The sequence below is a fragment of the Butyrivibrio hungatei genome, from assembly GCF_900101605.1.
GTDB lineage: Bacteria > Bacillota > Clostridia > Lachnospirales > Lachnospiraceae > Butyrivibrio > Butyrivibrio hungatei_B.
This window is the reverse complement of sequence record NZ_FMUR01000008.1, coordinates 1-115,343: the sequence shown is the minus strand read 5'-3', so window position 1 is coordinate 115,343 and position 115,343 is coordinate 1. Positions and strand designations below refer to the sequence as shown.

General features: G+C 41.3%; 123 protein-coding genes (1 of these 123 running past the window's edge). 114 read left to right on the top strand and 9 right to left on the bottom strand.

Going from position 1 to position 115,343, the window contains the following annotated elements; translation table 11 throughout:
- The 4 genes from BLP87_RS07565 to BLP87_RS07550 form a co-directional block, all read right to left on the bottom strand.
- Positions 1 to 577: the beginning of a substrate-binding domain-containing protein gene (locus BLP87_RS07565; RefSeq protein ID WP_074462155.1), read on the bottom strand. Its footprint begins 689 nt before the window's first position; the window shows 577 of its 1,266 coding nt (coding positions 1-577); it begins with the start codon at positions 575 to 577; its stop codon lies off the left edge, out of view.
- A gap of 12 nt (positions 578 to 589) precedes the next feature.
- Positions 590 to 1,522, bottom strand: a complete 933-nt coding sequence (locus BLP87_RS07560) for an HD-GYP domain-containing protein (protein WP_074462154.1) — start codon at positions 1,520 to 1,522, stop codon at positions 590 to 592.
- A 31-nt stretch (positions 1,523 to 1,553) separates the two neighbouring features.
- Positions 1,554 to 2,702 (bottom strand): GGDEF domain-containing protein, encoded by a 1,149-nt coding sequence (locus BLP87_RS07555; RefSeq protein WP_074462153.1) that lies wholly within the window; start codon positions 2,700 to 2,702, stop codon positions 1,554 to 1,556.
- Positions 2,703 to 3,473: 771 nt separating this feature from the next.
- Positions 3,474 to 4,385, bottom strand: a complete 912-nt coding sequence (locus tag BLP87_RS07550) for a hypothetical protein (protein WP_074462152.1) — start codon at positions 4,383 to 4,385, stop codon at positions 3,474 to 3,476.
- Between the two features lie 190 nt (positions 4,386 to 4,575).
- Here BLP87_RS07550 and BLP87_RS16020 point away from each other — a divergent pair, with 190 nt between their 5' ends.
- The 21 genes from BLP87_RS16020 (at position 4,576) to BLP87_RS07445 (ending at position 31,732) form a co-directional block, all read left to right on the top strand.
- Positions 4,576 to 4,809 (top strand): hypothetical protein, encoded by a 234-nt coding sequence (locus BLP87_RS16020; protein WP_074462151.1) that lies wholly within the window; start codon positions 4,576 to 4,578, stop codon positions 4,807 to 4,809.
- Positions 4,810 to 4,882: 73 nt separating this feature from the next.
- On the top strand, positions 4,883 to 6,532 hold the full coding sequence (locus BLP87_RS07540; protein WP_074462150.1) for a DUF2075 domain-containing protein: 1,650 nt from the start codon (positions 4,883 to 4,885) through the stop codon (positions 6,530 to 6,532).
- Between the two features lie 6 nt (positions 6,533 to 6,538).
- Positions 6,539 to 6,859, top strand: coding sequence for a nucleotide pyrophosphohydrolase (locus BLP87_RS07535; RefSeq protein ID WP_074462149.1), 321 nt, complete (start codon positions 6,539 to 6,541; stop codon positions 6,857 to 6,859).
- A 117-nt stretch (positions 6,860 to 6,976) separates the two neighbouring features.
- Positions 6,977 to 9,208 carry an ATP-binding protein gene (locus BLP87_RS07530; protein ID WP_074462148.1) on the top strand — a complete coding sequence of 744 codons (2,232 nt, stop codon included), beginning with the start codon at positions 6,977 to 6,979 and terminating at the stop codon, positions 9,206 to 9,208.
- A 77-nt stretch (positions 9,209 to 9,285) separates the two neighbouring features.
- Positions 9,286 to 9,963, top strand: coding sequence for a hypothetical protein (locus BLP87_RS07525; RefSeq protein WP_083334526.1), 678 nt, complete (start codon positions 9,286 to 9,288; stop codon positions 9,961 to 9,963).
- 23 nt (positions 9,964 to 9,986) lie between these two features.
- A complete protein-coding gene (locus BLP87_RS07520) occupies positions 9,987 to 10,658 on the top strand; it encodes an HAD family hydrolase (RefSeq protein WP_026668214.1) in 672 nt (223 codons plus the stop codon).
- 96 nt (positions 10,659 to 10,754) lie between these two features.
- The gene (locus BLP87_RS07515) at positions 10,755 to 10,970 is read left to right on the top strand and encodes a hypothetical protein (RefSeq protein WP_242871826.1); all 216 of its coding nucleotides are present in this window, start codon (positions 10,755 to 10,757) and stop codon (positions 10,968 to 10,970) included.
- 15 nt (positions 10,971 to 10,985) lie between these two features.
- Complete coding sequence (locus BLP87_RS07510) at positions 10,986 to 11,819, top strand: AIM24 family protein (protein ID WP_026668215.1); 834 nt, start codon at positions 10,986 to 10,988, stop codon at positions 11,817 to 11,819.
- Positions 11,820 to 11,963: 144 nt separating this feature from the next.
- A complete protein-coding gene (locus BLP87_RS07505; protein ID WP_026668216.1) occupies positions 11,964 to 13,139 on the top strand; it encodes an AAA family ATPase in 1,176 nt (391 codons plus the stop codon).
- Complete coding sequence (locus BLP87_RS07500) at positions 13,132 to 13,782, top strand: hypothetical protein (protein WP_026668217.1); 651 nt, start codon at positions 13,132 to 13,134, stop codon at positions 13,780 to 13,782. Before BLP87_RS07505 ends, BLP87_RS07500 begins: the two co-directional genes overlap by 8 nt.
- Positions 13,783 to 13,900: 118 nt before the next feature.
- Positions 13,901 to 15,046, top strand: a complete 1,146-nt coding sequence (locus tag BLP87_RS07495) for a YcjF family protein (RefSeq protein ID WP_074462147.1) — start codon at positions 13,901 to 13,903, stop codon at positions 15,044 to 15,046.
- 56 nt (positions 15,047 to 15,102) lie between these two features.
- Positions 15,103 to 15,852 carry a DUF2971 domain-containing protein gene (locus BLP87_RS07490; protein WP_074462146.1) on the top strand — a complete coding sequence of 250 codons (750 nt, stop codon included), beginning with the start codon at positions 15,103 to 15,105 and terminating at the stop codon, positions 15,850 to 15,852.
- A gap of 86 nt (positions 15,853 to 15,938) precedes the next feature.
- Complete coding sequence (locus BLP87_RS07485) at positions 15,939 to 17,075, top strand: HNH endonuclease domain-containing protein (RefSeq protein ID WP_074462145.1); 1,137 nt, start codon at positions 15,939 to 15,941, stop codon at positions 17,073 to 17,075.
- Positions 17,053 to 17,370 carry a nucleoside triphosphate pyrophosphohydrolase gene (locus BLP87_RS07480; RefSeq protein WP_074462144.1) on the top strand — a complete coding sequence of 106 codons (318 nt, stop codon included), beginning with the start codon at positions 17,053 to 17,055 and terminating at the stop codon, positions 17,368 to 17,370. The genes BLP87_RS07485 and BLP87_RS07480 overlap by 23 nt, the downstream gene beginning before the upstream one ends.
- A 438-nt stretch (positions 17,371 to 17,808) precedes the next feature.
- A complete protein-coding gene (locus tag BLP87_RS07475; protein WP_074462143.1) occupies positions 17,809 to 19,578 on the top strand; it encodes an ammonium transporter in 1,770 nt (589 codons plus the stop codon).
- Positions 19,579 to 20,007: 429 nt separating this feature from the next.
- Positions 20,008 to 21,591, top strand: a complete 1,584-nt coding sequence (gene asnB, locus BLP87_RS07470) for an asparagine synthase B (protein WP_074462142.1) — start codon at positions 20,008 to 20,010, stop codon at positions 21,589 to 21,591.
- A 24-nt stretch (positions 21,592 to 21,615) separates the two neighbouring features.
- Positions 21,616 to 23,724, top strand: coding sequence for a glutamine synthetase III family protein (locus BLP87_RS07465; protein WP_074462141.1), 2,109 nt, complete (start codon positions 21,616 to 21,618; stop codon positions 23,722 to 23,724).
- A 54-nt stretch (positions 23,725 to 23,778) separates the two neighbouring features.
- On the top strand, positions 23,779 to 28,329 hold the full coding sequence (gltB, locus tag BLP87_RS07460) for a glutamate synthase large subunit (protein WP_074462140.1): 4,551 nt from the start codon (positions 23,779 to 23,781) through the stop codon (positions 28,327 to 28,329).
- 110 nt (positions 28,330 to 28,439) lie between these two features.
- A complete protein-coding gene (locus BLP87_RS07455) occupies positions 28,440 to 29,930 on the top strand; it encodes a glutamate synthase subunit beta (protein ID WP_074462139.1) in 1,491 nt (496 codons plus the stop codon).
- 216 nt (positions 29,931 to 30,146) lie between these two features.
- The gene (locus BLP87_RS07450) at positions 30,147 to 30,656 is read left to right on the top strand and encodes a hypothetical protein (protein ID WP_074462138.1); all 510 of its coding nucleotides are present in this window, start codon (positions 30,147 to 30,149) and stop codon (positions 30,654 to 30,656) included.
- Positions 30,657 to 30,661: 5 nt separating this feature from the next.
- Positions 30,662 to 31,732 carry a hypothetical protein gene (locus BLP87_RS07445; RefSeq protein WP_143002108.1) on the top strand — a complete coding sequence of 357 codons (1,071 nt, stop codon included), beginning with the start codon at positions 30,662 to 30,664 and terminating at the stop codon, positions 31,730 to 31,732.
- 231 nt (positions 31,733 to 31,963) lie between these two features.
- Here BLP87_RS07445 and BLP87_RS07440 read toward each other — a convergent pair whose 3' ends face one another.
- A complete protein-coding gene (locus BLP87_RS07440; RefSeq protein WP_074462136.1) occupies positions 31,964 to 32,569 on the bottom strand; it encodes a hypothetical protein in 606 nt (201 codons plus the stop codon).
- A gap of 156 nt (positions 32,570 to 32,725) precedes the next feature.
- Entirely contained in the window at positions 32,726 to 33,361 is a 636-nt protein-coding gene (locus tag BLP87_RS07435) for a hypothetical protein (protein ID WP_074462135.1), read from the bottom strand.
- A gap of 206 nt (positions 33,362 to 33,567) precedes the next feature.
- On the opposite strand from BLP87_RS07435, the gene BLP87_RS07430 reads away from it, so the two are divergent.
- The 12 genes from BLP87_RS07430 to rsgA all read left to right on the top strand — a co-directional run bounded on the left by BLP87_RS07430 (position 33,568) and on the right by rsgA (position 44,444).
- Positions 33,568 to 34,734: an SLC13 family permease gene (locus tag BLP87_RS07430; protein WP_074462134.1), complete on the top strand. Its 1,167-nt coding sequence runs from the start codon at positions 33,568 to 33,570 to the stop codon at positions 34,732 to 34,734.
- A 64-nt stretch (positions 34,735 to 34,798) separates the two neighbouring features.
- Complete coding sequence (locus BLP87_RS07425; RefSeq protein WP_074462133.1) at positions 34,799 to 35,359, top strand: GNAT family N-acetyltransferase; 561 nt, start codon at positions 34,799 to 34,801, stop codon at positions 35,357 to 35,359.
- A 191-nt stretch (positions 35,360 to 35,550) separates the two neighbouring features.
- On the top strand, positions 35,551 to 36,414 hold the full coding sequence (locus BLP87_RS07420; RefSeq protein WP_074462132.1) for a damage-control phosphatase ARMT1 family protein: 864 nt from the start codon (positions 35,551 to 35,553) through the stop codon (positions 36,412 to 36,414).
- 47 nt (positions 36,415 to 36,461) lie between these two features.
- A complete protein-coding gene (locus BLP87_RS07415) occupies positions 36,462 to 37,151 on the top strand; it encodes an aspartate/glutamate racemase family protein (RefSeq protein ID WP_074462131.1) in 690 nt (229 codons plus the stop codon).
- Positions 37,152 to 37,243: 92 nt separating this feature from the next.
- On the top strand, positions 37,244 to 37,663 hold the full coding sequence (locus tag BLP87_RS07410) for a GNAT family N-acetyltransferase (protein ID WP_420314843.1): 420 nt from the start codon (positions 37,244 to 37,246) through the stop codon (positions 37,661 to 37,663).
- Between the two features lie 54 nt (positions 37,664 to 37,717).
- On the top strand, positions 37,718 to 38,455 hold the full coding sequence (locus tag BLP87_RS07405) for an AlkZ-related protein (RefSeq protein WP_074462130.1): 738 nt from the start codon (positions 37,718 to 37,720) through the stop codon (positions 38,453 to 38,455).
- A gap of 244 nt (positions 38,456 to 38,699) precedes the next feature.
- Positions 38,700 to 39,182 carry an RNA polymerase sigma factor gene (locus BLP87_RS07400; RefSeq protein ID WP_026514895.1) on the top strand — a complete coding sequence of 161 codons (483 nt, stop codon included), beginning with the start codon at positions 38,700 to 38,702 and terminating at the stop codon, positions 39,180 to 39,182.
- Positions 39,172 to 39,879, top strand: a complete 708-nt coding sequence (locus BLP87_RS07395; protein ID WP_074462129.1) for a hypothetical protein — start codon at positions 39,172 to 39,174, stop codon at positions 39,877 to 39,879. The genes BLP87_RS07400 and BLP87_RS07395 overlap by 11 nt, the downstream gene beginning before the upstream one ends.
- 416 nt (positions 39,880 to 40,295) lie before the next feature.
- Positions 40,296 to 41,279, top strand: coding sequence for a PLP-dependent cysteine synthase family protein (locus tag BLP87_RS07390; RefSeq protein WP_074462128.1), 984 nt, complete (start codon positions 40,296 to 40,298; stop codon positions 41,277 to 41,279).
- A gap of 69 nt (positions 41,280 to 41,348) precedes the next feature.
- Complete coding sequence (locus tag BLP87_RS07385; protein WP_074462127.1) at positions 41,349 to 41,831, top strand: GNAT family N-acetyltransferase; 483 nt, start codon at positions 41,349 to 41,351, stop codon at positions 41,829 to 41,831.
- A 208-nt stretch (positions 41,832 to 42,039) separates the two neighbouring features.
- Positions 42,040 to 43,014: a Gfo/Idh/MocA family protein gene (locus tag BLP87_RS07380; protein WP_074462126.1), complete on the top strand. Its 975-nt coding sequence runs from the start codon at positions 42,040 to 42,042 to the stop codon at positions 43,012 to 43,014.
- Between the two features lie 443 nt (positions 43,015 to 43,457).
- A complete protein-coding gene (gene rsgA, locus BLP87_RS07375) occupies positions 43,458 to 44,444 on the top strand; it encodes a ribosome small subunit-dependent GTPase A (RefSeq protein WP_176756616.1) in 987 nt (328 codons plus the stop codon).
- 58 nt (positions 44,445 to 44,502) lie between these two features.
- On the opposite strand, the gene BLP87_RS07370 is transcribed toward rsgA, so the two are convergent.
- Positions 44,503 to 45,561, bottom strand: a complete 1,059-nt coding sequence (locus tag BLP87_RS07370) for a transglutaminase domain-containing protein (protein WP_074462124.1) — start codon at positions 45,559 to 45,561, stop codon at positions 44,503 to 44,505.
- A 571-nt stretch (positions 45,562 to 46,132) separates the two neighbouring features.
- On the opposite strand from BLP87_RS07370, the gene BLP87_RS07365 reads away from it, so the two are divergent.
- The 71 genes from BLP87_RS07365 to BLP87_RS07020 all read left to right on the top strand — a co-directional run bounded on the left by BLP87_RS07365 (position 46,133) and on the right by BLP87_RS07020 (position 99,347).
- Positions 46,133 to 46,861 carry an HAD family hydrolase gene (locus BLP87_RS07365; RefSeq protein WP_074462123.1) on the top strand — a complete coding sequence of 243 codons (729 nt, stop codon included), beginning with the start codon at positions 46,133 to 46,135 and terminating at the stop codon, positions 46,859 to 46,861.
- Positions 46,862 to 47,070: 209 nt separating this feature from the next.
- Positions 47,071 to 47,574, top strand: a complete 504-nt coding sequence (locus tag BLP87_RS07360; protein WP_074462122.1) for an RNA polymerase sigma factor — start codon at positions 47,071 to 47,073, stop codon at positions 47,572 to 47,574.
- Complete coding sequence (locus tag BLP87_RS07355; RefSeq protein WP_074462121.1) at positions 47,567 to 48,379, top strand: hypothetical protein; 813 nt, start codon at positions 47,567 to 47,569, stop codon at positions 48,377 to 48,379. The genes BLP87_RS07360 and BLP87_RS07355 overlap by 8 nt, the downstream gene beginning before the upstream one ends.
- A gap of 111 nt (positions 48,380 to 48,490) precedes the next feature.
- Entirely contained in the window at positions 48,491 to 49,354 is an 864-nt protein-coding gene (locus BLP87_RS07350) for an aldo/keto reductase (protein WP_074462120.1), read from the top strand.
- 23 nt (positions 49,355 to 49,377) lie between these two features.
- Positions 49,378 to 50,304, top strand: coding sequence for an aldo/keto reductase (locus tag BLP87_RS07345; protein WP_074462119.1), 927 nt, complete (start codon positions 49,378 to 49,380; stop codon positions 50,302 to 50,304).
- Between the two features lie 415 nt (positions 50,305 to 50,719).
- Positions 50,720 to 51,187 (top strand): MazG nucleotide pyrophosphohydrolase domain-containing protein, encoded by a 468-nt coding sequence (locus BLP87_RS07340; RefSeq protein ID WP_074462118.1) that lies wholly within the window; start codon positions 50,720 to 50,722, stop codon positions 51,185 to 51,187.
- 14 nt (positions 51,188 to 51,201) lie between these two features.
- The gene (locus BLP87_RS07335; RefSeq protein ID WP_074462117.1) at positions 51,202 to 51,873 is read left to right on the top strand and encodes a methyltransferase family protein; all 672 of its coding nucleotides are present in this window, start codon (positions 51,202 to 51,204) and stop codon (positions 51,871 to 51,873) included.
- Positions 51,874 to 52,025: 152 nt separating this feature from the next.
- Positions 52,026 to 52,850 carry an ornithine carbamoyltransferase gene (locus tag BLP87_RS07330; RefSeq protein ID WP_074462116.1) on the top strand — a complete coding sequence of 275 codons (825 nt, stop codon included), beginning with the start codon at positions 52,026 to 52,028 and terminating at the stop codon, positions 52,848 to 52,850.
- Positions 52,851 to 52,871: 21 nt separating this feature from the next.
- Positions 52,872 to 53,567 (top strand): SGNH/GDSL hydrolase family protein, encoded by a 696-nt coding sequence (locus BLP87_RS07325; RefSeq protein ID WP_074462115.1) that lies wholly within the window; start codon positions 52,872 to 52,874, stop codon positions 53,565 to 53,567.
- Between the two features lie 44 nt (positions 53,568 to 53,611).
- Complete coding sequence (locus tag BLP87_RS07320; protein WP_074462114.1) at positions 53,612 to 54,232, top strand: class I SAM-dependent methyltransferase; 621 nt, start codon at positions 53,612 to 53,614, stop codon at positions 54,230 to 54,232.
- Between the two features lie 52 nt (positions 54,233 to 54,284).
- Positions 54,285 to 54,830: a VOC family protein gene (locus tag BLP87_RS16470; RefSeq protein ID WP_330390012.1), complete on the top strand. Its 546-nt coding sequence runs from the start codon at positions 54,285 to 54,287 to the stop codon at positions 54,828 to 54,830.
- 10 nt (positions 54,831 to 54,840) lie between these two features.
- Positions 54,841 to 55,455: a 5' nucleotidase, NT5C type gene (locus BLP87_RS07310; RefSeq protein WP_074462113.1), complete on the top strand. Its 615-nt coding sequence runs from the start codon at positions 54,841 to 54,843 to the stop codon at positions 55,453 to 55,455.
- 30 nt (positions 55,456 to 55,485) lie between these two features.
- Positions 55,486 to 56,058 carry an HD domain-containing protein gene (locus BLP87_RS07305; RefSeq protein ID WP_074462112.1) on the top strand — a complete coding sequence of 191 codons (573 nt, stop codon included), beginning with the start codon at positions 55,486 to 55,488 and terminating at the stop codon, positions 56,056 to 56,058.
- A 22-nt stretch (positions 56,059 to 56,080) separates the two neighbouring features.
- Positions 56,081 to 56,851, top strand: a complete 771-nt coding sequence (locus BLP87_RS07300) for a class I SAM-dependent DNA methyltransferase (RefSeq protein ID WP_074462111.1) — start codon at positions 56,081 to 56,083, stop codon at positions 56,849 to 56,851.
- 124 nt (positions 56,852 to 56,975) lie between these two features.
- Positions 56,976 to 57,359, top strand: a complete 384-nt coding sequence (locus BLP87_RS07295) for a VOC family protein (protein WP_074462110.1) — start codon at positions 56,976 to 56,978, stop codon at positions 57,357 to 57,359.
- A 12-nt stretch (positions 57,360 to 57,371) separates the two neighbouring features.
- The gene (locus tag BLP87_RS07290; protein ID WP_083334524.1) at positions 57,372 to 57,848 is read left to right on the top strand and encodes a pyridoxamine 5'-phosphate oxidase family protein; all 477 of its coding nucleotides are present in this window, start codon (positions 57,372 to 57,374) and stop codon (positions 57,846 to 57,848) included.
- Between the two features lie 15 nt (positions 57,849 to 57,863).
- Complete coding sequence (locus BLP87_RS07285; RefSeq protein ID WP_074462108.1) at positions 57,864 to 58,499, top strand: class I SAM-dependent methyltransferase; 636 nt, start codon at positions 57,864 to 57,866, stop codon at positions 58,497 to 58,499.
- Positions 58,500 to 58,631: 132 nt separating this feature from the next.
- On the top strand, positions 58,632 to 59,087 hold the full coding sequence (locus BLP87_RS07280) for a GNAT family N-acetyltransferase (RefSeq protein ID WP_074462107.1): 456 nt from the start codon (positions 58,632 to 58,634) through the stop codon (positions 59,085 to 59,087).
- Between the two features lie 82 nt (positions 59,088 to 59,169).
- A complete protein-coding gene (locus BLP87_RS07275; RefSeq protein ID WP_074462106.1) occupies positions 59,170 to 59,418 on the top strand; it encodes a TIGR03905 family TSCPD domain-containing protein in 249 nt (82 codons plus the stop codon).
- Positions 59,419 to 59,420: 2 nt separating this feature from the next.
- Entirely contained in the window at positions 59,421 to 60,230 is an 810-nt protein-coding gene (locus BLP87_RS07270; RefSeq protein WP_074462105.1) for a Cof-type HAD-IIB family hydrolase, read from the top strand.
- A gap of 29 nt (positions 60,231 to 60,259) precedes the next feature.
- On the top strand, positions 60,260 to 61,195 hold the full coding sequence (locus BLP87_RS07265; RefSeq protein ID WP_074462104.1) for a hypothetical protein: 936 nt from the start codon (positions 60,260 to 60,262) through the stop codon (positions 61,193 to 61,195).
- A gap of 47 nt (positions 61,196 to 61,242) precedes the next feature.
- Positions 61,243 to 62,622: a radical SAM/SPASM domain-containing protein gene (locus BLP87_RS07260; RefSeq protein WP_074462103.1), complete on the top strand. Its 1,380-nt coding sequence runs from the start codon at positions 61,243 to 61,245 to the stop codon at positions 62,620 to 62,622.
- The gene (locus tag BLP87_RS07255; RefSeq protein ID WP_074462102.1) at positions 62,615 to 63,616 is read left to right on the top strand and encodes a hypothetical protein; all 1,002 of its coding nucleotides are present in this window, start codon (positions 62,615 to 62,617) and stop codon (positions 63,614 to 63,616) included. The genes BLP87_RS07260 and BLP87_RS07255 overlap by 8 nt, the downstream gene beginning before the upstream one ends.
- A gap of 36 nt (positions 63,617 to 63,652) precedes the next feature.
- A complete protein-coding gene (locus BLP87_RS07250; protein WP_074462101.1) occupies positions 63,653 to 64,180 on the top strand; it encodes a GNAT family N-acetyltransferase in 528 nt (175 codons plus the stop codon).
- Between the two features lie 166 nt (positions 64,181 to 64,346).
- Entirely contained in the window at positions 64,347 to 64,916 is a 570-nt protein-coding gene (locus BLP87_RS07245; protein WP_074462100.1) for an NUDIX hydrolase, read from the top strand.
- Positions 64,913 to 65,068 (top strand): P-loop NTPase family protein, encoded by a 156-nt coding sequence (locus tag BLP87_RS16015; protein WP_176756615.1) that lies wholly within the window; start codon positions 64,913 to 64,915, stop codon positions 65,066 to 65,068. The genes BLP87_RS07245 and BLP87_RS16015 overlap by 4 nt, the downstream gene beginning before the upstream one ends.
- Positions 65,065 to 65,583, top strand: coding sequence for a P-loop nucleotide/nucleoside kinase family protein (locus BLP87_RS07240; protein WP_074462099.1), 519 nt, complete (start codon positions 65,065 to 65,067; stop codon positions 65,581 to 65,583). The genes BLP87_RS16015 and BLP87_RS07240 overlap by 4 nt, the downstream gene beginning before the upstream one ends.
- Positions 65,584 to 65,629: 46 nt before the next feature.
- Positions 65,630 to 66,442 carry a GNAT family N-acetyltransferase gene (locus tag BLP87_RS15730; RefSeq protein ID WP_083334523.1) on the top strand — a complete coding sequence of 271 codons (813 nt, stop codon included), beginning with the start codon at positions 65,630 to 65,632 and terminating at the stop codon, positions 66,440 to 66,442.
- Positions 66,443 to 66,478: 36 nt separating this feature from the next.
- Entirely contained in the window at positions 66,479 to 66,709 is a 231-nt protein-coding gene (locus BLP87_RS07225) for a tautomerase family protein (protein WP_074462098.1), read from the top strand.
- 307 nt (positions 66,710 to 67,016) lie between these two features.
- The gene (locus BLP87_RS07220; RefSeq protein ID WP_143002106.1) at positions 67,017 to 67,967 is read left to right on the top strand and encodes a hypothetical protein; all 951 of its coding nucleotides are present in this window, start codon (positions 67,017 to 67,019) and stop codon (positions 67,965 to 67,967) included.
- 115 nt (positions 67,968 to 68,082) lie between these two features.
- Positions 68,083 to 68,427, top strand: coding sequence for an NUDIX hydrolase (locus tag BLP87_RS07215; protein ID WP_074462096.1), 345 nt, complete (start codon positions 68,083 to 68,085; stop codon positions 68,425 to 68,427).
- Positions 68,418 to 68,756 (top strand): DUF6572 domain-containing protein, encoded by a 339-nt coding sequence (locus tag BLP87_RS07210; protein ID WP_074462095.1) that lies wholly within the window; start codon positions 68,418 to 68,420, stop codon positions 68,754 to 68,756. Before BLP87_RS07215 ends, BLP87_RS07210 begins: the two co-directional genes overlap by 10 nt.
- A gap of 29 nt (positions 68,757 to 68,785) precedes the next feature.
- Complete coding sequence (locus tag BLP87_RS16535; RefSeq protein ID WP_083334522.1) at positions 68,786 to 68,920, top strand: aspartate/glutamate racemase family protein; 135 nt, start codon at positions 68,786 to 68,788, stop codon at positions 68,918 to 68,920.
- Positions 68,921 to 69,054: 134 nt separating this feature from the next.
- Positions 69,055 to 69,648 carry a type IV toxin-antitoxin system AbiEi family antitoxin domain-containing protein gene (locus BLP87_RS07200; RefSeq protein ID WP_074462094.1) on the top strand — a complete coding sequence of 198 codons (594 nt, stop codon included), beginning with the start codon at positions 69,055 to 69,057 and terminating at the stop codon, positions 69,646 to 69,648.
- On the top strand, positions 69,645 to 70,010 hold the full coding sequence (locus tag BLP87_RS07195) for a nucleotidyl transferase AbiEii/AbiGii toxin family protein (RefSeq protein WP_074462093.1): 366 nt from the start codon (positions 69,645 to 69,647) through the stop codon (positions 70,008 to 70,010). The genes BLP87_RS07200 and BLP87_RS07195 overlap by 4 nt, the downstream gene beginning before the upstream one ends.
- A 119-nt stretch (positions 70,011 to 70,129) precedes the next feature.
- Positions 70,130 to 70,855 carry a hypothetical protein gene (locus BLP87_RS07190; protein WP_074462092.1) on the top strand — a complete coding sequence of 242 codons (726 nt, stop codon included), beginning with the start codon at positions 70,130 to 70,132 and terminating at the stop codon, positions 70,853 to 70,855.
- A 30-nt stretch (positions 70,856 to 70,885) separates the two neighbouring features.
- Positions 70,886 to 71,284, top strand: coding sequence for a hypothetical protein (locus BLP87_RS07185; protein WP_026514856.1), 399 nt, complete (start codon positions 70,886 to 70,888; stop codon positions 71,282 to 71,284).
- A gap of 527 nt (positions 71,285 to 71,811) precedes the next feature.
- Complete coding sequence (locus BLP87_RS07180; RefSeq protein WP_074462091.1) at positions 71,812 to 72,465, top strand: CatA-like O-acetyltransferase, family 3; 654 nt, start codon at positions 71,812 to 71,814, stop codon at positions 72,463 to 72,465.
- Positions 72,466 to 72,546: 81 nt separating this feature from the next.
- Positions 72,547 to 73,137, top strand: coding sequence for a hypothetical protein (locus tag BLP87_RS07175; protein ID WP_074462090.1), 591 nt, complete (start codon positions 72,547 to 72,549; stop codon positions 73,135 to 73,137).
- A 47-nt stretch (positions 73,138 to 73,184) separates the two neighbouring features.
- Positions 73,185 to 73,466, top strand: a complete 282-nt coding sequence (locus tag BLP87_RS07170) for an SCP2 sterol-binding domain-containing protein (protein ID WP_074462089.1) — start codon at positions 73,185 to 73,187, stop codon at positions 73,464 to 73,466.
- A 124-nt stretch (positions 73,467 to 73,590) separates the two neighbouring features.
- On the top strand, positions 73,591 to 74,481 hold the full coding sequence (locus BLP87_RS07165; RefSeq protein ID WP_074462088.1) for an AraC family transcriptional regulator: 891 nt from the start codon (positions 73,591 to 73,593) through the stop codon (positions 74,479 to 74,481).
- A 39-nt stretch (positions 74,482 to 74,520) separates the two neighbouring features.
- On the top strand, positions 74,521 to 74,886 hold the full coding sequence (locus BLP87_RS07160; protein ID WP_074462087.1) for an ACT domain-containing protein: 366 nt from the start codon (positions 74,521 to 74,523) through the stop codon (positions 74,884 to 74,886).
- 297 nt (positions 74,887 to 75,183) lie between these two features.
- Entirely contained in the window at positions 75,184 to 75,756 is a 573-nt protein-coding gene (locus BLP87_RS07155) for a chromate transporter (protein ID WP_074462086.1), read from the top strand.
- Positions 75,753 to 76,313, top strand: a complete 561-nt coding sequence (locus BLP87_RS07150) for a chromate transporter (RefSeq protein ID WP_074462085.1) — start codon at positions 75,753 to 75,755, stop codon at positions 76,311 to 76,313. The genes BLP87_RS07155 and BLP87_RS07150 overlap by 4 nt, the downstream gene beginning before the upstream one ends.
- An 80-nt stretch (positions 76,314 to 76,393) precedes the next feature.
- Positions 76,394 to 77,164, top strand: coding sequence for an MBL fold metallo-hydrolase (locus tag BLP87_RS07145; RefSeq protein ID WP_074462084.1), 771 nt, complete (start codon positions 76,394 to 76,396; stop codon positions 77,162 to 77,164).
- Between the two features lie 71 nt (positions 77,165 to 77,235).
- Entirely contained in the window at positions 77,236 to 77,496 is a 261-nt protein-coding gene (locus tag BLP87_RS07140; RefSeq protein WP_026654269.1) for a type II toxin-antitoxin system HicA family toxin, read from the top strand.
- Positions 77,493 to 77,840: a type II toxin-antitoxin system HicB family antitoxin gene (locus BLP87_RS07135; protein ID WP_026654270.1), complete on the top strand. Its 348-nt coding sequence runs from the start codon at positions 77,493 to 77,495 to the stop codon at positions 77,838 to 77,840. The genes BLP87_RS07140 and BLP87_RS07135 overlap by 4 nt, the downstream gene beginning before the upstream one ends.
- 127 nt (positions 77,841 to 77,967) lie before the next feature.
- The gene (locus tag BLP87_RS07130) at positions 77,968 to 78,465 is read left to right on the top strand and encodes a hypothetical protein (RefSeq protein ID WP_074462083.1); all 498 of its coding nucleotides are present in this window, start codon (positions 77,968 to 77,970) and stop codon (positions 78,463 to 78,465) included.
- A 137-nt stretch (positions 78,466 to 78,602) separates the two neighbouring features.
- Positions 78,603 to 79,313, top strand: a complete 711-nt coding sequence (locus tag BLP87_RS07125; RefSeq protein WP_074462082.1) for a helix-turn-helix domain-containing protein — start codon at positions 78,603 to 78,605, stop codon at positions 79,311 to 79,313.
- The gene (locus BLP87_RS07120; protein ID WP_074462081.1) at positions 79,235 to 79,798 is read left to right on the top strand and encodes a hypothetical protein; all 564 of its coding nucleotides are present in this window, start codon (positions 79,235 to 79,237) and stop codon (positions 79,796 to 79,798) included. Before BLP87_RS07125 ends, BLP87_RS07120 begins: the two co-directional genes overlap by 79 nt.
- 46 nt (positions 79,799 to 79,844) lie before the next feature.
- Entirely contained in the window at positions 79,845 to 80,804 is a 960-nt protein-coding gene (locus tag BLP87_RS07115) for a D-2-hydroxyacid dehydrogenase (RefSeq protein ID WP_074462080.1), read from the top strand.
- 484 nt (positions 80,805 to 81,288) lie between these two features.
- Positions 81,289 to 81,717, top strand: a complete 429-nt coding sequence (locus BLP87_RS07110) for an NUDIX hydrolase (RefSeq protein ID WP_074462079.1) — start codon at positions 81,289 to 81,291, stop codon at positions 81,715 to 81,717.
- A 142-nt stretch (positions 81,718 to 81,859) separates the two neighbouring features.
- Entirely contained in the window at positions 81,860 to 82,606 is a 747-nt protein-coding gene (locus BLP87_RS07105; protein WP_074462078.1) for an alpha/beta hydrolase, read from the top strand.
- A 47-nt stretch (positions 82,607 to 82,653) separates the two neighbouring features.
- Positions 82,654 to 83,451 carry an alpha/beta fold hydrolase gene (locus tag BLP87_RS07100; protein ID WP_074462077.1) on the top strand — a complete coding sequence of 266 codons (798 nt, stop codon included), beginning with the start codon at positions 82,654 to 82,656 and terminating at the stop codon, positions 83,449 to 83,451.
- A 187-nt stretch (positions 83,452 to 83,638) separates the two neighbouring features.
- Complete coding sequence (locus BLP87_RS07095) at positions 83,639 to 85,678, top strand: HelD family protein (protein WP_176756614.1); 2,040 nt, start codon at positions 83,639 to 83,641, stop codon at positions 85,676 to 85,678.
- 421 nt (positions 85,679 to 86,099) lie between these two features.
- Complete coding sequence (locus BLP87_RS07090; protein ID WP_074462075.1) at positions 86,100 to 87,668, top strand: ATP-binding cassette domain-containing protein; 1,569 nt, start codon at positions 86,100 to 86,102, stop codon at positions 87,666 to 87,668.
- A gap of 38 nt (positions 87,669 to 87,706) precedes the next feature.
- Entirely contained in the window at positions 87,707 to 88,252 is a 546-nt protein-coding gene (locus tag BLP87_RS07085; protein ID WP_074462074.1) for a GNAT family N-acetyltransferase, read from the top strand.
- A 25-nt stretch (positions 88,253 to 88,277) separates the two neighbouring features.
- Positions 88,278 to 89,138, top strand: coding sequence for a GNAT family N-acetyltransferase (locus tag BLP87_RS07080; protein WP_074462073.1), 861 nt, complete (start codon positions 88,278 to 88,280; stop codon positions 89,136 to 89,138).
- Between the two features lie 38 nt (positions 89,139 to 89,176).
- Positions 89,177 to 89,641: a GNAT family N-acetyltransferase gene (locus BLP87_RS07075; RefSeq protein WP_074462072.1), complete on the top strand. Its 465-nt coding sequence runs from the start codon at positions 89,177 to 89,179 to the stop codon at positions 89,639 to 89,641.
- A 12-nt stretch (positions 89,642 to 89,653) separates the two neighbouring features.
- Complete coding sequence (locus tag BLP87_RS07070) at positions 89,654 to 91,018, top strand: MATE family efflux transporter (protein WP_074462071.1); 1,365 nt, start codon at positions 89,654 to 89,656, stop codon at positions 91,016 to 91,018.
- 6 nt (positions 91,019 to 91,024) lie between these two features.
- A complete protein-coding gene (locus BLP87_RS15725; protein WP_083334521.1) occupies positions 91,025 to 91,471 on the top strand; it encodes an NAD-dependent epimerase/dehydratase family protein in 447 nt (148 codons plus the stop codon).
- 30 nt (positions 91,472 to 91,501) lie between these two features.
- A complete protein-coding gene (locus tag BLP87_RS15720) occupies positions 91,502 to 91,942 on the top strand; it encodes a Rossmann-fold NAD(P)-binding domain-containing protein (RefSeq protein ID WP_083334520.1) in 441 nt (146 codons plus the stop codon).
- A 15-nt stretch (positions 91,943 to 91,957) separates the two neighbouring features.
- Positions 91,958 to 92,416: a cysteine hydrolase family protein gene (locus tag BLP87_RS07060; protein ID WP_074462070.1), complete on the top strand. Its 459-nt coding sequence runs from the start codon at positions 91,958 to 91,960 to the stop codon at positions 92,414 to 92,416.
- 104 nt (positions 92,417 to 92,520) lie between these two features.
- On the top strand, positions 92,521 to 92,889 hold the full coding sequence (gene crcB / locus BLP87_RS07055; protein WP_074462208.1) for a fluoride efflux transporter CrcB: 369 nt from the start codon (positions 92,521 to 92,523) through the stop codon (positions 92,887 to 92,889).
- Positions 92,890 to 93,405: 516 nt separating this feature from the next.
- Positions 93,406 to 93,603: a hypothetical protein gene (locus BLP87_RS07050; RefSeq protein ID WP_074462069.1), complete on the top strand. Its 198-nt coding sequence runs from the start codon at positions 93,406 to 93,408 to the stop codon at positions 93,601 to 93,603.
- A 101-nt stretch (positions 93,604 to 93,704) separates the two neighbouring features.
- Entirely contained in the window at positions 93,705 to 94,496 is a 792-nt protein-coding gene (locus BLP87_RS07045; RefSeq protein WP_074462068.1) for a PhzF family phenazine biosynthesis protein, read from the top strand.
- Positions 94,493 to 95,260, top strand: coding sequence for a GNAT family N-acetyltransferase (locus BLP87_RS07040; RefSeq protein ID WP_074462067.1), 768 nt, complete (start codon positions 94,493 to 94,495; stop codon positions 95,258 to 95,260). Before BLP87_RS07045 ends, BLP87_RS07040 begins: the two co-directional genes overlap by 4 nt.
- 115 nt (positions 95,261 to 95,375) lie before the next feature.
- Positions 95,376 to 95,867 carry a GNAT family N-acetyltransferase gene (locus BLP87_RS07035; RefSeq protein ID WP_074462066.1) on the top strand — a complete coding sequence of 164 codons (492 nt, stop codon included), beginning with the start codon at positions 95,376 to 95,378 and terminating at the stop codon, positions 95,865 to 95,867.
- Positions 95,868 to 95,919: 52 nt separating this feature from the next.
- Positions 95,920 to 96,870 (top strand): DMT family transporter, encoded by a 951-nt coding sequence (locus BLP87_RS07030; RefSeq protein ID WP_074462065.1) that lies wholly within the window; start codon positions 95,920 to 95,922, stop codon positions 96,868 to 96,870.
- Between the two features lie 27 nt (positions 96,871 to 96,897).
- Positions 96,898 to 97,764 (top strand): SMP-30/gluconolactonase/LRE family protein, encoded by an 867-nt coding sequence (locus BLP87_RS07025; RefSeq protein ID WP_074462064.1) that lies wholly within the window; start codon positions 96,898 to 96,900, stop codon positions 97,762 to 97,764.
- 107 nt (positions 97,765 to 97,871) lie between these two features.
- Positions 97,872 to 99,347, top strand: a complete 1,476-nt coding sequence (locus BLP87_RS07020; protein ID WP_074462063.1) for a methyl-accepting chemotaxis protein — start codon at positions 97,872 to 97,874, stop codon at positions 99,345 to 99,347.
- Positions 99,348 to 99,440: 93 nt separating this feature from the next.
- Here the strand turns inward: BLP87_RS07020 and BLP87_RS07015 are convergent, their stop codons facing one another.
- Positions 99,441 to 100,409 (bottom strand): AraC family transcriptional regulator, encoded by a 969-nt coding sequence (locus tag BLP87_RS07015; protein WP_074462062.1) that lies wholly within the window; start codon positions 100,407 to 100,409, stop codon positions 99,441 to 99,443.
- Positions 100,410 to 100,733: 324 nt separating this feature from the next.
- Between BLP87_RS07015 and BLP87_RS07010 the strand changes: the two genes are divergently transcribed.
- The 9 genes from BLP87_RS07010 to BLP87_RS06970 all read left to right on the top strand — a co-directional run bounded on the left by BLP87_RS07010 (position 100,734) and on the right by BLP87_RS06970 (position 112,982).
- On the top strand, positions 100,734 to 102,164 hold the full coding sequence (locus tag BLP87_RS07010; protein ID WP_074462061.1) for an extracellular solute-binding protein: 1,431 nt from the start codon (positions 100,734 to 100,736) through the stop codon (positions 102,162 to 102,164).
- A 163-nt stretch (positions 102,165 to 102,327) separates the two neighbouring features.
- Entirely contained in the window at positions 102,328 to 103,239 is a 912-nt protein-coding gene (locus BLP87_RS07005; protein WP_074462060.1) for a carbohydrate ABC transporter permease, read from the top strand.
- A gap of 2 nt (positions 103,240 to 103,241) precedes the next feature.
- Positions 103,242 to 104,111, top strand: a complete 870-nt coding sequence (locus BLP87_RS07000) for a carbohydrate ABC transporter permease (protein ID WP_242838902.1) — start codon at positions 103,242 to 103,244, stop codon at positions 104,109 to 104,111.
- A gap of 64 nt (positions 104,112 to 104,175) precedes the next feature.
- A complete protein-coding gene (locus BLP87_RS06995) occupies positions 104,176 to 106,182 on the top strand; it encodes a right-handed parallel beta-helix repeat-containing protein (RefSeq protein WP_074462059.1) in 2,007 nt (668 codons plus the stop codon).
- 388 nt (positions 106,183 to 106,570) lie between these two features.
- Positions 106,571 to 107,674, top strand: a complete 1,104-nt coding sequence (locus BLP87_RS06990; RefSeq protein WP_074462058.1) for a helix-turn-helix domain-containing protein — start codon at positions 106,571 to 106,573, stop codon at positions 107,672 to 107,674.
- On the top strand, positions 107,671 to 108,735 hold the full coding sequence (locus BLP87_RS06985) for an alpha/beta fold hydrolase (protein ID WP_074462057.1): 1,065 nt from the start codon (positions 107,671 to 107,673) through the stop codon (positions 108,733 to 108,735). The genes BLP87_RS06990 and BLP87_RS06985 overlap by 4 nt, the downstream gene beginning before the upstream one ends.
- Positions 108,736 to 108,899: 164 nt before the next feature.
- Positions 108,900 to 109,592: a hypothetical protein gene (locus tag BLP87_RS06980; protein WP_074462056.1), complete on the top strand. Its 693-nt coding sequence runs from the start codon at positions 108,900 to 108,902 to the stop codon at positions 109,590 to 109,592.
- Between the two features lie 195 nt (positions 109,593 to 109,787).
- Complete coding sequence (locus tag BLP87_RS06975) at positions 109,788 to 111,239, top strand: extracellular solute-binding protein (RefSeq protein WP_074462055.1); 1,452 nt, start codon at positions 109,788 to 109,790, stop codon at positions 111,237 to 111,239.
- A gap of 15 nt (positions 111,240 to 111,254) precedes the next feature.
- A complete protein-coding gene (locus tag BLP87_RS06970) occupies positions 111,255 to 112,982 on the top strand; it encodes a methyl-accepting chemotaxis protein (protein WP_074462054.1) in 1,728 nt (575 codons plus the stop codon).
- An 87-nt stretch (positions 112,983 to 113,069) separates the two neighbouring features.
- Here BLP87_RS06970 and BLP87_RS06965 read toward each other — a convergent pair whose 3' ends face one another.
- Positions 113,070 to 114,260 (bottom strand): hypothetical protein, encoded by a 1,191-nt coding sequence (locus tag BLP87_RS06965; protein WP_074462053.1) that lies wholly within the window; start codon positions 114,258 to 114,260, stop codon positions 113,070 to 113,072.
- Positions 114,261 to 115,110: 850 nt separating this feature from the next.
- On the opposite strand from BLP87_RS06965, the gene BLP87_RS16420 reads away from it, so the two are divergent.
- Positions 115,111 to 115,233 carry a hypothetical protein gene (locus BLP87_RS16420; protein ID WP_278308261.1) on the top strand — a complete coding sequence of 41 codons (123 nt, stop codon included), beginning with the start codon at positions 115,111 to 115,113 and terminating at the stop codon, positions 115,231 to 115,233.
- The last annotated feature ends 110 nt before the right edge of the window (positions 115,234 to 115,343 follow it).

Sequence of the window (115,343 nt, the reverse complement as noted above, 5' to 3'; positions counted from 1 at the left end):
CTGCAGCGTCTGCATTCCAGGTTGCACCGTCGGGAGATTTCATTTCTTTTGATGCAAGTTCTCTAATAATATAATCTTTTCCCTCTAACGTGACATGGCCGTCCTGTACGATATTGGAGCTTCCGTCGAGGTTTAATTCCACAGCGTCTGAAATTATCACATCATTCTTTTTTACGGCAGTTCCGCAGGCTTTTCTTTCTGCGCGGGTTCTTGAGGCAGAACTGTTGTGTCCGTCATCGCCTATGGCAAGAACATATCCGATTATGCCGTCGCCGTTTCTGTCGAGCGAAGAATCGCATTCAGATATATACTTGATGATCATTTCGCCTTGAAGCGCTGCACCCTGCTCGGTGTCGGCACCGACGTAATAAGTATGCTTGTTGAAAGTTATTGCTTCATAATCAGGTTCACCGGTCTCGCTGTTTGAAGGCTGTCTGTTAAACCAGACAACAGGCTTATCTTTGTTGGAGATAATTGCATCGTTCATCATTGAAGTGCTTGCAGTTTCTGCGCAAGCCGAGGATGTTACTGCGAAGGCTAAAAGAATGGGTGGTAAAATTTTTTTTCCAAGATTCATATTATCGTCTCCTTATAGGTTGTCTTCCCTGAAATCATTTGTGAGGAAAAGAGCCATCATATCTTTGACGTGTTTGGTGCAACCCTCGACTTTCTCGCGGGGGATTGAGCAGAATATTTTGACGAGTTCTTTATCAAGCTGTGAGCCTGCGGCAATTTTAAGTGAACCGACGGCATCATCGTAGGATCTTGATGGCTTGTAGGATCTGACCATTACAATTGCGGAATAGGTGTCGGCAACGGCTATGATCCTTGATGCAAGCGGGATTTCTTTGTCTTTGAGTCCGTAGTAGCCGTTTCCGTCAATGCGTTCGTGATGATACAGTATCCAGTCGGATATATTGTCAAAAGAGCTGATATGTTTAAGCACTTGTACGCCGATGTCTGCGTGTTTTTTTATAAGATCCCATTCTTCGCTTTCAAGTTTTCCCGGTTTGTTCAGGACTTTGCTTGGAATTCCGAGTTTACCCACATCAAGAAAAAGAGAGGCGTAGCGCAGATTTTCGGGCTGAATTGTTTTCTTGTACTTGTACGGAAGGTATTCGTAAATGAGCATGGCAATCTCCATAACATGTATGGAATGACCGTCAAGGTTTGTGTCGCGCGCTTCGATCATGCCGATAAGGCTTTCGGCGATTTCTTTTGTCTTTGACTTAACACTTGTAATGACGGTGAATATCCAATTGGTGAAAAGAAAAAGTATCATGGATATAGCGATCACTATGATACCGTTCAAGATGCTGTCGCGGCTTATTACCAGTGTGACGATAAAGAAAAGACAGATTGATATATAGAGACCGAATGAAGCGTAGAGAATCTTTTTTTGCCTGCCTGCAAACGAAGTGATTATGTCTCTGTGAAAGGCAAAAAAGGATATGCATTCAAGCGTGGTGTATGCAACTATAATGATTCCGCATAAAATAAGGGATTTTACAACAATAATCATATCTGAACTCCTCATGGAAAAAGGGAAAGCTTCAGCTTACAGTGATTCGGTTTCTTCCTTGTTTCTTGGATCTGTAAAGTGCTTCATCGGCGCGTTTATAGATTGAATCCATGTCTTGATCATTGTCTGATACGCCGGTAACACCCAAGGATGCGTTGATTCCGCTTAGTTCTCCGATATGCACTGCGTTTAGAGTGCTAAGGATTGAATTTAAGAGCGATGTCACGGCTTCGATGTTTTTTTGTCCGCGTATGAGCATTATGTACTCGTCACCGCCAAGCCTTCCGGCAAAACTGAATTTTTCATGCACGGCTCTTTCTGAAAAAGACCATTTCTCAAACATATCGATATTAAGAGCTTCAATTATGATGTGTGATGCCGTTTGGATTGCCTTGTCGCCCATCTGATGCCCGAGTCTGTCATTTATTTCTTTGAACTTATCAAGGTCCATCAGGGCTATAGCAATAAACTCGCTGCGCTTACTTTCAGATTTTATGATCTGGTCGGCTATTGCAAAAAAGCGGGCTCTGTTTAGAAGGTCTGTCAAAGTATCGAAGCTTGAGCGTATCTCAAGATCGCGTTGGATCTGAATATTCTTCTGAAGTGTGTAGAACTGAGTCATTTTATTGTGCTGGAAAGTGTAGTGAAAAATAATTGAGAGAATAAGGTAAACGATTATGTTATACATATCGAGGTCAGCAAGGGAGTTGGGCTTGAACCTGAATGAAGTGTACAAAAAGATGCTGCTGTAAAAGATAAGAAGAACAGTGAATCTTATCATGGTGTCTATATATGTGACAGAAAGAAGAACAACCATAACAAGAAATGTAGTCGCGGCCAGATAGGGCTGTGCGACCGATGAGTATATTCCAAAAGCAACAAGTATGATGATATTTGCGTGAACAAAGAAAGATGTATAGCGTATGCACACTTTTTTGAGCGTTATAAGGATGACTTCAAAGACCAGAGACAAGAACATGAACGAGTAGAACATGTTGAAATTTCTTCGTGTCACGCCAAACTCGTTCAAAAGACACAGAACCATGAAAGTTATGGTCAGCAAAAGAAGCCAGCTGTTTATTATCAGCAGATGCGTATAATTCGTATCATTTATAAGGTTTTGGCAATCATCATAGCGATTTTTCTCAAAACCGTAGTAGTTTATTTTTTGCCAATACATAGTCAGACCTCACAGACGGTATTACCATCAAAAACTAACTATTTACAGTATAATTATACGCTATTTATGGGAAATGCGAAATAGAATGAATTGGTTAGGGGGATTTTATTACGACATTTTTTATTTAGGTGAAGAGCATCAAATCAAGATGGATTCATATTATTTGATGCTTCACATGAAGGTATTACAGCGTTCTGAGCATCGAAACTGATGCACTTTCAGGATTTTTGTTGCTTTACATGTTTTTTGATCGGTGTGAAAGGCATCAATTTAGGATGAATTCATATTTTTTGTTGCTTGGCGATAGTGTACTGACAAGATGAATTTTGATCCTCAAATCCTACACATCGCAATTGATCAAAAGTCATCGCGTCAGTACATCGGATTTGATACAATGTAGGGGAATTATCATTTTAATATTTGGGGTTGGGGCTGTAGAGGCGGATCATGAAGCTGTCGAACTTTTGAAGAAGTAAGAATTTATTACCTGATTCTTATAGTGAAATGAAGAACACAGATAGAAAAGGTATGTATGAAACGCTTTATCTGTGAAAATGTGTAGAAACTGCAGATATGAGGCGAAAAAACACAGATAGAAAAGTATGTATGAGGCAATTTATCTGTGAAAATGTGTAGAAATAGCAGATATGAGGCGAAAAAACACAGATAGAAAAAGTGTGTATGAAGCAATCTATCTGTAAATATGAGAAAAACAGCTGTTTAGAAGCAAAAAAACATAGATAAAATGAAATTGCAGAAATCCGCACTTGCTTACTGAGGGGTATCGGATTTGTAAAATACAGGATTGTAAACACCGCCACCAAATTCATACAGTTGGATATAGACGTAATCATTAGAATAATCAGAATAGGAAGCAAATTCCGAATTGGAATCCTTGGGATATATGCGATATGCCAATTCAACAAAGCCTCCGCAGTTTTCTCCATCTTCATCTAAGAAGGAATCCGATAAAAAGCTGACTACACAGTAATAGCTGCCGTCATTCCATTTTGTCACGTATATAGGCTTTTGATTTTCAAAAGTATTCACATTATTTTCTTTGTGCATTTCAAGAATATCAGTATCATAACCACCTGTAATAATGCCATCCGAGTTGAGGATAACATCCGGTATGATGTCCCCACCGCCAAATGAATCATTGGTATTGGAAGTCGTTTTGTATGTTCCTTCAAACTCAGAGAAGTCACCTTCATATATCGGACCTGTTTCAACCTTTTTTTCAAAGGATACAAGACCATCTTCACCATCAATATTTAAAACATCACCTTCGATAGTGTAATCATATGAAGTTCCATCGCAATAATAGATCTTTTTTTCGTCATAGGTAAAACTTCGTACCCCTCCGACATCGTAGTTTTCGCAAAAAACGCCATTATTTTCTTCAAAGAAAGTGTAAGACGTTTCAAAGCTTACTTCCTCACCGAAGATTACATCGTTGTCTTCTCTTACATATTTTCTGCTAATAAGAGAATTGGTCTGAGTGCTTTCAGAATTATTTACCTGTTCTTGATTTTCTTTATTTAACAATTCAGAGCCCGTGTGCGATAAATCTGCCGTTGCATTTTCGTTGTTTTCGTCTGTTTGGCTTACGCAGCCTGTTGAAGTAGCTACGATAAGACATAATGCATATATTAAAATTGGGTTAGTAATTCTTTTTTTCATTAAATGCTCCTATCTTGATTCATCTTTCTTTCCGTGTGATTGATTATACATCCCTTGCAAAAATAGTACAATTTATGCGATTCGCAAAAAGGTCTAGGTATTTGATGACAGCAGCACTAGATTTGATATAATGTATATGAGTCACTTAACGAAGTGAATTCAGTTAAGTGCAATGAAAGAGGTGGAGTATATGACACTTCTAATGCGAGATAGAGAGAAAATTGAAGAAGGAAGAAGAGAAGGTATAAAAGAAGGTATAAAAGAAGGAAGTCGATATGGTGATGCGAAGAGACTTGTAAGTGCAGTTCAGAAGATGATGGATAAGTATCATTTTTCATTTGAAGATGCATGCGACGGTTGCGATGCAACTGTAGAGGAGTATCACAAAGCTGTCGAACTTTTGAAGAAAGAAGATATTACCTGATTTTTATACAGTGAATAAATTGTTTTAGTGTGCACCACAGCTTTACAATAATCAAAAAAAGCGGAGCGGCTACATGACTACATCAGATCAGACACAGGAAATACTTTATGTGATTTCAAATCATAAATTTCCGAGCGACAATTATGGAAATGATGATTTTCTAAGCAACTGGCCTATGCTTTATATCCTTGAGAATGGAAAAAAGATCTATATTGGTGAATCCACCAATGTTTCCGAAAGGATGAAGCAGCATTATAACAATCACGAGAAAAGAGAATTTAAGCAAGTTCATTTTATATATTCAGAAAGATTCAATCAGTCTGCGACATTTGACTATGAATCCAAGCTGATTCAGTTTGTTTCCGCAGACGGTAAATTTATAATAACCAATAAAAACGATGGTATCGCCAACAAGAATTATTTCAGAAAATCAGATTATGACGATACCTTTGAACAGCTGTGGAATGAGCTGATAAATCATCATCTCGCTGATCATTCCCTTGAGTGGATCAAGAATAGCGAGTTCTACAAGTATTCTCCATTTAAAGAATTGAATAAAGATCAAAAAAAGCTCGCAGATGAGATTATCACTGAGATTCGAGAAGATAAGAATGCTCCGATTGTTGTGGAAGGCCGTCCCGGCACAGGAAAAACGATAGTGGCAGTTTATCTTATGAAGTATCTCAGAGATTATCAGGATGAAAAGACACATGAATACCCTTTTCGTGAAAAGAAGATGGGTATCATAATTCCGCAGACATCTTTAAGGGCAACGCTTAAGAATCTTTTCAAAAAGATTGAAGGACTTGCCGCAAAAGATGTTATGGGCGCTTCGGAGGCGGTAAACGGCGGAAGTTGGGATATTCTTTTTGTTGATGAAGCTCAGAAATTGCAGGTTAGGCGTAGCATAGTCGGGTATCAGGCGCATGACAATAATAATACCAAGCTTGGACTTCCTAAAGATGCGACAGAGCTTGATTGGGTTTTAAAGATTGCAAAAACACCTGTGTTTTTCTTTGATCCCGATCAGTTGTCAGGCCCTTCGGGTACTCCTTTGGAAGTTTTTAAAAATAAAGTAAAGCACCGGCTTGGCATAAAGAATCGTATGATTGCGTATGCGAAGCATTATCTGAAGATGCAGATGAGAGTTGCAGGCGGTGAAGAGTATATCAATTATGTGAATGACATCCTACATGACGCATGTATTTCAAGGCAGACGTTTTCAAATTATGACTTCAAGATTTTTACAAAGTTCGAAGATTTCAACAAGCAGCTTTATATAAAAGAAAAAGAGCTGGAGCTTTGTCGTATGCTGGCAGGATACGCATGGGAGTGGAAAACAAAGAATGACAAAACAGCTTATGACATTGAGATTGATGGCATCGGCAAAAGGTGGAATCATTGCCTTAATAACTGGATAAACAGTGAAGGTGCATTGGATGAGGTCGGATGCATTCACACAAGCGCAGGCTATGACCTCAATTACGGTTTCATTATTTTGGGAAAAGACATCAGATATGACGAAACTGCGAAGAAGATATATGTAGACAGATCATCTTATTTTGATAAAAGAGGTAAGCAGTCCGCGACGGATGAAGAACTTAATGAGTATATCCGAAATATATATTACGTCCTCATGACAAGAGGCATAAAAGGGACATATCTGTACGTGTGCGATGACGCGCTTCGGGAGTATTTCCTTAATTATGTAGAAAGGTTTTGATGTGAGATGGATTTTGAACAGGTAAAAAGAGAAGTTATCAAATTTACAGAGGAGCGAAACTGGGATCAATTCCATACGCCGGAGAATCTTGCAAAGAGCATCTCAATCGAGGCAGCAGAACTACTCGAATGTTTCCAGTGGAGCACCGATTATGACAAGGAGGCAGCAACGGAAGAGCTGGCCGATATCGTGAATTATTGCATTCTTATGGCAGATAAGATGGGAATTAACATCGAGGATGCCGTGATGGACAAGATTGTGAAGAACAGGGAGAAGTACCCTGTGGAAAAGAGCTTTGGGAGTAGTAAGAAGTATACGGAGTTGTAAAAAATGCGAACAGAAGGACTGCTAGAATGGAGGTGTGTAATGGAAGAAAAAGTGATTATTTTGGGCAATATTAAACAGCGTAAACACGTATATTTTTGAAACTTTTGGAGGAACAGGATGGAAAAAATAAAAATGGAGTTAGCTAATTGTTATGGAATACAGAAAATGAATCATTTTATAGATTATTCAAATAATAATGTTGCGATAATATACGCACCAAATGGAACAATGAAGTCTTCGCTTGCTAAAACGTTTAAAGATTTAAGAGAAGGGGAAGAACCAAGAGAATTAGTTTTTGGAAGAATATGTAACTATTCGATTACGGATGAAGCTGGTTTACCAATTAATCCAAATGACATTATGGTTATTAATCCTTTTGATGAAGAAGATTTTTCTGAGCAGGGATTATTAATGGCTAATCCGAAGTTGAGAAAAAAATATATTAGTATACACAAGGGGATTGATGAGAAAAAAGAAAAGTTATATGAAAAAATCAAAGAGGAATTGGGCTTTGGAAAAAGAAGCGTTTTTAATCCGCAAAGCACTATGTTAGGTGATTGGGGATATGATATAAGTAAGGAAAAGGAGTGTTTTGAAAAAATTTTTTCGCTTATAGGCGATTCAACAATGGATTGTTCTTCTACCGTGAAAAAAGTGAAATATGATGAATTATTTAATGATAAAGCAATACAAATGGTAAAGACTGGTAATACAGCTAAATTATTGGAAAACTATGAGAAACAATATAATGCAATAATTGATAAGTCACCTTATATGCAAAAAGGTATTATAGACCATAATAATTATGGCGTAATATGCACAACGTTGGGAACAAATGGTTTTTTTAAAGCAAAGAATAATGTAACTTTAATGGCTAAAGACGGTTCTAAATCAATTACGGTTAAAACATTAGAAGAACTTGATGATTTGATTCAAAAGGAGAAGGAACGAGTTTTAAATTCTGCTGCAGTAAAGTCTGCGTTTGAGCAGATTAATAAATCACTTCAAAAAAATAAGGATACGCAGGCATTTGCAGGTCTATTACGAGATAATCCTGATCTGGTTATTGAGTATAAGGATGTTGATTTGTTCAAAAAGAAAATTTGGGTGAAAGTGTTTGAGACTTTATCAGGAGATGTAAATGATTTATTGTCTGAGATAAAAAAAGCAGAAGCAGATTTAATTAAACTAAATGATGAGGCCAAAAAGGAAACAACAGATTGGAATATTGCGCTTAGTCAGTTCAAACAACGTTTTTATGTTCCTTTTGATATTGAAACTTCTAATAAAGAAGATGTTATTTTGAAGTCAGCAATGCCAAGTTTTAAGTACATTTTTAGAGATGAACATGACTCTTTAGAAGTAACTAAAGAAAATATGTTAGAGGTTTTAAGCACAGGAGAAAAGCGCGCATATTATATACTTAATATGATTTTTCAGGTGCTAGTAGCTGAAAAAAAGGATAAAGAGTGTTTACTGATATTAGATGATGTATCAGAGTCTTTTGATTACCGTAATAAGTATGCAATTATAGAGTATATTAAGGATATATCCGAGGTGAAAACATCTAGTGGTAAGAGGGCATTTAAGATACTTGTTTTAACGCATAATTTTGATTTTTATAGAACGATTGGTTCTAGGATTACAAACAGGAACAATTCATTTATTGCTTTTTCAAATGGTGGTGAGATTAATTTTGAAAAGGGACAATATATTACCAATTTATTTGGTTCTTATAAGAAAAGGTTGAATAATCCAGATAGCGATAATATTGTTGTAGCCTCGATTCCTTTTGTTAGAAATTTGATAGAATATACCGAAGGAACAAAGAATGAAGATTATTTGTTATTAACAAGTATTTTGCACAATAAAGATGATTCCAATACTATTACATATAAGCAAGTAGAGGATATTTTTAATAAGTATTGGTGTAAAAATATGAATGCAACATTTGCAGATGGACGAGAAGATGAAAAAATACTAGATATAATTTTTGCTGAGGCTAATAAAATTGTAGATACTGAAAGTATTGCTATTGAGAATAAATTGATTTTAGCTATGGCGCTTAGACAGAAAGCAGAAGTTTATATGAAAGAAAAAATTATCAATACTGTTCCTAATGGTGTAGATATTGTTGCTGATATTAATACGAAATCTAATCAGAGTGGCAGGTTGAAATCAGCATATAAACAGCATATTAATGACGATAAAATGGGTCTGATGGAAATAGTTTCGATGATAACACCTGAAAATATACATCTTAATTCATTTATGTTCGAGCCAATTCTTGATATGTCGCTTCATCATTTGTATGATGCATATCAAAAAGCAAGTGCTTTATCAGCATAGTATATTGTGGCATCTACATCTTACTAATTAATATGATAATTATAGTTTAGGACTATTTGGAAAGAAGCACTTAAAGCATGCAGGGTAAAGAGGAGATGAAAGGAATTATGGAAGATGAGCATTTTGAAATTATAGGCGGTGCTGATGGCCCTACATCTATATTTATTTGTGATAAGTCAAAGAAACAGACACTACCGCAGAGAATAATGTCTTTTTCATATAGGATAAAAAGGTGGTTTATTGAAAAAAGTATTAGATCCGGTGTGCATAGCTTAGATGAAGTTGAGGAATATATTAAAAGCAGGTATGGTTTTGTGGAAGTAGATCGAACTGAGTTCGAGTTTGAATATGAGGAAACACGTACGGCATTTCTTTTTAAGTATAGATCCGATCTGGCTCAAGGGCGGGATATTGATTTGGATTTTGATATAACAGATGATGCAGAAGAAATGCTTATTCGATTGAATGAGAAGATAAAAAAGGAAAAAGAGATTGCTGATTCAATTCCGCGGGATGTTTTTGATATAGATTTCCATAAGTATGTAAAAAAAGGGAAAGATAATGATGATTCTATGCATATTATAATTGAGAAGAATAATGATTATCTTGCTGCAGGAGCACAGGGAAGCAAGAAATTTATGAAGATGTTTAATAGTGTTTACAAGGATATATATAAATACTATGGCGTGTCAGAAGAGGACATTCAGAATAAGACTGAGCGATATAAAGACCTGGTTATCGAATTGAGTAGGTGAATATTTAAGGTAAGAGGCTCCCAATGATTAAAAACATAATATTTGACGCATACGGCACACTAATTTCAACAGGCACCGGTTCTGTTGATGCGACCAAAGCAATCTTCAGTAAATACGATCTTGCAGAAGATGCGGATGAAATCTATAAGAAATGGAAAAAGATACATAGGGAAAATATCTTTTCACTTGAAGAATTTATAACGGAGGAAGAGATATTCGTTAAAGATCTTGAAAAGATGTTTGAACTGTACGGCATAACAGGTGATCCGAAAACTGCGATAAAACCTATGCTTGATTCACTTGTTGATAGAAAGCTCTTTGAGGAAACTGAGAGTGTTATTGATAAATTGAGCGAAAATTACATTATTGCTATAGGTTCAACAACAGACACAGCTCCTTTGCTACATAATATAGAAGGTACATCACTGGAACGCATAAATCCGATATTTACGTCTGAGATACTAAGGTGCTATAAACCGAATGTCAAATTCTATTCGGAGATTTTGCACAGAACAAAATGGAAAGCGGAAGAATGTCTTTTTGTCGGAGACTCCTTGGATGATGATGTAATCGGACCTATGAAAGAAGGGATGGCAGTAGTACTAATTGACAGAAAAAAACAATATGCTTCTGTGCCGGAAGGAGCTAAGAGGATTAAATCGCTTACAGAGCTGTGTGGGATTATAAATGATTGATAATAAAATGAGGACACTATGAAGCTGGAAAACGAGAAGATTCGCAATGAAAAGCTATATCGTGTCGGATAAATACCAAGTATCGACAAATTTGTTATGGCATGCGTTGTTACGTGGGTTGCATGGTATGACGAGTATTTTGAAATAACCGAAGAGGAGTACAATTTATTTGGAACAGAGAGTTTAGATGAGCTTGCTAATAAGCTGTGCAATCAAGGTAGTGGCTCGCCTCGTTTTCTTTTCTCTGATAAGAGTGAAGAAAATACAAAAGAACAGCAAAAACTAAGGGATAAAGTAATTTCAGAATCATAAACCGGAGGACACAATATGAACATTAAGAATTTTGAAAACGAAACAAGGAAGTTTGTTGAGAACAACGGAAATTTTCATGTGCTTGAGTATATGCTGGACAGTAGCGTATCTCCGGCAAATGCTTCAACTGAGTACTTTATGAGTAAGATGGGAGTGCACAGAAGGCAGGTTGCGATTGAGCTTGATGATAATCATTCAGCGATTATTCAGGCAGGTGCAATGCAGTGGATGGCAGGAAATGTAAATGCGACCACCGGAGTTAAGGGAGTTGGAGATTTGCTTGGTAAGATCGTGAAAGGTGCTGTTACGGGTGAGTCAGCAATAAAGCCTGAATATGTAGGAAACGGTTGGCTTGTTTTGGAACCCACATATAAATACATTATTCTGGTTGATGTTGCGCAGTGGGGCGCAGGAATGACTATTGAAGACGGAATGTTCTACGCATGCTCGGGAACCGTAAAGACAAGTGTTGTTGCAAGAAAGAATCTTTCTTCGGCTGCGCTTGGAGGAGAAGGTCTTTTTAATCTAAGCTTGTCTGGTTCAGGTGTTGCTGCGCTTGAAAGTAATGTTCCATATAACGAGCTTATCGAAGTTGATCTCAACAATGACACATTGAAGATTGATGGAAATCTTGCTGTGTGCTGGTCTTCAAATCTTGAATTTACTGTAGAGAGAACGACAAAGACATTGATTGGCTCTGCAGCCAGTGGAGAAGGACTTGTGAATGTATATAGAGGTACCGGAAAGGTTTTGATGAGTCCTGTTGCACCTACAAGCTCATTATATGCGGCCACAAATTCTATCGCAGCAAAGGCAGCAGCTATAACAAGCAATACATTAGGAAAATAAAAGACGGTTTTTGCTAAACGATATTTTGGTTTTACTAGGTGCCTTCATAATGAAAAAACTTAAAAAGTTTTTACCTAAATCAAAAATCTGGTTTAGGCAAAAACTTTTGTGCTATAATAGAGGCATCGAAAAGGAGATTAAAGGATGCTGATAAGTTTTAAGTTCAATAATTTTTGTTCTTTTAATGTTGAGAGTGAATTCAGTATGGAAGCGCCTAACAGTAAGGTGAAGACTAGATATCCGGACAATTACACTTCTTCGGATGTGGGCTACGATCTTTTGAAAACTGCAGTGATAGTAGGTGAAAATGCGGGTGGTAAGTCTAATTTTATTGGTAGTCTTAAATTTTTGAAATCGCTGATAGATTACAATTTGCAGGTTCAGTCGGTTGGTGCATTTGTTAATGTCTCCAGTTATCTTACTGATAAGAATCCTGAGCAGAGATTTGAAATATGCTTTATATCAGAACAGGGAAAATGCTACAAGTATTCCCTTGGAATTGATTCGATTGGAATTACAAGTGAAGCACTATATAAGCAGAGCAAGCGTAAAGGAGCTTTTTCTTGTCTTTTTTCTGTGTGCAGAGATAAGGACGGAAAATATGAGAAGAAAGAGGGGAAGGTTTCGGAACTGGATGTTGCTTTGAAAAACAGCAATAACAGTTACGGACTTTTCATAAGCAAGCTTGCGCTACTTGGCAATGAAGACGCGAGCGAGACAACAAGCTGGTTCAAGAATGTTTTGCTTCCGGGAGCTGTTCCTGAAGATCATGACGGAAATCCTTTTAATAAAGATGAAGATATCAAAGTCATGCGCGATCCGCGTTTTATAGATATTTTCCGCATGGTTGATTACAGTATTTCAGGGGTTGAAGTTGATAATGATAAACCTTACGGTAAATCGCTGATTATCAGAAAAGATTCTGATGGTAATGAAATTCGTAGGGAACTGCAGCAGGATTCTACAGGTGTCAGGGAGTTTTTTGCATGGGCTGTTCAGATTTTCAGAGTGGTTTATGAGAACAGGGTTGTATTTGCCGATGAGATGGACAGGGTACTGAATCCTATACTCTCAGACAGAGTGATTGCTTTTGTTAATGGAGAGGAACACAAGGGGCAATTTATCTTTTCTACGCATAATGTACTGCATTTGAATCTCAAGACTTATATGAAGGAACAGATTTATTTTGTTACCAAGAGTAAGGATAGTCTTACTTCTGAGCTGTATTCACTTTCGGATTTTCCTGAAGTGCGGTATGAGACTGCTAAGGTATATGAGTTTTATATGAAAGGAATATTGGGAGGTACGGCTTTTGAGTAGAAAAGAGAGGATACTAAAGAAAAGGTATGCCATTTTTTGCGAAGGTGATACGGAGTATAATTACATTGACAAGATGCGTAAGAAGCAGGGTGTCGAACTTGTTCTAAAGCCTATTAATATGCACGGTGGTGGATATTCTAATTTTTTGAAGCAGATTAGAAAAGAGGCGCAGACCAATTATCTTGCTAAGTTTATTATTGTTGATGCTGACAGGATTAAAACTATACCCGGTGAGCAGGAAAACTTCTTGAAGCTGCTGGAGTATTGCGTGATACAAAATAAGAAGGGAAATACACCGCATTTTTTGATCGCAGATAACCCTGATTTTGAGTATGTAGCTTGTTTACATGATGCGGAATATAAGGGGCAGGATACTAAGAATTATATTGTCAATGCTTGGAAGTTTAAAGATATTTCTGCTTTTAAGCGAAATGAAGATGTATATGAGTTTCTTAATACAGGGAAGAAGTCTTACATGAACTTGCTTGAGTCAATTAAGAAGCAGGAAAAAATGATTTCCAATAAATATGAGATCAAGAAAAAGATTTTTGATATAAAAATTAAGAAGACAGATTATGATAAGGAAGCGGTGAATAAAAGGAATAGCAATATTGAAGAGTTTTTTGAGGTTATTGATTGGTAAAAGCGTTTGTGAGTAGCGGCAAAATGGTCAACAAACCCTGTTCACTAGGAGTATTAAGTCTTGGTTTTTTACATTAGTATAAAACAGCCTTTACATTGTCATATTTGGAGGTTCACTTATGGAGATGGGAAATGTTCTGGTTATAGGCAATTCAGGTGTTGGCAAGTCGACACTGATAAATGCGGTTATCGGAACAGAAGATGCAGAAACCGGAATTGGGTATGAGGGAACTACAAAGAATATACATATATATTTGAACGAAGAGATTGGTTTGAGGCTTGTAGATACAGCGAGATTTGAACCATCTTTTATCAAGAAAATGAAGGTTATTCAGGAAGTACAGAAATGGTCTAAGCAGAGTGTTACGGATGAGGATCATAATATTAATGTGATTTGGTTCTGCATTGATGGAACTTCCAGTAAACTATTTGATGATACTATCAAAAATCTTATGAGAGCAACAAGTATTTGGAAATCAGTTCCGATTATTGTTGTTATTACAAAATCGTATTCTGTGCCGGAACGTGATCAGAATATTGAATTGGTTAAAAAGGTATTTTACAGGCAGAAAAAAGCAGGAGCAAATCTTCGTGAGATCATTCCGGTTGTTGCAGCAACATATGTGCTTAATGATGACGCTTTTGCTGCACCGTATGGAATACCGGAACTTATAGAGAAGACAGTTGCATTGTTACCTGATGGAAAAAAGGCAGCAATTAATGATGTCAATTCATATAAATTACAGCGCAGGAGATTGATGGCGCAGTCTGTTGTTGGAGTAGCGACTACTGCGGGAGTAGTTGTCGGAGCAGTTCCTATTCCGTTCCCAGACGCAATGATTTTATCACCAACTGAAATTGCAGAAGTAAATGCAATAGCTTCGATTTATGGAATAAAGAAGGATGAGAGAAGTAAGAAGTTTATCAGTATTATCATTGAAGTTGGCACGGTGAGTGCAGTTGCAAGAAACGCAATAATTGCTTTGAAAGCAATTCCGGGCTTAAATCTTGCGGCAAGCGTTGTTAATGCAGTTATAGCAGGAGGTTTTGTTGCGGCAATAGGAGAAGGGACAATTTATGCTTTTGAACAAGTATATTTAGGAAACAAAACGCTTGATGATATTGATTGGATTACAAAGTTTATTGAATCTAAATTTGCCAAAAGTTTTATTACAAAACTTACAAAAGTTTTGGAAGAAATCTCTGATGGAGCTGATAAGAAGCAGATTGTAGAGGCAATAAAGAATGCGTTCAGAAAACAATAAATAATTGATATTGCATTTGCAAAATAACATGCGCAATGCTTATAGAGGATAATGAAATGGAGAAACCCAGTTTTATATACAAATATAAGGGAGTAAGCTCAATTACTGACCTTATAAGACTATTGGATATAATAAATAATAATAGAATTTTTCTTCCAACATATAATCAGCTTAATGATCCGTTAGAAGGGCAGATAATTAGTATTTCTACTGATGCATATGCAGGATATTCGATGTCCTTGGCTGCAGATGAGGAAGATATGTTTATCAAGGATAAAAAAGAGAAATTTAAAGTTTTATCATTATCAGAACAGTGGAATAATCCTCAACTTTGGGCACATTATGCAAATGGATATAAAGGTGTATGCCTGTGCTTTTCTACAAAAGGGGTATTTGGAGAAATTGGGGAAGTTGAGTATTGTCAAGAACGAGAAGAGGAATATGTTAAATCAGATAGGGCGTTAACAAAACTTATTAGAAATAGTTTTTATAAGAAAGAGATAAGATGGAGCTACGAAAAGGAGTGGAGAATGATCACGAAATCATCAAAGAAGTATTTACAATTTAAAGATGGTGATTTGTGTGGAGTTATTTTGGGACATGGCTTAACAAACGAAGTTTCTGATTTTATAAAAAATAATATAAATAGTAAATTGCTTTTAATGAAAACAAAAGTAGGTTACAGGTCTTATAATATAAATGCTCTTCCTTTGAATTATGAATATGATTACAATGGAGTGCCAATAAAGATTTTAGATGTTGAAAAATCCCTACGAAAAGGTAGATATATATTTTTAGAAAAATGATAAATCTGATAAGTTAGTGTTTGATACATATATTCCATCACTTGCAATCACAATTTATTCCGGCAGTGATTTCATAGGGGCGCTCTATGCAGTTACCACATTCTGATGAATTGAATATTGGGCATTTGAGCAGGCTTTTTGACAATACTACGAACTGTTACAAGTTCTTTTGGTTTCAGGCGATACTGCGGAAACTGGATGGGAAGAATAACAGGTTTTCTTTTGATGAGCTTATTAACGAGATGATCGCGGATGCCTGGTATATGGTGACTGAATATCACCTGCGTCTGGGGCCGCTTGGGATAACTGATAATCTCGAGGAAGTGGTTAAGTATATTCATAATGAATATGGTTTTATGTCTTCGGAGAAAAGAGAGAAGATAATAGCTTTTTTGCAGACTACCGAGGATAAGAGCATTGCGAGATACAAAGCGGATCTGACTTTGAATGTTCCTTACCGTTTGCAGGTTCCTTTCTATGATGAGATAAAAATAGAAAGAACTATGTGGAACGGTTCAAAGAAGAACCTGACGGATGAAATTAATCGGCAACGTAGGTTGATATACTATTTTGATCTGATAGGCGGACTTGATACCCGAATTGAAATAAACAGCTTGTGGTCGGAATATCTTTTTAAACATAAAGAAATATTGCGCGGCTGGGCGCAACTTAAGCTGATACAGTATTTGCAGAATAAGAATCCGAGTGTTCCGGGAATTGCGGATAAGATTGAGGCGCCTGCTTCAAGAGATATAGAGCGAGTAAGGAAGTATTGGAAGATTATTGTGCAGATAGATTCTTCGCTCAGAGATATTTATGGTGATGTTTCTTTGGCAGACGAGATTATATCTGTAGATCATTTTGTGCCGTGGCAGTATGTTGCACATGATGAGCTTTGGAATCTTCATCCGACAACAAAGTCAATCAATAGTAGTAAGAGTAATTCTTTGCCTTCTTGGGATATGTATTTTAGATCACTTGGCGACATTGAGTATCGTGCTTATGAGCTGAAAGCAAAGAATGATATCGTGGCGCGTGAGTTTAATAAGATAGCGCTGTATCATCTTAATAATCAGGAGATACGGAATCAGTTATATTCGGATGGACTTAACAGGAATGCTTTTATCGAGCGCCTTGAACATATCATAAAGCCTGTATACGAGTCGGCGCAGACACTGGGATTTAAGGAGTGGATTTACAATGGCTGTAGTAACACACAATAAACTTGTCAGGGATAAGATTCCCGAGATTATAAAGAATGACGGCAGAATATGCAAGACAGAGATTTTGTCGGATGATGATTATTTGGCGATGCTTGATGCGAAATTGGACGAGGAGCTAAATGAGTATCACAAAGATCAGAACATAGAAGAACTTGCGGACTTAATGGAAGTAATTTATGCTGTCGTTGAAGCCAGGGGCTACACGCTTGAGCAATTGGAATCTGTGCGAAAAGAGAAGGCGGAAAAAAGAGGAGCGTTTAAGGAAAAGATTTTTCTTAAAACCGTTTATGAGTAGTGGCAAAATGGTCCACAAACCCCGTCCCCAAGAGACCATTCGAATTTAGAAAAATTTTTGCTTGACAACTCATATATGTGAGAGTAGAATTATAAAACATAAAGACAAGGGCGTCTTAGAGAATAACTCTAAGGCGCTTTTTCTGTTTTTCGGGCTGTAACTGTGTGTTTATGCCCTGATGCAATCGGTATAATATTTCCGGAGTATTATAATCTCGGTTGTATACAAGTATTCGTGGATTAAAGAATATTTGTGGAATCGTTGAAAAATCGAGGAATGAGGCGGTTTTTCACAGAAGCGATTTATAAATAAAAAATAATATCAATTCTGATGCAATGGGGCATCAACCTTCTACGGTATTAGTAGATGGCTGATGTCCTGTTGTTTTTTGTTCAAAAACGAAATAGATTTTGAACAAAAAGGGAGAGGAGAAATTGTATGAGTGAAGAAATCTTAAGTGCAATAGACAGTAGTGTCTTCGGTGTCTGGTTCCTCATTGGAGCAGCATTAGTATTCTGGATGCAGGCCGGATTTGCAATGTGCGAGGCCGGTTTTACAAGAGCCAAGAATACCGGAAACATCATAATGAAGAACCTTATGGACTTTTGTATAGGAACCGTAGTTTTCATCTTAATCGGATTTGGACTTTTCCTCGGTGAGGATATGGTCGGAATCATCGGAAAACCCGGATTTGACATTTTTACAAACTATGCAAACTTTGATTGGTCCAACTTTGTATTTAACCTTGTTTTCTGTGCTACTACAGCAACAATCGTTTCAGGATCGATGGCTGAGAGAACTAAGTTCTTATCATATTGTGTGTACTCGGCAGTCATTTCAGCAGTTATCTATCCTATTGAAGCACACTGGACATGGGGCGGCGGCTTCCTTTCGCAGATGGGCTTCCACGATTTCGCAGGTTCCAACTGCATTCACATGGTAGGTGGTATTTCAGCACTTATCGGTGCAGCAATCCTTGGACCCCGAATCGGTAAGTTTGAAAAAGACAAGAGCGGAAAAGTTACAAAAGTAAATGCTTTCCCCGGTCACAACCTTGTAGCTGCATCACTTGGTGTATTCATCCTTTGGCTTGGATGGTACGGATTCAACGGAGCAGCTTGTACTTCAATCGATCAGCTCGGATCGGTATTTGTAACAACAACAATCGCACCTGCACTTGCAACAGTAACATGCATGATCTTCACATGGGTAAAATATGGCAAGCCTGATGTTTCAATGTGTCTCAACGCATCACTTGCAGGTCTTGTAGCTATCACAGCTCCTTGTGATGTAACAGATGCTTTTGGTTCGATCATCATCGGAATCGTTGCCGGACTTCTTGTTTGCTTCGGTGTTTGGTTCCTTGATTATAAGCTTCACGTAGACGATCCCGTCGGAGCAGTTGCAGTACATTGCTTAAACGGTATCTGGGGAACACTTGCTGTAGGTCTTTTTGCAACAAATACAGCACCCGGTTATTCAATCGCCGACTCAGCAGGAAATGAGCTTGTAGGTCTTTTCTACGGCGGCGGATTCAAGCTCCTTGGATTACAGTTCATCGGTATGATCTGCACAGCAGCTTGGACAGCAGTAACTATTACAATTACTTTCCTTGCTATTAAGAAGATTATGGGACTCAGAGTTACAGAGGAAGAAGAAATCCTCGGACTTGACTCCACAGAGCATGGACTTGCATCAGCATATTCAGGATTTGCCATCATGGATGTTTCAAACACCTTGAATATGTCAGTTAACGAAAATACAGACCTCGGAGTAAGTTCTTACGAAGAGGCTTCAGAAATACAGAAGAAAGCTTCGGTGCCTGTTGTTACAGCACCTGTACATACAGAATCAGGAATTCATAAAGTTGTTATTATCGCTAAGTTGTCCCGCTACGACAAACTGAGACGTGCGATGAACGAACTCGGCGTAACCGGGATGACTGTTACACAAGTCATGGGTTGCGGCATCCAGAAAGGCTCAGGCGATATGTATCGCGGAGTTGAGATGGACGCAACCCTCCTTCCTAAGATCAAGTTGGAAGTGGTTATCAGCAAGATTCCTGTTGAAGATGTAATTGAAGCTGCTAAAAAGACTCTTTATACCGGCCACATCGGAGATGGAAAGATCTTCGTTTACAGCCTTGAAAACGTCGTAAAGATTCGTACCGGCGAAGAAGGAGCAGCGGCGTTGGCTGACGTTGAGTAGGCTGTGAGAACTTAGCGAGGTTTTACCGAGCTTAGTTCGAACGTCTTACGTCGAGCGAAGCGAGAGGTAAGTTCCTTATTTAAAGGTATAAAGGTAAATAAATTCAAGCAACAAAGGCGTTTGCGCAATAGCCATTAAGGCAATATATACAATAGTTTGCGATTTTGTGCCACTACGATGAGACTGACAGGCTCATCGTAGTGTTTGGCACAATCAGAGCAAAATTTAAATGAAATTACAGAAATCCGCACCTGCTGCGGATTTCGTGAGAATATGAATCAGGAGTCAGCCAAGCCCTATCGACGAAGTCGATTCAAATTGGCTTGGTTGATGCATTCTTGAACATCATGTTCAAGAATGCATATATTGCCGCTCAGGCTACTACGCAGACCGTTTGAATAAATGAAATACCGGGAGGAAGGATAAAGTATGTGCGCAATTCTTACATACGCTAGAGCAGATGTTGCTCAGGAATTTTTTGAAGAAATGTTATATAAGACTCATTCCAGAGGCCCCGACATGTCGAGAACTCTGAAGGTCGACGAAGGATGGATGGGATTTAACAGACTCTCCATCATGGGATTAAATGAAGCGGGAATGCAGCCCTTTTCATTAAATGGAAACGTAGTTATATGTAACGGAGAATTATACGGATTTGAGAATATCAAAAATTATCTCATTTCCCTGGGCTACAGCTTTAAGAGCGAAAGTGATTGCGAGATACTGCTTCCTCTTTATGAGAGGCTCGGAACCAAGATGTTTGGATTTTTGGATGCCGAATTTGCATGTGTGATCTATGACGCGGCAAAGAGAAAGTTCATAGCCGCAAGAGATCCGATCGGTATCAGACCTCTTTATTACGGATACGACGATGAAGGACACATCCTTTTTTCATCGGAACCAAAGAATATCATAGGTACATGTCGGAAAGTTATGCCTTTCCCGCCCGGACATTACTACGAGGACGGGGAATTTGTATGTTATAAGGATATGACTGACGTAAAAGAAATTTCGACAGACAGCCTTGAAGTCATAACAACAAAGATACACGACAAGCTCGTAAACGGAATAGAAAAAAGACTCGACGCTGATGCGCCCGTAGGATTCCTTCTTTCCGGAGGACTTGATTCATCACTTGTTTGCGGTGTTGCCGCAAGACTTTCGGACAAGCCGATTGAGACATTTGCGATTGGAATGGATATCGATGCGATCGACCTTAAATATGCAAGGGAAGTTGCGGAGTACATTCACAGCAATCACCATGAAGTCATAATCACCAAAGAAGATGTGCTTAACGCACTCGAGCCTGTTGTTGAGGCACTTGGAACTTACGACATCACAACAATAAGAGCTTCCATCGGAATGTATCTTTTGTGCAAATGGATACATGAAAACACCGATATCAAAGTAGTTCTTACAGGTGAAATCTCAGATGAGCTCTTTGGTTATAAATATACGGACTTTGCTCCGAGCGCCGAAGCCTTCCAGGAAGAGGCAAAAAAGAGAGTGAGAGAGCTTCACATGTACGATGTCCTCAGGGCAGACAGATGTATCAGCGTAAACTCACTCGAAGCAAGAGTTCCTTTCGGAGATCTTGATTTTGCAAGTTATGTAATGAGCATAGATCCCGAAAAGAAGCTCAACACATACGGAATCGGAAAGTTCTTATTAAGAAAGGCTTTTGAAAAAGATGAAGTTATTCCAAGATCGATCCTTATGAGAGAAAAGGCAGCTTTCTCAGATGCCGTAGGACATTCGCTCAGGGACGACCTTATTGAATATGCTGAAGGGAAATACTCTTTTGCAGATCTTGAAACAATGAAAAAGAAGTACACTCATGCAACTCCATTTACGAGGGAGTCTCTCCTGTACAGAGAACTGTTTGAGAAGTACTATCCCGGTCAGTCAGATATGGTAGTAGATTTTTGGATGCCCAATAAGAGCTGGGAAGGATGCAATGTTGACGATCCTTCCGCAAGAGTTCTTTCAAACTACGGAGCATCAGGAAAATAAATATTAAAAACGGAGGAAATTAAAATGATCGATGCAGAGAAATTAACAGAAGAATTTGGATGTCTTGTTTTTAATGACAAGGTTATGAAAGACAGGCTTCCTAAGGACATATACAAGGCAGTTCACAAGACAATTGAGAAAGGAACACATCTTGAGCTTGATGTAGCAAATTGCGTTGCTGCAGTAATGAAAGAGTGGGCAGTAGAGAACGGTGCAACACACTTTACACACTGGTTCCAGCCTATGACAGGTCTTACAGCCGAGAAGCATGACAGCTTCATTTCACCTACAGAAGACGGCAAGGTTATCATGGAGTTCTCAGGAAAAGAACTCGTAAAGGGTGAGCCTGATGCTTCAAGTTTCCCTTCAGGAGGACTTCGTGCAACATTCGAAGCAAGAGGATATACAGCTTGGGATCCTTCATCACCGGCATTTATTAAAGACGGATCTCTTTACATTCCTACAGCATTCTGCTCATACGGCGGAGAAGCTCTTGATAAAAAGACACCTCTCTTAAGATCAATGGAGGCTCTTTCAAGAGAAGCTGTTAAGATGCTCAAGCTCCTTGGATATGCGGACGTTAACAGAGTAAGCACAACAATCGGTTCAGAGCAGGAATATTTCCTTATCGATAAAGAAGATTACAAACTCAGAAAAGACCTTCTTTTCACAGGTAGAACACTTCTTGGTGCGCCTGCAACAAAAGGTCAGGAGATGGAAGATCACTACTTCGGTGTAATTAAGCCTAAGGTTTCAGCATATATGCACGATCTTGACGAGGAACTCTGGAAACTCGGAATTCCCGCAAAGACAAAGCACAACGAGGTTGCTCCTTCACAGCACGAGCTTGCACCTGTATTTGAGACAGCCAACATCGCTGTAGATCACAACCAGCTCACAATGGAAGTTATGAAGAAAGTTGCTGACAAGCACAACTTCGCATGCCTCTTACATGAGAAGCCATTCGAGGGAATCAACGGTTCAGGTAAGCACAACAACTGGTCTGTTTGCACAGATACGGGAATGAACCTCTTAGATCCCGGTAAGAACCCCGGTGAGAACACTCCTTTCCTTGTATTCCTTATGGCAGTTATCGCAGCTGTTGATGAGTATGCACCACTTCTTAGACTTTCCGTTGCATCTGCAGGAAACGATCACAGACTTGGCGGAAACGAGGCACCTCCGGCAATCATTTCAATTTTCGTTGGTGACGAGCTTAGCGAAGTACTTAAAGGTGTTGAAGAAGGAAACGCATACCACAGCAAGGGCAAAGTTCAGATGGGAATGGGAGCAGAAGTTCTTCCTCACTTCACAAAGGACAACACAGACAGAAACAGAACATCACCTTTCGCATTTACAGGTAACAAGTTCGAGTTCCGTATGCCCGGTTCTGCAGTTTCTGTAGCAAATGCAAATATCGTTCTTAACACAGCGGTTGCAGAAGAGATCGCAAAGATCTATGCAAAGCTTGAAGGCGTTGAGAAAGATAAGCTTAATGAAAAGATCGCAGAAGTACTTAAAGAGACACTTGTAGCTCATAAGAGAGTTCTCTTTAACGGAAACGGATATACAGACGAGTGGGTAGAAGAGGCTGCAAAGAGAGGACTTCCCAACCTTAAGTCACTTCCCGATGCACTTCCTTACTTCAAGGAAAAAGAGTCAGTTGACCTCTTCACAAAGCACGGCATCTTCACTAAGGAAGAGATTGATTCAAGATATGAGATTCTCCTTGAGAACTACTCAAAGTCAATCCACATCGAGTCTTTGACTTTGCAGGAGATGGCAAAGAAAGATCTCATGGAAGGACTTATCGCATATCAGAGCGACCTTCTTGAAGAGGCAACAGGAAAGAAGGCACTTCTCGGAGAAAAGAGTGCAACTTTCGAAATCGAGACACTCAAAGCAATTGATGAAGCTCAGGGCAAGATGAGCGAAGCAATCAAGAAACTTGCAGCAGATACTACCGTTGCTGAGGGTAAGACTGAAGTTCTCGATCAGGCTTCTTATTACCAGAAGACAATTCTTGCAGATATGGACGAAGTCAGAAAATATGCGGATGCTGCGGAAGCACTCGTTCCCGACAGCTATCTCGGATATCCGACATACGGACAGATGCTTTTTTCATTAAGATAATGGAGATTTAGGTTATTTTTTTCCAAAGAAAATAAGGAAAAAGGAAGGATAAAAATGGAAACTTGGATGAATGAACATGATGCCTGCGGAATCGGCGCAGTCATCAATATAGACGGAAGTGCAGACAATAAAGTTCTCGACGATGCGCTCAAGGTTGTTGAAAAGCTTGAGCACAGAGCCGGAAAAGATGCAACGGGAAAAGTCGGAGACGGTGTAGGAATACTTGTCCAGATTTCTCACAGATTCTTTTCTCTTGAAGCAAGAAAAATCGGTATTTCTCTTAAAGAAGCAGGCGATTACGGAATAGGAATGTTCTTTTTACCTCAGGACCCTATGAAGCGTATGTTTGCAAAGCGTATGCTTGAAGTCATCGCTGAGAAAGAGAACCTCAAAGTACTCGGCTGGAGAGATGTTGAGACACATCCCGAAATTTTGGGTGAAGTTGCAAGAAACTGTATGCCTCATATTTCTCAGTGCTTTATCGAGAGACCTTCGGATGCGGCAAGAGGAATTGAATTTGACAGACGTCTTTACTGCCTTAGAAGAGAGTATGAGAAATCTTCTGAAGACACCTACATCTGTTCATTTTCATCCAGGACCATTGTTTATAAGGGAATGTTCCTTGTAGGACAGCTTCGTAAGTTCTACGAGGACCTCCTTTCTCCTGATTACAGAACAGCAATCGCACTTGTGCACAGCCGTTTTTCTACCAATACAACTCCTTCGTGGCAGCGTGCTCATCCGTACAGGATGATCGCCCACAACGGAGAGATAAATACAATCCGCGGAAACAGCGACAGGATGCTTGCAAGAGAAGAGACGATGTCATCCGACATTTTTGGAGACGACCTTTCAAAGGTTTATCCCGTCATTGCATCATCGGGTTCGGATTCCGCAATGCTCGACAATACACTTGAGTTCCTTTACATGAACGGAATGGATCTTCCGCTTGCTATGATGCTCGCAATTCCCGAGCCTTGGAAGAACAACGACTTCATGGATAAGGACAGAAAAGACTTTTATCACTACTATGCGACAATGATGGAGCCATGGGACGGCCCTGCGGCGGTTCTTTTCACAGACGGCGAAGTATTTGGCGCAACACTTGACAGAAACGGTCTCAGACCTTCCAGATACTATGTTACAAAGGATGGAAGACTCATCCTTTCATCGGAAGTCGGAGTCCTTGATATTCCTGAAGAGAATATCGTAAAGAAATCACGTCTTTCACCGGGACACATGCTTCTTGTAGATACAAGAGAGGGACGTATAATCTCGGATGAAGAGTGTAAGAATAAGTACTCACAGGCTAAGCCTTACGGTGAGTGGCTTGACAGATATCTTTTACACCTTAATAAGCTCAGCATCCCCAACAAGAAGATTCCTACACATTCGCAGGAGATGAGGGATAAGCTCTACAAGGTGTTCGGATATTCATATGAAGATGTAAAACAGCAGATTCTTCCAATGGCGATGAATGGCATAGAGCCTACGGTTTCCATGGGTACGGACGTACCTCTTGCCATGCTTTCAACTCATCACCAGCCGCTTTTCTGCTACTTTAAGCAGCTCTTTGCGCAGGTTACAAACCCGCCGATCGACTCTCTCCGTGAGAAAGTCGTTACAGATACTACCGTTTATATAGGTTCCGACGGAAATCTGTTAAAAGAAAAGAGCGACAACTGCAGAGTTTTGGAAGTTAACAATCCGATACTTACAGGCGTTGACCTGATGAAGATAGAAGCTCTCGATCAGCAGGGCTTTTCAGTGAGAAAGATCTCACTTTTGTATTACAAGAATACTCCCGTCGAGAGAGCATTGGAGCAGCTTAATATATCTGTAGACAGAGCTGTTGCAGACGGAGTAAACATCATTATCCTTTCAGACAGAGGAGTTGACGAGAACCATATGCCGATTCCTTCACTGCTTGCGGTTTCATCAGTTGAGCAGCATCTTGTAAGGACAAAGAGACGCACAGCCGTATCACTCATCCTTGAGAGCGGCGAGCCAAGAGATGTTCACCAGATCGCTACACTTCTTGGTTTTGGTGCGAGAGCAATTCATCCTTATCTTGCTCAGGAGTGCATTGCTGAGCTCATAGATATAGGAATTTTGGACAAAGATTATCATACCGCTATTGCAGACTACAACAAGGCACTTCTTGGCGGCGTAGTTAAGATCGCAGCCAAGATGGGTATCTCTACTTTGCAGTCCTATCAGTCTGCAAGAATTTTCGAGGCTATAGGTCTGTCAAAAGAGCTTGTTGATAAATACTTTACCGGAACAACCAGCAGAGTAGGCGGAATCGGCATAGAAGAGATAGGTGAGGATATCGAGCTTCGTCACGATAAGGCATTCGATCCGCTCGGACTTTCAACCGACTCAACACTTGATTCTATCGGCTTCCATGCGCTCAGAAGCGGCGATGACAAAGAAGACCACATGTATAACCCCAAGACTATCGTAACTCTCCAGAGAGCGGTAAGAGAGGGTGACTACGAGAGATTTAAGGAATACACACAGATGGTTGACGACGAGGACAGACCTCATACATTGAGAGCTCTTTTGTCCTTCGTACCTGCCAAAAAGCCTGTTCCGATCGAAGAGGTTGAGAGCGAAGAAGAGATCGTTAAGCGCTTCCAGACAGGTGCAATGTCTTACGGATCTCTTTCAAAAGAGGCACATGAGACACTTGCCGTAGCAATGAACAGACTTGGCGGAAAGTCAAATACCGGTGAAGGCGGTGAAGACGTTGCACGTTTCGGAACTGAGAGAAACAGTGCCGTTAAGCAGGTTGCATCGGGAAGATTCGGCGTTACAAGCAGATATCTTCAGAGCGCACAGGAAATCCAGATCAAGATGGCACAGGGAGCAAAGCCCGGAGAAGGCGGACATCTTCCGGGAAAGAAGGTATACCCTTGGGTTGCAAGCACACGTTTTTCAACTCCCGGCGTAGCACTTATTTCACCTCCGCCGCACCATGACATCTATTCAATAGAAGATCTTGCGCAGCTTATTTACGATCTTAAGAATGCAAATGACAGAGCAAGGATCTCGGTTAAGCTTGTTTCTGAAGCAGGCGTAGGAACAATCGCATCGGGTGTTGCCAAAGCCGGAGCTCAGGTAATCCTTGTATCCGGATATGACGGAGGAACAGGTGCCGCACCTTCATCTTCGGTTCACCATGCGGGACTTCCTTGGGAGCTTGGTGTTAGCGAGGCACATCAGTCCCTTATAGATAACGGACTTAGAAGCAGAGTAGTTCTTGAAGCAGACGGTAAGCTTATGACAGGTAGAGACGTTGCAATCGCAGCACTTCTCGGTGCCGAGGAGTTTGGTTTTGCGACAGCTCCCCTTGTATGTATGGGATGCATGATGATGCGTGTATGTTCAAAAGATACATGCCCTGTCGGAATCGCAACTCAGAACGAAGAGCTCAGAAAGAGATTTACAGGTAAGCCTGAGTATGTCATGAATTTCATGCTCTTTGTCGCAAGACAGCTTCGTGAGATCATGAGCGAGCTTGGATTTAAGAAACTTACAGATATGGTCGGAAGAACAGATTGCCTTAAGATGAGGAGCGTTCCGAAGGCAAGATGTAAAGATGCTGCAGACCTTAGCAGAATCCTTGACAGCAAGTATGCCGGAATTGAAAAGAATCACTTCGATCCTAAGGATGTATATGATTTCGGACTTGTGAATACACTTGATTCTAAGGTGCTTATCCCTGAGTACGAGAAAGGAAAGAATGCACTTAAGGCATATGCTGTAAAGACGGATGAAGAAGAGGAAAATAAGGCATCCGTGTCTGAAAGAGTAAAGATGAAAGTCGATATTTCAAGTACCGACAGAAGCTTTGGAACACTGCTTGGCAGCAGGGTTACAAGTGACTTTAAGAATACTCTTCCCGAGGATTCGGTATTTGTAGAAGCATACGGCGGCGGCGGACAGTCATTCGGCGCATTCCTTCCAAAGGGCGTTACACTTAAACTTTACGGTGATGCCAATGACGGATTCGGCAAGGGACTTTCAGGCGGTAAGGTCATTGTAAGACCTTCAGAGAAAGCTATATATAAGGCACATGAGAATATAATCATCGGTAATGTCGCTCTTTACGGTGCTACTGCCGGAAAAGCTTACGTATGCGGTGTTGCGGGAGAGAGATTCTGCGTAAGAAATTCAGGCGCGATCGCTGTTTCCGAAGGATGTGGAGATCACGGTCTTGAATATATGACAGGCGGAAAAGCGGTTATCCTTGGAATGACAGGTAAGAACTTCGCTGCGGGTATGAGCGGCGGAATCGCTTATGTACTTGATAGGGAGCATACTCTTTATCTTAGAATGAACAAAGATATGGCATCTCTTTATGAAGTGACCGAAAAGTACGATATTGCAGAGCTTAAGTCGATTCTTGAAGATTATGTAAAAGAGACCGGCTCTGAATACGGAAAAGAAATCCTTAAGAACTTTGACAGCTATATTCCCGACTTTAAGAAGATAGTTCCCAACGACTATCAGAAGATGCTTACGGCTATAAGCAAGTTTGAGGAACAGGGAATAGACCACGACCACGCAGTGTTGGAGGCATTTAAGGAATTGGCATGATCGTTGTAAAGATTATTTGATAAATCATTACATGGATTATTGCTTTGATCATGGTATAGGTACTTTGATTTTAACGGGTTACTTCATTTAATGAACATAGGAGATGTAAAATGGGAAAAGAAACAGGCTTTCTTGAATATAGAAGAACAAATAATAAAGATATCCTGCCTGAAGACAGAATTCTGAATTTCGAGGAGTTTCATGCTCCTCTTGATGTAAAGGAGAGAAGAGAGCAGGCCGCAAGATGTATGAACTGCGGAGTTCCGTTCTGCCAGTCCGCAATGAATCTTGGCGGAATGGTAACGGGATGCCCTCTTCACAATCTCATCCCCGAGTGGAATGATGAGATTTACAAAGGGCACGACGGACATGCTTTTGCAAGGCTTCATAAGACAAGTAACTTCCCTGAGTTTACGGGAAGAGTGTGTCCGGCACTTTGCGAAAAGGCATGTATGTGCGGACAAAACGGCGATGCCGTAACAGTTCACGACAATGAGCTGTACTTAATAGAAACTGCTTTTGCAAAAGGTTATATAAGGCCCGTAGTTCCTGAGATAAGAAGCGGTAAAAAAGTTGCTGTAATAGGAAGCGGTCCATCCGGACTTGCCGTTGCGGATGAGCTTAATCACAGGGGACACATTGTTGAAGTCTTCGAGAGAGAGGATGAGATCGGCGGACTTCTCATGTATGGAATCCCCAACATGAAGCTTGATAAGAGCGTTATAAAAAGACGCAGAAAGCTCATGGAGGAAGAGGGCGTTGTATTCCACACAAACTCCGATATAGGAAAAAATGTGAGTGCTGAGAGCCTTAATGAGAAATTTGATGCGGTTGTTCTGTGCTGCGGTTCCAAGAAACCAAGACCGCTTAATGTCGCAGATCCCGCAAAGATCAAAGGCGTTTATAATGCGGTTGATTTCCTCACACAGACAACTAAGGCACTTATGCAGTGTCAGGATAAGAGTGCACAGACTCTTTCCAAGCACGGTGGCTTTATCGATGCAAAGGGCAAGAATGTTGTTATTGTCGGAGGCGGTGATACGGGTAATGACTGTATCGGAACTGTTATCAGACATGGTGCAAAGAGTGTTACCGCACTTGAGATGATGCCCAAGCCTCCTGTAACGAGAGCTGCATCAAATCCATGGCCCGAATGGCCCAAAGTATTAAAGACCGACTATGGCCACGAGGAAGCAATCCATGTATTTGGCGAAGATCCGAGAGTATATGAGACAACTGTAAAGAGCGTTTCAATGGATAACAAAGGAAATATCAAGAAAATCGAAACTGTTAAGGTTACTTTCAAAGACGGAAAGTTAACTGAGGTTCCGGGCTCCGAACAGGTTCTTAAATGTGACATTCTTTTGATCGCAGCCGGATTTATCGGATGTGAAGATTATTCCGCGGATGCGTTCGGACTTAAAAAGAGTCAGCGCGGCACGGTTGTTACAGAAAATGACAGCTATCATGTGCCGAATACAAAGCTCTTTTGCGCAGGTGATATGCACAGAGGACAGTCACTTGTTGTCTGGGCGGTCTATGAAGGACGAAGATGTGCTAAAGAAGTAGACGAATACTTGATGGGATATACAAATTTATAAAGTTGACATTATAGGATGAACTCCTTTATTCATAAGCTCTTTAACGGGGCTGAGGAATAGAGGAGTTTTCTTTTGTGAATTTGTTTATAACAAATAATTACAACAAATTTAACTTTTGTGTTGCAAAAGTCGGGACTCTGCTCTATAATAATAACTACAGAGGCTGAATACTTGTAAGAAAATGTTAAGCTAGTTTTTATAAAAGAGGAGTTAATTATGAGAAGAAGCCTATTAGTTATGGTAATGTGCCTGGTCGTTGCATCCGGATGTGTGGGATGCGGATCGGAGAAACAGTTAAGCGTTAACGATGTTGAAATCAATCCTATTGTTGAAGATAAACCTGTAGTAGTAGATGAAAACGGTAAAGCAATTAAGAGCGATAAGATTGCAGACGATCTTGAAACAGTATTCGAGAAATTTGAGGGCTCATGGATATTTGATTCAAGACGGGGGGCAGCAGTCATGATCGAAAGGGCAAATAATACAGATTATGTTTTACCGGGAGCATCATGGGTGGTAGCTATTTCAGGTGGCGACATAATGACAGACAAAGATGTCGTTGAGTATACCCAGAGTACCATTTCTTTTTGCAAAAAGAATGATGATGGGGATTACTATTACAAATTGTCATTTGGAGATGATGTTAAGAGCATTGAAATGGCGTGTGGGGACACGCAGAACGCAGCAGATTCGGTACTTATCTGCAATGAGAAAGGCGAGGGATGACTTCTATGAAATTGGGAAATACGGAAGCCATAGCCGGTAATTTATTTTTTTTACTAATGATACCTGCCGTACTTTTTGTAGGTTGCTCATTAGATGGTAATATGCCTCGGGGGGCAGACGAGGCGATAAATAATAAGATTGTTGATGCAGGCGATTATTCAATGGAGGGGAATGATGGTGGCATAGATGATAATGCATCGGATGTAATAACTACCGACAGCTTTCTGGGAGTAGAGGGGATGACTCCCGCAGATCTGAAAGCAGAGGAGTTTTGGGGAGCAAACGATGTAGAAAAGCTCATTGAGCAGTATGATAGTATTGAGATTGTGAGCTCCAGTTATGAGGATGGAGCCACAAAGCCTCTTTACACCAACAATTATTGGTATTCAAAAGAGTACAGTGCAAACAAAAATGAGCCGGGGGATTCTTTTATCATAAAGGATAATGTAAGGGCGGTGAGTCGTCCGAATTACATGAATTCCGATAACAAGGAAGAGACCGGAATAATGATTGAGCTCTATTCTTCGCCGGATGGAAGAATCGCGAATGTTGCAGAAAATGTCTATCCGAAGAACGATGGGATACCAAGCGGGCGTTGTCTTAAGGGAAATGGAGAAGTGTATTTTGAAATAGAGAGAATTATAGATTTTGCCAATGAGGACGCGCTTGATAACAAAGATTCTCAGGTGAAGACCACAAAATGGGGAATGGTCTTTGATGAGGAAACCAAGGTGCTTAAAAGAGCAGCGATCACTTCCACAAACATTTTGGGAGGAGTTATTGATACTCGTTTTTATGAAGTGAAACTTGGAACTGATATGCCGGAAATGTATGCAGCTTTGAAGAATGTTCTTGATGAAGATCTTGCCGCTTCCGATGAGGATTCCAGAAATATACATTTTGTATACGGAATCGGAACCGAAACAAAGAAAGCGGGAGACTTTAAGATCAAGAAGGGGACTAATGTTATTTTTGAGACATCTGAGGAAAATCTGTTCCTTGACGAAGAAGGAACAATTCCTTACGATCCGTCAGATCTTACAAGCGACATAACAGTTTACAGACTGAAAAGATAATGACATAAAAAGCACTGTAATCGTGAGGACAGATATGTACAATTTGTACGAGTGTTCTTAATTGTACATATTTGTCTTTGCGAATACAGCGAAGACACTATTTATCTTACTTACCCTAATTTAAAACAGTTTTATTCAATAGGAAATTTCTCCGGATTTCCTATTGGATAAACAATAAACCCTACAAGCCGATCACTTGTAGGGTTTTAATTGTACATTTTTATTTTAGGGTCATATGCTAATTGCTATATTTGTTGCAACGCCGTTCTCAACCGTGATCTCTAAGTAAAGTTCTGAATCTGCAAGATCGGCGAGTTGCTTCTTGAATTCATCGGCCGTCTGTACTTCCGGTCCGCCATCTCCGCCTTGGAGCTCGTAGTTTGTATTTTTATCGACAGCGAAAGAAAATATACCATCTTCTGAAACGGAAATAACATCCTGTGATGCATTTTGGCGGTAACCGTAGCTACCTGCGATACAGAATACATCATCTGAAAGTTCTGATGCGTAAACTATTTTTTGCTGAGCGCCTGTCTCATCAGGAACACCGGCCTCATCTTTCTTTGATGCGATGAGATATGAGGAATAAATTCCGTCGGTAATTGTTTCAATTGCATCTTTCTCAAGTTTTCCTTCAACTTTTGGCGAATCTTCTTCGGAAGTTTCCTCGGATTCTTCTTTTACTTCAATGTCTTCAACTTCCTCATCATCTGAATTTGATCCATCTATGAGCCCTGTAACTTCTTCTGTAACCTGATCGAAAACATCTGACGAGCAGCCTGCTGAAAATGCTCCAATGCACATGCAAAACAGCATGATCACTACTCTTTTCTTCATAATATTTTTCTCCTCAATTATTAAATCTTTCTTAATTTTATCACCGGATTTTTAAAAATCAACAGATAGAGGGGAGGACTTTTTTAGCTAAAATTATGTAAAAAAAATCCTTATGAACAAATAAATGCCCATAAGGATTCTAAATTATCGATATTATTATGACCAGATTGAAACCGATTTAGCAACGCCACCTTCAACAGTTATCTTCAAAATGAGCTCTGAATCGGCACAGCTTGAAAGAATCTGTTTGAAACTGTCCAGAGGAACTTCCTCGGGGCCGTTGGTTCCACCGACCATAGTGAATTTTGTGTTAGCATCTATCTTGAAAGAGTATGAATCGTCATTTGAGTTCGATTCCATTTCTCCGTCTTCGACGCTGGTATAGCCGTATACGCCTTTCATAAGTAATTCACTGTTTGTAAGTGCCGTTTCGTAAGCGATACATGAAACATCCCCGTCTTCGTTGGGATTTCCCGCACGGTTCTGACCGGATGAAAGAAGAGTGGCATTATAGAAACCATCTTCAGTTACGGGAGTTGCACTTCCGGATTTAACAAGTTCGCTGTCTGCGAAGGGATCTTCTCCGTTGCTTTCCTGAGCAACAGATACAGACTCGCCGTCTTCTGTCTGCACATCGGTAGGTCCGGTTACATCGGATCCGTCGACTGTTTCTATTTCAAGCTCGTTAACATCTTCTATATCTTTCAGAGCTTTCAGATCGTCAAGAGAACATCCCATTGCCATAACTCCAATGCACATGCTGAGTAGCACACCAATTATTCTTTTCTTCATAAAAACCTCTCTCCTCAAAAACATTAATTCTTTCTTAATTTTACCACAACATTTTATTTTATCAAGCATTTGTCATTGAAAAATGAGAAATAAAAGAGCGGGGCATATAGAAATCTTGCATACGTGGAGGTTTTGACCTATAATTGTCTGATTAGCGAAAAAACAGGTTTTTTCGCTACTTATTTTTATTTATTTGGAGATTGGAAATGTCGCATAAAGTTTGTGAGTTTATTAAGAAAGAGATCGTGCTCGTGATTTCTTTTGTAGTGGCGCTTGTTTCAAGTTTTGTTGTCCGCCCGGATGTAGAGTATATCGGGTATATTGATTTTAGGACGCTGAGTATTCTCTTTATGTTAATGCTCACAATGGCGGGGCTCCAAAAGCTCGGGCTTTTTAAGCAGGCAGGAGAGTATCTTGTTTGCAGAGCAAAGGATACAAGAGAGATGATAGGTGTGCTTGTTGCTCTTTCTTTTTTCTCAGCAATGGTAATTACAAATGACGTGGCGCTTATAACATTTGTGCCTTTTACGATAATAGCTCTCGAGATCGCAGGACGCGGTGATATGCTCATACTTACCGTGGTTCTTGAGACTATAGCCGCAAATCTTGGAAGTATGCTTCTTCCGATAGGAAATCCGCAGAATCTGTACCTTTATTCCAAAGCGGGAATGTCGCCGATGCAGTTTTTGGAATGTATGCTTCCTTACTCTGTATTTGCGTTTGTTCTTCTTGCCATAGTGATATTTGTAAGAACTGACGGGGGCGAAATAGAGAAGAGCGCGAAGGCAAGCTATGTAAGAACTGCTAGGGAAAAGAGACTTATCTTTATATATGCACTTACTTTCATACTTGCGATTCTTGTTGTGGTAAGGGTACTTCAATATCAGATTGCTTTCGCGGCGGTGCTGGCGCTTGTTCTTTTGTTTGACAGAGAGACAGTAAAGAAACCTGATTATTCACTTCTTTTTACATTTGTTTTTCTATTCGTTTTTATCGGAAACATGAAGAGGATTCCGGCTTTTTCAAATGCTCTTTTATCTGCTGTTAACGGAAATGAAGTTGTGCTTTCCGTTGCGCTCAGTCAGGTGATAAGTAATGTTCCTGCGGCGATCCTTTTGTCCGGCTTTACGGGAAGTTACGACAAGCTGATCGTCGGAACGAATTTCGGAGGACTCGGAACGTTGATCGCTTCTATGGCGAGTCTTATCTCTTTTAAGCTTTATTGCAATACCAAAGATGCGAACAAGAATAAGTATATTCTTGTATTTACGGGATATAACCTGCTGTTTCTGGCGGCACTTTCTTTTGCGCGAATGGGAATTTCTTCAGGCGCAGGAAGGTATGTAATGAATAGTCTTTCCTTTTTGAAATAGGAATAAGAAAGACTGATCTGATTCAGCTTTTTGAAAAATTTAATAAAGAAAAGAGGTATTAAAAATGTACATGGAACCTGAGAAAATCATTTGCAAGAATGGCAAAGAATACAAGATGACATCAATAGGGCCTAATAATGCTGTGGAATACTTGGATTTAATGTATCAGGTTTCCAGTGATACACATTTTATGACTAGATACGGCGATGAAGTTAAGCGTGACGAAGCGGGAGTAGAAGCTGAGAAAGCCAGACTTAAGAGGCTTGCGGATGACGAGCGCCAGGCCATGATCTCTGTTTTTGATGGGGATAAGATAATCGGAAATGTTGCGGTTTACAGTAGCGGAGCGATTCACAGGAAAATGGCCCATCGCTGCAGCATGGGAATCGGTATCAGAAAAGAATACCGCGGACTGGGGCTTGGAAATATACTTGTGAACCGCGCGATTGAATTTGCCAAGGAATCGGGCTATGAGCTTATGGAACTTGGTGTTCTTTCCGACAATGAACCTGCGCGCTCTTTATATGAGAAGATGGGCTTTACCGAATGGGGACGACTTCCCGATGCTTTTAGGCTTGATTGCGGCAAGAGTATTGATGAGATAACAATGTACAAAAAGCTCTAAACCATGGTCTCTTGGGGACGGGGTTAGTGGTCGTGACACGGGGACGGTTCAGGTGACAGAGGTGACACGGGGACGGTTCAGGTGACATCTTTTGGCGAGCATGTCACGGGGACGGAGCAAGTGACTTTATGCTTTGTAAAAAGGTTGAGGTATTTGATAATAGCAGCGCTATGAGTGAAGAGGAGATTTGAATGCGAGTTACTGAAAGTTGTGCGAAATGTCTTTTTAATCAGCAAAAGAATCTTACGGATGATGAGGAATATCTTGCTGAGGTGAAGGCGATAATAGAGGGCAGGGATATAGATGATACTTCCCCTTACCTGGTATATAAGATCAATAAATCTTATGAAGCTCGTTTCGGCAAAAGGGCATCTTACAAAGATGTAAAGAGAAAGTACAACGACCTTGTGATGTCCATGGAAGATGACCTTAGAAAGAAGATAGAGAGCTCGGAAGATCCGCTTTTTAAGGCGCTCGTTTTTGCGAGAATCGGAAATTATATAGACTTTGGTGCGATGAACAATGTTGATGAGAATACATTTCTTGCTTTGTTCGATGATCCGAAGATGAGAAGTGAGGATGAGGCTGATATCAAGTCGCTTTTTGCACAGTGTAAGACTGCAAAGAAGTTCCTTTTGGTTGCTGATAATTGCGGAGAGATCGTGCTGGATAAGCTGTTTCTTGAGCAGCTTGGCAAAAGATATCCTCAGCTAGAAATCTCAGTGATGGTAAGAGGCGCGGATGTGCTCAATGATGTTACGCTTGAAGATGCCGAATATGTAGGGCTCGGTAAAAAATACAGGCTTATTTCAAATGGTAATTCCGCGGCGGGAACAATTTATAAAATGTTGTCTGATGATGCCAGAAAGGCTATAGACAGCACGGATATAATTCTTGCAAAAGGACTTGGAAATTATGAATCTATGTGCGGGCAGGGAAGACATATCTTTTTCTCATTCCTGTGTAAGTGCGAGCTTTTCACAAGCAGATTCAATGTGCCGAGATTGACAGGAGTATTTGTAGAAGATGTCAAGGGGACGGAGCAAGTGACATAAAATGTTTTAAATGAATTTTTTAAATATAGACATCGGAGGGAAAGCGTATGAAGACTATAGGACTTATCGGAGGAATGAGCTGGGAGAGCACGATTACTTATTATGAGATTCTTAATAAGGAAACGGTGGCGAAACTTGGCGGATTCCACAGTTCCAAGATCATGATGTACAACGTTGATTTTGCCGAGCTTGAGGAAAATATGAGTAAGGGCAACTGGGACGGCAATGCGCAGATTCTTACCGATGCGGCAGTGAGGCTTGAGAAGGCGGGGGCTGATTTTATCGTGATCGCTACCAATACAATGCACAAGCTTGTTCCGCAGATTGAGGAAAAGATAAATGTCCCTATTCTTCATATTTCCGATGCCACCGCCGATGCTATAAAGCGCGACGGGCACAAGAAGATTGCGCTTCTTGGAACTAAGTTTACAATGACGCAGGATTTTATTAAGGATAGACTTGTTAAAGCGGGACTTGAGATAATGATTCCCGATGAAGAAGATATCGAGCTTGTAAACAGTGTTATTTTTGATGAACTTTGTCTTGGAAAAGTGTTTGATTCTTCGCGTAAGGAATATCAGAGGATTATTTCATATATGAAGGATCGCGGCGCAGAGGGCGTTATCCTTGGCTGCACCGAGATCGGTATGCTGATCAAAGAGGAGGACAGTGTTCTTCCGACATATGATACGACAATCATTCATGCAACCGAGGCTGCAAGGCTCGCGCTTGCGTGAAGTGGTCTCTTGGGGACGGGGTTAGTGGTCTATTTTGATAAAAATAGATCATGACTCCGTCTTTTTTGATCTATTATAATAGAATAGAAGGGATAAAGATGAAGATAAGAATAACAAATGATGGAAACGAGCAGGATATTGCGGATGTCTTTGAGATGCTTAAGGCGTATAATTTAAGTAAGCTTGAAACCTCGGATGTAGATCCGGTCGGCGTTTACTATGATGATGAGAGTGGTAGGAAACTTGCGGGGCTTACAGGCGAGACTTTTGGAAACTGGCTATGTATCAAGTACCTGGTTGTGGATGAGAGCTTAAGAGGGCAAGGCATCGGGAGCAAGCTGCTTAAGGCTGCTGAGGAAGAGGCTAAGAAGCGCGGCTGCAAGTATTCTTTCGTTGATACATTTTCTTTTCAGGCGCCTGCGTTTTATGTGAAGCATGGATATAAGGAAGTCTTTGCGTTAAAGGAGTACCCGATAACGGGAGCGAGATATTACTATACTAAGGAATTGTGATAGACGAGGCGCAGATTATGTAGGCCTGCAGGAAATCGAAATGGAGGATAACCTATGCCAAACGAAAACGGAACATGGATAATGTACGGCGTATCATGGAATGATCCTGAGTGCCTTCACAGCGTGGAAGAGGCGATTGACTACATAAATGAGGTAGGGTTTTTACCGCTTTTTAAAAATGATATTCCGGGATTTTCGATTGAAGAAAGGACTGTGCCGAAGTATTGGTGGTGCGGCGATCCGGAAGTTGACCCGTGGGAGTGGAGAGAGCTTATAGCGCGGAGCGGCAAGGTTGCCTATGGGAAGTTCTTTGATAAAAAGGCGGGATTTATCTCTGAGAAATGGCTTCCGTATTTTGTGAATGTCCGCAGGGACGGCTATGACTTTGATGCGCTTTGGGAAGATGGCAAGGCATCGGCGAAGCAGCGCAAGATTATGAATCTTTTTGCTGAAGAAAATGAAGATGCAGAATATTATTCCAATGAGCTTAAGGTGAAAGCGGGCTTTGGCAAGGGCGGAGAAAAGAACTTCGACGGCACGATAACAGGACTTCAGATGCAGAATTATCTTTGCGTTCGTGACTTTAGGCAGCGCAAGAACAGGCTTGGCGAAGAGTATGGTTGGCCAATCGCGATATACTGCACGCCTGAGCATTTGTGGGGATATAAGCATGTGACTAAGGCGTACGGCGAAACGCCGCAGGAATCTGCAGATAGAATCATGAAATATATGAACGAAACCTATCCTATTGCGACAGAAAAACAGATTAAGAAGATAATAGGATTAAAATGAATATGCCAATTGCAACTGAATAGAAAAACAAGAGGATTATTGGATTGAAATGCATATGCCGACTACGACAGAAAAACTCAAAAGACAAAAAATGGTCCTCAATCCCCGTCCCTAAGAGACCATGAGGCTTGTTTTGCCGGATATACTGCGGAATTTTACGATGAAAAAATTTCCGCAGTTTTTTTGTAACCTTTTATGCCTCCCGATTGTATTATTTATATAAGGCTTTATAAAGGAGTAGTTAATGAGAATACCTGTACAGGAATTGGTAGAAATGTACAAGGACAACATATACGCCGCGGCGTTTAACATATGCAAGAGTGCAGCAGATGCAGAAGATGTGGTTCAGGATACATTTTTACAATATTACATGACAAAAAAAGAATTTGATGACGAAAAGCACATCCGATATTGGATACTAAGGGTGGCAATCAATAAAGCAAAAAATATTCAGTCCTCATTCAGACGGAAAAATGAAATGTCGCTTGAAGATTATGTCGAGACGCTTACGTTCGAAACGCCTGAAAGCAGAGAACTATTTGAAGAAGTTATGAAATTACCGGAGAAGTACCGCGTTGTGATCCATCTTTTTTACTATGAGGATTACAGCGTAAAAGAGATAGCGAAGATACTTAGGACTACGGAAAGTAGCGTTAAGGTCAGGCTGTCGCGCGGACGTGCCAAATTAAAAGACGCACTCAAGGAGGAATGGGAAGATGAGCAATAAAGAAAACTATAAGAAGGCTTTTTCTGTACTTAAATCCTCCAGCGACTTTACTTTGGAGGAAAATAGAATGGAAAAAATGAAGAGAGAAAAAATAAATAAGAACCTTTTGGCTGCGGCGGCAGTTTTGTTTGTGGTTGTTGCCGGCTCGGGAACGGCCTATGCCGCAAATCTTGGCGGAATCAGAGAGTCGGTTAAATTGTGGGTTCGCGGTAATAAGATTGATGTTTCTTATGAGTTCAATGAAGGTGAAGGAACCTATTTGAAAACGTATGTTGATGAGAATGGTGAAGAAGTGCAGGAAGATGCTTCGATGTGGCATGGGGATAATTCGCCGGTAACAATGGAAGAGCTGATAGAGGAAGAACATGATAGAGTTGTTGTTGAGAAAACGGATGACGGCAAGTGTATACTATATTTCCAGAACAAGGTAATTGATATCACCGATAAATTCACGGACGGAAAATGTTTTATACATGTTGTGGGTGAAGAAGGAGAAAAATATATAGAAGTTAAACTTGATGAAAACGGAGAAATTGATGCATATACTGACGGTCCTAAGCCTTTTGTAGATTATGTGGATAAAAAAGGTGCTCATCATTATGAACATGTTGAGCTTGATGAAAACGGCAATCTTAGTGAATCTACTAAAGAAGCTTATAAAAGATGTTTTCATAAATTTATTGAAGCTGAAGAGTAAAAAACTCCCAATATAGATTATGTTTAAGCTGTGACAAGAAAAGCTTATATCAACCGATAAATTATACTGATTATGCATCCTGGAAATACTGTGATAGCATATTTACATACAAAACAATTGTTATATGTTGAAACGTTGATCAAGGCGGTTTGTGTGTATAAAATCATAAAAGAAATCCTCTTACAGAAAGCTTTTGCCTATATCGTATCCCGTGTGCCATCGGGAACGAACGCTTTGATCAATATTTCCTTAGCGCGACCGGAAGACCGGAGGTTATTTGTATAGGATAACCTTCGGTCTTTTTGTGCAGAGCACTTAGCGAGGTATTTTCGAGCTTAGTGCGAGCCATGGGGATATACTTAACGAGGTCATATCGAGTATAGTATATATCCCAAGTGCAGTTTTAGGAGGACATCATGGGAAAAATTTATGAATCTATAACAGAACTTATCGGGCATACACCACTACTTAGATTAAACGGATATATAAAAAAGAATGGTTTGGATGCGGATATTTTGGGAAAAATAGAGTTTTTTAACCCTAATCAGAGCATAAAAGACAGGATTGCGCTCAGCATGATAGAGGAAGCTGAGAAAAACGGCAGTTTGAAAAAAGGCGGAACTATATTGGAAGCAACCAGTGGGAATACCGGTATAGGACTTTCGGCAATTGCGGCAGTGAAAGGTTATAAAACGCACATCTACGTGCAAGATACAGTGAGTGAAGAACGTTTTAAGGTAATGAGGGCGTTCGGAACCGAGGTGTCTAACATGAGTGACGTTCCGGAAGTTGATAAGGCTCTTAAAGAAAATAATAATGATTATGTTGCCGGATATGCAGCTTTTTATGAGAAATTTTTGGGAAAAGATGATAGTGTTTTTCTTGTAAATCAAGATGCAAATCCGGCTAATCCTGAGATACACTATAAGACAACAGGGCCGGAGATATGGGAAGACAGTGAAGGAACAGTTGATATTGTGGTTGCTGCTGTCGGAACAGGGGGAACAGTTACCGGAGTTGGTAAATATCTTAAAGAAAAGCGACCTGATATAAAAGTAATAGCTGTTCAACCCGGAGAAAATTCTATTCCTTCGAAAGATAATCCCAATCCGGAAGAAATTGCGGGAGTACATCCTTTTGTAGGAATTCCTGCTGAATTTGTACCGTCAAATCTTGATGATAGATATTATGATGAGTGTTTTCCTGTTGAAACAAGCCAGGCTTATGAAGCTGCAAGAGAAGTAGCAAGGACTGACGGTATATTGATCGGAGCTTCGAGCGGAGCAGTTCTGTATGCGGCTACTCAGGTTGCGAAAAGAGAAGAGAATAAAGATAAGACAATAGTTGCTATTTTTCCTGACACGGGATTGCGATATCTGTCAACTAATCTTTTTGGGTAAAAAATGGACCACAAACCTCATCCCCAAGAGACCATATGGTTCAAAAAATACTAAGGAGAAAAACATAACATGTACATAAGAACAGCGACAATAGAAGATCTTGATGCAATCGCTCAGGTGGAAGCGGAGTGTTTTCCGCCGGCGGAGGCTGCAACTGCGGCAGAGTTTAAAGAAAGGCTTGAATATTACGCAGAGCATTTCTGGCTTATGTTTGACGGGGATTTGCTTATAGCTTTTGTGGACGGATTTGTCACAAATCAAAAAGATCTTACGGATGATATGTATGAAAATGCCGTGCTGCATGATGAAAACGGTGATTGGCAGATGATATTCGGAGTTAATACCATTCCTGAGTATAGGAAAAACGGATACGCCGGAGAGCTTATAAAAAGAGCTGTTGATGATGCCAAAAGACAGGGTAGAAAAGGCATTGTTCTTACTTGTAAGGATAAACTTGTACATTACTATGCGAAATTTGGTTTTGAAGATGAGGGGGTAAGTGAGTCGATTCACGGCGGTGTGACGTGGAATCAGATGAGGCTGACGTTTTGATAAGTGAAAAAGAATGACCGCCTATCTCGATAAGTCTATAGCGATGCAATGATATTTCGTGGAAACGTGCTTCTTATATGCTAAAATAATATGTGTGATCGTCACATGTAAACAGGAAAACGTTCTTTTGGAAAAAACGCAGAATCCCGCATTTACTGAGGATTTTGTGGAAAAAAATCCGAAACGCACAGTAAGATGAGGTATTTATATGGCAAATATCAAATGGGGTGTACTTGGAACTGCGAATATAGCAAGGGGATGCACGATTCCCGGAATGCAGCTTGCCGACAACTGCGAGCTTTATGCGATAGCGGGAAGAGACAAAGAAAAGGCTGAGTCTTTCATGGAAAAATTTGGTTTCCAGAAGGCTTACGGAAGCTATGAGGAGCTGCTTGCCGATAAGGATGTGCAGGCGGTATACGTTCCTTTGCCAAACCATCTACATCGTGAATGGGTTATCAAGGCGCTGAAGGCCGGGAAGCATGTTCTTTGCGAGAAACCGCTTGCTCTCGATGAGGAGCAGGAAAAAGAGATGTTTGAAACCGCCAATGAAAACGGCGTGCATCTCATGGAAGCGTATGCATATCTTCACAGCCCTTATATTCAGAGTCTTAAAAAAGATGTCTTCAGCGGCGTCATAGGCGATGTTGATTATATCGAGACAGCTTTTTTGACACAAGGTTATGAAGATGACATAAGAATCTACAAGGAGATGGGCGGCGGTGCGATGTATGACCTTGGATGTTACTGTACGACTATGATCCTTTCGCTTATTGATTCAAATCCGGAATATGTCAAAGCGGTTGCGGAATATAACGAGCATGGCGCGGACATCTCGACATCGGCGATAGTTCGATTTGCCAACGGAGCAAGAGCTTCTTTTAACGTGGGAATGATCCTGGGAAAAGAAAAGCCTGCAAGACTCGACAGATTGTATATTCACGGAAGCAACGGTCATATAATCTCTGATGTTGAATACAATCAGCAGGGTGATGTGAGCTACAAGATATTTACGCAGGGAAAAGAGATTGAGAGGAAAGTCAGCATTCCGCAGAACTATTTCCTGGAAATCCAGCAGATGAGCAAATGCGTTGCCGGAGAGGCGGTACCATTTATAACGCCGGAGTTCTCGATGTCTAACGCAAAGCTGATGGATATGGTGCTTAAAGAGATTGGATATTGAAGATAAAATAAAATGCTTTACAATCCGTTTTGTATGAGAAGGGTGGTTTGCAAAAATATCGTTGCATTTAAAGAGGTATTTTGCTACACTTTGTATTGAAATAAAAAATCTTAAAGAAAGCGAGGTACATTTGATGCGTGTTATAAAAACAGAGATTGTAATTAAATACAGTATGATGACCTCGGTATGTGCTTTTTGATTTTTATTGAATCTTTTATATTTGAGTTTACGACCGTGGCTTGTTTGAGTCGCGGCCTTTTTATTCCTAAATACTATCTATTTGCCTGATTCAAGGCGCATATTCAATTTGCACAAGGTCTTCATATATGTAACGGACGCAGTCTCTGGGAACGGAGGTGTGAAAGTTAGGAGCCTGCCGTTTTAGAACGGAGGTGCAGGCTTTTTAAAAAATATAAGTAAGAAGAATTAAGGAGACCAAAACATTGAATAATAATATATTTACTGGAAGAATTTCGGAAGTTGAAAAAAGCAATTATACGATAATTTTTGAAGGAAAAGATGTTACTGCAAGGCTTAAAGGTAATTTGCGCGGGGAGGATCCTGAAAAGCTCCCTGTAGTCGGAGATTATGTCACATTTAATTACAACCCGATAGGTGATTCCGTGATCACATCTGTCTGTGAGAGAACGAGTTTTTTGCAAAGACCTGATCAGGCAAAGACAGGTGTTATGCAGTATATGGTTGCAAATGCAGATTATTCGTTTATTGTGACATCGTTAAATGACGATTATAGCTACAACAGAATAGCGAGATATGTCAGCGTTGTGCTGCAGGGTGGCTCGGTGCCTGTTGTAGTGCTTACCAAGTCAGATCTGTGCGGTAATGTCGGAAGGTATGTGCGAGAGGTGGAATCCATATCCGACAAAGTCAGAGTACATGCTATTTCTGCGATTTATGACATAGGGCTGGATGAGCTTAATGAATATCTCATCCCCGGAAAGACAATATGTCTTCTGGGTTCCTCGGGAGCGGGAAAATCAACGCTTCTAAATGCTTTAGTTGGTGATGACGTTATGAAGACCGGAAAAATCAGAGAGTCCGATTCAAAGGGAAGACATACAACGACGCACAGACAGCTTATTCAGCTTGCGAGCGGAGTTTCGATAATCGACACTCCGGGTATGCGAGAGATTGGAATGGCTAAGACTGAGGAGGGTATTGATAATACTTTTTCAGATATTCTTGAGCTTTCATGCATGTGCAAGTTCAGCGATTGCAAACATGAATCTGAGCCGGGATGTGCGGTGAGGGCAGCGATTGAAAGAGGAGAGTTGTCTGAAGAAAGATTGGAACTGTATAGGAATCTGGGACAAGAGAATATGCGAAATTACGCTAAGAAAAAAGAAATATCAAAGTGGGCAAAGAAGATGAAGAACTTCAAAGATAAGAATAATTGGGGATCATTCTAAGTAACAAAAAAGCTGGCAGAAATTAAATTCTGTCAGCTTTTTAAATACACTCTTTTTATCAGTCATCGTAACGGAATTCCTGAACTCCGCCACCGTCGTATCCACCGTAAGTTAATATATTACGATCGCAATCAAGTTTAAGGAAGTATCCGCCTGAAAGGCCCGAATATTTGTCATCTGTTGCCTGAACCTCGAGAGATGTGCTTCCGCAAAGGAGATAGTCTGAGAAACCGTCTCTTTCTGCTCGAGTATTATCTGTCATCAAGAAGTAATCCAAAGGTGTGTTGTCATCAAATAAATCAGGACTGCTCAGTCCCTGTGTGGGATCGACGTGATAATCTTTACCACTTATTGTGACATAACTCCACTGATGATCGCCGTTAATATTGTAACCACTGATGATGTCGGCCTCAACGCCGCACTGCAAAAGAAGATAGGAGTAAAGATCGCTTAACTCCTGGCTTATGCCTTTGCTATCCATTAAAGCTCTGTAAGCTCCTACATTTTCACCTTTTCCGGCTAAGTAATCTTCATACATCTCATAATCATAAACGAAATTCTGTGAGATATATACGTATAAGTTCAAAGCCTTTTCAAACTCGGAATAGGAGGGACTAACGTTTGCATTTAATGTATCAACAACTTTATCTTCAAATGCTTTCTCTCGGGAACGAAACTCATCTTTTGTGATATTGTATTTAATCTTTCCTACTCCGTCCGCAAATCCGGTTGTCTCATCGGCTGAAATACATGACACCGCAGCCGGGAAGAAGTGATTTAAAAGATCTCCTTCAATACATTCTATATAGGTGGCTTCATCGGGGCATTCGAATGTATCTTCCCCGGCTTTCAAAGCTTTACATAAATTGAAAAATGAAGCCTTTGTTTTTTCGCCATAAATTGTAGCGGCCTTTTTTGAGAAAACATTTTCGTTAAATTTGAATGCATTTGTAGCTATTGTATTATTCTGTGTAGTTGTATCGTCTGCTGGTTCTGCACTAAGCGGCATATCTTCGACTGATATGGAAGTGACATTCGAAGCATTACTTGCATTTGTACCGCAGGCGGTGAGTGCAAGTGTTGCAATCAGCACAATAGATAAATAGCTTCTTCTCATTTTTATTTTCCTCATACAAATTGATATAAAGATACCATGTTTTGGGGAAATAGTATAGGTGGAAATTGCCGATTTTATCGTTAATTATGACTCGAATTATGAAAAAATGTTACAGCAACTTTTGCAATATGTGCAACAATATATTGCATATTGCACTAAAATTTTACTTAAAACATGTCTAAAATAGTCATAAGAATGTAACGGTATTTTATAACTTTGTAGAATGTGTACAATTTTGCTAAAAGAAATTTGGTTAATAATCTATTCGAAAAATAATAATGTTTCAGTGTAAATCTTTTTTCGTTAATGCGAAAACTATTCTGAAGATAGGTATTTTTTCACTATAATAGTGTGAAAAAGGAACACAAATATTGCTTTTGTGCACGAAATTACGATAAAAACCGATAATACGTTTTTTTGATAATTATTTCGGGGGTGTTTCTGCAACTCTACGATACGTAGGTGGTGGGGACTTTATGTGCAGATTTACAATCGGTACATGGAGGTTAGAGAATGAATAAATAAATATGTTACAGGCGCTGTTATCAAGGAACTGCGCGAAAAAAATAATATGACACAGCTTCAGCTTTCTGATAAGCTTGGAGTTAGCGACAAGACTAATTCAAAAGGAAGTTATTTTATGAGCAAGATAAATACGGTAATTTTTGATATGGACGGAACGGTGCTGAACACGCTTGATGATCTGACGATGTCCGTGAATTATACAATGGAGAAATTCGGATTTCCGCAGAGGACGCTCGATGAGTACAGGCAGGCGTTTGGAAGCGGCATTAGGCGGGCAATCGAGCTTACGGTGCCGGATGGAACTTCGCAGGAAGTGATAGATGAGATGATACCTGTGTTCAAAGAGCATTATGATGTGCACTGCCTTGATAAGACGGGGCCTTACGTCGGAATTATCGAGCTTATGAGAGAGCTAAAAAGGCGCGGCTACAAGATGGCCATAGTTTCCAACAAGATAGATTCCGCGGTAAAAGAGCTGAATCAGAAGTTCTTTTCCGAAGTAATAGAAGTTGCGATCGGAGAGCAGGATGGGATAAAGAGAAAACCTGCGCCGGATATGGTCGTAAAAGCAATGGATGAACTTGGAAGCTCCGCTGAAGAAGCGGTATACATCGGTGATTCTGAGGTTGATTTTGCTACGGCAAAAAATTCGAGTCTTCCGTGCATTTCGGTGCTGTGGGGCTTTAGAGACAAGGCTTATCTGGAAGAGATAGGAGCAAATATTTTTGCAAAAGAGCCAAGTGATGTGTTGGAGATTCTAGCGAATTGGAATTAAAATAATTAGGGAAGAAGAGTATGAGCGCAGCTTCAGAGAATGGGGCTGTGCTTTTCAATTTGGAAAAAACATGTATATCCGGTGAAGGCTGTTGATCTACGCTTAAAAATAAGAAAAAATATAAAAAATGATTTGCAACTGTCAGTTTTTTCCTTTACGAATCGTTTTATAAGTAGAAGGACAAAATACTGCGAAAAGGAGCATTTTACATGGATGAAAAAGAAGTAAGGCGGGTGGTGGAGACGTATTCGGATATGATCCTTCGAATCAGCTACAACTATCTGCAGCATACGTTTGATGCGGAGGATATATGCCAGACTGTGCTACTTAAGTTTATTTCCGGTGATTTATCTTTTGACACAAAGGAATATGAAAAAGCATGGATGATACGCACTACGATAAATGCATGCCACGACCTTAGAAGGAGCGCTTATTCAAGGAAAACGGTAGGGCTTGATGCGGTCAAGGAAAAAGAAGCTCCGAAGGCGCCGGATTCAGATCTTTTGGAGGAGATAAAGAAGTTGCCTGTTAATTATCGAATGAGTATCTATCTTTATTACTACGAAGGATATTCGGTAAAAGAAATCGCGAAAATCATGGGCAAATCGAAGTTTGCTGTTTCGCAATATTTATCAAGAGGACGACGGGAGCTTAGAAAAAAGCTTGATACAGAAGGTACTTATGGTGCAAAGGCAGGTGAAATCTATGAATGAAAATATAATTGTATCTTATAAAAATTCAATGAATGAACTTTGTTTTTCAAAATCTCAAAAGGAGTATATGGTCCGTAAACTTACTGAGGCGGGGAATGTGAAGAACGTTGTCCGAATGAAGAAAAAACTGAGTGTAAAGAAGATTGTTGCTGTAACTGCGGCATGCCTGGCTGTTCTCGGAGGCTGCGGAGTGGCAGTAGGCAAGGCTACGGGAGTTGTCACTTCATTTAGCCCTGACACTTTTTTCTCCAAAACATCTGACTTCGGACGTCTTGCCAGACTTGAAAAAAGAGTGGGAATAGATGTTGCTGCGGTGGAAACATTCAGCAACGGGTATAAGTTTGACTCGATGGATGTTGAGGATTTCCGTACGGTGGATGATGAAGACAGAACAGTAGGACGATTTAAAGAGTTAAGAATTGAGTATGTATGCGATAATAAGGCTCAGATCAGCGTAAATATGGAATCTGCTTTGGTAAACGGTCACATTGATGATGATCCGGGCGTTGCTTTAAGAGCCAATGAGATGCGGACGGTTGACGGCATAAATGTCTACTACAACTATGATGAGTATTTGGGACTTCCCGTGTCAAAAGATATTTTTCCGACCGAAGAAGAACTTAAGCGCGAAGAAACAGACGATCACTTTTTTATAAGTTATGGCAGCGATGAACGCGAGACTACTTATGTATCAAGTGCAGTTTTTGAAGTGGCTGATGTACATTATTGCATCATGACATTTGATGAGAATATCACATCCGATGAGCTTTTTGGTATGGCGGAGGAGATAATAAAAGCACGGTGAGCGTTTCACATCAAAAAATAACAGCTAACATCGCAGAATATGATAAGTGGTGATATCACAGAGATGGTACAATATTAAAAGTTTTTATCATTACACACAGGAGGGCGAGATATGATGAAGCAAAATGATGTTTACAAGCTTTCGAACGGAGTCGGAATTCCTTGCTTGGGATTCGGAACGTGGCAGACACCTGAGGGGGATGTTGCTGTTGAAAGCGTAAAGTGTGCTATAGATGCGGGGTATCGTCATATCGATACGGCGCAGGTTTACGGAAATGAAGAAGGCGTCGGCAAGGGTATCAGACGGGGAATTATAGACAATGGCCTTGTAAGAGAAGATATCTTTGTTACGACGAAGATCTGGAACGATAAGCATAGCTATGAGCTTACCGTCAGCTCTTTTGACGAATCATTAAAAAAGCTTGGGCTTGATTATGTAGATATGCTTCTTATTCACTGGCCAAATCCGGCTATGTTCAGAGACCATTGGGAGGAGGCAAATGCCGAGACCTGGAGAGCTATGGAGAAGTTTTACGAGACGGGAAAAGTTCGTGCGATCGGTATCAGTAATTTCAGACAACACCACATTGACGCGCTTTTGAAGACTGCAAAAATTAAGCCTATGGTTAATCAGATCAGGCTTTGTCCTGGCGCTACGCAGGATGAGCTTGTTGCATATTGCAGAGAAAAAGGAATGATTCTTGAAGCATACAGTCCGCTTGGAACAGGTAAGATTTTCGATGTTCCCGAGATGAAAGATCTTGCGGAAAAATACGGGAAGAGCATCGCTCAGATCTGCATTCGCTTTGGACTTCAGATGGGATATCTCCCTCTTCCAAAGTCTGTCACTCCTTCGAGAATCGAGGAGAACTTCAAGGTATTTGATTTTGAGCTTGAAGAAGCTGACGTTAAGCGCATCGCCGATCTTAAAGGCTGCGTAGGATACGAGACAGACCCTGACACAGCGCCATTCTAATATAGCGACAGAAAGGAACACAGATGAAATATATTGACATAATGAACGGACCGCAGAACGCATCTGCTATTATACAGGGCTGCATGAGAATGCCGTCTCTTTCTGCTAAAGAAGCTGCTGAGATTATAAGAACAGCCTATGAGTGCGGAATCAATTTTTTTGACCATGCAACTTGCTATGGGATGGGCGAAGCAGAGGAACGGTTTGCACAGGCTTTCCCGCTTACGGGGATTAAGAGGGAAAAAATCTTTCTCCAGAGTAAGTGCGGTATATGCCCGGAGAGATCTGAGTTTGACTGGACAAAAGAGAATATTATAGCGAGTGTTGACGGCATTCTTGAGAGGCTTAAATGTGAATATCTTGATACGCTTCTTTTGCACAGACCGGACTTATTGTTTGACCCGGAAGAAGTTGCGGAGGCTTTTGACGAGCTTGAAGAAGCAGGCAAGGTGTGCCGTTTTGGTGTAAGCAATCTTATGCCGATGCAGATCGAGCTTCTTAAAAAATATGTAAAACAGCCGCTTGTCATCAATCAGGTGCAGCTTTCACTTGAGCAGTCGCAGCTTATCGATCAGTCGCTTTACATGAATAACAAGTCAACCGATATGTCTTTGAACAGAGACGGAAGTGCGCTTGATTATTGCAGACTTAATGACATTACGATTCAGGCGTGGTCACCGCTTCAGGTTGGAATGTTTGGCGGAACATTCATTGATAATCCTGATTATCCCGAGCTTAACAAGGTTCTTGCGCAGCTTGCGGACAGAGAGCATGTTTCTAAGACAGCAATTGCGCTTGCTTGGATTTTGCGCCATCCTGCCAAGATGCAGGCGATAATCGGCACTATGAATCCCGCGCACATCAAGGATGCATGCGATGCCACGAATGTAGAGCTTTCACATCACGACTGGTATGCACTGTACCTTGCGTCAGGGAAGTTTTTGCCGTAATTTGACAGTGGGCAGGAGAAAAATATAAAGAGATATTGTAAGATAATTTTCTAAAACAAATGATTATTTGGCTTCCGAAAAAAGAGATATTTTTTCGGAAGTCTTTTTTATATCATAGCTTTTCCTATGATATAAAAACGCTCCGCTATGGATGCGACCGATGCGCAGATGAATTATGCAAGCTAAAGCTTGCGCGCATCGGCGCGCAAAGAGTTGCAAAGCAACTCTTTGTTCTATTTCAAGTGAGTAATAAAATAAAAAAGCCACTATTTAGCGCATTGCTGTTATAATGGTGAGTATGTACTACCGCGGCGGATTACGCCGCCTCAGATTTCAACAATAACTACTGCAAGATTGTAGATTATGAAATTACAGGTTCACCTCATTATTACAGAAAGCGAGATTCCCCCAACATATGAAGAATACATCGCAAATTGACAGACTTAAACAAATTGTAGAGACGCTCAGAAGCGAGAATGGCTGTCCGTGGGATAAGGCGCAGACGCATGCAAGTCTTAAGCTGGGATGCATAGAAGAGGCAGCAGAGGTTATTGGCGGGATAAATATACTTGAAGAGACGGGCGATGCGGAGAATCTCAAGGAGGAGCTTGGAGATCTTTTGCTTCAGGTGATGTTTCATTCGGTGATTGCTGAGGAAGAGGGACTCTTTACATTCGAAGATGTGGCAAAGACTGTTGCAGACAAGATGGAGCGCAGGCATCCGCATGTTTTTACCGATGTGAAATTTGAGACTGAGGAAGAACTCCACGCCGCATGGGCAGAGATAAAAAGAAAGGAAAAAGAAGGCAAAGAGTGGCATGCGGATTATCTTCCGGGGGCTTTTAAGGAAGCGCATGAGCTTATAGATAGAGCGCAGGCGTAAAAACGGGAGGGACTATGAAGAAAGAACTTCTTAAAGAAGCTATTACTAAAATTGTCGTAGGAATCATTCTTATAGGACTTCTTTTATTTATCCCCGCAGGGACGCTTAGCTGGCTTTACGGCTGGATTTTTATGGGAATGCTTTTTGTTCCGATGCTTATTGCCGGTATTGTTATGTATTTCAAAGCGCCGGATCTTCTGGAGAGCAGGCTCAGGGCAAAAGAGACACAAAGCGAGCAAAAGCAGGTGATAGGTTTTAGCGGTATCATGTTTTTACTTGTGTTTATTCTTGCAGGCCTGAATTATCGCTTCGGATGGATAATTCTACCGGAAATATCAGTATATATTGGCATTGTGATTTTTCTTTTGGCCTATGCATTATTCGGCGAAGTCCTCAGAGAAAACAGATATTTATCAAGAGTGATCGAAGTTCAGAGAGATCAAAAGGTAGTGGATAGCGGATTGTACGGAATCGTGCGACATCCAATGTATTTTGCGACGCTTTTTCTTTTCCTAAGCATGCCGCTGGTACTGAATTCACTGCCGTCATTTATAGTAATGCTTAGTTATATTCCAATAATTGTAAAAAGAATCAGGAACGAAGAAGAGGTTCTGGAAAAAGAGCTTTCGGGTTATAAAGAGTACAAGCGGAAAGTCAGGTACAGAATTATTCCGTTTATGTACTAGTGATGCGCAGAAGCTTTATTCGCAGTATGGTTTTGAAGTTGTCAATGACAGAGTAATGTTGAGACAGCCGTGAACGCAGCGGATTGGATGCGTTTGGGATAATTAAAGTCGGTGCGCATATGTATCAGAGCGCAGTGGCAGTAGGAGAAAAAATGAGTTCATTTATAAGGTTAACTGATTATAAAAAAGAAGAATTGCAGGAAATATTCGACATAACTGATAATATCGATAGGTACGAGGGTTTCTTAACAGGAAAGACGGTTGTCATGTTTTTTCCGGCGAATAGCATCAGAACGCGAGTGTCTTTTGAAAAGGGAATTCATCTTCTTGGCGGGCAAACGATTCTTTTTGACCCGAGTACCCTGGATAAAAAAGAAGATATAAGAGATGTCTGCGGATACCTTGAGAACTGGGCGGATGCAGTTATAGTGCGGCATAAAGACATTTCATTGCTTGGAAAAATGGCAGAGAATCTTGAGATTCCCGTGATAAATGCAATGACGGATGATAATCACCCTTGCGAGATGATGTCGGATTTGTATTCGCTTTCGCAGATAAGAAAAGATTATCTAAGCGACAAGTATCTGTTCGTAGGAGCTGACGGGAACATCGGGCGTGCATGGAAAGAAGCGTCGGAAGCTTTTGGATTTTCTCTGACGCAGAGTTGTCCCCATGAGTTTCAGATTCCTGAGACCGACTGCATCGATGATCTCAGAACCGCGGTTGTGGGAAAAGACATTGTGTGCACGGATTCTTTTCCGCAGGAAATGTTTAACGGCGCTAAATCTTATCAGGTCACAAAAGAAATCATGAATCTCGCAAACAAAGGAGCGGTGCTGAATCCATGCCCTCCTTTTTACAGAGGCGAAGAGGTTTCGGATGATGTGATTGATTCGGAGTACTTTGTGGGATACGAATTCAAAAAGAATTTGCTCAGAGTGCAGCAGGCTATTATTGTTTTTTGCATGAAAAAATAAAATATGTGCGGAGGGAGAAAGATGAAGAAAGTTTTATTTATCGGCAACAGCCACACATATATGAATGACATGCCGGAGCTTACAAGGCGTATGATAGAGGATACGACGGGAGAATCGTGTGAAGTGTTTATGCTTGCTTATTCTGCGAGGCCGCTTAAGTGGCATTTGGAGGAAGAATATTTTGCGGTGCGATTTAATATACTGCATGGAGGGTATGACTACTGCGTGATTCAAGAACAGGCGCATCCAATGCCGCCTGAGAAGGATACGATTAGGTGCATGGACAGGATAATCAAGCTGTGTAAAGAAGCCGGTACAACGCCGATTTTATTTGAGACTTGGGCGGAGAAGGCGAAGCCGGAAAATCAGGCTGAGATGAACCGCAGATATAGAGCGATTGCTGAGCAGCAGGGAGCCTTGCTTGCACCAATCGGTGAAGTGTGGGAGTGTGCTTTGAATGTGCTTTCTGATATGTCCGAGGCTGACCTTTATTACCGCGACGGAGCTCATGCGTCAGCTGTCGGAGACTATCTTGTCGCAACAGTTCTTACCAAAGTGATCACAGGTAAACTTCCGAAAGAAGATTTTTTGACCGCGTTCGACTTTAGTCTTCCCGATGATGAATGGCTAAATGTAAAAGAAAACGTGGAAGAAGAGACTACGTGCCTGCCGCGAGAGGTGGTGCAGGCAATCAGAGACTGTGCGGAGTTGGACTGAGACTTAATTAAAAAGACATTATAGAGAATGACCGGAGGAAACAAATGCTAGACAACAAGGGATTTAACTTATGGGCTGACGGCTATGACAAGGCGGTAGGTATTTCAGAGGAGGCAAATACCTATCCGTTTGCGGGATATAAGAGCGTTCTTGGTGGCATTTTTGATGAGATTATGCACAAAGAAAAGGCTGCTGTTCTGGACATTGGATTTGGGACGGGAACGCTTACGACCAAGCTTTATGAGAATGGGTGTGACGTGTACGGACAAGATTTTTCACAGAGGATGATCGAGCTTGCAAAAGAAAAGATGCCCGATGCGAACTTGTATCAAGGCGATTTTTCAAAGGGGCTTGTTTCGGAGCTTTACGAGCGTAAGTATGATTTTATTTTGGGAACGTATTCGTTGCATCATTTGACGGATGAGAAGAAGGTCCTTTTCTTCATGGAGTTACTGAATCTTCTTGATGAGGGCGGAAAGCTCCTAATCGGAGATGTGGTGTTTGAGACGAGAAGCGAACTTGAGAAGTGCAAAGAAGAGGCCGGCAGTGCCTGGGATGAGGATGAAATCTATTTTGTGATAGATGAACTTCGCAAGGCGTTTCCTGAGCTTGAGTTCGAGCAAAAGTCGTATTGTTCGGGGATTATAAGTATAAGTAAGAACTGAAGATGGTGTGGGTTGTAAGGAATGAGTTTTGTCGTTTGGAGGGAGGAAAGGTATGGCCACAACAGAGTTGGTTACAACAAATTGGTTTCTTATATTCTGGGATATAGTCAATTTGATACTTAGATTGATTATTTTAGCAGCGATTGTTATGGGAATTATCAAAGGTGCTCGTTATATAAAGAAAATTATTAAATTCATTGATAAAGCTGAGAGATACATCGATGAAAAAGATGCGGCCAATGTCATGAACTGCACGATAGCTTCATTATATGTCTGCGTAAAAGATATGGAGAGGGCCGTTAAGTTCTACGAAGATTTTTTTGCCTGCCCTGTCACTGAACGCGACGAGATATACAGCGTTTTCGACATCGGCGGATTCAGGTACGGTTTGTTTGCTTTTCAGAAAATGAATGAAGAGCATGTATTTGGCAGCAATTGCCTTCCCAGTATCGGTTTTGGAAGCGTGGAGGTGCTTAAGGATAAGATTAGCGGAAAAGAGATATGTTTTCCTTTGACCAGAATAAAGAACAATTGGGTTGCGGAGTTTGTTGACAGTGAAGGAAATCACATTGAAGTTACCGCGCCGGTGAAAGAATGAGGTTTGCAAAATGAAGATTTATATAGATTTTGATGACTGCCTTTGCGAGACGGCAAGGGCGTTTACGGAGATTGCAAAGAGACTTTTCGGAAAAGATGTTCCTTATGAGGAGGTGCGTTTTTTCAATTTGCAACAGTCTTTTGAACTTACAGATGATGAGTATGAGCAGCTTATGCTGGAAGGGCATCGCACTGAGGTGCTCCTTTCATATGATGAGACGCCCGGGGCTTCTAAGGTGATAAATGAGTGGATTGACTGTGGGCATGAGGTTTATATCATAACGGGGCGTCCGTCGAGCGCTTACGATGCTTCGCGCAAATGGCTTGATAATCACGGACTTGAGCACGCGACACTTTTTTGCCTGAACAAATATGGCAGGGACTCGTTTATCAAAAACAGCGAATTTACGCTGGAGCTCGAAGACTATTATAAGATGAACTTTGACTACGCCGTTGAGGATTCGCCTATGGCTTTTAAATTCTTCGAACATTTGCCAAATCTCAAGGTTATGGTCTATGACAGACCGTGGAACAGAGAGTGCGAACTACCCGGTGAGAATTATACAAGGTGCTTTGACTGGGAAATGATACGGGAGAAGGTAATGAACCATGGGGGACGGGGATAGTGGTTCATTAATTAAGAGTGAGGTGCGGAGTTGAGTACTACAATAATTGAAAATGCAAAAAGATATATAGAAGAAATTTTCAGGAATAACGCGGATGGACACGATGCAGAGCATTCGATGCGAGTTTATGCAAATGCTATGAAATTGGCGGAGCGTTATCATGAGTGTGACAACGAGGTTGTGGCGCTTGCAGCACTACTTCATGACGTTGATGATCACAAGTTATTTGATACAAAGGATAATGCTAATGCGAGAGCTTTTTTGACAAGTAATGATCTTGGAGAAAAAGAGATTGAGCAGATCTGTGTGATCATAAATGGAGTTTCTTTTAGCAAGAACAGGGGCAAGAAGCCGGAGAGCATCGAAGGACAGATTGTTCAGGATGCGGACAGACTTGATGCGATTGGCGCTGTGGGAATAGCGAGAACGTTTGCCTATGGCGGAAAAGTCGGAAGATCTTTGGATGATTCTATTCAGCATTTTTATGACAAACTTCTGCTTCTAAAAGATGAGATGAACACAGAAGAAGCTAAAAAGATGGCACTTCAGCGGCATGAATATATCGAAGGGTTTATTGAGGAATATAGGACAGAAATTAGATAAGGACATAATGGTGAAATAAGAAATGAATGAGATAAAAATAGATTGGAACAGCATGGCAAAGGCTTATGAGGAGTTTAACAATGCGGAGAATTCATATAGCTACTGCATTGAATGGCCGTGCATTAAGGAACTGCTTCCTGACCTAAAGGGAAAGGTAGTAGTAGATTTAGGCTGTGGTACGGGGATATTTACTTTTCTTTTAGAAAAGAGTGAGCCGGCGAAGATTGTAGGAATTGACCTTTCGGAAGAGATGCTTAAGATTGCCAAAGAAAAAGCTGATGCAGATGGCTCAAAGTCTGAATTTGTGCAACATGATGCGGCAACATGTAAAGAGGTAATAGAGGAGCCTGTCGACTTTATTTTTTCATCGACAACGAGTCATTACATTGAGAATTTGAAGCAGCTGTTTGAGAATGTGGCAAAAAGCCTTAAAGAGGGCGGGGAGTGTATCTTTTCCGTGATAAATCCTGTATATTCAGCGATGTATCCTGTTGAGCATGAAGACAGTTCTTTTCCGGAGGATGACGAGTGGAACGTCAGATACATGGACAAAGCGATGAGGGCGTACATCCAGCCGTGGCTTGAGTACAACGATGACTACGAGAATCATCTCAGCAAAAGTTATCATCATACTTTTTCGGACTATGTAAATGCCATAGTTGGAGCGGGACTTACGATTGAGAAGGTATGTGAGCCAATGGCGCCGGAAGAGTGGAAGGAAACGCAGATTTACAGGTACGAGAGCTTTGTTGAGAATCCGGTGTATATGATCATTAAGATGAAGAAGGCGTAAAAAGAGTGCTACACTAGTGCTGCTGTCATCAAATAACTCGACTTTTTACGCAAAATAACAATTTAGGCGAGTAGGTACTCTGGAATGATGACGGAATGAGGAATTATATCTAAGGAGGCAGCAGATGAAGATAGAGCATATTGCGATGTATGTAAATGATTTGGAAGCGGCCAGGGATTTCTTTGTGAAATATCTTGGCGGAACATCCAACGGCGGTTATCATAATGAAAAAACAGATTTTAGATCATTCTTTATTTCTTTTGACGACGGGGCGCGACTTGAGCTTATGAATAAGCCCAGCTTGGATGATATGGATAAGCCGCTCAATCGCACGGGGTTCATTCACATAGCTTTTTCTGTAGGCAGCAAAGAGAAGGTTGATGAGTTGACTGAGAACCTTAAAGCTGCAGGCTATGATGTTGCGAGCGGTCCGCGTACGACCGGCGATGGCTACTACGAGAGTTGCATCGTGGGAATCGAAGGAAACCAGATAGAGATTACGATCTGATAGGAGATGTATATGTTTAGAAAAATGAGAAGATTTGGCCAGCAGATCACAGATGAAGAGTGTATAGAGGTTCTTAAGAATACCAAGAGAGGTGTGCTTTCACTTATAGGCGACGACGGATATCCTTACGGAGTGCCGCTTGTGCACTGGTATTGTGAAGAGGACGGAAAGATTTATTTCCACGGGGCAAAAGACGGGCACAAGGTCGATGCGATCAAGTCTTGCGACAAAGCCTGCTATACTGTTTACGATGAGGACTACCGCGAAGAGGGCGAGTGGGCGATTCATTTTAAGAGCATTATCACTTTCGGCAGGATAACCCTTGTGGAAGACGAAGAGAAGGCAAAGAAGATCTGCGTTGCCATGGTAAAAAAATTCACGGACGATGAGAAGTTTCTTGCAAAAGAGCTCAAGTTCTTTTTCCCAAGAGTGCAGTGCTTTGAACTTACGCCGGAGCACATGACCGGAAAGAAAGTCAAAGAAGAATGAGCTACAGGAGTGACGATGAAAAATCCGTGGGAAGAGATTAGTTTGGAGGACTACGAGAATCACATGCAGCTTGATTCCGTAAAGCAGCTCCAGACGCTTAATTCTATTATGAAAGCGCAGTTTGGCGAGTATCCCGTGACTACGGCAATGGTTTTGGGTGTTGCCGGCGGGAATGGCTTGGAGCACGTGGACTACGGCAAGTATAGTACCGTTTACGGCGTTGATATTAACGAGAATTACCTCGAGGCTGTGGCGACAAGATATGCAGAGGAAGTTGATTTAGGCGCACTTAAACTTCTTAAGGCCGATTTTTTTTCCGAATCTGAGAAATTGCCGCAGGTAGAGCTTTTGATAGCAAATCTATTGATCGAGTATATCGGTTATGATTTTTTTGCAAAGGTGGTTTCTGCGGTGAAGCCCCGCTATGTTTCTTGCGTTATTCAGATTAATGAGGATGTCTGCAATTGGGTTTCCGATTCGCCCTATGTGCATTCTTTTGACAAGCTCGAAGAGGTTCATCATCAGATGGATGAAAAGGAGCTTGCGGAAGTGATGGAGCGAATAGGATATTTTGCGAGACGTAGAATTAAGGAAAGCTTGCCAAACGGGAAGGCATTTGTTCGGATGGACTTTGAAAATACATCGGAGTGATATTGAAAAAAGACGTGACATAGAGAGGGGAGAGAGGCCTCTAAAGGCGCCAGAGAAGGCCTTGAGCGACGAAGCACTACAGCCACCGAATAAACCACACGAACGGTTGAACGGCATACGTGGGAGGTGCACATGAATAGCGTTACCTACAGAAGATTAACAGAAGAGGATCTCGCAATTTTCATTGAAATGCGAATCACGCAGCTTCGCGAAGAGGGGGCGAAGGATGACGTCGATCTGCGCCCTGCGCTGAATGACTATTACAGAAGACATCTCAATGACGGGACGTTTGTATCATGGCTTGCGCTTGATGGCGAAAAGATTGTGGGAACAAGCGGAATGTCTTTTGTCGAGAAGCCACCGTACTTCGGGTGCCCAAGCGGCAAAATCGGACTTATTTCGAGCATGTATACAGATCCAAGCTACAGGCGCAGAGGGATTGCAAAAGATCTTTTGACCAAAGTTATGGATGATGCAAGAAAGTACGGCTGCGGTGCGATTCAGATCACTGCGTCCGATATGGGCGTCAAACTCTATACTGCGTGCGGCTTTGTGCACAACGGGAATTTTATGCAATATAATTTGTGAAAAAAGCATTTTATATAGACCTAAGAAATTGTATGATTGAAAATGTTATTAAAACATTTTTTGAAACATGGAGGAATATCTTATGCACTATACTTATAATCCGAAGGGAGTATGTTCTACGGAAATCAATTTTGACCTTGATGAGAATGGCAAGATCTCAGGTCTTAGTTTTAAAGGCGGATGTAACGGAAATCTCAAAGCTATCGGCAGACTTCTTGAGGGGCAGGATGCAAAGCATGCTGCAGAGATTCTTAAAGGAAATGACTGCGGCGGACGAGGCACATCATGCGCAGATCAGCTTTCAAAGGCGCTTGAGGAGGCGCTTGCTTAAATATGAAGACATTATATGTGTCAGATCTTGACGGAACGTTACTTCGAAGTGACGAGCAGATGTCAGAATATACAAACAATACGATAAATACGCTTGTGAGCAAGGGAATGCTTTTTTCTTATGCAACGGCGCGTTCCCTGATCACGGCCAAAAAAGTAACAAAAGGGCTTAGTGCCAAGATACCGTTGATCGTTTATAACGGTGCTTTTATCATTGACAATGTCACAGAGGAAGTGCTTCGCGCCAATTACTTTGATGACAGTGTGAATGATGTTTTGGAGGATCTTTTTTCGCATGATATATATCCTATCGTGTATGGGATTGTTGACGGAAAAGAGAAGTTTTCTTTTGTCCCAAAGCTTTGTACAAAGGGCATGAATACATTCATAAATTCCCGCAAAGGCGATATCAGGACCAATGCGATTGATGATTATAAAGATCTGAAAAAGGGAAATATCTTTTACATTTCTTGCATCGATGAGACGGAGAAGCTTGCACCGATGTATGAGCGGTACAAGCATGATTATCACTGCGTTTTTCAAAAAGATATCTATACCGGCGATCAGTGGCTTGAGATTTTGCCCAAGACTGCTTCAAAGGCAAATGCGGTCAGGCAGCTTCGTGAGATGATCGGTTGCGATAAAGTCGTGGCTTTTGGCGACGGCAAAAATGATATAGATCTTTTTCAGGCTGCGGATGAAGGTTATGCGGTCAGCAATGCGCATGAAGACCTTAAGAAAGTTGCTACGGGAGTCATTCTTTCCAACAATGAGGACGGGGTTGCGAAGTGGCTTGAGGATGAAGCATTATAAAGAGCCACTACGTATATGGTATAAAAGCGATGAAAAGAAAAAATTTTAAAGCCGGTAAGACCAAAAAAGAAAAAAAGTTAAAAACGCAGATTAAAAATATAAGGGATATACCGCGCGCAGAAATAGGTGACAGAGCATATGACGGCTTGTGGGTTTTGCTGGGCTTTTTCGTATTTATGGCATTTTTTGTGGTTGCTGTAGTTATTTTGGATGATAACGGACAAGTCAGTGTAGAAACAAAAGTCATCGCGGTCATATTGTTTGTGTTGAGTGTATATCTGATGTTTTTGAAAGCATTATTTAGGAAAATGAGAAATGAGCGTGTACTTAGAATGATTCCATCCGGAATCTTGTATGAGTGGCCGTTTGGTATTACGAAACAGCACAGTTACAGTGAATGGGCAGACTCCATAAATGCCGGACACTATCGTATAGGTAGCCGTGGCTTTGAATTCCGACTGGGATTTGAGAAGATAGTTTTCTTTTATAATGTGGCTCTTTTGGGCGAGCGAAAAAAAGCTGAAGAACGATATAATCTGTTCGTTGATTATTTGGCAGGAGCAGATCCAATGATCAGACAGAAAATGCCGAAGTTCACAAAAGAAAATATCGATTTGCTGGATAAGCGCTGTTTTTACCAAAGAAGTCGTAAACATCAGTTGATAGTAATGTTTTTTAACATGCTCCTATATCTTATATTACTTAGTATAAGCGGTGGACATAATGCAGTGGTTACTACGGCTATACTTTGCGGATTAGTTGAGATATTTGTTTTTTATTTTTTGGTAAAAGGTGCTTATTTCAATTATAAGAACGAAATGGAAATCAGAGAAAAAATGTCGGATGAGACCGGATTGGTACGAGACGACGGAATTGGAAATTTAAGACCTTACTGGGGATATATATATTTGTTTTTGGTGTTTGTAATAAATTATGCCATACAGTGCATTCTTTTATGGTGGTAATTTGTCGGAAAGCTACATTAGCATAATAAATGACATAGGGAAAAAATATGATTCGTGAAAAATTATATGAATTAAAAGAGTGGAAGGGTGTTGTACATACTACATGGAATCCCAACGGACCGGGGGTGATCAGAATCCACATGATTCCTCCAAAATTCAGATTATTTCATTTTGTACCTTCTACGGTCATTTTAAACGGTCAGGATGTACTGCCTATCAATGAGGCGTGGGCGATTCTTTTAACAGAGTTTATTCGAGGAGTTAACAGCTTTGGTGACGGACAAATGAGCCGCGAGATTCTTGATGATATTATGTCGGAAGTTTTTCATCGCGTAAGAAGCGTATACCCTACCGTATCAGATGAGCTTTTGAAAGAAGACCTGCAAACAATCGTCAGTACTTTTGATGACATTGCAAGAAATAAGGTTCCGGCCATTGATATCGGAGTAATGAGTCTTTCTGAGTATGCACCGCATATGACGGCTCCACATAGAATGGATCTTATGGTATCAGCTATGACAAAAGACGGCAAATGGGCATGTAATCAGCATTGCCTTCATTGTTACGCCGCAGGCCAAAAATATGCAGAAACTAAAGAACTTTCAACTGATGAGTGGAAGAAGATAATTGATCGTTGTAAGGCTGCAAGAATACCACAGATTACCTTTACCGGTGGAGAGCCGACTTTGCGAAAAGATTTAGTTGAGCTGATTCGATATTCGAGATGGTTTGTGACGCGATTAAATACTAACGGAATACTTCTGACAGAGCAGTTGTCAAAAGATCTGATGGATGCTGAACTTGACAGTGTTCAGGTGACTTTATACTCGCAGATTGAGGAAATACATAATGAACTGGTAGGTTCAAAGCATTTTAAAGATACGATAAACGGAATAAAAAATGCGTTGGCAGCAGGCTTGAATTTAAGTGTTAATACACCTTTGTGTTCGCTTAATAAGGATTATGTCGGTATGCTGGAGTTCCTGCACGAATTAGGTGTGAGATATGTGACCTGTTCAGGCTTGATTGTTACGGGAAATGCTACTTCGGATGCATCAAGACAATCCCAGCTTACAAGTGATGAATTATATGAAATATTACGAGCTGCAAAAGAATATACCGACAATCATGACATGGAAATAGATTTTACATCTCCGGGATGGATTGATAGTGGAAAATTAGCGCAGCTTCACATGGTCGTACCAAGTTGCGGGGCATGCCTTAGCAATATGGCAATTAATCCGGACGGTAGGGTAATACCATGTCAAAGTTGGCTATCCGATGATACCCTTGGCGATATGCTCAAGGATTCTTGGAAGAAGATTTGGAATGGGCGAAAATGTAAGAAGATTCGAATGGAGTCTGCAAAGGCTGACGGAATATGCCCTCTTCGTAAAATGAATGAAGGGGAGGTAGTACATGAATAAAAGAATATTTGGGTTTGCTGTTGCAATAATCTTTTTTGCAAGTTTGTTATACTGTCCGGTTGTAAAGGCGGCAAAACCTTTAGATCACATTCATGATTATGAAGTGACGGTAGATATGCGTAAAGATGGCTCCTGTGATATTTCGTATCATATCGTATGGGAGGTATTGGATAGTGAATCAGAGGGGCCGTTAACTTGGATAAAGGTTGGAATAGCCAATAAATATGCCGATGAATACAAAGCAATTTCAAGTAATATTGATTCTATCGGATATTACAGGGATGGTGGTGATTACGTAAGACTTGACCTTGATAAAAGATATAGGGCAGGCGACGTACTGGTACTTGATTTCTCTTTGCATCAAAAAAATCTTTTTACAATGGAAAAAGATTGCGCCAATTATGAATTTACTCCGGGATGGTTCGATGATACGCCGGTAGACAAAGTGGCAGTTCGTTGGAATGCGGAGGAGGTCCTGGATGTTAAAGGCAATCCGAGGCTTGAGAACGGATATTATGTTTGGATCAATGATGCCGGTGGATATAAGTCGAAAGTAACGGCAAAACTTTCTTATGACATAAATCAATATGACTATATGTCGGGCAATGTGAGCGATAAAACTTCGGATACCCGATATGGAGATGACAGTAGCGGATTATATACTAATGAGGATATGCGATTGGGCAGCATCCTTTTATTGGTCATACCGTTAGGCGGCTTCCTTATATGTATTGTCCTTATGAAGATGTTTAAGCCGATGCGTGAAGATGGATATTCAGAAAAAAGGGGACTGGGTGCAAAGTATTATATAGGGCAAGGTATTGCCAATAATAGCGGAAGCCGTTATCACGGTCACAGCGGTGGCGGCGGATGTGCCTGTGCTTGCGCCTGTGCCTGCGCATGTGCAGGAGGTGGCCGTGCCGGATGCTCAAGAAAAGATTTTTATGGTACCAAGCTATATACAAAAGATATTTACTATGTGCTGAAAAGATGAAAGTTATGCGGTAAGCATTATTGTGACGGAGGCAGAATGAGACTGGTTTTTCCGCGAATTGAGCATAAAGAAAAAGCAATTGATTACATAAATGAATTTTATGAGCATGGTTCTGAGATAAACGGAAGCGGCGGTCTGGATTACTGTTTAAAAGAATCAACATATGAAGATTGGCTTGAAGGACTGATCAAGGAAATTGATATTGCCAACATTGCCGATTTTGACGTGCCGAGGATCACATATTTCTGCGTGAGAGAAGAGGACGACAGAATAGTCGGGATGATTAATCTGCGTCTTTCTTTGATTAATTTCAGTAAAAAAGACGCAGGTCATATTGGCTATTCGGTCAGACCAACTGAGCGTCGCAAGCATTACGCCACGGAAATTCTTAATAGGGCGCTCAAGATTTACGATAAGATGGGTATAGACGAAGTTCTGATATCCTGCGAAAAAGAAAATGTCGCCTCCGCCGGTGTGATCATGAAATGCGGAGGGATGCTGAAAGATGAGTTTTTTAGCGAGACGTATAAGAAAGAATTGAAGATGTTTGTGATCAAGCGGTAATAAACTGGCTGAGATATTCAGTGAACTCAATGTACCGCATGTACAAGGTCGCATTTGGACTAAAATAGAAGGTCTTAATGAAGCCAATCATAGTATCGGCAAGCTGTTTGTTGCGATGGAAGTGTTAAAGAGGTTATAGGTTCGATTTTATAAGGACGGAGAAAAAATGGCAGAAGAATTATTTGATATAGTTGACGAAAACGGCAATCCTACAGGCGAGACAGTTTCCCGCTCCGAAGCCCATGCAAAGGGAATCAGACACAGGACTGCGCATATTTGGGTTGTTCGTGACAATGAAGGGAAGAAAGAAGTTTTATTGCAAAAGAGGGCGCTGAATAAGGATTCTTTTCCCGGAAAATACGACACTTCTTCCGCAGGACATATCCAGGCGGGAGATGAGCCGCTTGAATCCGCATTAAGAGAATTGTCGGAAGAACTTGGAATTGAGGCTTTGGCAGAACAGCTGCATTTTGTGGGAACTTTTTTTATCGGGTTTGAAAAAGAATTCCATGGCAAGATGTTCAAAGATAGTGAGATTGCCTTTGTTTATGCCTATGAAGAGAATGTTGATATAAGCAAGCTTTTAATTCAAAAAGAGGAGCTTGAAAGCGTCGAGTGGTTTGATTTGGAAGAAGTTTATAAGGCATGTTTGCCGCCGCGTGATGATAGATTCTGCGTTCCAATGGGCGGATTGGAGATGATTCGGAAATATGCTGCCGGGAGTAATCGGATATGAAAGTATATCTCATCAACGGCCCCATGGGCGTTGGAAAAACGGTTACGGGGAAGTGCATTGCTGAAAAGAGTCCCGGAATGGTCACTTATCAAAATCAAATTTCATTTAAGATGTCATTATTTAAAAAACGGATTGGAGCCTTATCAAAATGATTATATTGATAACAGGTGCATCTCATACCGGTAAAACAGTTCTTGCGCAGAAGCTGCTTGAAAAATACAAATATCCGTATTTGTCTATAGATCATTTGAAAATGGGGTTAATAAGAAGTGGTAATACGGAACTTACACCATGTGATGATAAAGAGCTTACGGGTTATCTTTGGCCGATAGTAAGTGAAATAATAAAAACTGCCATAGAAAACAAGCAGAATCTCATTGTTGAAGGATGCTATGTCCCCGAAGATTGGAGAACATGGTTTGGGGAAGAGTATTTATCAGAGATAAAGTTTATATGTCTTGTCATGACTGATGAGTATATCGATGAACATTTTGCGGATATTGTAAAACATGGATCTGACATAGAAGCTAGATTGGATGATTCGGACTGTACCGTTAGATGGATAAAAGAAGTAAACAGCGAGTATATCGGTAGATTTCAGCAGGATCAGATTGTTATAGACAAAGATTATGAAAGTGCGATAAATTCAATCCTTAACAATGATTAGTCACCTGTTGAGATTTTGGGAAGATTTGTTAAACAAGGAATGTCATATGAAAGAATATATTCTCGCAAAAACTGCAGACTTAGATACTGTATTTAATATAGTCCAAAATTCGATAAAGAGTACATATCCAAAGTATTATCCTAAAGAGGTTGTTGATTTTTTTTGTAACCTGCACAGCAGGGAAAATATCCTAAAAGATATTGAGTGCGGATCGGTTGGTATTCTTATAGTAGAAGGAAAGTGCGTTGGAACCGGTTGCTATAAGGGCAATCATATCACAAGAGTATGCGTGGAACCTGAATATCAGGGGAACGGATTTGGCACATATATTATGAATCGGTTAGAAGAAAAAATAGCTAAGAAAGCTTCAACAGCGGTGTTGGATGCATCTTTGCCGGCCGCTCACTTGTATTCTTCCAGAGGATATAAAACGGTCGAGCACTGTAAATATCCTGTGGAAAACAATGTGATCCTGGTGTATGAGGTGATGGAAAAAGAACTGACATTGACTAGAAAGGAAAAGTCCTTTATTGAAATGAAGATTTTTCAAGTAAAACCGGATAAACTTGAGCAATTTGAGACTAAGATTGAGGAAATGGCTGAAAACCAATTAAAATGTCTGGGCTGTATATCACTTAAATATTTTAAACGTTTTTACACTATAGATGGAATTAAACTGGGTGAGCCGCCGAGGAAATTAACTAAAATAGTAAAGTGTGTCAAATATTATTCTTTTTGGGAGTTTGATACTAAAGAAAACTATGGTAAGGCGATTAAGGCTTTTTTTGATGATTATAATAAAGAATTACAAAAATTGTTGATCGCACCTTTTGATATCAATCTGGGGGATTCGGTGTAAGAAAAATATAAATCGGAGTTTGTAGGGGAGATTGCTATGCCACATATTGAAATACAGTGTTTTTTTGGCAGAACAGAAGAACAGAAAAAACAGTGCGCAGAGAAAATAGCAGATGTTGTTGCAGAAACATTGGGCTGTAAGGCGTCTAGCGTGTCTGTTGCAATTACTGATGTGCTTGAAGAAGAGTGGAAAGAAAAAGTTTGGGATAAATATATTGCTACGGAATTTAATAACCTTTATAAGAAACCGGGGTATATATGTGAGTAAGGGATTTTGCAGAGTGTAGCGATAACTGTTATATTGAACTGCCGCTTCGTGCCAATTGGGGCAGTTATCATCTTGACTTCGAATCAGGCATCTATGCTAATTTAAATTTATACGTAATAACGTTAAATTCTTAAGAGAACAGCTCCAAATCTTAAGGATTTTTCTCTTTATTACGGTTACCTCCTATGCTAAAATCATGTTTGTGCTCGAATCTGAGCAAATAATTCTAAGTTACATTCTATTTTTTCACGGCTTTCGCCAACAGATTCCAAAGAAGTAACTAAAGGCAATGAAAGAAGGTAATAAAATGAAAATTGACAACCAAAAGTATAAGGACACTGTGTTCAGAAAGCTGTTTCATGATAAACGGCGGCTTCTTGAATTGTATAACGGTGTCAATCACAGTAATTATGATAATCCGGATGATCTGGAAATCACCACTCTTGAGGGTAATACTTTTCTTAACATGAAAAATGATCTTTCTTTTATCTTTGACTATGAGCTTAGCCTTTATGAACATCAATCCAGCCCTTGTCCCAATATTCCGTTAAGAGATCTTGAGTATGTGGCAAGTATCTACAAGAAGATTATTCCAACTGAAGAAACATATAAGTCTCATGCTATAAGCATTCCTACTCCAAGATTCATAACATTTTACAACGGAACAATTAAACTTGAGGATGAAAAAATCTATAAGTTATCGGATCTGTTTGCCAAGAAAACGGATAATCCTGAGTTGGAGCTTATTGTTAAAGTCATAAACATCAACGAGGGACATAACAAAGAGCTTATGGAGGACTGCAAAACCCTCAAAGAGTATTCCATTTTTGTATCGAAAGTGCGAAAATGTATTAAAGAAGCTAAAGAAAGAAACAAAGAAATGAACGATATTATCGACATGAATGACATTACTCAGAAAGAGGTCATTAGCTCAGCAATATCAAGAGCAATAGATGAGTGTATTTCTGAGGACATTCTTAAAGATTTCTTGCTTGAGAATAAAGAGGAGGTCGTTGAGATGGGTGTTTTAGGATATAGTGCTGAGAGACATCTTCAGGTTATACAGGAAGAGAGTTATGAGGATGGTGTTAAAGCCGGTTATGATAAGGGCTATGATAAGTGTGAGAAAGACATTACAGAACTTTATGATTGGCTGTTTGAAAACAATAGAGCTTCAGATGTTCAAAAGGCAAATAAAGATTCAAAGTATAGAAAAGATTTGTTTGATGAATATGTAGCATCAAAAAAGAAAAACTAAAGCGAAAAGAGACTTTTTGAAGTGGATTCTTTGAAAAGCCTCTTTTTCTGTGCTTGTATGAGGAGGATGCATAAAGGAGCTAAGAGTGCACTATCCTTCAGAAAGGGATTAGAAAATGCAGAATGAAGAACTTATGCCAAAGCGACTAGGTCGAACAACTATATATGAAAGCGAACATGTATGTTTATATTCTGACAGAGTGGCCCAACCAAGCGGGCAAATAACAGAAAATTATTATCAGATTCATTATCCGGAGAAGGCTGTTGCAATTGTTATTTTTGATGAGGAAGATAACATTCTTCTTATTCAGAACAGAAGATACACTGTAGGCCGCCTTGAATGGGAAGTGCCCGCAGGAAGGATTGAGTATGGTGAATCAAATGAAGATGCGGCTAAAAGAGAGGCTATAGAAGAAACAGGGTGCAAATCTGAATTAGAGGAGAAAATGATATGGCAATAGACAATCCAAACATAATTGACGGGATAGCAATAGATAAGGAGAGAAACGCGATAGTTCTTTTGCTGACAGATCATTTGCTATGGGAGGGTGAAGATGCATTAATTGAGTTTGAGCATCTTAATCTTCTGCAAGATAAGATTAATGCTTACATTTCTTATCTTGAGTCAAGGCAATATGAGGCGACCTATCCAAATGAACAATTCTCTTTTGCAGTAATAGAGATTCACTTCAAGTACTCTGTAACTGAGAATTGTGAGAAGTTTCTGAATGAAGTCCAAAATCAGATTGGACAATTGGGGATTAAGATAGAGGCGATTATCGCAGAATAATTCAAGTTTGGTGGGCTGAAAGAGGGAGAATGCATGTTGAAGACGGTATAGAAGCGGTTATTCTAGGCTGTACGGAGTTGCCTCTTTTATTAAATGAAAAGAACTGTCCTGTTCCTTGTTTGGATTCTGTTGAGATACATTTATATATTCGATCGTGTCTGTAGGGATAATAAATTAAGGAAATAATGATTTAATCAGTATTTGATGAAGCTGAGGTGTTTTGTTTACTGTACTTTACGTTTGTGACGTTATAATATATAATGTAGTCACAAATGTAAAGCGAAATGAGGTGATGCTTATGAGCAAGTATGACCAAATAAGAGATATTATAAAAAACAATAACGGCTATCTGTTCATTTCTGATGGGGAAAATGCGGGGATTTCAAGAACATATCTTTTACAGTATGTTAGAGATAATAATCTGGAACATGTCTCGAAAGGTGTCTATGTTACGGAAGATACCTGGCCGGATATGTTATATGTTATCCAGAGGAGTAACCCCAAGATCATTTTTAACGATGAGACAGCCCTTTTTCTTAATAGGCTTATGGAACGGGAATACACGGAAATCAATGTAAGTGTTCCCAGTGGTCATAATGGTTCACGATTGAGAGAAAGAGGTGTTGTTGTTCATCAGGAAAAAGATGGTATTTATGGCTTGGGAGTATGCGAACTTGAAACTAATTATAGAAATAAAGTTAAAGCATATAACACTGAACGTTGTATCTGTGATCTTATAAGGAATAGATCTACGTATGAGGTACAGACATTCCAAACGGCCATAAAAAGCTATATGAAGAAAAAAAACAAAGACTTATCCCTTATGCTGAGTTATGCAGAAAAGCTAAAGGTAAAAGAGGAAGTCATGAAATATGTGGAGGTTTTAACGTGATTAAATCAGCAAGTCAGTTAAAGGGGAAAATAAAGAATCTTGCAAAAGGTAATGTAAGAAAAGCAGAAACATATATTAGGCTTTATTTTATGGAAAGACTCTTGGAACGAATCTCAATTTCTAAATACAAGGATAGATTCGTTATAAAGGGAGGCATCCTTGCATCTTCTCTTTTGGGAATTGATATGAGGACAACAATGGATATTGATACTACTGTAAGATCATTGCCACTTACAGATGATGATATACAGAAGTTTATTAATGAGATTTGCAGCATAGAAATAGGTGATAGCGTTGCATTCAGAATTACCCACACAGAGCAGATAATGGATGATTTTGATTATCCGGGGATACTATGTTAAAGGAAAATTGGGGCAGATTCCGTAACAAAAATGAGTTTGCTAAAGAGCTTGAATGGGAGACTGTTAATACGCAAGCGGTGGATTCGATTAAGAAAGTATTTGTATAAAAAGGAACCTATATGAGTGCTATGAAATGTTTCGGTTATTACATAGTTAAGCCGCTTGAAAAGCCGGAATGGCTCAACCTTGAAGCAATTCATATTTTATCGGTTGGAAGTGGCCTGAGTGATACATTTCCCGATCTGGCAAAATGTTTTTGGACTAATTATCCGGAAAGTGACAGGATTCAATATAAAAAGAAATTGCAACTAACCGACGCTGAATTCACAGATTTCTGCAACGTGGTCTCAGATTTGTTTAACAGCGGGCGTATGGCACCGGATACCAGATTTGCAGGGATAGAAGATGCATTGAAGGTTTACGGGTATCTGAAAAATGTTGATGGATACAGAGTGGTAGGACTTTTTACCGGCGAGGAAATCTTTGATGAATATGAAAAAGAAGGAACTTTTTCTGAGTTTAAGGAAGGTGAAGAATCCACACTTTCGTGCACTTTTTTGGGCTGTGACATTCTGGGATGTGAAAGCGGTGGAAATGGAAGTTTTTATCTTGAGTGCTATTTAATTAATTCTTTAAATGAAGAAATAAAGAAACATCCTGAACTTAGGTACAAAGTTGACTGTGAAACAGGCCTGATAGCGAATTCTTTTTCCGAAGTCGGATCGTTCTGTGATCGGATTCAAGGAATGGGCGAACCGGTGGTGTGGGCGCCTTTTGAGGTGCATGAGTATCAGATTGATAAGTGGCTGTATGATTCCTTGATTGTTAATGAGAAACTACTATAATTCCGCCGGAAATAGCGGCAGCAGGTGACAATGGATAAAGCAGAAATAATAAAAGAATTAGAAGCATTTCCGTATAGCAGAGAAGATTATTGGGTGCTTGCCGGTAGTGCAATGGCATTATATGGAATTAAGGAACAGACATCAGATATCGATCTTGGATGTAATCGAAAGATGGCAGACAGATTAGAAAATGATGGTTTTTCTTTCAGGCTTACTGAAAGTGGTAACAGACATTTCGAATATAGTGATCATATCGAGATTTTTGAAAACTGGATAAATGATACGGTTACACAGGTTGAAGGTATTCCGGTTATCACGATTGCGGGACTACTTGAGATGAAGAAGGAACTGGGACGAGAAAAAGACCATAAAGATATAGAGCTGATTAGGGGATATTTACGACATAATAAATCTAATATAAAAGCATAACATTGGTTTGACGATACTGTGCGGTGATGGTAGTATAAGAAATGAAAAAGGTGCTACCGATAGACGGTTAGCCCCAAACAAGTTTAAGTAGTTAATAACCGCTCATACAAGTCTGCCAGGACAATGGGCGGTTATTTTTGTGTCTTGGAATCATGCTTTCCATGCATATAACCAAGACTAGAACAAAGAGTCGCTTGCGACTCTTTTCGCGCCGATGCGCGCAAGCTTTAGCTTGCATAATTCATCTGCGCATCGGTCGCATCTAAAGCGTAGCGACTTATATTTGATAGGAATACTATCAAATATAAGTCGCACACAGTGCAAGCACTGCGATAAGGTCAGTGATGGTGAGCATAAGCAAGTTCCTCCAACAAAGATTTCTCATGAGAGATTTCTATGATTAACGGAGGTCACAGTCCTCCGGTTGAAGGACTAACCGCCTACCGTAATTACTGGTAGCAGCAAGTAATAATTATAAGAAACAAATGTTCTGGAGGCGATATGGATTGATTTTATGGGAGAGAAAAATGAACTACAAAATAATAGATAAAGAAACATACTACAGAAAAGGCGTGTTCCGCCACTTTTCAGAGGATTGTAAATGCTCAACCTCTATGACAGCCAGGATTGATGTTACAGATCTTGTTCTTTTTTCAAAAAAGGCAGGAACAAAGTTTTACATCAATTTCCTTTATATCCTTTCGAAGGTTCTCAATTCGCGAGATGATTACAGAATGGGGTATCTATGGCAAACGGACGAGCTCATCTGCTACGATGTGATCAATCCTACGCAGTATGTTTTTCATGAAGATACCGAAACTTGCACTCCGATATATACAAAATATGATGAGAACTACGAAATTTTTTACGCAGGCGCTCTGAAGGATGTTGAGGATGCCAAGAAGACAAGAGAGTATATGTTGGACATGGCTAATCACCCTAATTGGTTTGATGCATCTTACATATCATGGCTTTCATATGATTCGCTTAATATTGAACTTCCGGATGGGCATTTGTTTTTTGCACCTATTATCAATTGGGGGAAATATCGCGAAGAGAACGGCAGACTCGTTATGCCCGTGAGTGTCCGCTTAAATCATGCGATAGCTGACGGTTATCTGGTTGCGAATGTGTTCCGGCTTTTGGAAAAAGAGATAGAGGCTTTTACTGTGAAGATATGAAAGGAAAAATGGCAAGAGTAACAAAGGCTATAGAGTGGTAATTATGTAAATGGCGTTTAGGTGATCTTGGAGGAGAGTAGTATGGCAAAGAAAAAAATTCCAACCGTATCCGAAGTTCGTGAATATCTGGCAAAAGAGGAAGCGTATTTAAAGGATTGCACCGATAATAATAAAACCTATGTGATAACGGGACCGAAGTTTCCGGGTGAGAATATCTGGAAATCCAAGATTACACTGCCTTTATTAGAGGCGGCTGAAGAGGTTGGTGCATCCAATGAGGAAATCTGGGAACTTTGTAAGAAAATAGCTCAGACTACACATGCACCTGTTACGCTCAAAGATTATCAGAGAATGCAGCCTTTCGCTGAGAAGGAAAAAACAGTTGATACTGTGCTTAAGCTCTTGGAATCATACATTCCGCCGTTTGACGATGAATACTGGTTCGGTTTTGATATTGCCGGATATTATTACTGTCTCGCGCTGATTTCGCTTTCTGATTATCGCAGAGAAGACTGTGAAAAGCAGCTTTGGACAACAGTAGATCAGTTTTTTGATCATGACACGAAACTTGAAAAAATTTCTGTACTGTTACGGAACATGAAGGTTCTTGGAAAGTTGAGGCCTGTGCTTAGAAATATGCAGGCAAGTATAGAGAGTAAGGTGAGTATGTAAAGTTTATTAAAAAATAAGGAGGATCAGGAACATGAAATGTTAGAAAGTTGGCTGAGAAGGCAGATGTTAGTAATGTAGATTTCCTTGCAGTGCAGGTAAATCTTACAGATACTGAGCCGAATGTGTTCTATGTTGAAGTTAAGGACCATAAGATTAACGTGGAACCTTATGACTATCATGACAGAAACTGTGCTATCACTATCAAGTCTGATGATTTCAACAAGCTGATTTCCGGTAAGCTTGATCCTGTTGCTGCTTTTACTATTGGTAAACTTAAGGTTGACGGTGATGTCGGAAAGGCGTTGGAGTTTTCTAAGTTACTTAAATGATGGAGGAAACTGACGAGTAGAAAAGTAGAAGCGGGACAGCCACCTGACAAATCTTCGCAAACGAGGAAATGTACCTATTACGGATCTCGTCCATAATGGATTGTGTAAGAGGGAGGACGAAAGCATGGAATGGATCGAAGCATTACAAAAAGCCATCACGTATATTGAGGAGCATCTTCTCGAGGAGATCAACTATGAAGATGTAGCAAGGCAGGTGCACACGTCGAGCTATGAGTTTCACAGGGCTTTCAGTTTCGTGACGGGCTTAACGGCCAACGCATATATAAGGAACCGCCGCTTGTCTTTGGCGGGAAAAGAACTTGTGGAGACCGATGCTAAGATCACCGATCTGGCGATGAAGTATGGCTATGAGACACCGGAAAGTTTTACCAAAGCTTTTACAAGATTTCATGGTGTTGCGCCCAAAACTGCCAGAGAAGAAGCCGGCAAACTTGTGCTTTTTAATCCGCTTACGATTACTATATCTGTGAAAGGTGGTAAGAGTATGGATTATCGTATTGTTCAGACAAAGGAAAAGAAGTTTATTGCATTGGTAAGGGAGTTCAGCAACGCTATTATCAACGACGAAGCCAACCACGATGTGGCTGACTTCTGGGGAGAGTGCAACAGTAAGCAGATGCTTTCTCCGATATATATGCTGAGAGAGGACGGGAAGCGCGACCTATACGGCCTTTGCAGCCCGACGAAGGAAGGAAAAGATACTTTTGAATACGGTATCGGCATCATTATTGATGAGGATACCAAAGAGTTTGATCAGGCAGATCTGGAGAAAAAAGGTTTCCGCATCTGGGACGTCAATCCCGGTACGTATGTGGTATTTGATTGTGTAGGCGAAGACGGCGACTGCATCGCAAAGACCTGGGTAAAGTTCTATAAGGAGTTTTTGCCGCAGATGGGCTATGAAGCTTCTGAAGAGACTGACTATGAACTTTACTATGACGGAACCAGGCCGGATATATTCTGCGAGCTGTGGATTCCGATCAAGAAGAAGTAAAAACAGCAATTTTTAAGTTTATGGAGGAAACGATTACATATGGAATTGAAAAGAATTGAGCATAAACTTACTGTTTGCAAAGTGGCAGAGGCATCCAATATTAACATTGATGCCCCTTTCTACTTTATCGGTAAGACTGATGAAGAGTTGTCATTGGTGTGCAGAAAGGAGGATGCGCCACAAAAAACGCTCGAGCGTGATGATGGCTGGAGAGGCTTTCGTATTCAGGGTGTTCTTGATTTTTCATTGATTGGCATTATGTCAAAGCTGTCCGGCATACTCGCAGAGCATAAAATCGGAATCTTCGCTGTGTCGACATATAACACGGATTATATTCTTGTGAAAGAAGAAAACTTTGAGCGAGCGTTGGACGTTTTGGCGTCTGAAGGGTATATAATAGTATGATATCTTAACTGAAATTACAGAAATCCGCACTGGCTGCGGATTTCGTGAGAACATGATTCAGGAGTCAACCAAGCCCTATCGACGAAGTCGATTCAAATTAGCTTGGTTGATGCATTCTTGAACTTCATGTTCAAGAATGTATAAAATGCAATTCTATCGCAACTATTGTTTTAGCAAATTAGAAGTGGAGATAAAGCGGCGGAAACCGGTGAATGTATGATTTTCGCCGCCGAAAAAATTGCACTGACGGTGTGGCTTCGATGAGAATGGCTTTGTGATAATTAAGGAGACGTTAAAGTGCCTGTATTATTTGAATTGTTTTTTACCTTTGCCAAAATAGGATTGTTTACCTTTGGCGGAGGTTACGCGATGATCTCTCTGATAGAGAATATTTGCGTTGAGAATAAAAAATGGATAACACATGATGAAATGATGACGGTTGCGGTAATCGCGGAGTCTACACCGGGGCCTATAGCGATTAACTGTGCAACCTATGTCGGATATAAGAAAGGTAAATTACAGGGAGCAATCGCAGCAATGCTTGGGGTGGTGCTCCCTTCATTTATAATTATCTATCTGATCTCAAGATTCCTGAATCATTTTCTTGAGATAACCCAGGTTGCAAATGCATTTAAGGGAATCAAGATAGCGGTGGGAATTCTTATCATAGACGCAGCTTTAAAGATGCTAAAAAAGATGAAAAAAGCGCCATTGCAGATTTCAATGTTCTGCTTTGCTGTGATTTCAATGGTAGTGATCAATCTTTTTTCACTAAATATATCTTCGATGGTATTGATGCTCGCGGCTGCAGTTATTGGACTTATGGTATTTATGATAAAAAATGCGGAAAAGGAGCGGGTAGAGAAATGATATATCTTGATTTGCTCATAGGCTTTTTGGAAGTCGGCTTCTTTTCTTTTGGTGGCGCCTATGCAGCGATTCCACTTATCAGGGATGTGGTTATGGCTCATGGATGGCTCGATGAAGAGATGTTGACATATATGATCGCAATAAGCGAAAGTACTCCCGGACCGATCATGGTAAACATGGCTACATATGTGGGTAGTGAAAAAGGAGGACTTATAGGTGCGGCAATTGCCACTACAGCGGTTGTGTTGCCGGCTTTTTTCATCATTTTGCTGATCATGGTAGTTATGAATAAGTTCCTCCAAAATCAATATGTAAAAGCGGTTTTGAGTGGATTAAAGCCGTGTATTATCGGTATTATTTTGGTTACGGGAACACATATGCTCGGAAAAAACTGCGGACTGTTATTTGATTCCAAGGCGGATTTTCTCACAATCGGGTTGACCTGCGCTATTGCGCTTATATATTTTGGCTCAAGGAAGGTTTTGAAAAAAGGGTTAAATCCTATCATGCTTATTTGTTTGTCGGCAGTGGTGGGAATTGTGGCATATTCATTATAGTAATTGTGATAATGATATACTGATTAAAAAAGTACCAAGCGGAGTATAAACGTGAGCTGATGTTTCGGGAGGTCTTTTGTATGGAAAAAGAATTGTATATTAAGCAATTAAAGCCTTTTCTATATCTTATGGATGAGGCGCACGAAGCGACGGGGTACATAGTTGTAGGCGATGAAAGAGTCTGCGTGATCGATACGATGAATGGCTATAATGACCTTCACAAGGTTGTCAGGGAAATTACTGACAAGCCGATCGTTGTTGTAAACACGCATGGCCATCCGGATCATATCTTTGGGAATGTATACTTTGATGAGGCATACATGAATCCTAAGGATTTTGAGATGGCATCGTCTTTTTTTAATGAGCCTGAATTTGTGGAAATATGTAATGATAAAGGCGTTTCTGTTCCGCCTCTTAAGCCGATCAAAGGCGGTGATGTGATAGATCTTGGAGGAAAGACACTTGAAGTATATGAACTTCCGGGGCATACTCCCGGCGGAATTCTGTTGCTTCTAAGGGAGGTGAGGATTCTTTTCACAGGTGATTCCGTTAACCATCATTTATGGATGCAATTGGACGGCTGTCCGGAGATGCAAGAATACGTAAAGGCGCTTGATAAGATCATATTCTTGGAAAAAGAGGCGGATGTGATATTGCATGGTCATGCGACAGGTTTTGACGACATATCACTATTAAGGTGCATGAGGCAAGGTGCAGTCGAGATATGTAACGGCGAAACAGAAAATGACCTGCCATACAATTGGTTTGGCGGCGTGGCAAAACAACATCCGTTCAAGCTTGAAAACGATAAGGAGTATGACCGAGCTGCGAGTGTTATATGCTATCGGTAAGTAATAAAAAATTGACTGGGATGTTGCAAAATGTTATAGTGTAACTGGAAAATAGTTGCAAAGGAGTTGCTGTGCCAAAGAAATCTAAGTTATTGGAAAAACTGTTGTCAAAACCGGCACCAACAAGCTTTACCATACGAGAGCTTGATGCTCTGATGAAGCAGTGTGGATGTGAAAAATTTGAAGGTGGAAGAGGTTCAGGAATAGGTTATTATCATGTGGAAACTAAGCGAATACTTCAGTTTGATGGACCACATCCGGGAAACGAATTATATCGATACCATATCAAAATGATTAAAGCTTTTTTAAAGGAAGTAGGTGAGATAGAATGATCAGTTCATTGATGGAATACAATGGGTATCATGCAAAAGTTGAGTTTGACAGTGAGGACCAGATTTTTATAGGTCATGTGCTTGGAATCAATGACTCTTTGAATTTTCATGGAGAGTCTGTAAAGGAGCTAACTCAGTCAATGCACGACTGTATAGATAATTACCTTGATTACTGTAAACAAGTTGGAAAAGAACCTGAACGCGAGTTTAAAGGATCTTTTAATGTGCGTATTAAACCGGAGCAGCATAAAAAAATCGCTTTATACGCTGCAAATGAGGGAATCACGATAAATCAGTTTGTATCAAGGGCAATAGATGATGAACTTGATATTCTTGAAGGATAAATTGAAATACTATTAGTATATAAAAGTACCAAGCGAAACATAATCCGTGCGGTACTTTTTTGATATTACATATTCTTGAGTGTTTTTTATGAGATGACTTAGAGGAAGCCAAAAGGAAGGTATAAAAATGGATAGCTTTGTTGATGCATTATTATCTGTCAAAACTGATAAAATCCCATATGAATATGACTGGTTTGCACCGCTTATTGGAGATTGGGACTGCGATTATTATGATGAATTTAATGGTCAAAAAAGATATGTAAAGGGAGAGTGGCTCTTTAGAAGAGTGCTTGAAGGTGCGGGAATACAGGATGTTTTTATATTTCCGTCGCGTGATACCAAAGAAACAGCGCCTCAACCGGACGGTGAATACGGCTCTTCTTTACGCATGTTTAATCATTTTGAGAATTGCTATGATGTTGTATATACATGCGATCACTGTATGAAGAGACTGCGTTTTGATAAGAAAGGCAATGAACTTGTTGGAAAGGTTCTGGATGAAGAGAATATATATTGGATTTTTTCTGATATTACTGACAACAGTTTTACTTGGAAAAACGTAATGGTTTCTGATGACGGAACTCATACTCTTGATTGTGAGATACACGGAAAGCGTGTGAGATGATTACGTTTTATAGGGATTTTTTGGGAAAAAAGAATTATAGACACTACTGTCTAATGCAGTAAATACGGCAATTCCCGCTTTGTGTCGTGTTAATGCTGCTTCGGATAAAATTATCATGCAAGGGAAGGAGGTATCCCATGGATCAGAAGAAGATAGGCTTATTTTTAAAAGATTTGAGAAAAGAAAAAGGGATTACCCAGGAAGAACTTGCGCAGCTCCTTGGTGTGTCTTCAAGGAGCGTTTCACGTTGGGAGACAGGATCTAATATGCCGGATATTTCTCTTTTGTCCGCTATTGCTGATTATTACGATGTGGATGTGCGAGAAATAATTGATGGCGAAAGGAAAAGCGGGATGAATGAAGAAATAAAAGAAGTTGCCGACAAAATGGCAGATTACGCAGGAACGGAGAAAAGCAGTCTTTTCAAATGGGTAAGGATAATCAGCCTGATAGGAACAATGTTCCTGACTTTGGCAGTAGTGTTTCAGTGCATTGAATATGAGCCTAATATATTCAGGTTTGGGGCAGTTGTATTATCTTTTTTGGGATTGGTGGCATTTGCCATAACAACGCTTTATGCCAATGGAATATTGGAAAAACTTGCCGAGAAAAAACATTTTGCAACGGTTGTGCGAGTAATAGTCATTTTGCTGATCGCGATAAGCGTAAAATTTATTGTGATAAATGCGCTTGTTATCGGACTTGCTTTTTTGAGGCTAGCCAGCCCTATGATAAGAAGTCGGGAATCGATAACTATGATAAAGAGTATTTGCTTGAAGAATACGGATCTGATCTTGATACCGGATTATTTATTTTTCCAAATGATGGCCAAAATGCTGTTTCTGTAGAATATGAATCGGCTCTTAAAACAGGAATGTTTGATACGGATGGATATATATTTTTTTCTGCCACATATGAAGATGATGAGTTCCAAAAAGAAATAGAACGCTTGTCAAAGATATCTTGCACGGTGTTCGAAACAAATCGTGAGGATAGTGATTATCATATAGAAAATATCATATATGATACAGAAACATATAATTTTCCAGCATACGTGTCATCGGACGGGTATAGTAGTGTTTATGAATATGCACTTATCGACAATGATAATAAGCGGATTATTTATGTATTATTATCATATCCTAATATAGCGAATGATGAAGCAGAGACGGTTCAAAAGGATTATTTGAAAAAAGATTTAAATGCATATGATCTGAAGAATGGATCTACACTTGAAAGATTTTCAATTTACAGTTTTGGGTTTTCAAAGGGAATTTGGAGTGAATATTCTCCCGAAGACGAGGGAAGAGAAACATCAGGAAAGCAAAGGTAGACAGGATTACAGAACATGCGTAGGCGGCGCATATTGAGGTGTGGAGATGAAGATAATTGTTTATAACAAGGCATTAAGACCGCAACACAAGAATTTGATCAGTGAAACTGCAGTGAAAGTCGGTGCTGAGGTTTGTTTTATAGATTCGGAAGACAGTATTCCGGAGGATTTTGAGGATGCTGAAGTCTTTTATGGAACAGGCTTAAAAACTATCGGAAAGAGCAGGCATATTAAGTGGTTTTGCGCGCCTTCTGCGGGTGTTGATTTTCTTTTAAAACCGGGAGTGTTTGCAAACGAAGATTGCATCATCACCAATTCGGCAGGCGCGTATGGAGTGAGCATTGCGGAACATATAATCATGGTGAGTCTTATGATGATGAGGCAAATGCATGTCTTTTTCAGAAAGTCTATTTTGGGAGAATGGGGCAGACCGTTGCCTCAGAAGTCGCTTAAGGACTGTAGGATTACGGTGCTTGGTACCGGTGATATCGGAAGTTCTTTTGCAAAAAGAGCGAAAGCGTTTGAACCTAAGAGTATTGTAGGCGTGTGCAGGAGTGGAAAATGCAGCGAAAGTTCTTTTGACAAGATATTCAGAATTGATGAGCTTGATGAAGTGCTCCGTGATACCGAGCTGCTGGTCATGTGCCTTCCGGGGACTGCGGAGACAGAAGGGGTGTTATCCAAAGAAAGAATGGCACTTCTGCCTAAGGGCGCATATGTTGTGAATGTCGGACGCGGATCGGCAATTGATGAAAGTGCACTTATAGAGAATCTTGAGAACGAAAAGCTTGCGGGGGCGGCGCTGGATGTGTTTGCAAACGAGCCGCTTCCGGAGGTGAGCCCTCTTTGGAATACTAAGAACCTGATCATAACGCCGCATGTGGCAGGCAATTTGACACTTGATCATACGCTTGATAAAAATGTTGAAATGTTCTGCGAGAATATGGTCAATTACGCCGAGGGCAGGCCGCTTAAGCATGTGATTGATAAGGCGCGAGGGTATTGATGCAGGTGTAAGAGCGAAGAGTGATTGGTTGCGGAAGCGGAAAATGCTAGGTTGAGTCAACTGCTTGGGCATAATCGCATGACTGCAGGAGAAGAAATGGCAATCTGAGCCATATGGCTTTGCGAGCTGCTATGACCCTGGAAGGTGAAAAAGCTGATTTAGGTCATATGGCTTTGCGAGCTGCTATGACCCTGGAAGGTGAAAAGGCTGATTTAGGTCATAGAGCTTGTTGAGGTGCTATGACCCTAGAAGGTGAAAAGGGTGATTTAGGTCATATGGCTTTGCGAGCTGCTATGACCCTGGAAGGCGAAATGGGGAATATAGGTCATATGCCTTACTGAGATACTATGACCCTGGAAGAGAAAAGTGCGGAGTAGGGTCATTCGCAGGAGCGGAATTGGTTTACTGCAGAGGGGGAAATGCTAAGTTGAGTCAATCGGGGCTATGAAATCAATCCACAACAACATAGAACGAGGGTGAAAACATGCAGATAAAATTCTACGACAAGATGGAAGATTCACTTCTTAAATTTGCGGTTATTATTGCTAAGATGGATGGAAAGTATGTATTTTGCAAGCACAGAGAGCGCAGTACATATGAGATTCCGGGCGGGCACAGAGAAGATGGCGAATCTATATTGGATGCCGCAAAGCGTGAGCTTTATGAGGAGACCGGCGCGGTGAAGTATGATATCAAACCGGTCTGCATCTATTCGGTTACGGCGCCTGATGAGTTCGCAGGAGCGGAAACTTTCGGCGGCCTGTTCTATGCTGAGATTGAAGAGCTGGAAAAAGAGCTCCACAGTGAGATCGAGAGAATTGCGTTCTTTGATGAGGTGCCTCAAGAGCTGACTTATCCGCTGATTCAGCCAAAGCTGATTGATGAGGCGAAAAGACGCGGATTTATAGGTTAAAATCGATGTTGATCATGATTTTGGTGATGAAACCGATACTGAGCTTGATTTCCGATGATGGAAGCAATGCTAATCATGATTTTACGGTGATGAAACCGAATAGAGCAAATTCAGTTAATATGCTGGTTTGGAGGCTTATCGGATGAAGCGTTACGAATACGGAAATCCCGATTCTGCGAATGTACTTGTTCAGCTGATCGGGAATCATGAAGTTTCGGGTATGGAAAAAGAAATTGCGCATATAAGAGATAGTGTCGGAGATGATTTCTTTTTGCTTGCCTATAAGGTTGAAGATTGGAATATGGAGCTGTCGCCGTGGCAGGCACCTGCAGTGTTTGGAGATGAAGGTTTTGGAGGCGGTGCGGGTGAGACGCTGAAAGAATTATTACAGGATTTGAGAAGTGGTAATGTGCTGTCTGAGTATACGAATGATGAGGTACTGTCAGAGAAGACTAAAGATAAATTATTTTCACCGCTGACAGGTGGCAAAGAAGTTACGGGAATATCACGTGAGAAAAAGAAATACTACATCGGCGGATACTCACTCGCGGGCTTATTTGCGCTGTGGGCGGCTTATCAGACAGATCTTTTTACCGGAGTGGCAGCAGCTTCGCCGTCTATATGGTTTCCGGGATTTGTTGATCACATGAAAGCCGGCAAGATCAATGCGGACAGGGTGTATCTGAGTCTTGGAAATCGCGAGGCAAAGACAAAGAATCCCGTAATGGCGACTGTTGCGGATTGTATTGAGATTTCTTTTGACCTGTTGCGGAAGCAGGGCGTAGAGAGCGTGCTTGAATGGAATGAAGGAAACCACTTCAAGGATGTGGACATAAGGACTGCGAAGGCGTTCTCGTGGGTGCTGAGTGGACCCGGGGGACGGGGGTAGTGGACCATTAATTACACTAAATAACTGGATGAAATGGGGCTTGAAACATGAAAAAGAATGGTTACGTAACTTTGGGCAATACTGTGATGCATTATGTTGCTTTTGGAGATGGGGCGAAAAAACTGGTTGTTTTGCCGGGATTGTCGGATGGACTTGCTACGGTGAAGGAAAAAGCGTGGATTCTTGCAGGGTCATACAAGAAATTTTGGGCTGACTATACCGTTTATATGTTTAGCAGGAAGGAAGACATGCCGGATGGGTATAGCATCAAGGATATGGCGGATGATCTGGCTTTGGCGATGAAGAGTTTGGGAATTGAGAAGGCTTCTGTTCTTGGCGTGTCGCAGGGCGGAATGATAGCACAATGTCTTGCCGTATATCATTCTGAGATGGTTGAAAAGCTGATTCTTGCTGTGACGGCGCCGTATGCCAATCCTGTTTTGAAGGATGCGGTGACGGGGTGGATCGATATGGCAAGGAGAGATGATCATAAGACGCTTATGATTGATACTGCCGAAAAAATGTACTCGCAAAAGTACCTTGATAAGAACAGAAAAATATTTCCGCTTGTTGCAAAGCTTACCAAGCCTGCAAGTTATGATAGATTTTATAAGAATGCGTATGCGATTTTGGATTTTGATGTACGTGATGAGCTTTCAAAGATATCCGCGCCGACGCTGATCATTGCGGGAAGCGATGATAAAACGGTAGGAAATGATGCGGCAGCAGAGCTTAGCGACGGCATCAAGGGGAGCGATAAATACATCTACGACGGACTTGGGCACGGTGCATTTGAAGAAGCAAAGGATTTTTATGACAGAGTGCTGGAGTTTTGTGAGAGATAAATTTGTAAGCTTGTGATATGATAATAAATACGTCTGATTTTAGGTAGCACTTTCGGATTTGAAAAAAGTGCTACTTTTTATGCGTATATTTTTTGACGCTGTACAATTGAGGAGTATTTCTTTACAATTTATATGCAGAACTGAAGAATGATGAAATGTGCATGCGATGCATGTATGGAGAAATGACATGGGAAATGAAATATTTGAAAATGAACAGGCCCATTTGACAAAGACCTATAATAAACTGCTGGATATTAAGAAGAATCTCGAGGAGCAGATTACTGCCCTGAATGAGAAAGCGGTTGAAGATAAAAATGATATTCGTGACAACATCCGTTTTGATTACGCAGATGTTGAGACTACGATGGAGACTCTCGCTGAGATTGAGGTATGGAACCGTTACATTGATACCTACAATGTTGAGAGTAATTCTTTGGGCAAAAGACTAGAGACAGTTAATAAACTTCTGGAGTCGCCTTATTTTGCAAAGATCGAGCTTGTGTTTGAAGGCGAGAGTGTGCCTGAAAGTTACTACATCGGACGAGCTGCAATCTCAGAAAACGGCTATGATCAGATGGTTGTAGACTGGAGATCTCCGATTGCTGAGGTTTACTACAATCAGGAGAACGGGCACACAAGCTACATGGTTGAGGACAGGACAATACCTGTTGACTTAAGGCTCCGTCGTCAGTTTGAAATAAACAGAGACAAACTTGTTTCATTTTTTGATACACAGATTGCGATTGAGGATCCGATGCTCCTTAAATCTCTTTCGCAGACCAGATCTGACAAGATGCAGGCTATTACGGCAACAATTCAGAAAGAGCAAAATACAGTTATACGTTATCCCGATGTGCAGGTGCTTTTGGTGAACGGTATCGCAGGTAGCGGTAAGACTTCGGTTCTTTTGCAGAGGATAGCATATCTTTTTTACCAGAAGAGAAAGACACTTCGTCCCGAGCATGTATGTCTTTTAACCCTTAATCCCGTATTCCGCGATTATATCGACAATGTCCTTCCGGATCTTGGTGAGACCAATCCGCCGACTTTGACTTGGCATGAGTTTCTTAAGAAAGTGGGCGTTCCTTTTGCGGATAATGAATATGACGGCACAGGTGACGGAAGTTTGCAGAAGATTCATGATGTTTTGCTTACACTTAGTCCCGAAGAGGATGATTTCTACAATATTACTCACAACGGCAAGACTGTGATGTCAAAGAGCGATGTGTTTGATGTGGTAAAAAGATTTTCCCAATTCCCGATGGGGGTTCGCCTCATCCAGACAGTTGCGGATGAACTTGAAGAGCGGGCCAAAAACATTCTAAGGACCAAAGATATTTTTAACGAGGATTCGGAGAGTGCGGCAGGATCTGATTCTGCTGAGGAAAACCGCATTGAAAATGACTTTGGCGGAGCGCTTAGCTTTATCAGGCGTTGTAATTTCGTCAACATCAAGCATGTTGCACAGCGTATTCTCGGAAGCGAATATATCACTGCTGCGGAGTGGATCTATACTAAGATGGAGCTCACAGGTAAGTGTGATAGAAATGTGCGTTATGTCATGATCGACGAAGTGCAGGATTACACTGAGGCGCAGCTCATGGTATTTAGTAAATTTTTCCCCAACGCGCGTTTTATGCTGCTTGGAGATGAGTTCCAGGCAATTAGAAAAGGCACGATTTCTTTTGACCGGATAAAAGAGATGTCAGAAGCGGCAGGAAAAGAATTCGTGGAGCTTCCGCTTATGACAAGCTACAGAAGTTCACCGGAGATAACAGAAATGTTCGCTTCGCTCCTTCCGCAGGAAAAGAAAATGATGGTCTCATCGGTAAAGCGCTCGGGAGAAGGGATTGTTGTAAAGAGCTTCGATTCTGACAGAGAGTACTATGAAGAGCTTAAGGCTCTTATAAATGAGTTTGAAAAGAAAGACGGCCTTACTGCGGTTATTTGCAGAAGCGGTTACAGTCTTGAAAAGATTGCCGGTGCGCTTGGCGATAAAGCACCGCAGCTTATTTCCGAAAGCGACAGTTTGCCAAAGAAAGGTGTATTTTTTATAGAGCTTGCACTTGCGAAGGGACTTGAATTTGATAATGTGATTCTGGCTGATGCTGATGCGGAAGCGTATCCTTCGGATGAACTCGGAAAGCACTGCCTGTATACGGCTGTATCCAGAGCTACGCAGCATCTGGCTGTTTTGGCGAAAGGGAAGTTGACGGAGAATATTTAAGAAATCCTTGAGTTTGGAAAAGGTTGTGAGCCTTCGGCGGACTTTCATGCAGAAGGCTTAAAAAACCGCTTGCATGGCGGGCTTATCGATGTTAGCATGTAATAGTATAAAAATATAGAGAAAGAACGCGTAGCGTTTAGGTGAGGATATGTACAGAAGATAATTAGTTTAGGTGAACACTATCAGTGATGATGAGGCTGCTTACGGCGGCTGTTTTGTGTGCGCTTAATCTGGATTATCATGCATGTTTAGCCTATATGTAATGTGGGTCTATTTGTGTGAGTCTATTTTGCGTATGCAGAATAGGCTTTTTCTTTTTCCATATGGTCCCAGGGGACGGGGGTAGTGGACCATTTTGGCGAGCGAATGCGAGCGCAGAGCTTCCTTACGTACTCATCATTTTACTTTTGGAGGAACAAATATGCTTAACGTAAAAAACTTAACAATAACGCATCGCAAGGACCTACGCGTCATTCTTGATAAATTCAATTTGACTCTAAACGACGGCGATAAGGCTGTGATAATCGGCGAGGAGGGCAACGGCAAATCTACGCTGATGAAATGGATATACGATCCGGAGCTTGCGGAAGAGTACGCGGAGTGCGAAGGCGAGAGAATTCTTGGCTACGAAGTCCTTGGCTATCTGCCGCAGGAACTTCCTGAATGGGAAAAAGAAAAAACTCTTTATGATTACTTTTCGGAAGCCGGGAGCTTTTTTGACAAGACACCGAAAGAACTCTCGGAGATGGCGAATGAATTCCGGGTTTCTATGGATTTCTTTTATGCAGATCAGAAGATGGGAAGTCTGTCCGGTGGCGAAAAAGTAAAGGCGCAGCTGATGCGCATCCTGATTGATGAGCCGACGGTTCTGCTTTTAGATGAGCCGTCAAATGATATCGACATAAGCACGCTCGAACTGCTTGAGAGACTGATAAATGGGTGGAAGCACATAGTTCTTTTCATCTCGCATGACGAGACGCTTATTGAAAACACGGCCAATGTGATAATTCATATCGAGCAGATCATGCGCAAGACCAAGAGCCGTTACGTGGTCGTGAAGGACAACTACAGGCATTACATTGCGCATAGAGCGGAGGCTTTCGAGAGGCAGGAGCAGCTTGCGCTTAATGACCGCAAGGAAAAGAAGCTTCGCGACGAGAGATACAACAGGATTCATGATAAGGTTGAGCGTGCGCTTTCAAATGTTTCGAGGCAGGAGCCGGGAGTCGGAAAGATGCTTAAGGATAAAATGCGCGCGGTGAAGTCGATGGAAAAGCGCTTTGAGAAGCAGGATGCGAACATGACGGAGCGGCCTGAGCAGGAGGAGACAATCTTTTTTAAACTGGGAAAAGAAAATTCGAAGATGCCGGCAGGTAAGACGGTTATCGAGTTTTCTCTTGATGAGCTGGTTGCGCCCGATGGTTCAAAGGTCTTGGCAAAAGATATTTTTCTAAGGGTAAGAGGACCTGAGAAGGTATGCATTGTTGGAACGAATGGAGCCGGGAAAACTACGCTTCTTAGGTTGATTGCGGATGAACTTCTGGCAAGAGAAGACCTGAGGGTACAGTATATGCCGCAGAATTATGAGGATTTGCTTGATCTTGATATGACGCCTGTGGAGTTTTTGGATGATACGGGAGATAAGGAGGTTCGCACGCGCATAAGGACTTATCTTGGTTCGCTTAAATATACCGCAGATGAGATGGAGCATCCGATTCGTGAGCTTTCGGGCGGGCAGAAGGCGAAAGTGTTGCTTCTTAAGATGAGTCTTTCCGATGCGAATGTGCTTGTTTTGGATGAGCCAACGCGTAACTTCTCGCCACTTTCGGGACCTGTTATCAGGAAGATGATAGCTTCTTTTCCCGGTGCGGTGATAAGCATATCGCATGACAGGAAGTATATTGAGGAAGTGTGCACGAAGACGTATTTACTTACAAGTGCGGGGCTTGAGGAAATGAACCTAGTGGACGGGGTTAGTAGACCATTTTAGAATGATGAGATGACAAATCGAGAAAGGACAGAATAGAAATGAAATACAACAAGATTATTAATTTAAAGAACGGAAAAGAGGCGCTTCTTAGAAACGGCGAATTTGCAGACGGAGAGGCTGTTTTTGTGAATTTTAATGAGACACACGCGGAGACGGATTATCTTTTGTCCTATCCTGATGAAAATAGTTTTGATGCACAGCAGGAGGCGGAGTTCCTTAAGGAGAAAACGGAGAGTCCAAATGAGATTGAGATAGTTGCAGTGGTAGACGGCGTGGTTGCAGGAACAGCAGGAATTGAAGCGGTTGGAGCAAAGTACAAGCTAAAGCACCGCGCGGAGCTTGGAATTGCTATATTGAAGGAATACTGGGGACTTGGGCTTGGCAAGGCACTCATGGAGGCTTGCATCGAATGCGCTAAAGAAGCAGGCTATACGCAGCTGGAATTAAATGCTGTTGCAGAGAATGAAAGAGCGGTGGCATTATACAAGAAGATGGGATTTGTGGAGTATGGCCGCAATCCCAGAGGTTTTAACTCAAGAGTAAGCGGGTATCAGGAAGTTGTATATATGTTGCTTGAGCTGTGACAAGTTATAAGGAAGGGTTTGTAATATGACAATCGAAAAGAATTACAGAGATAACGAATCTCTCAGAAATTCCTTCAATGAGCTTGCAGGCAAGGTGTTTGGCGGGCTGAATTTTGAAGACTGGTACCGAAACGGCTTTTGGAAAGATAATTACATTCCGTATTCGATCGTTATCGATGGAAAAGTTGTTTCGAATGTTTCGGTGAATGCTTGCAATATGAATTATGACGGCAGAATTGTTAAGCTTATCCAGATTGGAACGGTAATGACCGATCCTGATTACAGGGGGAGGGGATACGCAAGGATGCTGATGGAGAAGATTGTTGAAGACTACGAAAACAAAGTTGATGGAATATATCTTTTTGCAAACGATTCTGTCGTTGATTTCTATCCCAAGTTTGGCTTTCGTAAGAGTAGGGAGTATCAGTTTAGTAAAGCTGTGAAGATTGATACAGAGCAGACTGCACAGCTTGTACCAATGGCAGAAAAGAGCGATTGGGACAATATGGTGCAGATTCTTAATCAAACCGAGCAAAATGCCAAGGTGTATATGGTTTCCAACGCTGGGCTGTACATGTTTTACCTGGCTCAGTTCATGAGGGAAAATACTTTTTATATCGAGGATTGTGACAGTTATGCGATTGCAGAGATTGAGGACGATACTTTGATTCTTCATGCCGTTATAGGCAGTGGCGCGATAGACCGCGTGATAGCTGCCTTTGGAAAAGAGATTAAGAAAGTAATTCTCGCATTTACACCGAAGGATTCAACAGGTTATGATAAAAGCGTGGTTGTCGAGGAAGATACGCATCTTTTTGTGAGAGGTAAGTTCTTCGACGATACAAATGATGATGAGTTTATGTTTCAGGCGATAACGCATGCCTGATGGGAAAGCACATGAATAGTGCTTAAGAGGGAGCCTTTATGTCAGACAACATAGTTTATAAATGGACAGATGGAAGTAATAAGGATTTTCAGGAGTTTTATAAAAAGACAGAGGAGTATTACAGCAAGATTGTTGGCGGAATAGAGAAAAGAAGAGCTTTTGTGCCATATAACCATTCTGACGGAATACCCAATGTGCTTATCGCATATCATGGGGATGTTGCTGTTGCATGTGCGGGATTTAAGCCATATTCGGAAGATGACGCTGAGATTAAGCGCGTGTGGGTAGAACCTGAGCATAGGGGCAAACATCTTGCAAAGGATATAATGAAGCAGATTGAAGATAAAGCTCGCGTGAATGGATATAAAAGAGCCATTCTTCAAACAAGAGCGATAATGGCTGATGCTGTTGGACTCTATGAAAAGCTTGGCTACAGTAAAATCGAGAAATATCCGCCATACGATAATTTGAACGGTGCAGTGTGCATGGCAAAAGATCTGTGAAAAGAGGAACCCATGGAAGATAAGAAATTTCTTTTTGAAAAAGATAATATACCGCATGCGCTGGGAGTGATGGCGCTTCCGGCGATTGCGAGTCAGCTGATTGCGCTGATATATAATCTTGCGGATACGTGGTTTGTCGGAAGGACAAATAATCCGTACATGGTGGCGGCTTGTTCTCTGGTGATGCCGATTTATATGCTGACAATTGTGATATCAAATATCTTTGGAGTCGGCGGAGGTACGCTTATTGCGCGCCTTATCGGTGCGGGAAATGATGAAGAAGCATCGAAAGTGTCAGCGGCCTGTATATGGATGGCGCTGGGAGTCGGATGTCTTTTCTCGTTACTTAGTTTGATAGGGATGACAAAGATACTTGTTTTTCTTGGGGCGAGCGAAAATGTGCTTGAGTTTTCCAGACAGTACATGCTTTTTGTGGTTGTTATCGGTGGAGTACCGTTTATTTTCAGCAGCACGGTTTCATCAATGCTAAGAAGCATAGGACTTTCGGCAAAGGCATCGTTTGGGCTTAGTATGGGCGGCGTGCTTAATACTGTGCTTGATCCTATTTTTATGTTTGTGATTTTGCCTGACGGAAAGCAGGTTATGGGTGCCGCGCTTGCAACTATGCTAAGTAATATTGTGGTTTCGATGTATTTTATCGTTACTTACCATAAGGCGGGAAAAGAAACTATTCTCAGATTTAGGACAAACGGCGAATATCCTTCGAGAGAGTCTTTTTACTCAATATTTGGAGTGGGAATTCCTGCGGCTGTGGGAGTGCTTCTTTTTGACCTGTGTACGATCGTTATAAATCGCCTGGCAGCGTCATATGGCGATGTTGAGCTGGCTGCCATCGGTATCGTGCTGAAAGCCGAGCGTCTGCCGCTTAATATCGGAATCGGAATTTGCATGGGAATGGTGCCGCTTATCGCGTACAGTTATTCTTCGGGTGACAGGAAAAGAATGGATGGGATCTTCAGATTTGGCAGAGTAGTGGGGCTTGCGATAGGAGTTGTGAGTGTGATCTTGTATTATGCATTTGCGCCTTTTATCATGAGGGCATTTATCGGAGATCCCGACACGGTGCGCTTTGGAACGCAGTTCCTTCGTGCGAGGTGCTTTGCAACGCCGCTGATGTTCCTTTGCTTTTCGATGGTTCATTTTGCACAGGCAATCGGGCGCGGCAAGGAATCGTTCTGGCTTGCGGTGATAAGGCAGATTGTCTTTAATATCCCTATTCTGATTCTGTTTAATCACTGGTTTGGAATGACGGGAATCGTGTGGACGCAGGCAGTTGCGGATCTTTTTACGGTCATCGTTTCGTACGTGATATATTTCGGTATGAGGAAAAAAGAAGGCTGGCCGGCGGGAGTGTGACGGATTATGAAGATTTTAGTTGTTGGTGGGACGAGATTTTTTGGTATTCCGATGGTGAATGCGCTTATAGATGCGGGACATGACGTGACGGTCGCGACGCGCGGGAATAATGCTCTTGGTTTTGGCGGGAGCGTTAAGCAGGTTGTTATGGATAGAACGGATGCTGATAGTGTGAAAAAAGCATTTGAAAGCAATAGATTTACTGAAATGACAAGTCCAGGTTGCTGTGGAAAAGCTACTGATGCACATTTCGACGTTGTGATCGACAAAGTTGCGTACAGTTCAAATGATGTGAGAGCTCTTTTGCCCAATATCAAGTGTGATAGGTATATTCAGATGTCGTCGTGCTCGGTTTATAAGAAAGATGCGCTGTTTATTGGAGAAAATGAGTTTGATGCCGCAAAGTATCCGCTGGTGTGGACGGACAGAACGGAGGATTATGACGAGTCCTAACGGCAGGCGGAAAGGGCGGCTTATGAGTTCATGGACGCTGGGAAGTGCGTGTTTGTCAGGTATCCCATTGTGCTTGGCGAGAATGACTATACCGAGAGGCTTCGGTTCTATGTGGAGCATATCATGAATGATTCGCCGATGTTTGTGGATGACCTTGATTATGGGATCTCTTTTATCCATGAAAAAGAAGCGGGCGAGTTTATCGCGTTTCTTGCAGGTGCCGATGTATGCGGGCCGATAAATGGCTGCTCGAAGGGGACTATCAAGATTTCTGAGCTTATCGGTTATATTGAAAAGAAAACCGGAAAAACCGCGGTTTACAGTGAATATGGCGATGAGGCTCCTTACAACGGGCTTGAAAATGACATGAGCCTTGATACGCAGAAAGCGCGGGCGCTGGGATTTGAGTTCTCTGAGCTTAGTGACTGGATTTATAGGTTGATGGATTACGAGATTGGCAAGGCAAAGTGAGCGTGGGATTTGTGTATGGAAATTCTTCTTGTGATTGATGTTCAGGAAAAGTATATAGGCTTTTATCGGGAAGGGCTTTTGGATGCGGTTAATGCAAGGATTGATGAGGCAAAAAAGCTGAATCTTCCGATTGTGTACATAAGGAATATCGGTTTTCCGGGGAATGCGAGCGGTTATGAACTGGCGTGCGGACTTAATGTTGAGTCGGGGCTTGTGTTTGATAAAAGGTTTCCTGATGCATTTACAAACAAGGAATTTGTACAGAAATTGAAAGAGATGGATGTTGATACTATTGATGTCGTCGGTGTTGATGGCAGATGCTGTGTGTTTCGGACGGTGATGACTGCAATAGAGCAGGGGTTTGGCGTAAAATTGTACCTTGATGCAATAGGTGCCAGACAAAGCAGGTTCTATGAGAAGGAGCTTCAGGAGATGAAGGCAGCAGGAGCTGAGTGCGTAGAATGTCATTTTTGATTAAATATGTATTTTGCGTGGTGAAGAGTGTTATGTTGCGGTACATTCAATTGACGATGTCGGGCGATTTTCTTGATATATTTTTTGAGAAAAAAGAGGTGTGTATGAATTTTTTGTTTGTGGCTCTTGGAGGAGCTTTGGGAGCGGTGCTTAGGTATGCGATAAGCCTTATTCCTGTTAAGACGGGCTTTCCGGTATTGACGCTTGTTACGAATATATTAGGCGCTGTTTTGATCGGATTTATCGTGGGCCTGGCCGATAATCGTGAGGGAATATCGGGAAATACGGTTCTTTTCTGGAAAACGGGAGTATGCGGCGGCTTTACGACGTTTTCTACATTCTCGCTTGAGGCGGTCAATCTTTTTGAGAAAAAGCAATATGGTGCAGGCGGAGTATACGTGGCGCTCAGTCTTGCGTGCTGCATCTTCGGTGTGATCTGCGGCAAGAAGCTTGCGACGCTTGTTAGAGGATGATTGCGTGGTGATGGTGAGTAAGATTTCAGAGTTGAGTGACTAAGAGGAAGAAAAATAGCGGATTTAGTCAACACCGCGGGTGAATTTGGTTGAAAAAGAGAAGCGGATTTTTGTGATGAGTGACTAAGAGAAGTAAAAATAGCGGAATTAGTCAACGCCGCGTGGAAATTTGGCTGAAAAAGAGAAGCGGATTTTTGCGATGAGTGACTAAGAGGAAGAAAAATAGCGGATTTAGTCAACGCCGTGCGGGAATTTGAGTGAAGAAGAGAAGCGGATTTTTGCGATGAGTGACTAAGAGAAAGAAAAATAGCGGATTTAGTCAACGCCGCGTGGAAATTTGGCTGAAAAAAATAAGTGGATTTCAGAGTTGAGTGACTAAGAGGAGAAAAAATAGCGGATTTAGTCAACGCCGTGTGGAAATTTGGCTGGAAAAGAGAAGCGGATTTTTGTGATGAGTGACTAAGAGAAGGAAAAAGAGCAGATTTAGTCAACAACCTCGGAAAAAGGGTGATAAGCATGGATAAAGAGAATCGGGAAAAGAAGCTTAGAGAAAGCGAATTCAAGAATCTGAAAGAAATCAAGTCCAAGAATCTGAAAGAAATCGAGCTCAAGCAGAATAAGTATTCGGAGAAGATATCGGCGGTGCCTGCGGAGCAACTGGCAAAGGCACTTGAGTCTCTTATGGCAAAAGATAAAGACAAAAGTAAAAGATAAAAAGTAAAAAACAGAGATAACAGATAAAAACAAAGATAACAGATAAAAACAGAGATAACAGATATAAGCAAAAATAAAAAAACAAGGACAAAGGCAGGAAAATGAGACAGTATATTGTAGATGCATTTACAGACAAGCTTTTTCACGGAAATCAGGCGGCGGTTTGCGTTTTGGATAAGTGGTTGCCTGAAGAGCTTATGATGAATATCACAAGGGAGAATAATTTTTCGGAGACGGCATTTACCGTGAAAGGCAAGGACGGATATGACCTTCGCTGGTTTACACCGGGCGGAGAAATTAATCTGTGCGGACATGCAACGTTGGCAACGTCGTTTGTTCTTTTTAATTATTATGAGAAGGACGCGGATGACATTACCTTTCATACCATGAGTGGTGATCTGTTCATTCATAGGCAGCAGGATGAGATTGCCATGGACTTTCCGGCATATCGGCTTAATGAAACACCTGTCACTGAACAGATGATCAAGGCAACGGGGCATACGCCTGTCAGAGCATTTATTGATCGTGATCTTCTGCTTGTTTATGAAGATGAAAAGACAATTCGCGAGATGTCTCCCGATTTTGGCGAAATGATGCTACTTGATGGACTCGGCGTAGGTGTTACGGCTCCTGGAAAAGATTATGACTGTGTTTCAAGATTTTTTACCCCGAAAGATAAGATAAATGAAGATCCCGTTACCGGTTCGGTTCACTGCATGATTGCACCGTATTGGGCAGAGCAGCTTGGGAAAAAAGAAATCCACGCATATCAGGCATCTGAACGCGGAGGCGAGTTGGAATGCAGATTGCAAGGCGATAGAGTTGTGATTTCAGGCAAAGCGGTGCTGTATTCTGTGGGTGACTTATTTGTGATAGAGGGGAAAACAAAATGACTAATAAACAAATACTTGAAATAGCGTTGCGGCAGTCGGCGGAAGATAACGGCTGCAGTGCGGAGGATTTTTTATCGGATAAAAATGTTGTTGTTCCTTTCAAACTTGGTGAAAAGGCGCGCAAGTATTACAAGGAACCGATTACATGCAATTTTGTAACGTATGGGAATAATGTTGTTGCGGCCACATCGGATGAAGTGGCGGATATTGTAAAAGAGTACGTCGCAAAGTTCGAGTTTGATCACTGCTTTGAGACGCCGAATTTGAATTGGCTAAGTGAAAGGCTTGAAAAGCTTGGGCATAAAGTGTGCTTTATGGCTGAATACTTTTTGCCTGATCTTGATAAGATGCCGGAGCTTGAGTGTCCATACGCTACGAAGATTCTGGGGCCGGAAGATTTCAAGGAATTGTATCTTCCGCAGTGGAGCAATGCGCTTTGCAGTGCGCGCAAGGAACTCGATGCACTTGGGATCGGTGCGTATGATGGAGAGAAGCTTGTGGGATTTGCGGGAGCTTCAGCGGATTGCGACGATATGTGGCAGATAGGAGTGGACGTTCTTCCTGAGTATAGGCGGAATGGAATAGCGTCGGCTCTTACGAATAACTTGGCAAAAGAAATTTTAAAACGCGGCAAGGTTCCTTTCTATTGCTGTGCTTGGTCGAATATCAGATCGGCAAAAAATGCGATAAGAAGCGGATTTACGCCTTCGTGGGTTGAGGTGACGGTTAAGCCCACGGAAGTGGTGGACAGGTTGAATGCCTGACGCGAAAAAAGGTATGACATCTTGAATGAAATGACAGAAATCCGCACTGGCTGCGGATTTCGCGAAAAGATGAAAACAGCATAAATTACGACAAGAAAAGGACTTCAGACTAGACATGAAAAAAGAATATAATATCGTAACAGCCACGGAGCAAGACCGTGAGGAAATACTGGCGCTGTACAAAGCGCAGATTGGGAGGGAGTTTTGTCCGTGGGATGAGCATTATCCGTCAAATGAGACAATTGATGCGGATTTTGCACGTGACGGCCTTCTCGTATTAAAAGAAGACGGAATAATAAAAGCAGCAATTTCAGTAGAAGAGGATGATGAAGTTGACAGACTTCCGTGTTGGAATAAGAATCTTGAGCCTGAGGGAGAGCTTGCAAGACTTGCGGTTCTTCCGACGGAGCAGAATAAGGGACTTGCGCGGATAATGCTTAAGCATGGCATGGAAGAGCTTAAGAGACGCGGATGTAACGGCATTCATATTCTGGTTGGCAAGTACAATACCAAGGCAATCCGCTCGTATGCGGTATTTGGATTTGATGAAGTGGGTGAGTGTTACTTGTACGATCAGGATTTTTTGTGCTATGAAAAAAGACTGTGATATAGCGATATGTCACAAATAATAAATATAACGTTTATGAGAGGGAAGAATTATGAATGAAAAAGAAAAGCAGATAAGTTCCGGGGGGAGCAGAGGAACGCTACTGCAAAATAAATTGGTCGTCTGCCTTTTGGCGGTGTTTTGCTGCCTTTTGTGGGGAAGCGCATTTCCCAGTATAAAAGCGGGATATGAAATGTTTGAAATAGGCGCGCAGGACAGCGTTTCGCAGATTCTGTTTGCGGGAATAAGATTTCTGATCGCGGGAGTTCTTACGATTATTTTCGGAAGCCTTCTGCAGAAAAAATTTCTTTTTCCCAAAAAGACATCGTGGAAAATGGTATGCACGCTCAGTTTATTTCAGACGATGTTGCAGTATTTTTTCTTCTATATCGGACTTGCGCACGCATCGGGAGTTAAGTCGTCGATAATCAACGGAATGACAACATTCTTTGCTATTCTCCTGGCGTGCCTTGTAAGAAAGCAGGAACACTTATCAATCGATAAGCTGGTGGGATGTATTCTAGGAACGGCGGGTGTTATTATCGTAAGCCTTTCAAGCGGCGGCGTAGAAGCCGGATTTGCGCTTAACGGTGAGGGCTTTATCCTGATCGCGGCAGTATCATATGCGGTTTCATCGGTGCTTATCAAGGAGTATTCTGTAAAAGAGAATCCTGTGACGCTTAGCGGATACCAGTTTCTTATAGGCGGCTTTGCCATGATGGTTGTGGGCTTTATTGCAGGCGGAAGGATTCATCTGACAAGACCGGCCGGAATCTTGCTTATCATATATATGGCGCTTATTTCGTCGGTTGCTTATTCAATATGGGGCATCTTGCTGAAACACAATCCTGTATCGTCGGTTACGATATACGGATTTTCCAATCCAATATTTGGTGCGCTGTTGTCAGCTTTTTTCCTGGCTGAATGGGATAAGCTTAACTTGCGGTATGTTGCGGCTCTTTTGCTTGTCAGCCTGGGAATTTACGTGGTTAACAGAAAATAGTTTCAGATCCTTTTACGGAGGTGTGAGATGAGCGGTTTAAGCAGGTACAATGTGGAAGTTGTCGACAGTACGAGATATGCGCTGGGAGAGGGACCTTACTATGATCCGAGATTTAAGCGGCTCTCCTGGGTAGACATCATTGGGCAGAAGGTCTGGTTTATTAAGAATGGGAAAAAAGAGTGTATAGATGCGCCGCAGCCTGTCGGAGCAGCGATACCTCTTGCGGATTCGGAAGGTTTTGCGCTTGCGTTGAAAGACGGGATATATACTTATGAAAACGGAAAGCTCTCTTTGATGGCAGATCTCAAAGACGTATACAAAGATTACTGGCGCTCGAACGATGCCAAAGCCGATGCGAAGGGGCGTATATGGTTCGGCGCATCCGTGATTGACGGCTCAGACCATGAGGCGGAAGGAAATTTGTATCTTTTTGATAACGGTAAGATCGGTATCAAGGTGGAAGGAACGAAGATTGCCAACGGTATGGCTTGGAGCTTTGATAAAAAGAAATTTTTCTTTTCCGATTCCTTTGAACATGCCGTATTTGTTTTTGACTACGACGAGGAGAGCGGAAGTATAAATAACAGAAGAGAGCTCTTTCACGTGGATGAAAATATCTCCGACGGTCTTACGATTGACAGCGAGGACAATCTATGGGTTGCCTTCTGGGGCGGAAGCCGCATAGAAAAAAGAAGTGGCGCCACGGGTGAACTTCTGGAAGTAATCCCGATTCCCGCAAAGCAGGTTACGTCATGCTGTTTTGGCGATGAGGATATGAAGACTCTTTATGTGACATCGGCAGGAACAGGACTTGACGGAGAGTATGACGGATGTCTTTTTAGATTCAGAACTGATGTAAAAGGTGTGTCTCCTGATTATTGCGTGAAAATATAAAAAAATTCTGCATTTTTTGCTAAAAATCCGTAAAGATTGTCAATATTTACGTAAATGCGTAAAGAAGTTGTATAATCTATAATATAGTAGAACGGAGGAAGAGCACTATGAAGGAAAATCATCTAAAGCGCACTTGTAAACTAGTATTTCTTATTCACGTAATTACGACTTTGTTTTCTATTGTCGGTCTGATGTCACAGATAACAATGTCGGATCTTGCGCCCATCAGAGGTATAATCCCTTTGATAATGGTTATACTTGTATTTATCGCAGATTCAATGTATTTGTTTATCAGTAAGGGCGGAGTTACGTACATTAGAGTGCTTGCAATCACATATTCTATTGTATATTGTGCAATGTTAAACAGCGGAAACACGGGAACGACTTATCCCTACATGATTCCGTTTTTGATCGTATTTCTTCTTACGCTTGACAATGTGAGCGTGAAGATCGGTGTTATAGGTTTTGCACTTTCCAATCTGATAAGGGTAATCCTGACGATCGCAACTTCTGCAAATATTCAGAATGATATCGAAGTTGTTATGATCGAGGCAATTATTTCGATTCTTACGGTTGTGACAATTCTTAAGGGCTATGGACTTCTTTCAAGATTCTTTGAGGAATCACTTGATGAAGTTACGGCTGTTTCGGATAAAAACAAGTCTATCACAGGAAAGATCACAGAAGTTGCGGAAAGCGTAGTTGAGGACGTTTCTGTTGTGAGCGATGCGCTTAAGACTATCGGTGAATCTGTGGAACTTCTTGATGAGACAATGGAAAATATCATGGTAGGAACGCAGAATACCGCTGAGGCCATTACACATCAGACAACGCAGACACATGACATTCAGGATATTATTGACGATACCAAGAAGAGCGCCGATATTGTTGAAGGCATAAACAATGAGGCTGCGGATGCACTTAAAGAAGGCATGGGCGTTATGGAATCATTGTTTGAAGAGGTTGAAAAAGCCAGAAAGGCCGGAGAGAATCTTCAGACAGCCGCTGATGAGCTTCGTTCCAATACAGAGGATGTAAGCGGAATAACAAGCATAATTCTTTCGATTTCATCGCAGACAAATCTTCTTGCGCTTAATGCAAGCATAGAGGCAGCAAGAGCAGGTGAAGTAGGTAAGGGATTTGCGGTAGTTGCCGATGAGATCAGAAATCTTGCCGAGCAGACAAGAAATGAGACTGAGAACATCACTCGTATAATCGAGATACTTACATCAAATGCCGACACCGTTGCAGATTGCGCTACGATAAGTTCGCAGTCGGCAAACCGTGAAACTGAGTATACTCAGAGCGCTTCACAGAAGTTTGAGTTCATTCAGGATAAGCTTGGTGAGCTTAGCAAGGCTATTACAGATATCAGCAATTACATCACATCGCTCAGTACCGCAAACAATGAGATCGTTGACAGCGCAAGTACACTGTCGGCTACCAGTGAGGAGATAAGTGCAAGTTCAACCGAGGCATCCAAAGCAAGTTCACGAAACGTTGAGCTCGTTGCACAGTTCAAGAAATCAATGGAAGGAATCATTGCGAAGATCACTGAACTTCAGAGTTATACACAAGGATAAAAAAGAAAAAACACGAGCGCTACAGGTTAATTTACCCGTAGCGCTATTTTTCTGCACAAAAGAGCCTTCTACGGTTCTTTGTGTTATATTCTCTTACAGCTTTATATCTGTGAAATGCGGATTTGCACTGAGCGGATGCTGTTCTTCGTTAAGCGTTCTGAATTGCGACGGCGGATAACCGGTGCTTTTCTTGAAAGCACGGGTAAATGCCGTGCAGCTTGTAAAACCCGCCTGATATGAAATGTCAGTGACGGAAAGCTCCGGATTTGAAAGAAGCGACTTGGCATGATTTATGCGCATTTGCTGCAGGTATTGATAGAAAGTCATGCCGGTATAATCGGAGAAGATCCTTTCAAAGTAATATTTGCTGAACCCCGCGTGCGATGCGATACATTCAAGAGACAGATTTTCTGTGAAGTGCTCGGAAATATAAGTGCAGATATTGCTCAGAGAAGTGCTGTTCTTAAATGTTGTCGATGAGCCTGAAGAATCCGAATCGCGGAAAAGACTTATGTTCTTTGCACAGAAAGCTATAAACTGCATAAGAAGAGAATATATCTCAAGTTCGCCGAAAGGATCGAGCTCGGTAAAAGCTATAACGCTTTCATCCTCCTCTTTTTCATTCATATGGAGCGCAGGCGCAGAGCCGAAATACAGTTTCATAATCTTATCGATGCGACCGCGTAAATAATCATATATTTCAGGCGGACAGGAGCTTTTCTTTATATGAAGCGCAGGTGACATCAGACGGAACGCCTTGTCCATGTCTTTTAAAGTGATAACGCCGGAAAAGTCGGCTTGTATATATACTCTTGTTCCGGGATAAGGGGAAAAAATCTCGTGAATGACAGCGGGACAGATTAAAAGAATGTCCCCAATCTCTACATGGTAAGTCTGATTGGCGCAGATGACTTTATATGGCGCCTCTTGTGGAATGATCATTTCGATGTCGGTATGCCAGTGAGGAGGAAAATCGGCATGCAACCTGTTTATAAACATCCGAAAGCTGGTGTTTATCTTGTGTTGAACGTTTTCCTTGTTGCATGAATACTGCCTGCCCATACTACTTAAAAATCTCCTGACACTGTAAAACATAATTCAAAAAGTGCTACTACTTTTCTTGTTATTATAGCAGATATTCTACAAAAAATCCTTCTGAAAGCTGGCATTATGACAAAAAAAACATATTTAAAATGCAAAAACGTGTAATGTTGCACAAATAAGAGAGCAATTTTGGTATGGTCGATAGCAATTTTTTATACGCAGAAAAACCTAAAATATTATAGAATTATATAAAAGAATGAAACAGTTTTTTGTTTCAATAAGGAGAGATTTTCAGAGAATCTGAAAAGTAACAAAGGTATTTATATGATAGGAGGGTAAGGTATGAACAAAAAGGTATTGGCTACTTTTTTTGCAACGGTCTTGGCAACTACTACGCTTGTTGGATGTGGTGGAAGTTCTGCCACTACGACACCGTCGGCAGGTGGCTCCGGAGCTGATGCGACGGCACAGGCAGGCGCTTCTTCGGGAAAACAGACAGACGGAAAGAATCTTCCGACACTTACAACTGAGCCACTTGAAATAACTCTTTGGGACATAGCTACTGAGGATCCCGCAAAAACCACGCAGGAAGGTGCTGTGCAGAGATTTATGAAGGATTATCCGAATATCAAGGTTAATCAGGTACATCAGCAGAATGACAATTATAAACAGCAGCTTGTTGTTGCGATGAGTTCGGGACAGGCGCCTGACATCTATGTTCACTGGGGCGGCGGTCCTATGGCGGAGTATTACAAATCAGGTTTTGCCAACGATCTTACCGAAATGTATGCAAAATACGATCATCCCGAATTTATAGACGCTGCGGTTGCGCAGTCGACATATGACGGAAAGATGCTTGCAATTCCTTTTGGCGGACTTTCGGGCTGCGATATTTTCTATAACAAGACAATCTTCAAAGATCTTGGTCTTGAGGTTCCAAAAACAATCGATGAACTTGAGGCTGTTTGCGAGAAACTAAAAGCAAACAATATCATTCCGTTCTCACTTGCAAATGCTTCAAAGTGGACAGGCTCAATGTATTACATGTATCTTGTTGCACGTCATTCCGGAAATGCTGAGTTTGACGCGGCTTATACACAGGAAAACGGCGGAACATTCACAAGCGACGCATTTGTCTATGCGGGTTCTAAGATTCAGGACTGGGTTAAAAAAGGTTATTTTCCCGATGGTGTAAATTCTCTTTCGGCCGACGATAACCAGGACAGAGCGCTTCTCTATGACGGCTCTGCGGCAATGATGCTTCACGGCGCATGGCAGGTATCCGGAATAAAGGCGGACAGCGAAGAGTGGTACAACGAGAATGTCGGCGTATTCCGTTTCCCTGAAGATTCGGAAGCAAAGGCAAAGGGCGTTCCTCAGGATGTAGAGATCGGTACAGCAATCGGTATGGGAATGTCATTTAACTGCTTCAAAGATGATAAAACTGTGGATCAGGAAAAACTTGACGCATGCTATGTGCTTGCAACTCAGTATTACAATGATGACACATATAACAACGATCAGCTTTCAAGCGGAACACAGCCTTCAATTAAAGGAATGGAAGAAAATATCGACGATCCTAACATGAAGATTATAGCTGATGTATTCTTCAATGCTTCCAATGTACAGCTTTGGTATGATCAGTATCTTCCCGCATCAGTGACGGAAGTACACAAGAACTGCATGACTGAGCTGTTTGGCCTTGAGAAGACACCTGAAGAGATTGGAAAAGAGCATGATGATGCCATGAAGAAAGCTATTGCCGGGCAGTGATATGTCTTACAACAATTTAATCTATGCGCTGCGGCTATAGTGGTTAACGGCTGCCCGCAGGGACTGCTTCCTGTGGGCAGCTCTTGTCTTATTTCATAGTGAGAGTTTTTGGTGTTATATAGTTACAAAAATAATTTACTATACGCGGCAGGAAGGAGTTTATGTGAAAAATGAAAATAATATAGGGCTTGCAAAAGCCAGAGCAAAAAGCACGGCAAAAGCGGCAACGGTCTTTCTTATACCGGCTCTTTTGCTTATAACGATATATATAATCTATCCGGTCATTGATACCTTTGTGATAAGCGGATATAAGTGGAACGGTATTTCATCCGACAGGATTTTTATAGGAACAGAGAACTGGGTATCACTCTTTAAAGATGAGATGTTTTGGAAATCCTTCAAGCATAATCTGATTGTTATGGTATTCTCGATTCTTTTGCAGATACCCATGGGTATGCTTCTTGCAACATTCCTGGATGCGGGCGGAAAAAAATTCAACATATTTAAGATCATCTGGTTTCTGCCGTATCTGATGAGTTCTGTTGCGATAGCTTTCCTTTTTGTATATGCACTTGCAACAAACGGAGGAATTGTTTCATCACTCGCTACGCTTATTATGGGTAAAAAAACTACGATAGATCTTTTGGGAACCGCGCCCAATGCGCTTTATACCGTAATAGGCGTTATGGCGTGGCAGTTTACACCTTTTTACATGGTCTATTTCATCGCCGGATACGGAAACATCGATACTTCGATCTACGAGGCGGCTATTATCGACGGCGCAACAAGATGGCAGTATATAAAGCATATTGCGATTCCTCTTTTGGGACCTATCTTCAAGACTGCATGCACGATGTCTCTTATAGGTTCGCTTAAGTATTTTGATATGATCTGGAACATGACACAGGGCGGACCTGCGGGTTCGACGGAACTTATGGCTACATACATGTACAAGCTCTCGTTCCAGCAGTTCAATATGGGGTATGGTTCGGCAGTGGCAGCAGGAATGTTCCTTCTTATAACGGCTATCGCGTTGATATTTAACAAAGTTTTCAAGGTTAAGGAGGAATATTGAGTATGGTTAATCCAAATATGACTGAAGCGGATTATCGTAAGTCCAAGATAAAATCAAGGATAGCGTGGGGAGTAGCGATATTTTTCGCATGCATCTGGCTGGTACTTACGCTTACACCGTTCTTTTTTATGATAATAAATTCGTTCAGAAAACAGTTTGATATGCTGCAACAGGGCGTTTTCCATCTGCCCGATCCATGGTTCTTTGATAATTATGTAAATGTTGTTTCGCATGGATTTTTCGGATATTTCTTAAGAAGCGTGATCGTGGTTGCGATATCGCTTGTACTTATGCTTGCCATTTCGGCATTTGCGGCATATCCGCTTGCAAGAATGAGCTTTAAATTAAATCCGTTTATCTATGCACTTATCGTAGCTATGATGTCGGTTCCGATGCACGTTACTTTGATACCTATCTTTAAGCTCACAACATCGGTGGGACTCTACGATTCGCTCGGATCGTTGATAGGACCTTATGTTGCATTTGCGCTTCCGATGTCGGTGTTTATTTTGACGGCATTTATGAAAACGATTCCGAAGGAAGTGGAAGAGTCTGCGGAAATTGACGGATGCAACCGCTATCAGAACTTTTTTAAGATGATACTTCCTCTTTCCAAATCGGGACTTTCGACGCTTGCTATTTACAACGGCGTTTCGATGTGGAATGAATTTGCTTTTGCCAACACTTTGCTCATTACTCCCGAGAAAAAGACATTACCTCTTGCGCTTGGACAGTTTAAGGGCGAACATTCGCTTGATATTCCGATCATCCTGGCGGTACTGACTCTTTCGGTACTTCCCATGATAACTCTTTTTATCGTTTTCCAGGATAAACTTGTAAAAGGAATGATGGCAGGCGCGGTTAAAGGCTGAAAACGGCGAAATGACAGGAATTTACGGGAACCAAAAAACTATTTTTATGTAAAGGAAGGTGCCTATGATAATTTACGTAGATGCAAGTGCTGAGCACGACGGAAACGGAAGCAGGAATTTACCTTTTAAAAGAATAAACGAAGCGGCGAAAGTTGCGATGCCGGGAGATGAGGTTGTTGTTGCGCCCGGAACTTACAGGGAATATGTCAATCCGGTCAATCCCGGAACTTCGGAAGATCGAATAACTTACAGAAGTGAGAAGCCGCTTGGCGCCGTTATAACAGGTGCAGAGAAGATTACGGAATGGTCGAAGTTTAAGGGGGATGTGTGGACGGCACGGGTGAAAAACAGTATCTTTGGCGGTTACAATCCTTACACGACGATTGTTTACGGCGACTGGTATTTTGCGACGCCAAATAAGCACACAGGCTGCGTTTGGCTTAATGATGAGGCTCTGTATGAAGCTCTGAGTATCGATGAGTGCGCTGAAGGAAAAATCTACGAGTGTTCGTGGGAACCCGAAAGCTCTAAGAGAAAGTGGTATGCGGAGCAGGATAATGAAAATGACGAGACAGTTTTTTATGCCAATTTCGGCGGAGCCGATCCAAATAAAGAAAACGTCGAGATTACCGTAAGGCGCGAGTGCTTCATGCCTGAAAAAGAGGGCGTTGGCTATATAACCGTAAGCGGCTTTAATATAAACAAAGCTGCGACGACGTGGGCTCCTCCCGCTGCTTATCAGGACGGAATGATAAGTCCGCACTGGAGTAAAGGCTGGATAATAGAGGATTGCGAGATCTGGGGCAGCAAGTGTGCGGGTATCTGCGTTGGGCGTTACTACGATCCCGAGAACAGCAATTTTTATACAACAAAGCATGTTAAGAGTCCTACTCAGATGGAGAGAGATTCTGTGTGCCGCGGCCAGTATTACGGCTGGTTAAAAGAGAAGATCGGCGGTCACATAATCAGAAGAAACAATATTCATCACTGCGAGCAGGGCGGAATCATAGGCCGTATGGGCGGAGTGTTCAGCGTTATCGAGGACAATCATATTCATCACATCAACAATATGATGGAGCTTGGAGGAGCCGAGATAGCGGGAATAAAGATGCATGCCGCGATTGATGTTGTAATGAGACGTAATCATATTCACCACTGCACTATGGGAATCTGGTGTGACTGGGAGGCGCAGGGAACCAGGATCACGCAGAATCTTTTACATGATAATCAGCGTCCTTCTTTTGCAAAGCAGTTGCAGGGCGGTATGACTTGTCAGGATCTGTTTGTTGAAGTAAGCCACGGACCTACGCTTATTGATAACAACATTTTATTGTCGGATGTTTCGCTAAGGATAGCAACTCAGGGCGTTGCGATGGTACATAATCTTTGCGCGGGCTCTTTTACCTATGTCGGAGACGGAACGACCTGGAGATATACGCCTTATCATATGCAGCACAGAACGGAAGTTATGGGCTTTATGACGATTCTTCACGGGGATGACAGGTTCTATAATAATATCTTCATACAGAAGTGGCCGGCGGAAGATCTGGAGCTTTTGAATGATTCGGACCCCGATGAGAAGTACACTGAGAACAGAAGTGTCGGAACGTATTGCTTTGACGAGTATCCGTCTTATGATGAGTGGATCGCACAGTTTGATATGGACGAAGCGTATCCCAACATGAGAAAGCATGAATCCGCACATTTTTCGCATCTTCCCGTTTGGATTGACGGAAATGCATACTTTGAGGGTGCACTTCCGTGGAAAAAAGAGGAGAATGCATTTTTCGATGATTCGGGAAAGGTACACGTTGATATAGTTGAAAAGGATGGTGAATACTTCCTTGATACCAATATCTACGAGGCGCTTGGCGATTTTAAGGCCGGTATGATCTCGACCGAGACTCTCGGCGAAGCCTTTGAACCTCAGCAGAAGTTTGAAAATCCCGACGGAACGCCGATTACTTTCGATGTGGATTATCTCGGAAACCACCGCGGCGTGGACGTACTCCCCGGCCCGTTTGCCAAAGGGGATGATGCCGTGAGTAAGTGCCTGTCACGTGAGGAGTGATGGGGCTTGGTTGCTTTATAGTGATATATATTGCTTATTAGTTTTCAACAATAAACGGAAGTTACGCACACCATCAGAATGATATCATTTAAATAGGTCATACATCTCTTTACCCTTCCGGCGCGCCACATGACCTATTAGAGCAAAAACTAACGATTAGGTCATACATATCTTTATCCTTTCGGCGCGCCATATGACCTATTAGAACAAAAACTAACGATTAGGTCATACATATCTTTATCTTTTCGCCACTTTCTATCTATTTCCATAATTTTCCGATACGGAAAAAAATCCCTCTCTTAATTGTACATTTGATGTATTATAATTTTCCAAAGAGTCAAATAGAATTTATTCCATAAGCGCTTATTTACTATAGAAAGGGACCACAATGAAGCTTAAGTTGCATGAAAATATTAAGAGATTAAGAAAAGAGAAAAATCTGACACAGGAAAAACTCGCAGAGATACTGGGAGTGACTGTCGGCGCGGTGTCTAAGTGGGAGAACGGAAACAATACACCGGATATAGTCATGCTGACAATGCTGGCAAGCTTTTTTAACGTGTCGATCGACGTCCTTTTGGGATATGACATGGCATCTAAGAAAGCCGAAAAAATTGTTGAAAACATTAACTTACTTGTTAGTGAACGCAGATTCGACGAGGCGGAAAAGCTTTCAAGGGACGCCATGTCAAGATACCCACATGATTTTTCTGTCATTTATGCGGCTGCTGACGTGTATTATGTGAAGGCACTTGAAAATCAGGACAAAGAAGATGCGCTTAAAGCGATAGATCTTTTGACAAAATCATTGGAATATCTTTCACAGAACAAAGATCCCGACATAAATGATTTCATTATAAGGTCTCGTATTGCGTACAGCTACATGGTTGTGGATGAAAAGGCTGCGTTTGAAAGGTTCAAGCAGATAAATTTTGGAGGAATACACGATACTGTTCTTGCACTTTTGTGTATTCAGAACAATGAAGTAGATCAGGCGCTTAATTACAGTACGCTTGGAATAATAAACCACTTGAATGAACTTATAGATTCGACACTGCACATGATAATGTCGCTTGCATCAAAGGGCGGAAAGAAAAATCTGGATGAAGCGGTGTGCCTGGCAGATACTATGATTGAGGTTATCGCCAAATTTGCCGGAAGCGAACCGGGATGTTATGAAAAATATATGGCGTGTTATCACGTGCTAAAGGCATATCTTTACGGCTGCTCAGGCGATGAGAACGAGATGAAAAAGAGTCTTTCGGAGGGAAAAAAGCTCGCGGAAAGCTATGATAAAAATGGCACAAATGATGTAGCCAGACATCTTAAGTTCTATCATGCGGAAAAAAAGCACTATCATATATTTGACAGCATAGGCGAAAACGCCGTGACAGGTTTCAGTGCGGCACTTTTGGGGCAGGTCGTGAAGATGGGAAAAATAAATAGAAAAGTATTAAACAGAATTATTGACGATTGGGAGAAAGAGAAATGAAGTCGGTACTACAGATTGGTAAAAAGATTCTTCTTGTATTAATGATTATTGCGGTGATAATCGCAGGTACAAGATCGATCGGAATGGGAATGAACATCAGAACGCCAAAAAATGGGATAAATGTATCTTTTTACGTGGATATAAACGGAAGTAACCAGTGGATAAACATATATGGGAAAGACATAGACAATCCGGTCTTGCTGTACCTTCATGGCGGGCCGGGATCTGCTACAAGCCCTATTGATTACTCTTTTACCCGCAAATGGAGCGACGTATATACGGTCGTAACGTGGGATCAAAGGAATGTCGGAAAGAGCTTTGACAAGAAAAACGCCGCCGATAAGATAACTAAGGATATCATGCTGGCAGATGGCAAGGCGATGACAGAGTATATTATGAAATACATGGGAAAAAAGAAGATCACTTTGCTTGGACATTCGTGGGGATCGATGTTTGGTGCAAACCTGGTGCTTGAGTATCCTCAATACTATGATGCATTTATCGGAACGGGGCAGTGTGTTGATATTGCGGAAAATGAAGAGCGGCTTTATGAAGAAGCGAAGAAGTGGACTGAGGGCGACGAAGAAGGAAAGGTGCTTCTTTCAAAGTGGTCGCCGGATAAATGTGATGATACGCAGGCGCTGCTTGCAAGAAGTGAGATAATGAACAGATACGGCTATGGCATGATGAAGGATGGACGCGATTACAACATTGTCGCGACCATTCTTTTTAATCCGAATTACCTGGTAAAAGATTACATTTCTTATGTGAAAAATATCGAAACATCGATGGAGCCTTATATGGATTTTTTTGCACATGGTCTTTACGAGTGTTCGCTTCTCGGAAAATATGATTATAAAGTTCCTTACTACAACATAAACGGCGATATGGATTATCAGACCAATTATGAGATGGCATGTGAATATTTCGAAAAGGTGAACGCTCCCGATAAGAAGATGTATGTCATGAAGGGCGGAACGCATGGGCTTCTGGAGTCAAGGTCTGAGGAATTCTCGGGATATGTGCATGATATAGCCAAAAGAATGGCGAGTATGAAATAAGAAGAAATGCAAATAAATAAAAGATTTAATTAACGTTTTTTAGTTCAAACAATTATGTTAATATGTACTATGTGGCCTGAAAAAAGTTCTATATCAAGTTCTATATTATCAAGATAGTTTTGGTTTTTGGTGTTTTATAAAAATAAAATAGTGAGGTGAGTGTTATGGCTGTAAAAATGTACGGAAACATAAACGGTACCTTCCAAGCGTCCAAAATTGATCTTTTTTCACTTGCAAAAGAGCAGGATAGTAAGCCGAAAAAACTGAGCGATACCAAAGAAGGAGCGGATATTGCTCCTATCAAGATCGATATCTCGGCTGAAGGGATGAGAGCTCTTTTGGCATCTAAATTTCCAAAGTGGATCGACATTAATTCCGAAACGGAGAAGAGGAAATTTGAATTTGAGCACCAGCCGGTCATAAGCTATAAGGACAGGATCTTCCTTGATATGTATGAAAAAATCGATGCAAGGAAGTCGGGGGATGAGATAACTCTTTCGGATAAAAAAGACGCTCTTTTGGGCAGTTTCAAAGATATTGCGGATGAGATTTCGTCGGGATATGAGCAGGGAAACCGCATAAGGTATGTGGAGGATGAAAGTTCCGAAGACGGCTACAGGAAGCTGACGAAAGAAGAGGAACTTGAGATACTTCAAAATGATTTTGAAGAGTTGGTCGAGGAGCGCTTTGGCGAAAAACATCGCAAGATAAACGATGAAGTTCTCGCAGCGCTGAATGCTTTTGGAAATGTGATGGACAATTCCTGGCTAAAATATTATGAACCTGAAAAGATAACCGAAGAATTTGTGGATGGAATGCTTGATCAGGCGCGAAAGTATATAGAAGAGCTGAAATAAGATGTAGATAATGGGCAAAAGTTTAACGACTTTTGCTCATTTTTTCTGCGAATGCAGGTTGCAAGTGCGTTTGCATATAATTATAAAAAATCGATAAACCGACTTAAAATATTTTTAAAAGAATATACATATTATATTGTATTGTATAATAATATATGATATTGTATTTTCCCGTAGTGGAAAAGGAGGCATATTATGTCCAAAAAAATGTTAATAATTTTACTGTCTACAGTGATTTCTTTTGGCTCTTTTTCGGGCTGCGGAGCAAATAAAAGCGAAGAAGAAAGCATTCCGGAGACAGAATCTGTCAGCGATTCCGAACTTCCATCGGGAGATGTTTCTCTCAGGGTTTGGGGATCGGAAGAGGACAGTGAACTTATAAATCAGATCATATCGAGTTTTGTTTCTGAATATTCATCACAGGCAAATTTCAATATCACATTTGAGCCACACAGTGAGTCTTCCGCAAAGGATGATATTCTGGGTGATGTTCTTAACGCGCCGGATGTTTTTACTTTTGCGGACGATCAGTTGCTTGCACTTATTGCTTCGGGTGTGCTTAAGAAAGTTCCGAATGATTCGGAAATAGCAGGAAGGAATCTTGCGGCGGCAAGCGAAGCTGCTTCTTTTAACGGAACTTTGTATGCATATCCTTTAACGGCGGATAACGGATATTTCCTTTTTTACAACAGCAAATATTTGACAGAAGAAGATGTACAGACACTTGATGGAATCCTTGAAGTTGCGAGCCGTGAAGGCAAGAAGTTTTTCATGGAAATGAATTCCGGCTGGTATATGTACTCTTTCTTCGGTAATACAGACATGGAAATAGGTCTTAATGACGACGGAATATCCACTTACTGTAACTGGAATGCGAAATATACAAATATAAAGGGTGTTGATGTTGCGCAGGCAATGGCGGATATTGGAAAAAATCCGGGCTTTATCAATGCGGGAAATGATGATTTTGGAATCGGTGCAGCGAACGGAAGCATCATAGCCGGTGTCAGCGGAATATGGGACGAGAATGAGATCAAGGACGCATGGGGAGACGGCTATGCCGCAACAAAGCTTCCCACGTATACTGTTGCGGGGCAGCAGCTTCAGATGTCAAGCTATGCCGGATATAAACTCGTAGGCGTTAATTCTCGTTCGGAGAATGCGGCATGGGCAAATAAGTTTGCGGATTGGATGACAAATGAACAGAATCAGGCCCTCAGATTCTCGATGAGAGGTCAGGGACCTTCAAATACAGCGGCGTCATCTACAGGTGAAGTGGCTCAGTCAAAGGGACTGCAGGCTCTTCAGAAGCAGGCTGAGTATGCAAGTCTTCAGCGAGTTGGCGGAACTTTCTGGGATCCTGCGACAAACCTTGGAACAATTTTGAGTGAGGGGAATCCCGGAGGAAAAGACCTCCAGACTCTTTTAAATGAGATGGTTACCGCTGTTACGGGAGTGGAATCATCGGGTAACAAGGAAGGCGAAGAAGGCGAGGCAGAGGATACAGCTTCAGAAGAAGAGGCTACGGAAGAAGCAGCATCAGATGATTCTATAGAAGAAAATGCAGACGCAGGAAGCGATGAGGTAGCAGAGGCAAGTCCCGAAGATAATGCGGATGCGCAGGCAAGTTCCGAGGCAAGCGAATAATAGGAGGATGGATCGATGAAAAGAAAAGCAAGTATTCGTGTAATGATTATGGTTCCGGTCCTTCTTTTGGGATTTGTTTCCATTTTTTCAAATGTAATGTCATTGACTAACCTTAGAAAGGTAAATACGACAGCGTCAACAATTGCCGATGATTATATGGCTGCGATAAATGAACTTGATGTTATCGGTCAGTCTTCAAAAAATATACATACATTGGCTTTGTCACATATTGTAGCCACTGATTTTGAGACAATGACAAATGTTATTTCCGAGATCGAAGCGCAAGAGGCGGCGCTGGATCAGACGATGGCTGATTACAACAAATATGTCACAAGTGATAGTACGGCGAGTTATGATAAGATGCTTGCCGATTATAAGAGTTTCAGAGAAGCTGTTATGATTCTTTTGGCTCAGAGCGCAGCGCAGAAAACCAAGGATGCCTATGCAACCGCAAACGGTCTTGTGGCTGACAGTTCAAAGCAATTAAGTGAGGATATCAACGATATCATCGTAGCTTTTCGCAGTAACTCCGATGTGGCAAGGCAGAATCTCGGTAAGAGTTATACGATCGCGAGATTTTCGGGATTTGGTGTAATCTTTATAAGTATTCTTGCAGTGATCATTGCGCTTTATATTGTGCTCAGACATGTGGTAAGACCTGTGATCAAGGCAGAAGCTGAACTTAATGAGATTATTGAAGGTATCAACAGACGCGAGGGTGATCTTACAAAGCGTATCACGATTGAATCAAATGATGAGATCGGAGCTCTCGGTAAGGGTATCAACTCATTTATTGAGCACCTTCAGAATATCTTTTTAACCATTACAAGTAATTCGTCTGCGATGGATAAGGTTGTAACCGATGTTTTGGGAAGTGTAAAGACATCAAACAGCAGTGCAGCAGATCTTTCCGCACTGACAGAGGAACTTACGGCCACTATGGAGGAAGTTGCAGACAGCGCAGGTACCATCAATAAGAATACGGAAGCTGTAAGAAACGAAGTTGATGAGATGGCTGAAAAGAGCCGCGAGATAAATGAATATTCAAAGACTATGAAAGAGCATGCGGATGCAATGGAACAGTCTGCAAGAACGACCATGGCTGAAACAAATGCGAAGGTTGAGGATATTCTTGCATCTCTTAATCAGGCTATTGAAGACAGCCAGAGCGTCGATCAGGTTAATTCGCTTACTTCAGAGATCATGAGTATCGCAACGCAGACAAACCTGCTTTCTCTTAATGCTTCCATTGAAGCTGCGAGAGCGGGAGCGGCAGGAAAGGGCTTTGCGGTTGTTGCAAGTGAGATTGGTACTCTTGCCGAAAACAGTAAGAGAACTGCCGGAAATATTCAGGAGATAAACTCTGTTGTTGTTGAGGCGGCTCATAATCTTTCAAGCAGCGCAAATGAACTTGTTGATTATCTGCAGAATTCAATCTTGCCTCAGTTTGAAAAGTTCGTTGAAGACGGCGAAAAATATAAGAATAATGCCAATTATATCGAAGGTGTCATGGACGACTTCAGCAATAAGACTGAAGGATTCAAGTCAACTTTCAATGATATAGCGGAGTCCATCAATAATATCACAACATCCATAGAAGACGGTGTTCGCGGTGTTTCGTCAGCAGCAGAGAGCACTCAGGTACTTGTTTCCGATATGGACAATATTTCAAGACGTATGGATGAAAACAGTCGTATCGCAGGTGAACTTGATGAGGAGACGGCTATTTTCTCCAAGATCTGATGGCATCTTAAATGAAATTATGAATAAACGGTTTTTGTGATTAAAAGCCGGCGGTCTGAATTTCTGGATCGCCGGCTTTTTGAGCTATTATTTTTCGCCGGGAACACTGAATGTAAAGCATTTCTCTTTGTCAAAAAGAACTCTTTGCACAATGCGTTCACTTATGGATCCTTCAGGCTCTGTTATAAAGTAGCCGTCCTCGGTGACAGTATCTTCATAAGGTGAAAAAGAAAGATATGCATAAACTTTACCGTCCTGAGGGGCAAGGATAACACGGAATGCTTTGTCGGTATCGGAATAATCATCATGTTCGCCTATATAGAAGACACATTCGTATATTCCGTCGGAGTTTAAATCGGAATAGGTTACTCCGTTTATTTCGCCGCCACCTTCAAAATATTCGTATATATGACCTTTTTCCGTGAGCTTTTCAAAGGAAATCTCACCAGGCGTATTCATAAAGCTGTCGAGTGCCACTGCGTTTACGGTGCCGTTGTTTTGCATTAAGCTATCGTAGAACTCGGGATTATTATCAGGGTAAGTATAGGAGGTTGAATCAGCTTTTTTGCCCTCCGAAGAATAATTTGCAATTACCTCATACATTTCAATAGGATAGGTTGTGGTGTAGCTATATTCCTCAAGATAAGTTGCACCGGGAACTATTTCGCTTACGGGCTTGTAATCGGCGTCTTCTCCGGCCTGTAATTTCTCATTGATATCTTCGGCGAACAATTCTTCATATTCGGTTTTTCCGTCTTTGAGCACAGCTTTGATACAATCGGCACATCCCATGTGGCCCATATAATAAAGGATACCGTTTTCGTTTGGAACCGAATAGAATGAAGTGTGTCCCGAAGGTGATTCTTCCACTAATTGTGCTTTGCCGTCTGCATAGGTGTACATTTTTCTGTTATAAGAAGCTTCGGAATGACCGAATCTTATCAGGAGTTCGGGGGTGTTATCCTTGTCAACGTCATATAACAAGTAGGATTCCATGCACTCCTCATATTCCTCAGACTCAGGCGAAACAGAAGCTATTTTTTGCTGCTCAGCCTCTATTAATTCTATATAAGCCTTTTTATAGCCTGTATCAGAGGGCGCTATTTCTGCGCTTGCCTCGGAAGATGCTTCCTCAACGGAAATTCCGGTATCGCTTGCGCTTTCGACACTAGCCTGCTTGTTTGCGTTAGTCGCTTGCTCATCTGCAGTACCGCCGCTTGCGCATGCACATAATGATAGAGACATAATCAATGCCGATAATAGTGTTTTATTTTCCATATTGGTTCTCCATCTCTCTTTTTTTCTATAGAATTGATTTTAACATGCATAGAAATATATTCTCAATGATTGGCGTGCGGTAGATTAATGTATGAAAATGTGTGCGGGAGTGTTGGAGGGCGTCGGAGTGTGTGCCGGGGCTGCAGAGGGTGCCGGGATGCTGCGTTGTAGGCGTTGGAATGCTGTGTTGGAAGGGCGTGTCGGGCAAGAGCCAGGGGAACGTTGGGAGGCAGAGGGTGCGGATGGATGCTGCGTTGGAGTGTGTATCGGGGGAGCAGAGGACGTCGGAGCCGCAGGAGGCAGGAAAGTAAGTGACGCATGACCTATTTGGAAGAATTTGTGCAGAAAGGTCATGAGGTGTGACGGAAGGATAAAGTGATACATGACCTATTTGGGGGGATTTGCTTAGAAAGGTCATGCGGGTGTTTCGGAGGGATACGGTGACGCATGACCTATTTGGAAGAATTAGTGCAGAAAGGTCATGGGGTGTGACGGAAGGATAAAGTGATACATGACCTATTTGGAAGAATTTGCTTAGAAAGGTCATGCGGGTGTTTCGGAGGGATACGGTGACGCATGACCTATTTGGAAGAATTAGTGCAGAAAGGTCATGGGGTGTGACGGAAGGATAAAGTGATACATGACCTATTTGGGGGAATTTGCTTAGAAAGGTCATGCGGGTGTTTCGGAGGGATACGGTGACGCATGACCTATTTGGAAGAATTAGCGCAAAAGGGTCATAAGGGTAATCAGGAAGGATGAAGAGTCACATGACCTATTCGGAAGAATTAGTGCAGAAAGGTCATGAAGTGGCAGGTGAAATAATAAATATATGTACAAGAGGCTTATTATGAGAAAAAGAGTTTATGAAAAAAGCTGGGGCGGCAGAGGAGAACATGGATTCCGCTATTTTGATTATGAACGATCGAATGATGAACTGACCATTTATATAACTGTGGTCCTATGTCAATAAATAGTACAAATTAAAATGAGAGGTTTACCCGCTTATGCAGCAGGCGCAACCATAACCCTCTCATATAGTTCTTCGAATTCGTTAGGAGACATATAGTCACAGTGGCTGTG

What these genes read in the sequence shown, in the direction of transcription:
- BLP87_RS07185 (WP_026514856.1), top strand. Translation starts at nt 70,886, where the DNA reads ATGGATAAAGCAGAAATAATAAAAGAATTAGAAGCATTTCCGTATAGC.
- BLP87_RS07525 (WP_083334526.1), top strand. Translation starts at nt 9,286, where the DNA reads ATGCAGGGTAAAGAGGAGATGAAAGGAATTATGGAAGATGAGCATTTT.
- BLP87_RS07125 (WP_074462082.1), top strand. Translation starts at nt 78,603, where the DNA reads ATGGATCAGAAGAAGATAGGCTTATTTTTAAAAGATTTGAGAAAAGAA.
- BLP87_RS15725 (WP_083334521.1), top strand. Translation starts at nt 91,025, where the DNA reads ATGAAGATTTTAGTTGTTGGTGGGACGAGATTTTTTGGTATTCCGATG.
- BLP87_RS07250 (WP_074462101.1), top strand. Translation starts at nt 63,653, where the DNA reads ATGAGACTGGTTTTTCCGCGAATTGAGCATAAAGAAAAAGCAATTGAT.
- BLP87_RS07300 (WP_074462111.1), top strand. Translation starts at nt 56,081, where the DNA reads ATGAATGAGATAAAAATAGATTGGAACAGCATGGCAAAGGCTTATGAG.
- BLP87_RS07555 (WP_074462153.1), bottom strand. Translation starts at nt 2,702, where the DNA reads ATGTATTGGCAAAAAATAAACTACTACGGTTTTGAGAAAAATCGCTAT.
- BLP87_RS07520 (WP_026668214.1), top strand. Translation starts at nt 9,987, where the DNA reads ATGATTAAAAACATAATATTTGACGCATACGGCACACTAATTTCAACA.
- BLP87_RS07505 (WP_026668216.1), top strand. Translation starts at nt 11,964, where the DNA reads ATGCTGATAAGTTTTAAGTTCAATAATTTTTGTTCTTTTAATGTTGAG.
- BLP87_RS07455 (WP_074462139.1), top strand. Translation starts at nt 28,440, where the DNA reads ATGGGAAAAGAAACAGGCTTTCTTGAATATAGAAGAACAAATAATAAA.
- BLP87_RS07360 (WP_074462122.1), top strand. Translation starts at nt 47,071, where the DNA reads ATGGATGAAAAAGAAGTAAGGCGGGTGGTGGAGACGTATTCGGATATG.
- BLP87_RS07270 (WP_074462105.1), top strand. Translation starts at nt 59,421, where the DNA reads ATGAAGACATTATATGTGTCAGATCTTGACGGAACGTTACTTCGAAGT.
- BLP87_RS07135 (WP_026654270.1), top strand. Translation starts at nt 77,493, where the DNA reads ATGATCAGTTCATTGATGGAATACAATGGGTATCATGCAAAAGTTGAG.
- BLP87_RS07350 (WP_074462120.1), top strand. Translation starts at nt 48,491, where the DNA reads ATGATGAAGCAAAATGATGTTTACAAGCTTTCGAACGGAGTCGGAATT.
- BLP87_RS07490 (WP_074462146.1), top strand. Translation starts at nt 15,103, where the DNA reads ATGGAGAAACCCAGTTTTATATACAAATATAAGGGAGTAAGCTCAATT.
- BLP87_RS07485 (WP_074462145.1), top strand. Translation starts at nt 15,939, where the DNA reads ATGCAGTTACCACATTCTGATGAATTGAATATTGGGCATTTGAGCAGG.
- gltB (WP_074462140.1), top strand. Translation starts at nt 23,779, where the DNA reads ATGGAAACTTGGATGAATGAACATGATGCCTGCGGAATCGGCGCAGTC.
- BLP87_RS07215 (WP_074462096.1), top strand. Translation starts at nt 68,083, where the DNA reads ATGCAGAATGAAGAACTTATGCCAAAGCGACTAGGTCGAACAACTATA.
- BLP87_RS07435 (WP_074462135.1), bottom strand. Translation starts at nt 33,361, where the DNA reads ATGAAGAAAAGAATAATTGGTGTGCTACTCAGCATGTGCATTGGAGTT.
- BLP87_RS16015 (WP_176756615.1), top strand. Translation starts at nt 64,913, where the DNA reads ATGAAAGTATATCTCATCAACGGCCCCATGGGCGTTGGAAAAACGGTT.
- BLP87_RS07285 (WP_074462108.1), top strand. Translation starts at nt 57,864, where the DNA reads ATGAAAAATCCGTGGGAAGAGATTAGTTTGGAGGACTACGAGAATCAC.
- BLP87_RS07355 (WP_074462121.1), top strand. Translation starts at nt 47,567, where the DNA reads ATGAATGAAAATATAATTGTATCTTATAAAAATTCAATGAATGAACTT.
- BLP87_RS07280 (WP_074462107.1), top strand. Translation starts at nt 58,632, where the DNA reads ATGAATAGCGTTACCTACAGAAGATTAACAGAAGAGGATCTCGCAATT.
- BLP87_RS07260 (WP_074462103.1), top strand. Translation starts at nt 61,243, where the DNA reads ATGATTCGTGAAAAATTATATGAATTAAAAGAGTGGAAGGGTGTTGTA.
- BLP87_RS07080 (WP_074462073.1), top strand. Translation starts at nt 88,278, where the DNA reads ATGACAATCGAAAAGAATTACAGAGATAACGAATCTCTCAGAAATTCC.
- BLP87_RS07085 (WP_074462074.1), top strand. Translation starts at nt 87,707, where the DNA reads ATGAAATACAACAAGATTATTAATTTAAAGAACGGAAAAGAGGCGCTT.
- BLP87_RS07510 (WP_026668215.1), top strand. Translation starts at nt 10,986, where the DNA reads ATGAACATTAAGAATTTTGAAAACGAAACAAGGAAGTTTGTTGAGAAC.
- BLP87_RS07220 (WP_143002106.1), top strand. Translation starts at nt 67,017, where the DNA reads ATGAAAATTGACAACCAAAAGTATAAGGACACTGTGTTCAGAAAGCTG.
- BLP87_RS07265 (WP_074462104.1), top strand. Translation starts at nt 60,260, where the DNA reads ATGAAAAGAAAAAATTTTAAAGCCGGTAAGACCAAAAAAGAAAAAAAG.
- BLP87_RS16020 (WP_074462151.1), top strand. Translation starts at nt 4,576, where the DNA reads ATGACACTTCTAATGCGAGATAGAGAGAAAATTGAAGAAGGAAGAAGA.
- BLP87_RS07450 (WP_074462138.1), top strand. Translation starts at nt 30,147, where the DNA reads ATGAGAAGAAGCCTATTAGTTATGGTAATGTGCCTGGTCGTTGCATCC.
- BLP87_RS07130 (WP_074462083.1), top strand. Translation starts at nt 77,968, where the DNA reads ATGGATAGCTTTGTTGATGCATTATTATCTGTCAAAACTGATAAAATC.
- BLP87_RS07345 (WP_074462119.1), top strand. Translation starts at nt 49,378, where the DNA reads ATGAAATATATTGACATAATGAACGGACCGCAGAACGCATCTGCTATT.
- BLP87_RS07425 (WP_074462133.1), top strand. Translation starts at nt 34,799, where the DNA reads ATGTACATGGAACCTGAGAAAATCATTTGCAAGAATGGCAAAGAATAC.
- BLP87_RS07495 (WP_074462147.1), top strand. Translation starts at nt 13,901, where the DNA reads ATGGAGATGGGAAATGTTCTGGTTATAGGCAATTCAGGTGTTGGCAAG.
- BLP87_RS07535 (WP_074462149.1), top strand. Translation starts at nt 6,539, where the DNA reads ATGGATTTTGAACAGGTAAAAAGAGAAGTTATCAAATTTACAGAGGAG.
- BLP87_RS07100 (WP_074462077.1), top strand. Translation starts at nt 82,654, where the DNA reads ATGAAAAAGAATGGTTACGTAACTTTGGGCAATACTGTGATGCATTAT.
- BLP87_RS07400 (WP_026514895.1), top strand. Translation starts at nt 38,700, where the DNA reads ATGAGAATACCTGTACAGGAATTGGTAGAAATGTACAAGGACAACATA.
- BLP87_RS07010 (WP_074462061.1), top strand. Translation starts at nt 100,734, where the DNA reads ATGAACAAAAAGGTATTGGCTACTTTTTTTGCAACGGTCTTGGCAACT.
- BLP87_RS07030 (WP_074462065.1), top strand. Translation starts at nt 95,920, where the DNA reads ATGAATGAAAAAGAAAAGCAGATAAGTTCCGGGGGGAGCAGAGGAACG.
- BLP87_RS07070 (WP_074462071.1), top strand. Translation starts at nt 89,654, where the DNA reads ATGGAAGATAAGAAATTTCTTTTTGAAAAAGATAATATACCGCATGCG.
- BLP87_RS07000 (WP_242838902.1), top strand. Translation starts at nt 103,242, where the DNA reads ATGGTTAATCCAAATATGACTGAAGCGGATTATCGTAAGTCCAAGATA.
- BLP87_RS07445 (WP_143002108.1), top strand. Translation starts at nt 30,662, where the DNA reads ATGAAATTGGGAAATACGGAAGCCATAGCCGGTAATTTATTTTTTTTA.
- BLP87_RS07440 (WP_074462136.1), bottom strand. Translation starts at nt 32,569, where the DNA reads ATGAAGAAAAGAGTAGTGATCATGCTGTTTTGCATGTGCATTGGAGCA.
- BLP87_RS07090 (WP_074462075.1), top strand. Translation starts at nt 86,100, where the DNA reads ATGCTTAACGTAAAAAACTTAACAATAACGCATCGCAAGGACCTACGC.
- BLP87_RS07365 (WP_074462123.1), top strand. Translation starts at nt 46,133, where the DNA reads ATGACACAGCTTCAGCTTTCTGATAAGCTTGGAGTTAGCGACAAGACT.
- BLP87_RS07380 (WP_074462126.1), top strand. Translation starts at nt 42,040, where the DNA reads ATGGCAAATATCAAATGGGGTGTACTTGGAACTGCGAATATAGCAAGG.
- BLP87_RS07475 (WP_074462143.1), top strand. Translation starts at nt 17,809, where the DNA reads ATGAGTGAAGAAATCTTAAGTGCAATAGACAGTAGTGTCTTCGGTGTC.
- BLP87_RS07225 (WP_074462098.1), top strand. Translation starts at nt 66,479, where the DNA reads ATGCCACATATTGAAATACAGTGTTTTTTTGGCAGAACAGAAGAACAG.
- BLP87_RS07150 (WP_074462085.1), top strand. Translation starts at nt 75,753, where the DNA reads ATGATATATCTTGATTTGCTCATAGGCTTTTTGGAAGTCGGCTTCTTT.
- BLP87_RS07430 (WP_074462134.1), top strand. Translation starts at nt 33,568, where the DNA reads ATGTCGCATAAAGTTTGTGAGTTTATTAAGAAAGAGATCGTGCTCGTG.
- BLP87_RS07255 (WP_074462102.1), top strand. Translation starts at nt 62,615, where the DNA reads ATGAATAAAAGAATATTTGGGTTTGCTGTTGCAATAATCTTTTTTGCA.
- BLP87_RS07415 (WP_074462131.1), top strand. Translation starts at nt 36,462, where the DNA reads ATGAAGACTATAGGACTTATCGGAGGAATGAGCTGGGAGAGCACGATT.
- BLP87_RS07015 (WP_074462062.1), bottom strand. Translation starts at nt 100,409, where the DNA reads ATGGGCAGGCAGTATTCATGCAACAAGGAAAACGTTCAACACAAGATA.
- BLP87_RS16535 (WP_083334522.1), top strand. Translation starts at nt 68,786, where the DNA reads ATGCATGTTGAAGACGGTATAGAAGCGGTTATTCTAGGCTGTACGGAG.
- BLP87_RS07465 (WP_074462141.1), top strand. Translation starts at nt 21,616, where the DNA reads ATGATCGATGCAGAGAAATTAACAGAAGAATTTGGATGTCTTGTTTTT.
- BLP87_RS07245 (WP_074462100.1), top strand. Translation starts at nt 64,347, where the DNA reads ATGGCAGAAGAATTATTTGATATAGTTGACGAAAACGGCAATCCTACA.
- BLP87_RS07160 (WP_074462087.1), top strand. Translation starts at nt 74,521, where the DNA reads ATGGAATTGAAAAGAATTGAGCATAAACTTACTGTTTGCAAAGTGGCA.
- BLP87_RS15720 (WP_083334520.1), top strand. Translation starts at nt 91,502, where the DNA reads ATGGACGCTGGGAAGTGCGTGTTTGTCAGGTATCCCATTGTGCTTGGC.
- BLP87_RS07370 (WP_074462124.1), bottom strand. Translation starts at nt 45,561, where the DNA reads ATGAGAAGAAGCTATTTATCTATTGTGCTGATTGCAACACTTGCACTC.
- BLP87_RS07210 (WP_074462095.1), top strand. Translation starts at nt 68,418, where the DNA reads ATGGCAATAGACAATCCAAACATAATTGACGGGATAGCAATAGATAAG.
- BLP87_RS07325 (WP_074462115.1), top strand. Translation starts at nt 52,872, where the DNA reads ATGAAGAAAGTTTTATTTATCGGCAACAGCCACACATATATGAATGAC.
- BLP87_RS07075 (WP_074462072.1), top strand. Translation starts at nt 89,177, where the DNA reads ATGTCAGACAACATAGTTTATAAATGGACAGATGGAAGTAATAAGGAT.
- BLP87_RS16420 (WP_278308261.1), top strand. Translation starts at nt 115,111, where the DNA reads ATGAGAAAAAGAGTTTATGAAAAAAGCTGGGGCGGCAGAGGAGAACAT.
- BLP87_RS07110 (WP_074462079.1), top strand. Translation starts at nt 81,289, where the DNA reads ATGCAGATAAAATTCTACGACAAGATGGAAGATTCACTTCTTAAATTT.
- BLP87_RS07385 (WP_074462127.1), top strand. Translation starts at nt 41,349, where the DNA reads ATGTACATAAGAACAGCGACAATAGAAGATCTTGATGCAATCGCTCAG.
- BLP87_RS07275 (WP_074462106.1), top strand. Translation starts at nt 59,170, where the DNA reads ATGCACTATACTTATAATCCGAAGGGAGTATGTTCTACGGAAATCAAT.
- BLP87_RS07200 (WP_074462094.1), top strand. Translation starts at nt 69,055, where the DNA reads ATGAGCAAGTATGACCAAATAAGAGATATTATAAAAAACAATAACGGC.
- BLP87_RS06970 (WP_074462054.1), top strand. Translation starts at nt 111,255, where the DNA reads ATGAAAAGAAAAGCAAGTATTCGTGTAATGATTATGGTTCCGGTCCTT.
- BLP87_RS07290 (WP_083334524.1), top strand. Translation starts at nt 57,372, where the DNA reads ATGTTTAGAAAAATGAGAAGATTTGGCCAGCAGATCACAGATGAAGAG.
- BLP87_RS07190 (WP_074462092.1), top strand. Translation starts at nt 70,130, where the DNA reads ATGAGTGCTATGAAATGTTTCGGTTATTACATAGTTAAGCCGCTTGAA.
- BLP87_RS07240 (WP_074462099.1), top strand. Translation starts at nt 65,065, where the DNA reads ATGATTATATTGATAACAGGTGCATCTCATACCGGTAAAACAGTTCTT.
- BLP87_RS07175 (WP_074462090.1), top strand. Translation starts at nt 72,547, where the DNA reads ATGGCAAAGAAAAAAATTCCAACCGTATCCGAAGTTCGTGAATATCTG.
- BLP87_RS07165 (WP_074462088.1), top strand. Translation starts at nt 73,591, where the DNA reads ATGGAATGGATCGAAGCATTACAAAAAGCCATCACGTATATTGAGGAG.
- BLP87_RS07335 (WP_074462117.1), top strand. Translation starts at nt 51,202, where the DNA reads ATGAAGAAAGAACTTCTTAAAGAAGCTATTACTAAAATTGTCGTAGGA.
- BLP87_RS06965 (WP_074462053.1), bottom strand. Translation starts at nt 114,260, where the DNA reads ATGGAAAATAAAACACTATTATCGGCATTGATTATGTCTCTATCATTA.
- BLP87_RS07035 (WP_074462066.1), top strand. Translation starts at nt 95,376, where the DNA reads ATGAAAAAAGAATATAATATCGTAACAGCCACGGAGCAAGACCGTGAG.
- BLP87_RS07060 (WP_074462070.1), top strand. Translation starts at nt 91,958, where the DNA reads ATGGAAATTCTTCTTGTGATTGATGTTCAGGAAAAGTATATAGGCTTT.
- BLP87_RS16470 (WP_330390012.1), top strand. Translation starts at nt 54,285, where the DNA reads ATGGCCACAACAGAGTTGGTTACAACAAATTGGTTTCTTATATTCTGG.
- BLP87_RS07025 (WP_074462064.1), top strand. Translation starts at nt 96,898, where the DNA reads ATGAGCGGTTTAAGCAGGTACAATGTGGAAGTTGTCGACAGTACGAGA.
- BLP87_RS07295 (WP_074462110.1), top strand. Translation starts at nt 56,976, where the DNA reads ATGAAGATAGAGCATATTGCGATGTATGTAAATGATTTGGAAGCGGCC.
- BLP87_RS07340 (WP_074462118.1), top strand. Translation starts at nt 50,720, where the DNA reads ATGAAGAATACATCGCAAATTGACAGACTTAAACAAATTGTAGAGACG.
- BLP87_RS07330 (WP_074462116.1), top strand. Translation starts at nt 52,026, where the DNA reads ATGAGTTCATTTATAAGGTTAACTGATTATAAAAAAGAAGAATTGCAG.
- BLP87_RS07020 (WP_074462063.1), top strand. Translation starts at nt 97,872, where the DNA reads ATGAAGGAAAATCATCTAAAGCGCACTTGTAAACTAGTATTTCTTATT.
- BLP87_RS07320 (WP_074462114.1), top strand. Translation starts at nt 53,612, where the DNA reads ATGCTAGACAACAAGGGATTTAACTTATGGGCTGACGGCTATGACAAG.
- BLP87_RS06975 (WP_074462055.1), top strand. Translation starts at nt 109,788, where the DNA reads ATGTCCAAAAAAATGTTAATAATTTTACTGTCTACAGTGATTTCTTTT.
- BLP87_RS07550 (WP_074462152.1), bottom strand. Translation starts at nt 4,385, where the DNA reads ATGAAAAAAAGAATTACTAACCCAATTTTAATATATGCATTATGTCTT.
- BLP87_RS06995 (WP_074462059.1), top strand. Translation starts at nt 104,176, where the DNA reads ATGATAATTTACGTAGATGCAAGTGCTGAGCACGACGGAAACGGAAGC.
- BLP87_RS07310 (WP_074462113.1), top strand. Translation starts at nt 54,841, where the DNA reads ATGAAGATTTATATAGATTTTGATGACTGCCTTTGCGAGACGGCAAGG.
- BLP87_RS07420 (WP_074462132.1), top strand. Translation starts at nt 35,551, where the DNA reads ATGCGAGTTACTGAAAGTTGTGCGAAATGTCTTTTTAATCAGCAAAAG.
- BLP87_RS07405 (WP_074462130.1), top strand. Translation starts at nt 37,718, where the DNA reads ATGCCAAACGAAAACGGAACATGGATAATGTACGGCGTATCATGGAAT.
- BLP87_RS07145 (WP_074462084.1), top strand. Translation starts at nt 76,394, where the DNA reads ATGGAAAAAGAATTGTATATTAAGCAATTAAAGCCTTTTCTATATCTT.
- BLP87_RS06980 (WP_074462056.1), top strand. Translation starts at nt 108,900, where the DNA reads ATGGCTGTAAAAATGTACGGAAACATAAACGGTACCTTCCAAGCGTCC.
- BLP87_RS07040 (WP_074462067.1), top strand. Translation starts at nt 94,493, where the DNA reads ATGACTAATAAACAAATACTTGAAATAGCGTTGCGGCAGTCGGCGGAA.
- BLP87_RS06990 (WP_074462058.1), top strand. Translation starts at nt 106,571, where the DNA reads ATGAAGCTTAAGTTGCATGAAAATATTAAGAGATTAAGAAAAGAGAAA.
- BLP87_RS15730 (WP_083334523.1), top strand. Translation starts at nt 65,630, where the DNA reads ATGAAAGAATATATTCTCGCAAAAACTGCAGACTTAGATACTGTATTT.
- BLP87_RS07050 (WP_074462069.1), top strand. Translation starts at nt 93,406, where the DNA reads ATGGATAAAGAGAATCGGGAAAAGAAGCTTAGAGAAAGCGAATTCAAG.
- BLP87_RS07045 (WP_074462068.1), top strand. Translation starts at nt 93,705, where the DNA reads ATGAGACAGTATATTGTAGATGCATTTACAGACAAGCTTTTTCACGGA.
- BLP87_RS07480 (WP_074462144.1), top strand. Translation starts at nt 17,053, where the DNA reads ATGGCTGTAGTAACACACAATAAACTTGTCAGGGATAAGATTCCCGAG.
- BLP87_RS06985 (WP_074462057.1), top strand. Translation starts at nt 107,671, where the DNA reads ATGAAGTCGGTACTACAGATTGGTAAAAAGATTCTTCTTGTATTAATG.
- BLP87_RS07390 (WP_074462128.1), top strand. Translation starts at nt 40,296, where the DNA reads ATGGGAAAAATTTATGAATCTATAACAGAACTTATCGGGCATACACCA.
- BLP87_RS07540 (WP_074462150.1), top strand. Translation starts at nt 4,883, where the DNA reads ATGACTACATCAGATCAGACACAGGAAATACTTTATGTGATTTCAAAT.
- BLP87_RS07105 (WP_074462078.1), top strand. Translation starts at nt 81,860, where the DNA reads ATGAAGCGTTACGAATACGGAAATCCCGATTCTGCGAATGTACTTGTT.
- BLP87_RS07095 (WP_176756614.1), top strand. Translation starts at nt 83,639, where the DNA reads ATGGGAAATGAAATATTTGAAAATGAACAGGCCCATTTGACAAAGACC.
- BLP87_RS07180 (WP_074462091.1), top strand. Translation starts at nt 71,812, where the DNA reads ATGAACTACAAAATAATAGATAAAGAAACATACTACAGAAAAGGCGTG.
- asnB (WP_074462142.1), top strand. Translation starts at nt 20,008, where the DNA reads ATGTGCGCAATTCTTACATACGCTAGAGCAGATGTTGCTCAGGAATTT.
- BLP87_RS07115 (WP_074462080.1), top strand. Translation starts at nt 79,845, where the DNA reads ATGAAGATAATTGTTTATAACAAGGCATTAAGACCGCAACACAAGAAT.
- BLP87_RS07515 (WP_242871826.1), top strand. Translation starts at nt 10,755, where the DNA reads ATGGCATGCGTTGTTACGTGGGTTGCATGGTATGACGAGTATTTTGAA.
- BLP87_RS07560 (WP_074462154.1), bottom strand. Translation starts at nt 1,522, where the DNA reads ATGATTATTGTTGTAAAATCCCTTATTTTATGCGGAATCATTATAGTT.
- crcB (WP_074462208.1), top strand. Translation starts at nt 92,521, where the DNA reads ATGAATTTTTTGTTTGTGGCTCTTGGAGGAGCTTTGGGAGCGGTGCTT.
- BLP87_RS07530 (WP_074462148.1), top strand. Translation starts at nt 6,977, where the DNA reads ATGGAAAAAATAAAAATGGAGTTAGCTAATTGTTATGGAATACAGAAA.
- BLP87_RS07395 (WP_074462129.1), top strand. Translation starts at nt 39,172, where the DNA reads ATGAGCAATAAAGAAAACTATAAGAAGGCTTTTTCTGTACTTAAATCC.